This is a genomic window from Algoriphagus algorifonticola, assembly GCF_007655305.1.
GTDB classification, from domain to species: Bacteria; Bacteroidota; Bacteroidia; order Cytophagales; family Cyclobacteriaceae; genus Algoriphagus; species Algoriphagus algorifonticola.
In genome coordinates, this window is sequence record NZ_VLOG01000034.1 from 1 (window position 1) to 82,665 (window position 82,665).

The 82,665-nt window shown below is 39.7% G+C and carries 71 protein-coding genes and 1 pseudogene; 36 read left to right on the plus strand and 36 right to left on the minus strand.

Features of this window, described 5'->3' with window-relative positions; translation table 11 throughout:
• Positions 1-7: 7 nt before the first annotated feature.
• Positions 8-1,018, minus strand: coding sequence for an IS30 family transposase (locus FL972_RS07190; RefSeq protein WP_144602280.1), 1,011 nt, complete (start codon positions 1,016-1,018; stop codon positions 8-10).
• Positions 1,019-1,280: 262 nt separating this feature from the next.
• Here FL972_RS07190 and FL972_RS07195 point away from each other — a divergent pair, with 262 nt between their 5' ends.
• A complete protein-coding gene (locus FL972_RS07195; protein WP_144604370.1) occupies positions 1,281-2,378 on the plus strand; it encodes a DUF6544 family protein in 1,098 nt (365 codons plus the stop codon).
• A gap of 2 nt (positions 2,379-2,380) precedes the next feature.
• On the opposite strand, the gene FL972_RS07200 is transcribed toward FL972_RS07195, so the two are convergent.
• On the minus strand, positions 2,381-3,628 hold the full coding sequence (locus FL972_RS07200) for a hypothetical protein (protein ID WP_144604371.1): 1,248 nt from the start codon (positions 3,626-3,628) through the stop codon (positions 2,381-2,383).
• 229 nt (positions 3,629-3,857) lie between these two features.
• On the opposite strand from FL972_RS07200, the gene FL972_RS07205 reads away from it, so the two are divergent.
• From FL972_RS07205 to FL972_RS07230, 6 genes are all read left to right on the plus strand, one after another.
• Positions 3,858-4,949: a Gfo/Idh/MocA family protein gene (locus tag FL972_RS07205; protein ID WP_144604372.1), complete on the plus strand. Its 1,092-nt coding sequence runs from the start codon at positions 3,858-3,860 to the stop codon at positions 4,947-4,949.
• Between the two features lie 35 nt (positions 4,950-4,984).
• Positions 4,985-5,356, plus strand: a complete 372-nt coding sequence (locus FL972_RS07210; RefSeq protein WP_091654837.1) for a VOC family protein — start codon at positions 4,985-4,987, stop codon at positions 5,354-5,356.
• A 6-nt stretch (positions 5,357-5,362) separates the two neighbouring features.
• Positions 5,363-6,517, plus strand: coding sequence for a retroviral-like aspartic protease family protein (locus FL972_RS07215; RefSeq protein WP_144604373.1), 1,155 nt, complete (start codon positions 5,363-5,365; stop codon positions 6,515-6,517).
• Positions 6,517-7,497: an NAD(P)-dependent alcohol dehydrogenase gene (locus FL972_RS07220; protein ID WP_144604374.1), complete on the plus strand. Its 981-nt coding sequence runs from the start codon at positions 6,517-6,519 to the stop codon at positions 7,495-7,497. Before FL972_RS07215 ends, FL972_RS07220 begins: the two co-directional genes overlap by 1 nt.
• 117 nt (positions 7,498-7,614) lie before the next feature.
• The gene (locus FL972_RS07225) at positions 7,615-8,058 is read left to right on the plus strand and encodes an Hsp20/alpha crystallin family protein (protein ID WP_245756425.1); all 444 of its coding nucleotides are present in this window, start codon (positions 7,615-7,617) and stop codon (positions 8,056-8,058) included.
• A 144-nt stretch (positions 8,059-8,202) separates the two neighbouring features.
• Positions 8,203-10,611, plus strand: coding sequence for a penicillin acylase family protein (locus FL972_RS07230; protein WP_144604375.1), 2,409 nt, complete (start codon positions 8,203-8,205; stop codon positions 10,609-10,611).
• A 43-nt stretch (positions 10,612-10,654) separates the two neighbouring features.
• Here FL972_RS07230 and FL972_RS07235 read toward each other — a convergent pair whose 3' ends face one another.
• Positions 10,655-12,016, minus strand: coding sequence for a M20/M25/M40 family metallo-hydrolase (locus FL972_RS07235; protein WP_144604376.1), 1,362 nt, complete (start codon positions 12,014-12,016; stop codon positions 10,655-10,657).
• 243 nt (positions 12,017-12,259) lie between these two features.
• Here FL972_RS07235 and FL972_RS07240 point away from each other — a divergent pair, with 243 nt between their 5' ends.
• From FL972_RS07240 to FL972_RS07250, 3 genes are all read left to right on the plus strand, one after another.
• The gene (locus FL972_RS07240) at positions 12,260-15,049 is read left to right on the plus strand and encodes a PQQ-dependent sugar dehydrogenase (RefSeq protein ID WP_144604377.1); all 2,790 of its coding nucleotides are present in this window, start codon (positions 12,260-12,262) and stop codon (positions 15,047-15,049) included.
• Positions 15,050-15,154: 105 nt separating this feature from the next.
• The gene (locus FL972_RS07245; protein WP_091654843.1) at positions 15,155-15,739 is read left to right on the plus strand and encodes a YceI family protein; all 585 of its coding nucleotides are present in this window, start codon (positions 15,155-15,157) and stop codon (positions 15,737-15,739) included.
• 141 nt (positions 15,740-15,880) lie between these two features.
• A complete protein-coding gene (locus tag FL972_RS07250; protein WP_144604378.1) occupies positions 15,881-16,345 on the plus strand; it encodes a GlcG/HbpS family heme-binding protein in 465 nt (154 codons plus the stop codon).
• Between the two features lie 4 nt (positions 16,346-16,349).
• Here FL972_RS07250 and FL972_RS07255 read toward each other — a convergent pair whose 3' ends face one another.
• Positions 16,350-19,025: a carboxypeptidase-like regulatory domain-containing protein gene (locus FL972_RS07255; protein WP_144604379.1), complete on the minus strand. Its 2,676-nt coding sequence runs from the start codon at positions 19,023-19,025 to the stop codon at positions 16,350-16,352.
• Between the two features lie 120 nt (positions 19,026-19,145).
• The gene (locus FL972_RS07260) at positions 19,146-19,985 is read right to left on the minus strand and encodes a GLPGLI family protein (RefSeq protein WP_144604380.1); all 840 of its coding nucleotides are present in this window, start codon (positions 19,983-19,985) and stop codon (positions 19,146-19,148) included.
• A 205-nt stretch (positions 19,986-20,190) separates the two neighbouring features.
• Here FL972_RS07260 and FL972_RS07265 point away from each other — a divergent pair, with 205 nt between their 5' ends.
• Together FL972_RS07265 and FL972_RS07270 are read left to right on the plus strand one after the other, a co-directional pair.
• Positions 20,191-21,735 (plus strand): sensor histidine kinase, encoded by a 1,545-nt coding sequence (locus FL972_RS07265; RefSeq protein WP_144604381.1) that lies wholly within the window; start codon positions 20,191-20,193, stop codon positions 21,733-21,735.
• Entirely contained in the window at positions 21,732-22,412 is a 681-nt protein-coding gene (locus FL972_RS07270) for a response regulator transcription factor (protein ID WP_144604382.1), read from the plus strand. Before FL972_RS07265 ends, FL972_RS07270 begins: the two co-directional genes overlap by 4 nt.
• A 90-nt stretch (positions 22,413-22,502) precedes the next feature.
• Here the strand turns inward: FL972_RS07270 and FL972_RS07275 are convergent, their stop codons facing one another.
• Positions 22,503-22,811 carry a hypothetical protein gene (locus tag FL972_RS07275; RefSeq protein ID WP_144604383.1) on the minus strand — a complete coding sequence of 103 codons (309 nt, stop codon included), beginning with the start codon at positions 22,809-22,811 and terminating at the stop codon, positions 22,503-22,505.
• A 688-nt stretch (positions 22,812-23,499) separates the two neighbouring features.
• Between FL972_RS07275 and FL972_RS07280 the strand changes: the two genes are divergently transcribed.
• Complete coding sequence (locus FL972_RS07280) at positions 23,500-25,770, plus strand: PAS domain-containing sensor histidine kinase (RefSeq protein WP_144604384.1); 2,271 nt, start codon at positions 23,500-23,502, stop codon at positions 25,768-25,770.
• 47 nt (positions 25,771-25,817) lie between these two features.
• Here the strand turns inward: FL972_RS07280 and FL972_RS07285 are convergent, their stop codons facing one another.
• The 3 genes from FL972_RS07285 to FL972_RS07295 all read right to left on the minus strand — a co-directional run bounded on the left by FL972_RS07285 (position 25,818) and on the right by FL972_RS07295 (position 30,199).
• A complete protein-coding gene (locus FL972_RS07285; RefSeq protein WP_250161310.1) occupies positions 25,818-27,254 on the minus strand; it encodes a sulfatase in 1,437 nt (478 codons plus the stop codon).
• A 186-nt stretch (positions 27,255-27,440) separates the two neighbouring features.
• Complete coding sequence (locus FL972_RS07290) at positions 27,441-28,307, minus strand: sugar phosphate isomerase/epimerase family protein (protein WP_144604386.1); 867 nt, start codon at positions 28,305-28,307, stop codon at positions 27,441-27,443.
• A 188-nt stretch (positions 28,308-28,495) separates the two neighbouring features.
• On the minus strand, positions 28,496-30,199 hold the full coding sequence (locus tag FL972_RS07295) for a GMC oxidoreductase (protein WP_144604387.1): 1,704 nt from the start codon (positions 30,197-30,199) through the stop codon (positions 28,496-28,498).
• A gap of 1,193 nt (positions 30,200-31,392) precedes the next feature.
• On the opposite strand from FL972_RS07295, the gene FL972_RS07300 reads away from it, so the two are divergent.
• Genes FL972_RS07300 through FL972_RS07310 form a run of 3 tightly spaced genes read left to right on the plus strand, consistent with a single transcriptional unit; the run spans position 31,393 to position 34,062 of the window.
• Positions 31,393-32,148: a (Fe-S)-binding protein gene (locus tag FL972_RS07300; RefSeq protein WP_144604388.1), complete on the plus strand. Its 756-nt coding sequence runs from the start codon at positions 31,393-31,395 to the stop codon at positions 32,146-32,148.
• A complete protein-coding gene (locus tag FL972_RS07305) occupies positions 32,145-33,512 on the plus strand; it encodes a lactate utilization protein B (RefSeq protein ID WP_144604389.1) in 1,368 nt (455 codons plus the stop codon). Before FL972_RS07300 ends, FL972_RS07305 begins: the two co-directional genes overlap by 4 nt.
• On the plus strand, positions 33,502-34,062 hold the full coding sequence (locus tag FL972_RS07310) for a LutC/YkgG family protein (protein ID WP_144604390.1): 561 nt from the start codon (positions 33,502-33,504) through the stop codon (positions 34,060-34,062). The genes FL972_RS07305 and FL972_RS07310 overlap by 11 nt, the downstream gene beginning before the upstream one ends.
• Here the strand turns inward: FL972_RS07310 and FL972_RS07315 are convergent.
• The 3 genes from FL972_RS07315 to FL972_RS07325 form a co-directional block, all read right to left on the minus strand.
• Entirely contained in the window at positions 34,059-35,354 is a 1,296-nt protein-coding gene (locus FL972_RS07315; RefSeq protein WP_144604391.1) for an ATP-binding protein, read from the minus strand. The two genes, FL972_RS07310 and FL972_RS07315, sit on opposite strands and share 4 nt — an antisense overlap.
• A gap of 124 nt (positions 35,355-35,478) precedes the next feature.
• A complete protein-coding gene (locus tag FL972_RS07320; RefSeq protein WP_144604392.1) occupies positions 35,479-35,859 on the minus strand; it encodes a VOC family protein in 381 nt (126 codons plus the stop codon).
• A 42-nt stretch (positions 35,860-35,901) separates the two neighbouring features.
• Positions 35,902-36,942: an NHL repeat-containing protein gene (locus FL972_RS07325; RefSeq protein ID WP_144604393.1), complete on the minus strand. Its 1,041-nt coding sequence runs from the start codon at positions 36,940-36,942 to the stop codon at positions 35,902-35,904.
• 128 nt (positions 36,943-37,070) lie between these two features.
• Here FL972_RS07325 and FL972_RS07330 point away from each other — a divergent pair, with 128 nt between their 5' ends.
• Positions 37,071-37,895 (plus strand): sugar phosphate isomerase/epimerase family protein, encoded by an 825-nt coding sequence (locus tag FL972_RS07330; RefSeq protein ID WP_144604394.1) that lies wholly within the window; start codon positions 37,071-37,073, stop codon positions 37,893-37,895.
• A 5-nt stretch (positions 37,896-37,900) separates the two neighbouring features.
• On the opposite strand, the gene FL972_RS07335 is transcribed toward FL972_RS07330, so the two are convergent.
• Genes FL972_RS07335 through FL972_RS07345 form a run of 3 tightly spaced genes read right to left on the minus strand, consistent with a single transcriptional unit; the run spans position 37,901 to position 40,690 of the window.
• The gene (locus FL972_RS07335; RefSeq protein ID WP_144604395.1) at positions 37,901-39,196 is read right to left on the minus strand and encodes a TRAP transporter large permease; all 1,296 of its coding nucleotides are present in this window, start codon (positions 39,194-39,196) and stop codon (positions 37,901-37,903) included.
• Between the two features lies 1 nt (position 39,197).
• A complete protein-coding gene (locus FL972_RS07340) occupies positions 39,198-39,686 on the minus strand; it encodes a TRAP transporter small permease (RefSeq protein WP_144604396.1) in 489 nt (162 codons plus the stop codon).
• Between the two features lie 11 nt (positions 39,687-39,697).
• Positions 39,698-40,690, minus strand: coding sequence for a TRAP transporter substrate-binding protein (locus FL972_RS07345; protein WP_144604397.1), 993 nt, complete (start codon positions 40,688-40,690; stop codon positions 39,698-39,700).
• Between the two features lie 141 nt (positions 40,691-40,831).
• Here FL972_RS07345 and FL972_RS07350 point away from each other — a divergent pair, with 141 nt between their 5' ends.
• Both FL972_RS07350 and FL972_RS07355 read left to right on the plus strand, forming a co-directional pair.
• Positions 40,832-42,478 (plus strand): UxaA family hydrolase, encoded by a 1,647-nt coding sequence (locus FL972_RS07350; RefSeq protein ID WP_144604398.1) that lies wholly within the window; start codon positions 40,832-40,834, stop codon positions 42,476-42,478.
• Between the two features lie 25 nt (positions 42,479-42,503).
• On the plus strand, positions 42,504-43,922 hold the full coding sequence (locus tag FL972_RS07355) for a tagaturonate reductase (protein ID WP_144604399.1): 1,419 nt from the start codon (positions 42,504-42,506) through the stop codon (positions 43,920-43,922).
• On the opposite strand, the gene FL972_RS07360 is transcribed toward FL972_RS07355, so the two are convergent.
• From FL972_RS07360 to rpsT, 10 genes are all read right to left on the minus strand, one after another.
• Positions 43,902-44,678, minus strand: a complete 777-nt coding sequence (locus FL972_RS07360; protein ID WP_250161311.1) for a zinc-dependent peptidase — start codon at positions 44,676-44,678, stop codon at positions 43,902-43,904. The genes FL972_RS07355 and FL972_RS07360 overlap by 21 nt on opposite strands.
• Positions 44,679-44,710: 32 nt before the next feature.
• The gene (rny, locus tag FL972_RS07365; protein ID WP_144604400.1) at positions 44,711-46,276 is read right to left on the minus strand and encodes a ribonuclease Y; all 1,566 of its coding nucleotides are present in this window, start codon (positions 46,274-46,276) and stop codon (positions 44,711-44,713) included.
• A gap of 73 nt (positions 46,277-46,349) precedes the next feature.
• On the minus strand, positions 46,350-46,634 hold the full coding sequence (locus FL972_RS07370; RefSeq protein WP_144604401.1) for a cell division protein ZapA: 285 nt from the start codon (positions 46,632-46,634) through the stop codon (positions 46,350-46,352).
• Between the two features lies 1 nt (position 46,635).
• Positions 46,636-46,920: a hypothetical protein gene (locus FL972_RS07375; RefSeq protein WP_144604402.1), complete on the minus strand. Its 285-nt coding sequence runs from the start codon at positions 46,918-46,920 to the stop codon at positions 46,636-46,638.
• Between the two features lie 4 nt (positions 46,921-46,924).
• Positions 46,925-49,339: a phenylalanine--tRNA ligase subunit beta gene (gene pheT / locus FL972_RS07380; protein ID WP_144604403.1), complete on the minus strand. Its 2,415-nt coding sequence runs from the start codon at positions 49,337-49,339 to the stop codon at positions 46,925-46,927.
• A 124-nt stretch (positions 49,340-49,463) separates the two neighbouring features.
• Complete coding sequence (locus tag FL972_RS07385; protein WP_144604404.1) at positions 49,464-50,501, minus strand: 6-bladed beta-propeller; 1,038 nt, start codon at positions 50,499-50,501, stop codon at positions 49,464-49,466.
• 59 nt (positions 50,502-50,560) lie between these two features.
• Positions 50,561-50,752, minus strand: coding sequence for a hypothetical protein (locus FL972_RS07390; RefSeq protein ID WP_144604405.1), 192 nt, complete (start codon positions 50,750-50,752; stop codon positions 50,561-50,563).
• Between the two features lie 90 nt (positions 50,753-50,842).
• On the minus strand, positions 50,843-51,460 hold the full coding sequence (locus tag FL972_RS07395) for a DUF1684 domain-containing protein (RefSeq protein ID WP_144604406.1): 618 nt from the start codon (positions 51,458-51,460) through the stop codon (positions 50,843-50,845).
• 178 nt (positions 51,461-51,638) lie between these two features.
• The gene (gene radC / locus FL972_RS07400; RefSeq protein WP_144604408.1) at positions 51,639-52,334 is read right to left on the minus strand and encodes a RadC family protein; all 696 of its coding nucleotides are present in this window, start codon (positions 52,332-52,334) and stop codon (positions 51,639-51,641) included.
• 97 nt (positions 52,335-52,431) lie between these two features.
• Positions 52,432-52,686: a 30S ribosomal protein S20 gene (gene rpsT / locus FL972_RS07405; RefSeq protein WP_144604410.1), complete on the minus strand. Its 255-nt coding sequence runs from the start codon at positions 52,684-52,686 to the stop codon at positions 52,432-52,434.
• Positions 52,687-52,899: 213 nt separating this feature from the next.
• Between rpsT and FL972_RS07410 the strand changes: the two genes are divergently transcribed.
• On the plus strand, positions 52,900-53,835 hold the full coding sequence (locus tag FL972_RS07410) for a zinc dependent phospholipase C family protein (protein ID WP_250161312.1): 936 nt from the start codon (positions 52,900-52,902) through the stop codon (positions 53,833-53,835).
• 48 nt (positions 53,836-53,883) lie between these two features.
• Positions 53,884-54,234, plus strand: a pseudogene (locus FL972_RS07415) (four helix bundle protein).
• Between the two features lie 78 nt (positions 54,235-54,312).
• On the opposite strand, the gene FL972_RS07420 reads toward FL972_RS07415, so the two are convergent.
• On the minus strand, positions 54,313-55,623 hold the full coding sequence (locus FL972_RS07420) for a pyridoxal phosphate-dependent aminotransferase (protein ID WP_144604411.1): 1,311 nt from the start codon (positions 55,621-55,623) through the stop codon (positions 54,313-54,315).
• A gap of 294 nt (positions 55,624-55,917) precedes the next feature.
• Here FL972_RS07420 and FL972_RS07425 point away from each other — a divergent pair, with 294 nt between their 5' ends.
• Together FL972_RS07425 and FL972_RS07430 are read left to right on the plus strand one after the other, a co-directional pair.
• Positions 55,918-59,130: a T9SS type A sorting domain-containing protein gene (locus FL972_RS07425; protein WP_144604413.1), complete on the plus strand. Its 3,213-nt coding sequence runs from the start codon at positions 55,918-55,920 to the stop codon at positions 59,128-59,130.
• A 229-nt stretch (positions 59,131-59,359) separates the two neighbouring features.
• Positions 59,360-60,592, plus strand: a complete 1,233-nt coding sequence (locus tag FL972_RS07430) for a metallophosphoesterase (protein WP_250161313.1) — start codon at positions 59,360-59,362, stop codon at positions 60,590-60,592.
• A gap of 282 nt (positions 60,593-60,874) precedes the next feature.
• Here the strand turns inward: FL972_RS07430 and FL972_RS07440 are convergent, their stop codons facing one another.
• Together FL972_RS07440 and FL972_RS07445 are read right to left on the minus strand one after the other, a co-directional pair.
• Positions 60,875-61,288, minus strand: coding sequence for a hypothetical protein (locus FL972_RS07440; RefSeq protein WP_144604417.1), 414 nt, complete (start codon positions 61,286-61,288; stop codon positions 60,875-60,877).
• A 10-nt stretch (positions 61,289-61,298) separates the two neighbouring features.
• Complete coding sequence (locus FL972_RS07445) at positions 61,299-61,493, minus strand: hypothetical protein (protein WP_144604419.1); 195 nt, start codon at positions 61,491-61,493, stop codon at positions 61,299-61,301.
• A gap of 496 nt (positions 61,494-61,989) precedes the next feature.
• On the opposite strand from FL972_RS07445, the gene FL972_RS07450 reads away from it, so the two are divergent.
• The gene (locus FL972_RS07450; protein WP_250161314.1) at positions 61,990-63,093 is read left to right on the plus strand and encodes an ATP-binding protein; all 1,104 of its coding nucleotides are present in this window, start codon (positions 61,990-61,992) and stop codon (positions 63,091-63,093) included.
• 90 nt (positions 63,094-63,183) lie between these two features.
• On the opposite strand, the gene ettA is transcribed toward FL972_RS07450, so the two are convergent.
• Entirely contained in the window at positions 63,184-64,863 is a 1,680-nt protein-coding gene (gene ettA, locus FL972_RS07455) for an energy-dependent translational throttle protein EttA (protein WP_144604423.1), read from the minus strand.
• 130 nt (positions 64,864-64,993) lie between these two features.
• Here ettA and FL972_RS07460 point away from each other — a divergent pair, with 130 nt between their 5' ends.
• Positions 64,994-66,241 (plus strand): DUF349 domain-containing protein, encoded by a 1,248-nt coding sequence (locus FL972_RS07460; RefSeq protein WP_144604425.1) that lies wholly within the window; start codon positions 64,994-64,996, stop codon positions 66,239-66,241.
• A gap of 77 nt (positions 66,242-66,318) precedes the next feature.
• The gene (locus FL972_RS07465) at positions 66,319-66,540 is read left to right on the plus strand and encodes a DUF2795 domain-containing protein (RefSeq protein ID WP_026952747.1); all 222 of its coding nucleotides are present in this window, start codon (positions 66,319-66,321) and stop codon (positions 66,538-66,540) included.
• Positions 66,541-66,619: 79 nt separating this feature from the next.
• Here the strand turns inward: FL972_RS07465 and FL972_RS07470 are convergent, their stop codons facing one another.
• The 5 genes from FL972_RS07470 to queA form a co-directional block, all read right to left on the minus strand.
• A complete protein-coding gene (locus FL972_RS07470; protein ID WP_144604427.1) occupies positions 66,620-67,348 on the minus strand; it encodes a LytR/AlgR family response regulator transcription factor in 729 nt (242 codons plus the stop codon).
• Positions 67,345-68,385 (minus strand): sensor histidine kinase, encoded by a 1,041-nt coding sequence (locus tag FL972_RS07475; protein ID WP_144604429.1) that lies wholly within the window; start codon positions 68,383-68,385, stop codon positions 67,345-67,347. Before FL972_RS07475 ends, FL972_RS07470 begins: the two co-directional genes overlap by 4 nt.
• A 26-nt stretch (positions 68,386-68,411) precedes the next feature.
• Complete coding sequence (locus FL972_RS07480; protein ID WP_091654880.1) at positions 68,412-69,251, minus strand: LiaF transmembrane domain-containing protein; 840 nt, start codon at positions 69,249-69,251, stop codon at positions 68,412-68,414.
• Positions 69,252-69,550: 299 nt separating this feature from the next.
• A complete protein-coding gene (locus tag FL972_RS07485; RefSeq protein WP_144604431.1) occupies positions 69,551-70,225 on the minus strand; it encodes a 2-C-methyl-D-erythritol 4-phosphate cytidylyltransferase in 675 nt (224 codons plus the stop codon).
• Positions 70,226-70,453: 228 nt separating this feature from the next.
• Entirely contained in the window at positions 70,454-71,503 is a 1,050-nt protein-coding gene (queA, locus tag FL972_RS07490; protein ID WP_144604433.1) for a tRNA preQ1(34) S-adenosylmethionine ribosyltransferase-isomerase QueA, read from the minus strand.
• A 125-nt stretch (positions 71,504-71,628) separates the two neighbouring features.
• On the opposite strand from queA, the gene FL972_RS07495 reads away from it, so the two are divergent.
• A complete protein-coding gene (locus FL972_RS07495) occupies positions 71,629-72,876 on the plus strand; it encodes an ABC transporter permease (RefSeq protein ID WP_144604435.1) in 1,248 nt (415 codons plus the stop codon).
• 347 nt (positions 72,877-73,223) lie between these two features.
• Here FL972_RS07495 and recA read toward each other — a convergent pair whose 3' ends face one another.
• Positions 73,224-74,252 carry a recombinase RecA gene (recA, locus tag FL972_RS07500; RefSeq protein ID WP_091654884.1) on the minus strand — a complete coding sequence of 343 codons (1,029 nt, stop codon included), beginning with the start codon at positions 74,250-74,252 and terminating at the stop codon, positions 73,224-73,226.
• Positions 74,253-74,425: 173 nt separating this feature from the next.
• On the opposite strand from recA, the gene FL972_RS07505 reads away from it, so the two are divergent.
• The 9 genes from FL972_RS07505 (at position 74,426) to tsf (ending at position 81,402) form a co-directional block, all read left to right on the plus strand.
• Positions 74,426-75,214 carry a DUF3108 domain-containing protein gene (locus FL972_RS07505; RefSeq protein ID WP_144604437.1) on the plus strand — a complete coding sequence of 263 codons (789 nt, stop codon included), beginning with the start codon at positions 74,426-74,428 and terminating at the stop codon, positions 75,212-75,214.
• A 146-nt stretch (positions 75,215-75,360) separates the two neighbouring features.
• Positions 75,361-76,053: a response regulator transcription factor gene (locus tag FL972_RS07510; protein WP_091654886.1), complete on the plus strand. Its 693-nt coding sequence runs from the start codon at positions 75,361-75,363 to the stop codon at positions 76,051-76,053.
• Between the two features lie 3 nt (positions 76,054-76,056).
• Positions 76,057-77,127: a sensor histidine kinase gene (locus FL972_RS07515; protein WP_144604439.1), complete on the plus strand. Its 1,071-nt coding sequence runs from the start codon at positions 76,057-76,059 to the stop codon at positions 77,125-77,127.
• 150 nt (positions 77,128-77,277) lie between these two features.
• Entirely contained in the window at positions 77,278-77,769 is a 492-nt protein-coding gene (locus tag FL972_RS07520) for a hypothetical protein (RefSeq protein ID WP_144604441.1), read from the plus strand.
• 103 nt (positions 77,770-77,872) lie between these two features.
• Entirely contained in the window at positions 77,873-78,583 is a 711-nt protein-coding gene (locus FL972_RS07525; protein ID WP_144604443.1) for an RluA family pseudouridine synthase, read from the plus strand.
• Positions 78,584-78,750: 167 nt separating this feature from the next.
• Positions 78,751-79,194, plus strand: coding sequence for a 50S ribosomal protein L13 (gene rplM, locus FL972_RS07530; protein WP_144604445.1), 444 nt, complete (start codon positions 78,751-78,753; stop codon positions 79,192-79,194).
• Positions 79,195-79,205: 11 nt separating this feature from the next.
• The gene (gene rpsI, locus FL972_RS07535) at positions 79,206-79,592 is read left to right on the plus strand and encodes a 30S ribosomal protein S9 (protein WP_091654891.1); all 387 of its coding nucleotides are present in this window, start codon (positions 79,206-79,208) and stop codon (positions 79,590-79,592) included.
• Between the two features lie 39 nt (positions 79,593-79,631).
• On the plus strand, positions 79,632-80,393 hold the full coding sequence (gene rpsB / locus FL972_RS07540; protein WP_144604447.1) for a 30S ribosomal protein S2: 762 nt from the start codon (positions 79,632-79,634) through the stop codon (positions 80,391-80,393).
• Positions 80,394-80,571: 178 nt separating this feature from the next.
• A complete protein-coding gene (gene tsf / locus FL972_RS07545; RefSeq protein WP_144604449.1) occupies positions 80,572-81,402 on the plus strand; it encodes a translation elongation factor Ts in 831 nt (276 codons plus the stop codon).
• Positions 81,403-81,488: 86 nt separating this feature from the next.
• Here tsf and FL972_RS07550 read toward each other — a convergent pair whose 3' ends face one another.
• Positions 81,489-82,106, minus strand: coding sequence for a hypothetical protein (locus FL972_RS07550; RefSeq protein WP_144604451.1), 618 nt, complete (start codon positions 82,104-82,106; stop codon positions 81,489-81,491).
• Positions 82,107-82,665: the final 559 nt, after the last annotated feature.

Sequence of the window (82,665 nt, forward strand, 5' to 3'; positions counted from 1 at the left end):
GCCGTGTTCAATTCATAAATGCAACACCTAATTTTTGTTTGAGTTTTTGTAATGGACTAAGGTAATCAAACTTTCTAACGGGTCTGTTATTGATTTTTAATTCTATGGATTGAATTTGTTCCACCGAGTACTGATTCAGGTCTGTTCCTTTGGGTAAAAAAGCCCTGATCAATCCAATTCTGTTTTCCACCGTTCCTTTATCCTGAGACGTATAGGGCCTTGTAAAAAAGGTTGGCAGGTTGAATTTATCCCTGATTCGATGGTGGTTTGCGAAGGCTTTGTCATTATCGAACGTGATTGACTTAAAAAATGAGGCGCCAATCCGTTCGATTCTTCTGGTTATTTTCTGTTCAATGACATCGGCGTTCTTACCCTCTAACTTTTCCAACGTGGTGATTAAAGTAGCCCGGTCTACCAGTACCAGAAGTGCCGATTGATGGTTTTTACCCATCATCAGATCCACTTCAATATCACCGATCCGCTGCCTCTGCTCCACTACGGGAGGCCTTTTTTCAATGGAAACTCTTTCTTTGATCAGTCCTCTGGAATCCCTGTAATTACCTCTTTTACGTTTTCTTTTACCGTGTCTGAGATGTTTGTATAATCCTCTATCCTTCCTGAACTGCCAATGGTTACTTTTTTTTGCCAGCCAGATCCATTGGTAGAGGGTCTCATGGGACACTCCCGGTTGGCCATTGACTCTCCACCTGGCGGCAATCAGTTCCGGACTCAGTTTTTCATCTTCCAGCCAGATTCTGCTCTGCTCCTTCATTACCTCGGTAAACCGTCTGTGTTTGGGTTTGTATTTATGGCGTTCTTGAGCCCGGTTCATTGCTATGCGTGCTGAGTAATTTCCTGCACTACGTCCCCGTTTCCCAGTGTTTCTTTTCAGTTCCCTACTGATGGTACTTTTGTGTACGCCGACCCGACAGGCTATTGCAGTTTGACTGAATCCCTCTTTGTTTAAAACCTCGATTTGATATCTTTGCTCTAGGCTGAGCTGATTGAATTTTTGCATGTCAACACTAATTTAATTATTCAGCCTAAGGAAGGAAGCCTAGGCTTCCTTCCTTAAACTATTAGTGTTGCAATTATTACTTGAATCTGGGTATTTATTGTCTTCTTCTTCATTTGATTAAAGTTTTATCTAACGAAATTTACGAAGATTTAATGATCCAACCTGATGATTTTCAGGAGATAAAACATGAAAAAAGTCATCTTGCAATCTTTCGCCGAAATATCGAATTTCATGTTAGAAAGTTGAAATAAATTTTTGAGCCATGAAAACAGGAGTTTTTATACTGGCATTGATACATGGAATAATTCATCTCTTGGGATTCTTCAAAGCATTTAAGCTTGCCGAAATTTCTCAATTGACCAAACCCATTTCCCAACCAATCGGACTTCTGTGGCTGATCTCCTTTTTCCTCTTTTTATTGTTTGCCTCCGCCTTCTTTTCCTCAAAGCCTTGGGCTGGACATGTAGGAATAGCTGCTGTAATTCTTTCTCAAGTTCTCATCTTCATTTTCTGGAAAGACGCCAAATTCGGAAGTCTTCCCAACTTGATCCTACTATTTTTCGCCATTCAATCTTTAGCTGATAATAACTGGAGAAGTATGATGGAAAAAGAAGTAAATACCCTAAATGAAGAAATCAATATCCCTAGCCAAAGACCCCTGGAGGAATTACCCCCGGCAGTTCAAAAATGGCTAAAAACCACAGGATTGAAAGAAAATCAGATAATCACTCAGGCAAGGATCAACCAGACTGCTAAGATGAAAATGGATCCCGATCAGGAAAACTGGAGGGAAGCCAATGCCTCACAATCCACTAGCATTGACCCGCCTTCTTTTCACTGGGAGGTATTCATGAAGTTATTTCCAGGTTTATTCATCTCCGGAAGGGATAAATTTGAAAATGGCCAAGGAGAAATGCTGATCAAACTAAATAGAATATTTCCAATTGTCAATGCGAAGGGCCCCAAGATTGATGAGGGAAGTTTGCAGCGCTATTTAGGCGAGATGGTATGGATCCCGAGTTTAGCGAGGCATCCTTCAGTAGAATGGAAGGAGTTGGACGAAAGTACAGCTCAGGCTACATTAACTATAGGTGGAACAAGTGGCTCAGGAATTTTTCACTTTGATAAAAATGGGGATTTTATCCGCTTCGAGGCAGACCGGTATTTCAAAAATGAGCCTGATTCCCAGAGATTCCCTTGGATTTTGGAAGTGGAAAAATACAGGGAGTTTCAAGAAATCAGAATTCCCAGCAAGATGAATGCAACTTGGAGATTAAAGGAAAAGGAATGGACTTGGCTTGAACTTCAGATAGACTCCGTGACCTATACTTTTGATAAACCAAGCCCAATCGATCAATAAATTTAATTAAAGAATTTTAAAACTTGAGTCGTTTCGAATTGCAACAACTTTGGAACTTCAATTAGTTGATTTCGAACATAATCATTGTAAGAATACGTTGATTCCACTGAAAGAATACTTTCAAGCTTCAATAGATTCAAGTCGCTCATTACTGGATATTGGGTCTTCAATTCTTCGGGTACTCTTAAGGTAAATTCTTCTTGATTCCCAAACACAAACCAACTTAGCACTTCACTAGGAAAGTTGGGATCATTCGATTTTCTAAAAGTTATGATCGAATAATCGGTTCCCGTAGGACTAGTAAACCTAAAATCATTGACGCCATTTTTGGAAACCGAAATATCCTTTCCAAATGGTAAATTGATTTTTGAAGGGATAGAACCTACTTTAAAGAAAGAAATACTCCTGGAATTATCATTAGCCGTAAAAAGTGTCGTATAAACTTTAAATTCATTTAAATACCCCAAGGCTACATTTGATGAATTACCAGTAAATCCATAAGAAGAAGTTCCAATTAGATACCCATTGACATATCTGTTTTGATTTTCCTCCATAGCAGTAATTGTATAGCTGAAAAATCCGGATGGCTTTGGAACAGTTATAGTTTTATCAAAATTTTTCATAGAGGAAAAATCCACCTGCTTCTGACCATCCTTACTTACATTCGATATAAAATCATATCGTGCTTGACCTTCCTGCCCAACGCCTGACACAAAAATTCTTTCATTTTCACCACGAAAAAGCATAGCAATATCAATCTGATTACCATTGATATTCGTAGAAAGAGGGATTTTGCCATTTTTCGAACTGGCAAAACCGCCTTTTGGAACATTAGAAAAATTGAGCGTAATTCTATGAAAGCCATTGAAAGGCTCGTCAGGCCCTGAGAATGTTCCTAATGGCAATCCAATCGTATATGTTTTTCCGGTACTTACTGACAAATAGGTAAAGGCAGATGTATTAACCTGACTTATAAAAGGAGAAGATTCTCTTAAGATATAAGTCAAATGGTAGATTCTGTCAGTTAAATTTTCGAATTTTTCGAGCTTCCCATTTTCAAGTTTTCTGATGTCCAAAATTTCACCTTCCTTACTTTGAAGAATAGCCCATACTTCTCGGTTCTCATTGATATATTGATCAAAAACTTTTAATTCAATGAGAGTTGGATCACCTAAATTTGCTGGATTTTCATTCTCTTGGCAGGAAATCAGGTAAAGTGTAAATAGAAGAAATAAGAATACTTTTTTCATTTGAAATTATTTGAAATTTTTTCAAAACTAAAGATAAAAGTCGAAATGAACTAAGCCTGATTTAGATTTAATTTTAAAAAATCAGTTGAAAAAGATGGGCTTTGCATTTAAATGGGCTTCTTCTTTTAATCTTGAAAAAAAGACTCTCATTTTCAAATTGAAAAAATGAAATTTTTGGAGATTGAAGAAAATTCAGCGAAAATACCAAAGCATAAAACTTCAGCCAGCCATGAGAACACTCGTCCTTTCATTAATCTTTTTATCAACAGTTTTTTTTTGTCAGGCACAAAAACTCCGCCTATCCGTGGCAGGGCTCAACCACGGGCATGTGGGTTGGGTACTATCATCCATGAATCGAGGGGATTATGAAATTGTTGGGATAAGCGAGTCCAACAGGGAGTTGGCGGAGAAGTACTCCAAGCAATATGGCTTTTCGATGAGTTTGGTGTATGATGATTTGAATGAAATGCTGGAAAAAAGCCAACCTGAAGCAGTGGCGGCTTTTGGGGATACTTTTTCCCATTTAGCCATTGTAAAAGCGGCTGCACCGAAAGGAATTCATGTGATGGTTGAAAAGCCACTCGCCGTCAGTAAAGAGCATGCCTTAGAAATGGAGAAACTGGCTAATCAATATGGCATTCATATATTGACCAATTATGAAACGAGTTGGTATCCCAGCAATCATGAAGCTAAAAGACTATTGGAATTGGGTGAAATAGGCGACATCAAAAAAGTGATTGTCAGAGATGGCCATCGTGGGCCAAAAAAAATTGGCGTAGGGCAGGAGTTTCTGGAATGGCTAACAGATCCAAAATTAAATGGTGGAGGTGCCTTGATGGATTTTGGGTGTTATGGTGCCAATTTAATGACTTGGTTAATGAATGGGGAAAGACCCATTTCAGTTACGGCAATCACTCAGCAACTGCAGCCTGAAAATAACCCCAAAGTGGAAGATGATGCCACAATCATCGTAAATTATCCAACAGCTCAAGTGATCATTCAAGCTTCTTGGAATTGGCCAATAGGAAGAAAAGACATGGAAATTTACGGGGAAACTGGGGCTATTTTCGCAGATAATCGACATCAACTTCGAATTAGATTGGCAGAAGGCTATGATGGTTTTGATGAACACACATTACAACTACCGGAATTACCAGCTCCCTACCCAGATCCATTTTTACTATTGAAAGCCGTAATCAGGGATGAAATTCAACTTCCTCCTTTTGATCTGTACTCTTTGGAGAATAACATGATCGTCATGGATATTTTGCAAGCCGCAAAAGAAAGCGCTGAAATAGGGAAGACTGTTTATTTTCAATAATTTGGGTAAATTAAGATAACTAACCTATCTAATTTATGAAACTCGGAGCTTTTTCTATCAGTCTTTCAGTCAAAGATCTTCAAGCCTCAAAAGCCTTTTATGAAAAACTCGGCTTTTCAGTTTTCGGGGGATCAGAGGAGATGAACTATCTCATCATGAAAAATGAACAAACGCTAATTGGGCTTTTTCATGAGATGTTTGAGAAAAACATCCTCACTTTCAACCCAGGTTGGGACCAGGATGCAAAACTTGTCCCCGGCTATGATGATGTTCGAAAAATTCAATCTGAGCTAAAATCCCAAGGAATCACCTTAGCACAAGAGGCTGACCCCAATGGTGAAGGCCCAGGTAGTATTTTATTTTTTGATCCGGATGGAAACGGAATCTTGATTGATCAACATATCTAGAAAAGCATGAAAAGAAGAAGTATTGTTTTTTTGACCCTCTTTTTTTTCGCCTTTTTTGAGATATCTCTCGCGAATTCCTTCAATGACAGCATTTTTTCAGCACCATTTCACATGGATGCCAGACTTTTAGTCTTTAAAGGAAAAATGAATGGCAGAGAGGTAAACTTTGCATTTGACACTGGAGCTGCACGGGGTCTAGCTGGAAGTAACATTCAGGAGAAGGGGGCTATTTCCAAAAAAGGAAAAAAACTCACCATGCAGGATGCGAATAAAAACAAAAAAAAGGTTAGAACGGCCATCACTGAAATAGTAGAACTGGGCCCTCTTGAAATTCGAAATGTGAGTAGTCTTTTAGTTGATATGCCTTATTTGGTTTGCCACGACTACTACCTTTTGGGTTCGAACTTGATTAGACAATTAAACTGGCAAATAGATTTCGAAAACAAGATGATTTATGCATCCAAGTCGCCCTTTCCGGTCGATGAGAGCTGGCAAAGCTTTGATGTAATTTATAGGAATAACAGGCCCTACCTTGATTTCAGTTTTGATAGTCTTGAATATCAAAACATCCTCGTTGACTTTGGTTTCGCAGGCACTGTGGATCTTGATAACAAAAAAAGTATTGTTCAGGACTTTTTGAAACAAAAGAACATCGAGGCTAAAGATAATCCTAGTATCAGCATGAGTATTGGTGCGATCAGCCAACAAATTGCACCTGCATTTACCATAATCATAGATAGTTTAAAGATAGGTAATCATGTGTATACCCAAATTCCCCTGAATTTTGAATATCCAACTACAGAAAAAATAGGTGTTTCATTTTTCTCAACATTAACTTCCCAAACCGTCATCAACAATTCAGAATCTACTTATTACCTAAAATTAAAAAATGAAACTCCTTCATTTCGAGACCCTAATCATCTTAGTTTCAGTTTTGAAAAAGGAAAATTTCTTATTTCCGGAAAGTCTATTGGGCTAAGTCCAGAAGATGCCTTGGTAGAAATCGGGGAAGAGGTAGCATTGGTCAATGGAATTTCGTCCATGGATTTTGAAGATAATTGTCAGTTCATCAGATGGTATTATGGTCTCAATTTTGACCAAGTCACCATCACCAAACTGAACGGTCAAGAAGTAATTTTTACCAGGATTCCATTAAACTAATGAAAGCAGCTGTCAGATATGAATACTGTTCGCCTTCCGAGTTGGAAATCGCAGAACTCCCCGAACCCGAACCTCAACCAAAGGAAATCCAAGTGAAGGTGATGACTTGTACAGTAAACCGAACAGATATGGCGGTTTTAACGGGTTGGCCCTGGATCATGAGGCTTTTTGTCGGCTATCCTAAACCCAAGCGAGCTACCCCAGGGACTGACTTTGTGGGTGAAATCACCCAGATAGGGTCCGAAGTAAAAGAATACGCTGTTGGAGATAGAGTTTGGGGTTTTATAGACAATGGCTGTGGAAGTCATGGAGAATACTTTTGTACTTCTTCCTTCGAAAACCTACGAAAAGTATCCAAAAACATAGATCCAATTCAAGCAGGTGCCTCCATTGAAGGTGTACACTATGCATATAACTTTCTCAATAAAATTAATTTGAAAGAAGGTGATCAGGTTTTGGTAATTGGTGGGACCGGTGCAATAGGATCAGCTGCCATTCAAATTTTAAAGTCCCGAAATATCCATGTAACTGCAGTAAGCCTAGGAAATGTCGAAAAAGTGGCTCAATTAGGAGCCGATCAAGTGATTGATGGATTACTAGATGACTTTACAGGAATCAAGCAACAATTCGATGCCGTACTCGATGCCGTAGGAAAAAGCCGTTTTAAAATTTGTAAGCCCTTACTTAAAAAAAATGGCACTTACCTTTCTTCTGAATTGGGACACAATTGGGAGAACCCATTTTTATCTTTGTCAACCTCATTTTTTTCCAGCAAAAAAGTCAAATTCCCCATCCCCCTCAACGTGAATAAAAGCTTAATTCAAATTGAAGAGCTTTTACTTGAAGACAAATTCAAGCCTTTGATTGATCGAGTAGTCAGTCTCGAACAACTTCCAGAAGCCTATACTTATGTGGGTTCCGGGAAAAAGTTAGGGAACGTGATTCTTTCCTATTTGAATAAGGATTTTGGTCTCCAATAACCTTCCTAATCATTGATATTTATCAGTTTGTTTACTGACACTCGTCATGAGTGTTTTGAAGAAATTATTGGAGATTTAAGTGTTAAATAAATGATCCACCAGTAAACAACAGAAACCATGGGCGCACTAACTAAAGACAGAGGTTTTTGGCCAAAAATGGTTCAAGACTTCTTCGGGGCTGAAGACCCCTTCCATATGAACAATAAGTTTTGGTTTACAGATAAATCTGTGGAGGTTCCATCTGCTAACGTCATCGAAAGTGAAAAGGAATTTAAGCTAGAGTTGTCAGCACCTGGATTTGATAAAAAGGACTTCAAAATCGAAGTCGAAGAGGGAATTCTTAACATATCAGCCGAAAAAGAGATGAAAATGGAGGAAGAAAAAGAGAACTATCGTAAGAGAGAATTCTCCTACTCCAGCATCCATAGGGCCTTTGCCCTTCCGGAAAATGTCAAAGATGAACAAATCGATGCCAAGTACGAAAAGGGGATTTTGAAAATAGTCCTACCCAAAGTAAAATCAGTTGAAAATAAACCCAAAAAAGCGATCGAAGTCGGCTAAACAGGCTTCAGATTACATCAGGATTATTTTTTAGTAATTGGTTTGAATTGGGACCCCGGCCTTCTGGTCGGGGTTTTATTTTTTATGTCAATGGTATTGCCTATCTGCCTAGAAATTGAAAAATTACAGAAAGCCCCATATTTCATGAAAGCACTATCTCTATTTACCCTCGTAATTTTTATTTTCTCCTGTAGTTCCGAGGAGAACGTTTCCCTCACTCAGCTTCAGGACAAGGTTGAAGTCATCCGGGATAAAAATGGGATCAATCACATCTTTGCTCAAAATGAAGCAGATCTATTCTTCATGCAAGGCTATTTAGCGGCCAAAGACCGATTGTTTCAATTTGAAATATGGAAAAGGCAGGCCACAGGTTCTCTTGCTGAAATTTTGGGAGAAAGAGAGTTGGAGCGCGATAGAGGAGTTCGCCTTTTTAAATTCAGAGGAGATAAAGAAACAGAACTCCGGCATTACCATCCCCGCGGAGTGGAGATTGTCGATGCCTTCGTCGCAGGAATCAACGCTTATATTGATGAAGCCAACTCCAATCCTGAACTTCTCCCAATAGAATTTCAAATGCTGGGAATTCAACCCCAGCCTTGGACTTGGGAAGTTGTGATTTCCAGACATCAGGGATTGTTGGAAAATGTCAGCGATGAACTCAACATCAGTCGGGTGGTAAGTTTGATTGGTTCAGATGAAGCAAAGAAACTCTATTACTTTCATCCCAATGAACCTAATCTGGAAATTGACCCCGGAATACCCGAAGAATTGTTGTTTAAGGATATTCTAGCGCCTTATAAGGCATTCAGAACCCGTGTGGAATTTCTGCCAGAGGATATTTCTCCCGAATATCGAGGAGAGCAAAAGGAAGTAAAAGAAGCTTTAGCTGCTCTTCAGGAGGAACTCAAAACCACTTTGGAAGCAGATGCCTTTGCTCAAGGTTCCAATAATTGGGTTTTAAGTGGTAAAAAAACAGCAAGTGGCTTCCCCTACATGGCAAATGACCCTCACCGCTTACAGGCAGCCCCATCTTTGAGATATTGGGTTCACCTAAGTGCTCCAGGATGGAATGTAGTAGGTGGTGGTGAACCTGTAATTCCCGGGGTTTCAATAGGTCATAATGAACATGGAGCTTGGGGTCTGACAATTTTTTCCACAGACAATGAAGATCTCAGGATATATGACATCAACCCTAAAAATCCGCTTCAGTATAGATTTAAGGGAGAATGGTTAACCATGTCTCAAATACAGGACACGATTTTGGTGAAAGGTCAATCTCCTCAAATAGTTACTCATCATTACACGATTCATGGCCCGGTCACTTTTATCGATGAGGATTTGAATAAAGCGGTAGCAGTTCAATGCGCATGGTTGGAACCCGGTTCGGCTCCCTATTTAGCAAGCCTAAAAATGGATCAATCTCAAAATTGGGATGAGTTTAGAGACGCCTGTACATACAATAATATTCCTGCAGAGAATATGGTTTGGGCCGATAAGGAAGGAAATATAGGTTGGCAAGCTACAGGAATAGCCCCTGTCCGTAGAGGGTTCTCCGGTTTAGTGGCTACTATGGGAGATGGCAGATATGAATGGGATGGGTATTTACCTATTGCTGACCGTCCTCATGACTATAATCCAGAGTCAGGTTTCATCGCCACAGCAAACCAGAATGTGGCCCCTGAAAATTACCCCTTTCCAGAAGCTTTGGGCTTTGAATGGGCTGACAATTTTAGAGGAGAAAGAATCAAGGAAGTTTTGTCCCAAGACAAAAAATTCACTTTGGTAGAAATAGGAGCTCTGCAAAATGATTATCTCTCCCTTCCTGCGAGACAATTGCTGCCTTATCTAACAGATCTTTATTTTGAAAATGAAAAAGTCGATTCCTTGCGCAAAGCATTGCTTAGCTGGGACTTTAATTTAAATCCAGAATCAATAGAGGCGGGAATTTATGTAATGTGGGAAAGAATCTTGAGGAAAAAGGCCTTGGAGCTCGCTGCCCCGGATGAAGTTCGTGACTTAATTGGTAGTATTCCAATGACTCGCGTGATTCAATGGGTTGAGAATCCTGAAATACTATTTTCAACTCAAGCCAAATCCCAGAGGGATCAGTGGCTCACCAACTCATTCGAGGAAGCGATCGACGCATTGGAGAAAAAACTAGGAGCCAATCCTTCCAACTGGCAATATGGCCAAAAGGACTACAAGCACGCCCTGATTCATCATCCTTTAGGAAGAGTGGTAAATCAGGAATGGCAATCCAAATTAAATGTCGGCCCTCTTCCCCGTGGAGGCTACAGCTATACACCTGGTGCCAATGCCTATGGAGATAACAATACTTCAGGAGCATCTTTCAGAATTTTGGTAGATACTGAAAACTGGGAAAGAACCCTAGGAATTAATACCCCAGGACAGTCTGGAGATCCAGAAAGCTCATTTTATAAAAACTTGTTTTCTATTTGGGCAAAAGATGAATTCGTTAGTGTTCCTTTTATGAAAAAATCTGTTGAAAGTTCTGCTCATTCTAAACGGATTTTCGAACCAAAAAAAGAGTGATCAATTTGATGATTGATCACTCTTGAATTCTAAAAAGAAGAAATTAAATCCCTTCCTGCTCTATTAAATAAACTAAAGCTGTCATCGCGGCAGCACCAAGCTCCAATTCCCGCTGATCCACTACCTCAAATACATCAGCGGCAGTATGATGGTAATTGAAATACCTCTGAGAATCAGGATGCAGACCGATTAAAATGGGGCCTTGATCTCTCAAAGGACCTATATCCGCTCCTCCACCTGGCACATCAAACTTCCAGATATTGTAAGGAGTAAATAAGTCCCTCCATGAAGCCAACTTGGATCGCTGAGCCTCTGTTCCGCTGGATGAGAAACCTAAAGGAATAAACCCTCCCGCATCAGATTCAATGGCAGCTATATGCTTTTCACCTTTGGCTTTGGCTACTTTAGCGTACTCCTGACCACCTCTCAAACCGTTTTCCTCATTCATCCACATCACAGCCCTGAGAGTCCTCTTTGGCTTCCATCCCATTTCTTTGTAAATCCTCAAAACTTCTATGGCTTGCATGCATCCAGCACCATCATCATGAGCTCCTTCTCCAACATCCCAAGAATCCAAATGGCCTCCTACAGCAATGATTTCTTCAGGCTTTTCAGAACCCCTGATTTCCCCAATGACATTGTAGGAAAGAACTTCTTCTTTCATCATTGAATTATTCTGAAGGTAGACTTTCAAATCTTTCTGGCCCTTCAGTAAACTACTCAATAGCTCAGCGTCTTTAGTACTAATAGCCAGAGCTGGGATTTCTGGATAATCTGGATTATATCGTTGATTTCCAGTGTGCGGAAAATCATCCACTCGATTGGTCAAAGATCTTACCAAAACTGCTACAGCTCCATATTTTGCCGCCTCAGCTGCACCCGAGCCTCTTTGTCCATTTGCTCCACCATAAGCCTGAAAAGTATTGATTAAAGTGGGATCCATGGGCTGATTGAAAAACACAATTTTCCCTTTTACCTGATCTCCCAATTTTCGAAGCCCTTCTATTCCGTAAACCTCCACTACTTCCCCTACCAGACCATTGGGTCCAGTTCCTCTGCTATTTCCCAAAGCCAACACATTCAAATCTACAGCCCCTAATTTGGAGGAGTTCAAAACTTTCGCATGCTCTTTTCCACCCCTCACCCAATGAGGAACCATCACGGGCTGCAGGTAAACGGTATCAAACCCATACGACTCCATCAATTGCTTGGTATACTCTACGGCTGCAGCAGCTTGAGGTGAACCTGAAATTCTATTCCCTATTTCTTTACAGAGGTACCTTAAATTTTCATAAGTCTCTCCTTCAGTCAATTCATAGTTGAAGATTTTTTGAATGTTTTCAGAATGATTCTGAGCTTTTAGAATTAGTGGGCAAAGAAAAAGAAGAAATAGTATTTTTTTCATGGTATATCAATTTTGCCTAAAACTGAAAAATCTAATGCAATTTGAAAAGCTATCCACATAATTCTCCATGAATCTTTCAAATTAAAATTTGGAAAGCATTACTAACTTCCAATAAATATTTCAAAATACTGATTCTCATCACAGTAATATACCGAATGCACAATTTCTATTTTTTCAAAATGAGATAATAGAGATACTTACACTTAAATTGCCCAACAACTCTCAACCTGAATTCAAAACCTTATGAATTTCAATCACATCAAAAACCTGAGTTTATCACTCTTATTGATTTCACTTATTTTCTCCTGTGGACCCAAAGAAGATCCCAGCATCAAGCCGGATGACAATCGTTTTACCAAGGTTGTTTTGACGGAAGGCATGGACGAGCCTATGGAAATAACATTCCTACCCAGTAATCGAGTCCTTTTTGTTGAAAGAAAAGGTGGGGTCAAAATTTTTGATGAGAACACCAAGGAAGTAACTCTGGTAGCGACTATACCGGTAAATACAAAATACACCAACAAAGAAGGACGCGTAAGGGAAGCTGAAGAAGGATTAATGGGCGTAATCGCACATCCTGACTATGCTCAAAACAATTGGATTTACATGTACTATGCAGATCCAGATGAACCCAAACACGTATTGGCAAGATGGGAGCTGAAAGGAAATGAACTGGTAGAATCCAGTAAAAAGATTGTTCTCGAAGTCCCAACCCAAAGAGAAGAATGCTGTCATACCGGTGGAGGGATGGTTTTTGATGAAGAAGGAAATCTGTTTCTTACCGTAGGAAACAATACAGTCAACCCTAGAGAAGGATCTTCCAATTTGGATGAGCGCCCTGGTATGGAGAGCTCCGATGATCAGCGTGCACCTGGAAACACCAATGATCTTAGAGGAAAGATTTTGAGAATTCATCCTGAGGACGATGGAAGCTACACTATTCCAGAAGGAAACTTATTTCCTCCGGGAACAGAAAAAACCAGACCTGAAATCTATACCATGGGACATAGAAACCCATGGAGACCTACTTTGGATAGTAAAACAGGATACCTCTATTGGGGTGAAGTCGGCCCGGATGCATCAGTGGATTCCATTTGGGGCCCCAAAGGATATGATGAGTTCAATCTGGCCAAAGGTCCTGGATTTTTTGGTTGGCCCTATTTTATTGGAAATAACTTCCCCTACAACCGCCACGATCATGAAGCCGGTACTTATGGTGCTCCCTATGACGTGAATAAACCTGTCAATGAATCAGTGAATAATACTGGATTGAGAGAATTACCAACTCCTGTAATTCCTGCCATGATTTACTACCCATATGGCGTTTCAGAAGAATTCCCTATGCTAGGGAGCTCAGGCAGATCTGCCACAGGGGGGCCAGTATTTAGAAAGGCTGATTTTGCAAGTAATGCTCCATTTGTATTCCCTGCCTATTATGAAGGAAAGTGGTTGATCGTGGACTTTATGAGAGGCTGGATCATGGCTGTGACCATGGATGAAAATGGCGATTACCAAAGCATGGAGCGCTTTTTACCGAATGAAAATTTCAGCTCTGCAATCGATATGGACTTTGGTCCGGATGGTGCATTGTATGTCTTGGAATATGGTAGTGCCTGGTTTAGAGGAAATGCGAATTCCCGTCTTATAAAAATTGAATACAATGCAGGGAATAGAAAACCAAACGTCACTGCTTCTGCAGACCGTCTCGCTGGCGCTGTTCCTCTGACTGTTAATTTCAGCTCAGAAGGAACCAATGATTATGATGATTACGACTTAAATCAGTTGGCTTACCAATGGACTATCAGTTCTGAGGGCAAAGTTCTGGAAAGTTTTAACAGACCTAACCCTTCATTTACTTTCGATCAAGCTGGAGTTTATGAAATCGAATTAGTGGTAACAGACACTAAAGGAGCCCAAAACAGTCAAAAACTGGAGGTTGTGGCAGGAAATGATATTCCGGAAGTGAAAATTTCCATGAATGGCATCAACCAATCCTTCTGGTTTGGAGAAAAAGAATTAGACTACCAAGTAAGTGTAAAAGACTTGGAAGATGGAGATACTCAATCAGGAGAAATTAAAGAAGCCGAAGTGGCCATTACTTTTGATTATGTACCAGAAGGCTTTGATCCAATTGAAATAGCTTCTAAACAAAGTGGTGCTGAAACATTGGCTTCATTGACTATTGGAAAAAACCTCATTGAAGGAAGCGATTGTAAATCCTGTCATCAATACAAGGAGACTTCCATAGGTCCTAGCTATGAAGCTGTGGCTGCCAAGTATCCTAATTCTCCTGAAAACACAAATTATTTGGTAGGTAAAATTATCAATGGTGGAGCTGGAGTATGGGGAGAACATGCCATGAGCGCACATCCGCAATTGAGTGAGGCAGATGCCAAGAGAATGGTGGATTTCATCCTAAGTATGGATGATGCGCAAGCTACGGTGGCTTCCCTTCCTTTAAATGGAAAAGTACAACCCATGATCCCTGAGGGCGATAATGGACAAGGAGGATTCTTACTGAGAGCAGCCTATACAGATAAAGGATCTTCCAAAGCACCTCCGTTATCTTCGGTTGACTATGTGGCTTTGCGAAACCCTTACCTTGACCCTCAATTATCGGTAGAAAGAAAGGGCGTTCAACTATTGACTACGCCAAGAGTAAGCTTCTTGATGGCTGGGGATAATTCTTCTTTTGCCTTGGATAATATTGATCTCACAGGTATCACCCAAATCGATCTTCATGTCAGTGTGAGTACCAGAAATGGAGCAGCTGGCGGAATAGTAGAAGTCAGACTCGGCTCAGCAAACGGAGAACTTCTGGGCACTTCCAATAAAGTTGGAGTCAAAGAAATGGGATTCCGTCCACCGGAAGGAGTTGATCCTATCCTTTGGAGAAGGGAAAATGCTAATCGTGCCCAGGTGAGCATTAAACCAACGTCAGGTAAACAAAAGCTTTATTTCGTCTTCAAAAACCCTGAGGTGAAAGGAGACGAAATTTTGATGGGAATTAATGAAATCCAGTTCATCAAATAAGGCTGCAAGTCCAAAAAAATAAAAAATCAGACAATTTTCTGAATTCATTAAACCAACAAGAGAAAAAAGAGTCTAACAAGAATCAAATCCTAAAAACCACAATTCATGAAAAGTATCATTGCCATCATTTTAAGCTTAGCAGTATTTTTCCCAACAGAAAAAAATACTGCCCCTGCAACTGTCAACAAATCTGAGAGTTCAGTCATGTGGAAAGCTGCCAAGGTAACCGGAGAACATTGGGGCTATGTTCCGATAGCGGATGCAACCTTAGACTATTCCAACGGAAAAATCACAGGAGGATCCTTTGAAATGGATATGGTCAACTTAACTGTTGAAGACCTTACCGATCCAAAATCCAAAGGTAATCTGACCAATCACCTAAAATCAGATGATTTTTTCTCAGTGGAGAAGTTCAATACTGCCTCTTTTAAAATCACTGATGCAAAAAGTAGTAATGGGAAAGATTACGTGATTTCAGGAAATTTGACCATCAAGGGTATCTCACAACCCATCAGTTTCCCTGCGAAAGTCTCTACTTCAGGAAATAAACTAACAGCTGAAGGCGATATCACTTTTGACAGAACAAAATTTGACATCAAATTCAGATCAGGAAATTACTTTGAAAATCTGGCTGACAAGTTGATTTATGACGATGTCAACCTAAAAGTAAAACTAGTAGCTAGTATCTGATTACCACAATTGAATTAAAGCAAAAGGCCTGAGTTTTCTCGGGCCTTTTTTCGTTGAACCTGAATCAACATGCGCTTCGAAGACAAATAGAATCCCTGCCAAATTTTTGCTTAAATTGATACAAACAATAATCCCTGCATCATGAAAAACTTACTCTTTACTTTCGCCTTATTACTTCCTATTCTTTCATTTTCACAAAATCAAACCAAACCCTTCCTTAGCTTGGAAGATGCATTGAAAATCACAGAAGCCGCCCAGGCAAAAGCCCAAATTGAAGGTTGGAATGTAGTGATAGTCATATTAGATGATGGAGGCAACTTGATTTCTCTGAGGCGTATGGATGGGGTGCAAGTCGGCAGTATTGAAGTTGCTCAGGCGAAAGCCAAAAGCGCCGTGTATTTCAAGCGCCCAACCAAGGTTTTTGAAGACTTGATGAAGGCAGAGGGCGGAAGCAGAATAGCTACCTTACCCAATGCAGTGGGCATTGAAGGAGGATTACCAATTTTTAAAGATGGCTTTTGCATAGGCTCCATAGGAATATCAGGAGTCACCTCTGCCCAAGATGGCATCATCGCAGCAGCCGGATTAGCTTCTATTGGGCAATAGCTATTTAAATATCAAACTTCACAGTAATAAGCGCATACCTAGGTTGAACCAGATACGAAAAGGTACTGATCAGATTTTCTGAAAAGCTATCTCTTCTAATTGATCGGGTGTCCAAAATATTCCAAACTGAGAGCTTCAATTCCCAAGGACTTTTAGGACCCTGATAACTTAGAAAAGCATTGAGAAAATCAAAATCGCTCTGAGTTTGCGAAACCTTGTTCAAATACGTGTTATAAGTATAATCCGCATTCAATTTCAAGCCCTTATAAATATCAAGGTCTATTTTCACTTTAGGACTATGGGTGATAAATGTGTTCTCTATTGGTCCGGAATTGTAAACGTTAGAGGTAAAAGAATAAGCCAAATCTACCTCCAAAACCTTGAAAAAAGTACTGGTCAATCGCGTATCATAAGTCTGAGAAAACTGCTGGTTCCTAACAGGAGAATCATTCAGCAATAAATTCGTGCTGAAAGAATTCCATTTTCCACCTACCTCAAATTTGAGTTTGTTCAAAGATTTATCGACCCTGATATCTCCATTCAGGCTTTCATTGACAGGAGTCGCATTGACTAAACTCAGTAACCTATTGATTCCTGCAAAGTCGGTATTGGTGATGATATCATCCCTTTTCCGGATATAATTCAGGTTGCCAAAAACACTCAACCCACTGAAAAAATCATAATGGGAATAATTCAGATTATGAGTTGTAAATAGGCCATTTTCCAAAATTCGGTTTCCCTGAAAAAGTGCATTATAATCCTGAAGCACAAAGCCTCTAGCTAATTTCTGGATATCCATAAAATTCGCCTCAGTCAGATATCTGTAGGTTAAGGATTTATTGGAACGAATATTCCATTTGGCATACAGTGAAGGAAGCAGTAATAGCTTATTGAAATTTTGTTCATTATCTAACTGCAAATCTCTCCAAGCATACTGGTGTAGATTAAGCGTGGGACTTATAACCCATTTATTCCATTTAGTTTTCCAAGTCATCCCTACATACCCGTCCTGAAGTCCAAACTCATTTTCATTTTCAAAATCAGAAAAAGTCTCCTCGGAGCCAACCTGCTCCAATTGGCCAATCAGATTTTGAGAGAAATTCTGATAGCCTAAAGTCCAGTTCAAATGATTGGTTGGATTCAGGATATAATAGTAATTGAAAGCAGCCTCCCAAGTGTTCGTGGTAATCTCCTGAGACTGAAGCAACCTATAAGTTTCTGCATCTGCAATTGGATATAAGCCCAGCAGAGGTTTGAGATTGGTATTCAAATCAAAAAGTGGATCAGAAAACTTACTTTCCCAATTGAGTTCAGTTGAAAACACATGACGTTCACTGGGAGCGTGATACCACTCTAACTTTTGCTGCAAAGCATAGGGTGTTCGGGTATTACGCGAGTCAATTCTTTGATTGATTTCTCCAAAATTTGAATTCAAGTCATTTGAGTTGCTTATTTCGGAGAGTTTTCCGAATAAACTGTACTTCAGATAAGTTTCCTCTTTCGGAGTGTAGGTCAATGCATACTTAGCCAATCCGGATTTGTTTTCAACAAAGCTCGAAGAGTTTAATTGCTCTTGGGTATCCTCGCCTGAATTTAGGTAGGTTCTCAGTGAATTGCTTCCCAGTTGATTGGCTGAAGTCGATGCTATCAAAAACCCCGAATGCCTCCATTTTTTGCTTGGGGAATAGTTTAGATTCAATGCTCCTAGCGTACTTTGTAAGTCAAAAGCATTGGTTCTATTTGCTAAAGGAATCCCCAAATCTTCTGAATTTAGCTGAACTCTTGAACCAGATCTGGAACTCAAACCAGAAATTCCTCCACTAAACCTGAAATAATCCTGCAATGTGAAAGTCTGCTCTCCCACATTATTACTTCCTCCTATCAAATTCACATTTAATTTCGGAGCATAATAAAAAGCATTTACATGTCCTAGATATCTTTCCTCCGGTCCCGCTCCTCCGGTCAAGTCTCCGAAAACAAGGTTTTTCTTTCCCTCTTTCAATTGAATATTCAAAGCCAATGTTTCATTGGTATCCAAGCCTCTGATAGGTGATACTTCATTGAAATTTTTCAGCACCTGAACTCGATCGACTGCATTAGCCGGCAGATTTTTAGTGGCTAATTTGGTGTCCCCGTCAAAAAAAGTCTTCCCATCCACCAAGACCTTGTCAACTTTTTTGCCTTGCACCTTTACCTCCCCGTTTTCATCCACTTGAAAACCCGGAAGTTTTTCCAATACATGTTCTAACTTTCGTTCCGTACCTGTGGTGAAAGCATCTGTTTTATAGGTTAAGGTATCCCCTTTCATAGTCACTGGAAGCTCAGACACCACCTCCACTAAACCCAACTCTGTATCAGCTTGCTGAAGTGTCACATTGAGTGATTTTCCCGGATCCCATTCACTGATGTTTGATTCAAATTGAACGTAACCTACAAAAGAGACTCTCAAGAGATAGCTAGGACCTTCGGCAAGCGTAATTTTGAACCTTCCTTCAGCATTGGTAATTCCAAAGCCGCCGATTTTTTGAGTGCTCTGATTAATAGCCACTACATTCGCATAAGGGATGGGGCGATTCAGCGAGTCCAGTACTTGCCCAATAAGGGGTTTGCTTTGACCATATGCTGAGAGTGCCAGTCCAATGAAAAAGGCAAAAAGAAGTAATCTTTTAGAAAAAAGCATTTTAGTTAAGTATGATGTATAAAATCAGAAAGCTGGATGAGTTTAGTTAGAAGATAGTCTAAAGTATCACATCTTATTTCTAGCGTTTAGTCTCTCGCGTCTAGAATCTTGCTTCTCAAATCAATTCCCAATTCGAATCGTAAACTGATTCCCATCTCCGGGCTTACCTTGATAGCGGTTCATCATTTGCTTCATGCTTTCCTCCTGCATAGCTCTAAACTCTTCTCTAGTGACTTCTTTTCCTTTTTTTGGGATCTGAATTTCGACTGGTTCTTTGGAGGGATTCAATTCAATTTTTTCACAAATAAGCGTTCTCCCCTCACTCTGTAATTCCAAAATAAGTCCAGGCAGACCAAAATAATTTTCAGGACCATGTGGAACGGGGATTTCCGGAGTAAACCAAGCAACTACCTGAATCGTGTCTTTCACAGATTCCATTTCAGTCATTCCAGTGGAAAATCTCTGTGAGTCAATGATTCGAGCATAAATTGCTTTTTGAGCTTGGTAATTCCCTATTTTTTTGGATTCTCCGGTCAACTCCCATTCTACAGGTTCAAGATTATCTTTGATCAATAAATCTTTCCCCATCATTTCCTGCTCTTGAATGTAAGTTTGCTCTGCCAGGTTTTTATAAAGTAGACGATCCTGACTTCCGGTATTGATCATAATTTGCATTCCACCGGAAGACGCAGTAGCTGGTCCGCCTCCCAAACTTTCTACTTGCTTCCAGTTTGATTCGGATGGAGTAAAAGACAATACATAGTCTCTTTCCATTTGTTTCTTCAATTGAGCTTGGATCTCTGCTATTTGCTCAGGGTTTATTTTAGTGGAATCCATGGATAGCTTTATCTGGGAACTGGATTTGTAAAAAGCCCTTCCTGTTAAGCCTTGGGCCAGCACTAAGTTTCCCAGTAAAAAGAAAGAAAAGAAGGCCGTGAATAGTAATGATTTGGTTTTCATAGTTCTTTTTGTTTTGCTCACAAATCAATAAATACTCTCAAAAACATTGAGTTAAGCACTGTTAACGAGTGTTAACAGTCATTTTTTAACTTTAATAATGCTTCTATTTTAGCACTGTGAAATCGAATAAAACTAAATTTCCACAATGGATTGATTTTCAAAATGCGAGATTCCATCTGGCGTTTGAACAACAAATTTCTAACAGATGAAAAAGTTACAATTCAAGCGCATAGGTTTTTTAATAGTCTTCACCTTACTGGTCAGCATTGGCATTCAGGTTTGGAGAAACTACAACCAGTTTCTGCTGATTCAAGAGCAGCTAGTGTCTGAAATCCAGCAAAGTTTGGACAATGCTGTGGAGAACTACTATGCTGACTTGGCGAAAACAGATGTCATTACCTTGACAGATATGAGATCTGAGGGTAAAAGCGATACAGATTCTGGAAACGTCAAGCAACAGATACAACATTTGAGAATCAAGAAACTGGACACTTTGGGGAGCTTTTTAGATCGAGTCGGCCAGAGTAAAGAACTTTTTCAGGCTCTTGAGAATGTTGAGAAAGGAGGATTGGACTCATTCCTATGGAAGTCTTCCGACCAAAAAGACAGCTTGAATAATATTGTTTTACTAGACTCTGGTCGAAGTATGGGCATGGATAAAAAGAACGAGCTCAGGATTTTCATGGGAAAAAGTAATGCAGACAGTATCAACCGCTTGGAATTTCTGACTAGTAAAATCATCATTTCCATTACTAGAGATAGCTTAGATTTTGAAAAAATCAATGCCTATTTATTTGAAGAGTTGGACAGAAAAGGTATTGATATCAATTATCGATTAATTCATTTGACTGGAAATGAAAAAGAAGACAGCCTGCTTGTCTCTAACACTCCGACCATGCCTTTCAAGACGGTTTCAAGATCCACATTCCTTCCTCCGGGACAAAGTTTGGAGATGTATTTTGAAAATACGGCACTGACTGTTCTAAAAAGGGGAATGCTCGAAGTATTGACTTCCTTGCTATTTCTGGGAATCATTGGCTTTGCCTTATATTATCTATACCAAACCATCAAAAACCAGAAAGAAATAGCAGAAATCAAGCAAGATCTGATTAGTAATATCACCCACGAATTCAAAACACCTATTGCCACTACCCTTTCTGCCATTGAAGGGATTGAACAGTTTAATCCGGCCAATGACCCTGAAAAGAACAGACGCTATTTGGGAATATCCAAGTCGCAAATGCACAAGCTCAATCAGATGGTCGAAAAATTATTAGAAACAGCCACCTTAGATACTGATCAGCTGATTGTCAAAAAAGAGGCAATCGACCCAGAGCCTTTATTGAGGCAATTGATCCAAAAATTTCAGACAATAGCTCCTGAAAAGAAAATTGACTTGATTTTGCCCGTACAGCTTAAACCAATTTGGGCGGATGCTTTTCACTTCGAAAATGTAATTTCCAACCTTTTGGATAACGCTGTGAAATATGGAGGGAATGAGATTCTATTAGGAATTGATCAAAATGGCATGCATAAGATTCGAATTCACGACAATGGAGGAAACATTGCAGCAGATCAAAAAAACCGGATTTTTGAACAATTTTACAGGATACCGAAAGGAGATGTTCATGATGTGAAAGGTTTCGGGATAGGACTATATTATGTTCAGAAGATCCTAGAGAAGCATGAAGGAAAAATAGAGCTCTTGACAGGAAAAAACTCCACTACATTTATCACCTATTGGCCATGAGTAGAATTCAAGTATTATTAGCTGAAGATGAGCTGGCTTTAGGCATGATTATACAGGAAAGTCTGGAGAGTCGTGACTTCAAGGTAAGACTCTGCGAGGACGGACAAAAGGCTTGGGAAAGTTACCAATCCTCAAGGCCTGACATTATGATATTGGATGTGATGATGCCTAAAAAGGATGGGTTTTCTTTAGCGGAAGAAATCCGAAAAATTGATCCCTATACCCCGATTATTTTTTTGACCTCTAAAAGTCAGACTGAAGATGTGGTCAAAGGCTTTGGCTTAGGAGCCAATGACTATGTACGTAAACCATTTAGCATGGAGGAATTAATCGTTCGTATCAAGGCTCATCTTGACAGACTAAGAACCCGAAAAAATCAGAATGATTGGCTCCCAATTGGTCAATATGAATTTCACCCAACCAAGCAAATTCTCCGAATTAAGGGTTCAGAATGTCCTTTAACCGCCAGAGAAAGTCAACTTTTGCAAATGCTGTTGGAAAATGCCAATGACATTACCGACCGAACACTTATTCTGAATCAAATTTGGGGTTCAGACGATTTTTTTAATGCCCGCAGCATGGACGTATTTATCACCAAGCTCCGAAAAAAATTACAAGCCGATCCGGAAATTCAAATTTTGAATATACGGGGGTACGGGTTTAAGTTGGTGTGTTAAGTATTTCAACTTTTCGAAATTTGAAGCTTTGGAAAGGTTTCTAAAAAAAACTATTCCTTAAAATTCACTAGAAACCTATATTTCAAAACATTAAGACAGTTCTTTTTTTGGCTTAAGCTTTTCAAATTTCCTAGTAATCTCCTCACCATAAATGGGTTGTACAATCTGATTTCCTTTAAAGAATGGTTTGGCCGCATAGAGACCCAATGAAGAAATAGCCGTCCGAATTCGTTCCAATTCTATTTCATTCTTGGTCACAATCCTTACTTCGTAGCCCTGTTTATATTTTTGAGACCCAAGTTTCTCAACTTTTGAACTATCTTTTATCCTGAGATAGCCATTTCTCAGAAATGCCTCTTTTAAAATTTTAAAAGCCAAGTGTTTGGATAATTTTTTCATCACTTTGATGCTAATGCTTACAGTTTTCGCTAAACTAAAAACAGGTATTAAATAGAGTAAACGGAAGATTTGAGTAACTTTTCACTGTCCCCAGCATGTATATCAAAGCAACAAGCTTCGCAAATGCGGCAGAATGATTTGGAATTTCAGATATTGAATATCCCTAAGAGAAGGGATTGATATTAAGCTAGTTGCAGATTATTTTGATTTAACAACAGGAATTTGATTGAATTAATAATTATCAGGCATATTTGTTATTACCTTAAACTAACTGTAATTTAAGAGAAATATATTAAATGTATATCCGCTTTCTTGCCAACAAAAAGAAATTACTGCCAAATCTAAGCCCAAATGAATCCAAAAGCTTCGCTTGCCTGCCGTGGCTGGGTCATCCGTCGCCCATGCTGAGTGAAGTCAAGCCTCCAATAAGTCAAACAAAGAAAATACGGCAATTAGCATGATTGCGGATAATCAGACAATATATTAATCTTTCCATTTACCATTTCTTTTGCGTCACGTAAAACCTAGTAAAGAAAATTTTTTTTTTAAATTTCTTTCACTAATAACAGAGGATAACAATTTGAGTGAATTGAAGTAGAGAAGCAAATTCCATCCTTTTCTGAGTAAAAATATGCTTGAATTCAATTTTGTCTTTTAAATATTATTTTTCTGTATAATTCTTAAACCTATGGAAAATTCATATTTCGAGGACAATCAGGACTTAGAGTTTCAAAAACAGTTGTTGGAAGAATTAACCCAATCTGGCACTTGGGAGCTAAATACCAAACAAAACAAATTGTCTTGGTCCCAAGGTGTATTTAAGATGCTGGGATATCAACCGAATGAGTTTGAGTTAACTTTCGAAAAAGGTCTTTCTGTAATTCACCCTGAAGATAGAAAGAGGGCTATTGACCATTTGGATGATGTACTTCATAGCTCCAAAGAATATAATATCAAGAAAAGGCTTCTAAAGAAAGATGGAACCCCTATCTGGGTAATCTCGAGAGCAAAATGGATTAAAAATAATTCAACTGGTGAAACAATTCTTTGTGGAGCCTTTAGAAATATCACAGAAATTTTATCAACCAAGAGGGAATTGGAAGCTGCAGTTGAAACCAATCAATCTCTGTTTGAAAATTTAGATGGTATTTTTTGGGAAGCAGACGCGCAAACTTTTGAATTTACTTTTATTAGCTCCCAGGTAGAGAAAATCACTGGATTTACAAGAGAGGAATGGCTGAATGACCCTGAATTTTGGCAAAAGCACATCGTCTCAGATGATCGTGAAGAAGCAATTAACTTTTGTCACATTCAAACTCAAAAGCAAAAAGACCATTCTTTCGATTACAGATTTGTTAAAAAAAATGGAAAAATCATCTGGCTGAATGACCGGGTCAAAGTTGTCATTGAAAATGGAAAACCAGTAAAACTCCAGGGGATGATGGTTGATATTACCCGTGAGAAAAATATCACTAAGGCTTTACAGGAGGAAATAGCTCTCAACCAATCTTTTCTACACAAATTACCAGGGATCTTTTTTCTCTTTGACTTAAAAGGGAAAATTATTTTATGGAATCATAATATCGAGTTAATCTCCGGTTATTCAGATCTGGAAATAAGAGAAATGAAAACGGATGATTTTTTCATAAAGGAGGATCAGAAGCGGATTTTAGAGGAAATTAAAAAGGTAGCTGAGGAAGATAGAAACGAAGTCCTCATGGAGATTCAAACCAAAGATGGTAGAAAAATTCCGGTTCATTTTTCTGCATCTCTCATTCCATATCAAGGAAAATCATGCATTTTGGGTATAGGACAGGATATCCGAGAACTGGTAGAGTCCAAAAGGTTGATAGAAGAAAATATCGAGCGGTACGAATTGGTAACCAAAGCTACCAACGAAGCAATTTGGGATTATGATTTCAGGGAAGAAAGCTTACACTGTGGTGATGGCTTTTTCAAGCTGTTTGGATATGTTCCTTCTGAAATGTCACTCAAAAAATTCATTCAACTCATTCATCCTAATGATCAGGAAAGAGTATCCCGAAAAATCCAGGAATACCTGACTCCTGATCCTACCAAAGCCAATTGGCTGGATGAATTCAGGTTTAAGAAAAAGAATGACATCTACACTTATGTAGTCAGTAAGGCAATTTTCCTTAGAAACAAAGAAGGATACATTACCAGGGTAGTAGGCTCCATCCAAGACATTTCCCATCAAAAGGAATACGAGCGATCCCTTAAAAGTTTGAATGAAAAATTGGAGCTTCATATCCGGGAATTAGCGTTCTCCAATCAGGAGCTTCAGCGTTTTGCCTTTATTGCATCTCATGATTTGCAAGAGCCCCTGAGAATGATCTCTAGTTTCATGGGCTTACTGGAAAAAAGATATGGGGATAAATTAGACGAAAAGGCCTTAAAATACATTTCATTTGCTACAGAAGGAGCAAAGCAAATGCAGCGGATTATTTTGGATTTGTTGGAACATTCAAGGGTAGGCAGCCCTGACGAATCAAAGATGAATCTTTCTATAGAAAAACTTGTCAAAGAAATTCAGCTTTACCTCAAAAAAATCATCCAGACTAAAGCGGCAAAAATCACATACGATCAGCTTCCTACAATCCAAACTTTCAAAACCCCTCTTTTTCAGATTTTGATGAATTTGATATCAAATTCAATTAAATATGCTCATCCTGAAAGAACCCCAATAATTCATATTGATTGTAAGGAATTAAAAACCCATTGGCAGTTTTCGGTTTCAGATAATGGCATAGGAATATCTCCTGAGTATTATGAAAAGATATTTATCATTTTCGAAAGACTTCACACAAAAGATAAATTTGAAGGAACCGGAATAGGATTGGCTATTGTCAAAAAAGCTGTAGAATATTTGGGAGGTGAGATTAAAGTCAAATCAGAGATAAATGTAGGGTCTACCTTCACATTCACATTCAAAAAATAAGGGGCAAAATTCTTATTGCCCCTTTTGTCCTCCTTAGCGAGAACAGATTAAATTTCTTCTGATTCATTTTTCTTTTCAATAGGCATTCTTGCCTTCGTATCAATTAACCATTGATCAAGCTTTGCCTGAAGTTCATTTGCTATTTCCGACTCTTCATTGAAAAGATTATTTTTTTCCTCTCGATCATTAGCCAAATTAAATAACTCATCCATACCGGTTTCATAATAATGGATCAATTTCCAATCTCCGGAGCGAATTATGGAATAAGGAATGACAGTAGTCTCCCGATAATGAGGAAAATGCCAAAACAAATCTCTTTCTGCCAGTTCCCCTTTCTCTGTAAGAAGCCCTTTTAAGCTTTTTCCCTCCAATTCTGAATCAGATGATTTAAGACCTACAAATTCCAAAATTGTTGGAATCCAGTCCATCGTTATGATCGGGACTTCAATTTCCTTACCCTGAGGGATAATTCCCGGAAGGCTGACAATGGTCGGAACTCTAATTCCGCCTTCATATGGAAAACCTTTTTGAGACCTAAGACCCAAATTTACTGTAACAGGCTTATCCGGATTTCCTATCAAACCTCCATTGTCCGAGGTAAAAATCAATAGCGTATTTTCTCTCAGTCCTTTCTCGTTTAAGTACTCCATCAACTTCCCGATATTGAAATCGAGATTTTCGATCAAGGCTGCATACTCTGGATTATTTTGAACTCCCTTTTCTTTTTCTTCATACTTAGACACCAAATCAGGAGGCCCCATGATCGGTGTATGAACTGCATAAGGAGCCCAATGCACAAAGAAAGGGCCTTCCGTATTCTCAATAAATTGGACCAATTCATCGCTTTCCCGGTCCGTCAAAAACTCCCCTTTTTCTCGAGGAGGTAGATTTTTCATTTCATAAAACTCTCTCGGCTGCGCAGCTTGATAAGGGTCAAAATAACTCGGTGGCTGCCCTAGATCATTACCTCCTATATTCACATCAAATCCTTGATCCTCGGGATGAAATCCTTCCTCTCCTAAATGCCACTTTCCCAAGTGTAGTGTATGATATCCTAGTTTTTTCATTCGTTCGGCGATAGTCTCCTCCTCTAATGGGAGGTAACCCTGAATCTTGGGAGTTTCCAAAGGTCTTCCCTCAAATTCTTCGTATTCTCCAAGTTCACCGGAAGTAGAATAGCCTTGGAATTTCGCCCGAATCCAATCTGTAATCCCTAATCTTGCTGGATATTTCCCGGTTAAAAGTGCGGCTCTGGTAGGTGAACAAATCGCAGCTGCTGCATAGGAATTCGTAAATAGAGTCCCCTCCTGAGCAAGTCGGTTTAAATTGGGTGTTTCATAAAAGTCAGAACCAAATGGCTGAATATCTGCCCAGCCTAAATCATCCACATGGATTAAAATAATATTCAGTGGTTCTTCCTTGGGCTTAGCGCATGAAATCAAAAGAATCAAAAGAAGAAAAGTCCAAACCCATTTACCATCCATACAATTAAAATACCGTTTTACCATTTATCATCCTTTATATAATCATTTTATAAGAAATCCCTAACCTTTTGGTTTGACCAGCGTAGAAACGAACAGAGCTTTTATTGCTTAATTCGGTTAATTACACTCAAAGTCAGGGGATATGCAGGTGGGCTAAACTGGCCCAACCTGCCCTCTGCACCAATTTCAATAAGTAAGTCCTCTCAAATACTGAATACTTTTTGGCAGGTTTTGGAGTTCTTTTTCGCTTTCATCCTCAATGAACATGTGCTTGATCCCAATCTTATTAGATTCTCTTAGAATACCTGGAATATCCAACTCACCGGTACCTAAAGGGACATCATTTTCAGGGCCCGTCAAACCAGTCATATCTTTGGGAGCTCCTTTTCGGAAGTCTTTTAAGTGCAGAGAAACCCATCGGTCTCCATATTTTTTCAAAAGAGCAACAGGATCTCCTCCACCGAAATGCGTCCACATCACATCCATTTGAAGAGAGACATATGCTGGATTAGTATTTTCAACCAAATAATCGAAAAGAGTTCCTTTTCCATAAGGCTGAAATTCATAACCATGTACATGATATTTAAATGTGATCCCATTCTCTTTAAGCACTTTCCCCCCTTCATTAAAAGCTTTGATGGCTCTGTCAGCATCTTCTTTGGAAAAAGCTCCTCTTTTATGGGGAATCCATGCACACATTACATATTTGGCACCTAATTCCTTTGCCTTATCTGCGACTGCTTGAGGGTCCGACTCCAAAGCTTCAAAGCCAATTCCAGTAGAAGGAATGCTAATTCCTCTATCGGCCAACATCTTCTTGAAATCTGCAAGATCGACCCCTTGAGGAGCTCCGCCTTCATACTCTTTAAATCCCATACTCTGAATGATATCCAAAGTCTCGGGCACACCGTTTTTCCATTGGTTCCGAAAAGTATAAGAAGCTATACCCAAGGGAACTTGAAACAGGGGATCACCTTTCTTTTGAGCAGATACCTTCGTAGGAATTAAATTCCAAGCCATAGCAAGGAACAACAAGCTTATAATATTTTTCATCTGTTTATAATTTGTTTTTTAGAGGTCAGATGGAATGCCCAGGATAATCATCCCTCTGTATGAGATTTTTCTTCATGGGCATTTCATAGGACTTAGGTTGAGATTTTGGGTTATTTTGAGGCTTTCAGAGCTAATACTCAATCGTGAAATGATTCTATGCTCAATTCAAGATTTGAATTTTCTACGGATTACAAATTCATTTTTTTCAACTCATCCACAGCATAGTTAGCCGCTCTGGCAGTTAAAGTCATAAACATCAATGTAGGATTCTGAGTACTGGTGCTGGTCATGCAGGCACCATCTGTCACAAAGACATTTGGGCAGGCATGCAACTGATTATGTTTGTTCAGTAAGGAGGTCTTAGGATCTTTCCCCATTCTAACTCCTCCCATTTCGTGGATATCTGATCCTGGAGGTGCCTGGGAGTCAGAAACGGCAATATTGGTAAAGCCCATACGCTCAAACATCTCTGTTTGCTGTTCTAAGAAATCCTGTGTCATTTTATCATCATTTTCGGTCCACTCCACAGACATGACAATTTTAGGAATTCCATACTTATCAGTTTCGGTATCGCTTAAGCGCATATGATTGCTTTCTACAGGAATCATTTCCCCCTGCATCCATGCTGCCATGGTCCAAAGTCCATGTTCTTGGTTCAATAGATTATCTCTTAACTGATGACCGATCACATCTGTATCGGAAGTCATAGCTCTACCCCCTGCCATTCCAATAGCATATCCTCTCAAAAAGTCCGTATCCTGCTTAAATACATTTCTGAATCTGGGAACATAGGCATGACCTGGGTGTTTGCCTTCGGTGGCTTTATCTTGAAATCCTTCGAAAGTGGCAAAGCCTTTCCCCCTATAATTATGACATGCCATGAATTTGCCTAGCAAACCATTGTCATTTCCCAGTCCATTAGGAAAGCGATTGGATTTGGAATTTAGTAGAATGGCATTGGAGTTAATGGTCGACGCATTGACAAAGATAATTTTGGAGTAAAACTCCATGGCCTCCTTTGTCTCCCGGTCAATTATTCTTACACCGATAGCTTTGCCCTTCTCTTCATCATAAAGAATCGATTCCACCACGGCATCAGGCCGAATAGTGAGGTTACCTGTTTTTTCTGCCCAAGGCAAGGTGGATGCATTCGCAGAGAAATATCCTCCATAGACACAGCCTCTATTACACATATTTTGATGCTGGCACTTATTCCTTCCCTGCTGTTTATGAATCTCCTGAGGATCGGTCAAATGCGCACATCTACCCTGAATCAAATGACGGTTACCATAGATACTTTTCAACTGCTCAGCGTAGTACTTCTCTATGCAACTCAGTTCAAACCCAGGCTGTACAATTTGATCTGGCAATTCCGGCAAGCCATCGCGACTCCCTGCAAAACCAACAAACTTTTCTACATAGCTATACCATGGCTCTAAATCTTGATATCTAATAGGCCAATCAACAGCATAACCATCTCTTGCTGGACCTTCCAAATCATAGTCAGACCATCGCTGAGTCCCTCTAGCCCAAAGCAGGGACTTTCCTCCCACATGATATCCTCTAAACCAACGAAAGGGCTTCTCCTCTATATAAGGCTGTTCGTCCTCGGCCAAAGCCCAATGCATGGTCTCTTCCCTTCCCCAGCGGGCAGCTCCTACTCCTGATCTTTTTTCTATGGGAACAGTTCCTCTAAACTCAAATTCCCAGGGGGCTTTGGAGGCTGTAGGATAATCTTCTATATGGCGAACCATTCTTCCCCGCTCTAGCACTAGGGTTTTGAGTCCTTTCTCGCAGAGTTCTTTGGCCGCCCATCCTCCACTTGCTCCGGAACCGATGACGATTGCATCATAGGAGTTTTGCTGCTTGGCTTTTAGGTTTAGGTTTGACATGTTAATTGAGTTGGATATTATTTGGCTGAAAAAACCAATTAGTACTGAAATCTACCAGGCAATAGCGTATAAAAGGTAGTAAATTGCTTTAAATAAAATAAAAAGAAAGAAGATTATCTCACCTAGAGCGGCAAGCCAATTTTCCTTTGATAAATGGAATGGGAGACCTAAGCCAAAAGCTTTCATTAATGCTTCCTTTATGCACTTAAATAGAACTTTTTAAAAAATGGATGCAAATAAAAAGAACTCTCAAGAGGATTAAAAACAAAAACGGGAAGCAATTTTTCAATTACCTCCCGTTTCATAACTCAGAAATCGTAATCCCTGAACTATGCCAAGCTACAGTTACTAACTATCACCAGTTGCCCGGTTCAAAATTCTAAGATTGAATCATCTTCGAAAAGATTTGTCCCATTTGAATACTTCTGTAATGCACTTCTGCAGTAACCTGTCTCAGAGTCTCCCTCGCAGGAGAAACCATTCATGCCAAAAGCTTCGAAGAACTATTGAGGCTCTTCATCCTGGGCCGATCTGTTTTTGCACTTCTGCGGTTTTCCGTTTCAAACAACTGCATTTAAGCAGCTATTCCTTTGTGCACGACTGCTTTATTCCGAAGAACTCAGCTTGCTGATTCACCAAGTTCACATTTCTGGAGTTGCCTCTTTCAACCGATCACTTGCGCGCTCGATCCTTTATGCAATGGTTAGTCTTAAAGTTCAGAAACTTCGTAGACTTCAACATATCGTTTTTGGCACTTCTGCGGTTTTCCGTCTCAGACTTTCACCCGTTGGTGATTGCCCCTTCGCGCCCGATCTCAAAATTTCAAACTAGAATCCGGGGTCGTATCCCCGATTATTTATCTCTTACTTGGTTTATTAAAATTGGCTGAAAATCAGAGGAATTCCTATTATTTACCGGATTATTTTCCCACAATTTATCCCCATATTTATTAAGGCAAATAATCGGTTTATCAACATAAATTTGAAACTTATGCACATTTTTATAAATTTCATCCTTTTTATTAGCGCTATTTGCCAAATATTATTTTACACAATAATAAACCGGGCTAAACTCAGTTTATTCCCCTCCTATTTTCTTACAAAAGGCCATGCAATTCAGAGTCGATTTTGACCGATGATAGAACAAAATCATCTGTTTCTAGTGATTTTGATTAGGGAAGATTAACTTTCAATATGGCACAAACAAAACCTCATGTAGGACTTTTTATTCCTTGCTATGTGGATCAATTTTACCCTCAGGTAGGTAAGGCAACGCTTGAAATTTTAGAAAAGCTTAACTGTAACGTATCCTATCCACTTAACCAAACATGCTGCGGACAGCCTTTGGCTAATTCAGGATATGAAAGGGATACCAAAGATGCCTGCCAGCATTTTCTCAGCTCTTTTCTTCAGTTTGATTTTATTGTCTCTCCCTCTGGAAGCTGCGTTCACCATGTCAAGGAACGATATCCCAAAATATTGCATGACCCAGAACTTCAATCTCTGCTGGATTCAAAAATATTTGAACTCACTGAATTTCTCCATGATATCCTTAGTCTAGAGATCCAGGGTACTTTCAGTCATAAGGTTGGTTACCATGCATCCTGTCATGCTTTAAGAGGTTTGGGACTCTCAAAATCCAGTGAGGTCAATACAGCACCTTTCGATAAAGTGAAAAGCCTCTTTGAAAAAGTGGAAGGGCTAGAGTGGTCCCAACTTCAAAGAAGTGATGAATGCTGTGGCTTTGGCGGAACCTTTTCTGTAAAAGAAGAAGCAATCTCGCTTTCTATGGGTAAAGATAGACTGACCGATCATCATGAAGCAGGTACCGAAATTCTCACAGCCACCGACATGTCCTGCCTGATGCATTTACAAGCCATAGAGGATAAAAATCAAAGCTCTCTTCCTGTTATGCACTTGGCTGAAATAATCAACCAAATAATCTCATGAGCCATTCAATAGCATCGACTGATTTCCTCAAAAATGAGGAGCATGCCAAATGGCATGATGAGACCTTGTGGATGATCCGGGAAAAAAGGGACTTGGCCAGTCAAAAAGTGCCGGAATGGGAAAATCTAAGAACACTAGCTTCTTCTATCAAAGAACATGTGCTTTCGAATTTGGACCATCTTCTTCTGGAGTTTGAAGCCAATGCCACGAAAAATGGAATTCAAGTTCATTGGGCAAAAGATGCCCAAGAGCATAATCAATTCGTCTTAGATATTTTAAAAAAGCAGTCTTGCGCTCAGGTGGTAAAGAGCAAATCAATTCTCACTGAGGAGTGCCATCTCAACCCATTTCTGGAGAAAAATGGGATTGAGGTAATCGACACCGATCTAGGGGAAAGGATTGTGCAGTTTCTTCATCAACCACCCAGTCATATTGTATTGCCGGCCATCCATTTAAAGAAAAGAGATATTTCCGAACTCTTTCACCAAAAACTCCAAACTGAAAAGGGAAACGAAGATCCATATTATTTAACCCAAGCTGCAAGAAATCATTTAAGAGAGAAATTTCTAAAGGCCAAAGTTGCTATCACTGGAGTCAATTTTGGGATAGCAGAAACAGGCGAATTTGTCGTTTGCACCAACGAAGGAAATGCTGACATGGGGGTACATTTGGCAGACGTTCACATTGCCTGTATGGGTATTGAAAAATTAATTCCCCGGAGAAATGATTTAGGAGTGTTTTTGAGATTGCTGGCTCGATCTGCCACGGGACAAGCCATCACCAATTATACTTCTCACTTCAGAGGCCCAGAAAAGGGAAAGCAAATTCATTTAATCTTGGTGGACAATGGCAGAACAGAACAATTAGGGAGAGAAAAATTCAGAAACTCCCTGAAATGCATTCGTTGCGGAGCTTGCATGAATACCTGCCCAATTTATAGAAGAAGCGGAGGTTTCAGCTATCAAAGTACTGTTCCAGGCCCAATAGGCTCCATACTTTCTCCTGGATTGGATTTGAAAAAATACAGCTCGCTTCCTTTTGCCTCAACGCTTTGTGGCAGTTGTACGGATGTATGCCCGGTAAAAATCAATATTCACGAACAACTCTATGAATGGAGACAAGAAATCACCAAGGCCAATCCAAATTATGCGGAAAGCTTAAGCATGAAATTAGCCAGTGGTATTTTCAAAAGCCCACTAGCCTACAGGATATCGGGATTTCTGATGCGTAAACTCATTATTAACTTACCCGACTCCTTATTATATAATCCCTGGAATGTTTGGGGAAAAGGAAGAAAGCTACCAAAAGCTCCTCAGGAATCTTTTAGAAATTGGTATTTAAATCACAGGAAGGATGAGCAGTAAACAAGAAATTCTCGAAAAAATCCGGCATCTCAGGCTGGACCAAACCGAACTTCCTACAATTCCTGAATTTAAAAATTCCTTAAACACTGAAGAGGAATTTAAAGCATCAATTGAAGCAAATAAAGGGGAGGTTATTTCTCAGGAAAAACTTATGTCGTGGATTTCTGAATCCGGTTTTCAGAATACTTTGAGTTTCTCACAACTCATAAATGTAAACACTTCTTATACTAAGATTGAAGATGCTCACGAGCTAGACCAACTTCAAGTTGCAATAATCGACGGTCAATTTGGCGTAGGGGAAAATGGAGCAATCTGGATCACTAATGATCAAGTTCCATTTCGAGCCATTCCATTTATTACAGAGCATTTGGTAATTGTGATTCCAAAAAATGAAATTGTACCTACCATGCATCAGGCCTACATTAAAACCTCAAATCAAACCTACAGCTTTGGTTTATTTATAGCAGGACCTTCGAAAACAGCGGATATAGAACAATCACTCGTAATAGGAGCTCACGGCGCGAAAAGCCTGAGAGTTGTATTAGTTTAAACCAAATTCCTTTCCAGAAAAAAGATATTTCTGGAAGCTCCATCTGCTTCAAATCCCAACTTCATTTCTAGCTTGTCAGCAATTTTTTTACACAATGGAAGACCTAATCCTGTTCCTTTTTCGCGATTAGTTCCATAGGATGTTTTTACCTTGAATTCGAAAAGTTCATCCCGAAGTTTTTCCGGAATGACAGGGCCTTCATTTTGAACCTCCCACCTCAACATGTTAGGGGCCACTTTCAAAGAAAGTTCGATGGTGGAATCAGATTGGGAGAATTTTAAAGCATTATCCAAAAGATTTTTTAAAATGATTTTAATCTCATTTTCTTCTAAATCAAATTCCTCAGTTTCGCCGTCTATCTTAAGCGAAATACGTTGATTCTTTCTCTGAGCTTGTATCAACATAGTATCTCTGATTTCTTCCATCAAATCCTTGGGATCTACCTTCTTAAGGTCGAAATTTCGATCATCTAATTCAGTCATAACCCAAGACAAGGTATTATTAAGAACCTTGTTGAGATGAAAGCTTTGATTTTTTAGCTCTGAAAAAATTTGCTTCATATCGTCATCATCAAATTCACCCCGGTCAACCATTTCCATGGTTGAACTCAAAGTTGCAATGGGGTTTTTCAAATCATGAGACAATAGAGCTATCAGTTGATTTTTTTTCTGATTGACATCTGATAGCTTTTCCAGATTTATTTCATTCTCTTCCCGAAGCTGATTTAAAAAGATATTTTGTCTCTGAAAATTCTTGATAAATACCATCACCCCAGCATATACAAATAGCCCGCACCAAATTAAAGTGATCCAATGATCCCAAAATCGGTTTTCCAAACTTGTATATACCCTAGGGACGGAATAGTACCCATAAACCTCCAAATAAAACAACAGGCCAAATGTGAGAGTGACCAAAAATAACCAAAGGGCCTTCCAAGTTCCTTTTATCAAAATTGCTATGGCAACGATAAAAATAAAAAAGGTATAAAGCGTCGGACCATCAAATCCATCATTTTCAAAATAATTGAATATGATTACCATTACCCCTGCTCCTATCATCAAGTTTAGGATTAGCTGGTACTTCCCAAACTTCTTCATATACCAATAGCCTATAAAGAAGGGGATCGCCAAGATTAACTTGAGGCTAATTATAAAGGCACTCAATCCAACAAAATAATCAGAAATGCCCAAAAAAATCATTAGTATGCCAGCAAAGGCAGCAAAAACTAAAGCTATTTTATTTTGGAGTTCTTCTAGATTTCCAGATTTATCCAGGTACTCTAACACACTCATATCAAAATCTCGTCGACAGCATTAAAAAAGCAAATAAAACTAAAAATAAAAAAAGAATTCGCAATACCGTACAATAACTTGTATTTAAAATGCTAAAAATTGATAATGAAGCAAAAAAGTTAAATCACGCTCTTGAATGAATCGCCACCCTATTTCCTTCTGTATCTAAAAACACTCCCATATAGCCTACGTCCTCCGAAATCATGCGTTTGTCAATTTGTATTTTTCCTCCTGCAGCCTCTACTTTTCCCAATTCTATCTGACAATCTTCCGATGAAAAATAGATCAAAGCCCCTGCATGCCCACTAGTCTCATAAAAATGCTCATGATATACTAAGCTTCCTCCTGCTCCTTTTCCCGTTTCATCCCAAGGAAACCAGGCCATTTGAAAATCTCCCATGATTTGCTTGTTTAGCTTGCAGTCAAATACAGACTCGTAAAATTTGATGGCTCGATCCATATCATTGACCGGAATCTCAAACCATCCTACAGTGACAGTCTTCATAGTTTTGGGGTTATAATTTTATAAATTGTTTCACTACTCTTTCTATACTCTCGTAAGTTTAATGGGATAGGTCTTTCCAGCATTCCATTGACACACATAGATATTTTCATCCTGATCAATACAGACATCATGGCAATGTTTGAAAATTGGATCTGATTGAACCATCAGTTGAAGTTCCCCATTTCGGTACTCTGGAGCTGTTCCGCCGGGATTTGATACTACTTGATTATCCTTATCCAGAATTGTCACAAATCCTGAATTATCCATTTGCTCTAAGTATTTCAGCCTCGACCAACAGACACCTGCATACAGATTTTCACCATGAATTACAGGGCGGCATACGAAAGCACCTGGTAAAAAGATGGTTTCTAAATATTCCCCATCCATGGTAAATCTCTTAAAAGAATTATGTCCTCTTGAGGTACAGATCAGGGAAGGTTCCTTGCCTCCACGCTTATCTACCGCTACCCCATGAGCGGTCTTAAACTGCGCATCTCCATGTCCATCCCCTCCAAATTTTCGAATGAAATTTCCCGCTTTATCATATTGTAAAAAGTATTGAGAACCATAGCCATCGGCAATGTATAAATCTCCATTGGGAGCGACCGCTGTCTCTGTAGGTGTCCATCTCATTTTTTCATCATAAATACCCTCTTTAGCGGGCATAGGGATTTCTGAAACCACCACACCACTCAGAGTAGTTTTGACAACTCTCCCACCATTATCAACGACCCATAAATACTCGGTGTCTCCCTCATCTACCAAAGTCAATCCATGAGCTGCATTCAAACCCAGAGTCCAGGTTTCCAACAGTTTTCCATCTTGATCATAAATGATTACATTATTTTTAGGCTCATCTGTCAAAAGAATCATCCTGCCTTTTCTGTCCATGACCATCTCATGACAGTTGACCACGGGAACTTTAGTAGGGTCTAAATTACCCCATTTCATATCTACTTTGTAGGTGAAATCTCCATGACCTAAGATTTGATCTTGTGCTGCAAATAATGAAAAGTCAGGTTTAAGGCTCATAGCTAAAGTGATCAGGGAGGAATTTTGGATAAATCTTCTTCTGGAATTCATAGGTGCTGATTTACTTCAAGTTAGGAAAATGCAGGGAAGATGAAAAATCAACATTCAGAGAATCAGATTATCAATAGTTTGGCGCCGAAAAATTAAATAAATTTAGATATCCCAAACATGATCAAACCATGAAAAGGCTCATTTTAAGTTTTATTCTCGCTTTTTTTTCATTTCAAATGAATGCACAGGAAATTGCATTACAACTCTATTCCCTCAGAAATCAAATTCCTCAAGACCCGGAAAAGTATCATCAAATGATTGCTGACTGGGGAATCTCTGCACTAGAAGGATTAGGCAGGCATGAAATGTCCGAATTTGAATACTTGAAACTATTAGAAGAAAATGAGCTGGACATAGTTGGAGTTGGGGCTGATTTCAATCAGCTGGCAAGAGATCTAAATCCCATCATTGCACAAGCCAAGCTTTATGGTGCTAAGTATGTGACCTGCTACTGGATTCCTCATGAAGAAGGTCCCATTTCTCTGGATGAAATCAAATTGGCCACTGCGTTATTTAACCAAGTAGGTTTAGAGTTGAAAGAACAAGGACTGACTTTTCTCTATCATCCCCACGGATACGAATTCGCCAAAGCTGGAAATGGAGTGGTAATGGATTACATGTGGAAAAATGCTGAAAATTTCGCTTTCAACATGGATGTGTTTTGGGTGAAAATGGGTGGTGGAGATCCGCTGAAAATTATGAAAAAATACAAGGGAAAATTCCCTCTCCTTCACTTGAAGGATCGAAAAACAGGTACTCCAGGATCTATGGACGGACATGGAGATGTGGAAACCAATGTTGTCTTAGGCACTGGAGATATTGACATTGCAGGCATCATCAAAGAAGCCAAAAAGCAAGGCACAAAGTATTTGGTCATTGAAGATGAGAGTAGCAGATCAGTAGAACAAATCCCTCAATCTGTAACATTCATCAAGAAGCAACTCGAAAAGTAATTTACTTATACTCCGAATAATCTTGGCAACCACAGTGAAATCTCAGGAAACAGCATAATCAAAATCAGGGCTAAAATCATTGCAAAAAAGAATGGCAATAAGGGCTTTAGAACTTTCTGAATGCTCGTTTGGGCAACTCCCACTCCTATGAATAATATGGAGCCTACAGGTGGAGTGCATAAACCTATGCAAAGATTCAATACCATCATTATCCCAAAATGAACTGGATCTACTCCCAATGCAGTGACAACAGGTAAGAATATCGGAGTGAAGATCAATACAGCTGGAGTCATGTCCATAAATACACCTATAAATAGCAAGATCAGATTAATCATGATCAAAATCACGAAGATATTATCGCTTAAAGAAAGGAGCGAATTCGAGATATTTTGAGGAATTTCTTCCGCAGACATTACCCAAGACATAGCCATAGAAGTTGCAATCAACAGCATTACAACGGCAGTAGTTTCGGCTGATTTCAGCAATACAGAAGGCAACTCTTTTACTTTTAGCTCTCTGTAAATCAAAGAAAGTCCTAAAGCATATAAAACTGCGATTGCGGATGCCTCTGTAGCAGTAAATACTCCCGCGATAATCCCTCCTATGACTACAATCAATAGAAATAAACTAGGGATTGCACGCCAGAAAGTTTTGAATAACAAAGCCATACTAGACCGCTCACCTGAGGGCAGCTTTTTGATTTTCACCATAACAGCTGCTGTGATCATTAGCAATAGCCCCACCAATAAACCCGGTAAATATCCGGCCACAAAAAGAGCCGCTACTGAAACACCTCCCGAAGCCAAAGAATATACAATTAAGACATTAGAAGGCGGAATAATCAGACCTGTGGTGGAAGAGGTGATATTTACAGCAGCCCCCAGCTCTTTGGGATATCCCTCCTTTTCCATTCTTTTCCCTAAAATCCCTCCCATAGAAGATGCAGCTGCCACTGCTGAACCCGCGATAGCTCCCATCAGCATTGCTGCTATGACATTCACATGAAGTAGACCTCCCGGTAGCCGACCAGTCAGTGCTTTGGCAAACTCAATCAGCCTATTGGCAATACCTCCTCGGTTCATTAATTCACCTGCCAAAATGAAAAAAGGAATAGCTAAAAGGGAAAAACTATCCAAACCAGTTCCCATACGCTGGGCAATAGTGGTCCAGGCAGGAACTGTCGCCACAGTCACCATCAATGTCAATAAACTGGATAATCCCAAACTCCAGGCAACAGGTACACCTAAACCTAAAAAGACCAGAAAAGAAACCACCAATACTAAAATGCTTAAAGTTTCCATATTAGGCGGTTTTAAGATTTGATGACAACTTCATGATACTTTCCGCTTGATAAAAAATCACCAAAAGACCGCTGAGAGGAATTATGATGTAGACATAGGCCAAGGGTAATTCCAAGGCAGCGGAGGTTTGATCTAAAGTAAAGGTAATGTAAACCAAATTGGTCCCTCCGATCACCATTGCTACTATTGCAAAAAGCATGACGCAAGCATGGATGATTATTTTTACAAAGAGTTGATTTTTAGAACTCAGTTTTGCCTGAATCAAATCAATCGCCAAATGTTCATCTTTTCCGGCCACATAAGCTGCCCCAAGCATCCCCACCCATATCAACATATATCTGGCTAGTTCATCCGTAAAGGCACTTGGGTTTTGAAAAATATAGCGTGATGCTACCTGCCATGAAACATTAATAACCATCAAAGCCATCAGAATAACCAAGATAATGGCTACAAATCGATCTATTTTATTTTTTATAGAAGTTAGGGACATCAATTTTGGGTTTATTGAATTGCTCGAATTGCCTGAACCAACTGGTAAATGTCCGGAGACTGAACTTTCAAGTCTTCATACATGGAGGAAACAGCCTCCCTGAAAGGCCCTTTATCCGGATAAGAAATCTGAACTCCGGCCTTTTTTAATTCATTCAAAGACTCCTCGGTGGCCTCTGCCCAGATTTTATATTGAAGTTCGGCCGACTCATCCGCAGCCTCCTGAAGCCATTGCTGCTCTTGCTCTGTCAGACTATTCCAAACCTTGGTACTGACAATGACTACATCTGGCAAAGCAGTATGCTCATCTATGCTGTAGAATTTACAGACCTCGTAATGCTTGGAAGTGTACAAACTAGGCGGATTATTTTCAGCCCCATCCACGATCCCCTGCTGCAAAGCCGTGTATAATTCTCCATACGCTACAGGAGTTGGAGAGCCTCCCATACTTTTTACCATATTGGAAGCAACTGCGCTTTCCATTACTCGAACCTTCAATCCACTCAGGTCTTCAGGACTTTCTACTGGCTTTTCTTTGGTATAAAAACTTCTTTTCCCCGCATCATAATAACACAGGCCCCGAAGCCAAAACTCTTCCGGGTCTTGCAGTAATTGCTTTCCGATTTCTCCTTTCAATACTTTATTCAAATGCTCATCATCTCTAAAAAGATAAGGCATCCCCAAAACTTTCATGGTAGGAGCAAATCCTTCTAAAGCAGCTGACGAAACTTTGGTCATCCCTAAACTTCCAATTTGCAAAAGCTCGACTAATTCCCGCTCGGTACCCAATTGTTGATTAGGATATACTTTGACGATAATTTGTCCATTGGATTTTTCCTCCAGTCTTTGAGCTAAAAAAAGCATCGCTTCATGCACAGGATGGGATGGGACCAAAGCATGTCCCATCTTAATGATTTTTTTACTCTGAGGCCCTTGACAGGAAAGAGTAAAAAGACAGATACAAATAAGTAAGAAAAAGTAGCTTGGTTTTTTGGGGTATTGCATAGCATCAGCTTCTTATCTAACAAGTATAAGTTTTTCCAAGGTCAAATACTCAAAGAATTACGGAATCGATTTTGGTAAAATCCAAAACTCCTAACCTGACATTGCTTAAATTAGGTTTTCTATCAAAAGAATTAGGCCTACATGAATCCAAAAACCCTTCAAATCAACCCCAATGATAATGTTTTAGTAGCCTTGCAAGATCTTTCAGCAGGGGAATCGGTTTTTATGGGAGATTTTGAATTGACTGTCAAAGAGGATATTCCAGCCAAACATAAATTGACAATTCAGCCTTTTGAAAAAAATCAGGAAGTAATCATGTATGGGCTATTGGTAGGAAAAGCTACACGGGCAATTCCCGCCGGAGGTCTTTTGAGCACCGAAAACATCAAACATCAAGCTGCAGATTTTGAAATCAACCCTTCAGCATATGAATGGAAAAAACCCGATATCAGCCGTTTTGAAAATCGGCTATTCATGGGCTATCACCGTTCAGGCGGTCAGGTCGGCACTAGAAATTATTGGCTGGTAATCCCTCTGGTTTTTTGTGAAAATAGAAATGTAGAAACTATCCGAGAAGCCTTTGCTGAAGAATTGGGATTTGCGAAAAGTAATCCTTACAAGCAATTGGTTAGGGCAATGGCTGATTCTTTCAAAAAAGGAAATATAGAGGAATTGGATAGATTACAAGCGGGTTCCGTTTCTGAAAAACGGGCGCCCAAACTGTTTGAAAATATAGATGGAATTAAATTTTTGACTCATCAGGGTGGATGTGGAGGAACCCGTCAGGATTCTGAATCTCTCTGTGCATTATTAGCAGGATATATCAATAACCCCAATGTGGCAGGTGCTACCGTATTGAGTTTGGGTTGCCAAAACGCCCAAGTGGAAATACTTCAACAAAAACTAGCTACCATTAACCCATCATTTGATAAGGCGGTTTTGGTTTTCGAGCAACAAAAATCTGGTACTGAGCAAGAGCTCTTAACAGAAGCCATCAAAGAAACTTTCAAGGCTTTGGTCAAAGCTAATCAAGCAGAAAGAAAACCTGCCCCTCTGAGCAGGCTTACCATGGGATTAGAATGCGGAGGTTCAGACGGATTTTCCGGCATCTCAGCCAATCCAGCAGTAGGATATGCTTCAGATCTGTTGGTTGCTTTAGGAGGAAAAACTATGCTCGCAGAGTTTCCTGAACTTTGTGGCGTAGAGCAGGAATTGATTAATCGCTGTGTGAGTGAGGAAAAGGCAAAAAAGTTTTCCCTCCTGATGAAAGCCTATGCTTCCAGAGCTGAAGCAGTAGGCTCGGGTTTTGATATGAACCCCTCACCGGGAAATATCAAGGACGGATTGATCACCGATGCAATCAAATCTGCCGGAGCTGCAAAAAAAGGCGGAACTTCCCCTGTCACGGACGTATTGGATTATGGAGAATATGCGAGAAAAGCCGGACTCAACTTGCTTTGTACTCCGGGAAATGACGTGGAATCCACGACTGCCTTGGCTGGAGCTGGGAGCAATGTAATTTTATTTACGACGGGGCTGGGAACGCCCACTGGCAACCCAATTTGTCCTGTTTTAAAAATATCCAGCAATCATCAGCTAGCCAAGCGGATGCCAGACATAATTGACATCAATACCGGTTTTATTATTTCCGGAGAAAAAAGCATACAAGAGATGGGAGAAGAGATTTTAGAAAAAGTAATTGAGGTGGCGAGTGGAAAAATAGATTCGAAAGCCATGCTCTTGGAGCAGGATGATTTTATTCCTTGGAAAAGAGGAGTTTCTCTTTAATCGCTTTTAGGATTAGCATAAAGTCATGAAGCCACTCAATCGAAGCCAAATAACAACTCAGTCATTCCCAATTAAAATTCTCCAATTTGGAAATGGAAACTTTATCCGGGGTTTTCTGGATTGGATGGTTCAAAAAACGATAGATCAGGGATACTTCAAGGGAGGGATTCATATTGTGCAAATCCATTCCCCCGCAGTTGACCAAAGAATGCTAGAGCAGAACTGCTTATTTCATGTTGCAGAAATGGGGATTTATGAGCAGAAAAAAATACAACAATACAGCCTCATTTCCTGTGTCCAAAACTACTCTTCCATTATTGATTCTTATGATGCCTTTTTGCAGCTAGCTGAAAATCTAGATTTAGAATTCATTTTTTCAAACACCACAGAAGCAGGAATCGAGTTTGATCCCAATGATTCTGATTTTACATCCATTCCAAATACATTCCCAGGCAAACTCACCGCCTTATTATATAGAAGATTTCAGGTATTTGAAAAAACAGATAAGCCTCTTGGAATTATCCCGCTGGAATTACTTGAAAATAATGGGGATTTATTAAAATCCTGTGTCCTTAAATATGCTAAACTGTGGGGATTGTCGGACGCTTTTACCCAATGGCTGGATTCTTATTGTATTTTCTGTAATACTTTGGTAGATAGAATAGTACCTGGATATCCTAAGAATAAAGCTATTGAAATTCAGCAGAAAATTGGCTTTGAGGATCAGTTGCTCGTTCAGGCAGAACCCTATTATTTTCTAGCCATCGAGGGAGCAGAGAAATTAAAAAATCAACTCGGCTGGGAGAAGGCTGGTTTGAATGTAAAATTCGTCAAAGACATCTCCCCTTATCGATTAAGAAAAGTCAGAATACTCAATGGAGCTCATACCGCTATAGTTCCTTTTGCTTATTTATCGGGCTGTAGAACCGTCAGAGAATCGATAAACGATGAGCGAATAGGTCAGTGGATCAGAGAACTGATTTTCCAGGAAATTGTCCCTAGTATGGACTTGGAAGAATCTGAGTTAAAAACATATGCTAAAGCAATTTTAGAGCGATTTGAGAATCCATTTTTAGATCATCAGCTCGAAAGCATTGCATTAAACAGCATTTCAAAATTTCGTATAAGGGTTCTTACCAGTATTTTAGAATACCATAATAAATTCCAAAAATGGCCCGAGCAGCTGCTTTTTGCTTTTGCAGCATTAATCCTTTTCTATAAAGGAGATAATCAGGGAAAAACCCTTCCGCTTAAGGATAATCCGGGAATTCTTGAGTTCTTCGTAAGGTCTTGGAATTTGGAAAATAGATCCGAATCCATTCATACCATTCTTCAAAACCAAAATCTATGGAGACAGGATTTATCTTTACTTCCTGGTTTGGCAGAAACCCTATTACAAGCCCTTAAGAAGCTAGAATCAGAGTTAAACAGCTCTGAGGGTTAGAGGATCTTGCTGCAGTAACATCACCAAAACCTGATACAATTCAGGCTTTCTGGACTTAAATTCGTCAGGCCTTTCAAAGAAATTTTCCAAGGCAACTGCAAAGAACTCGTGATGATCTACGGCTCCCCTTTCTCTAAAAAAGTCATCTTCACCTCTTTTCAATAATTCTTTTTCCTCAGACGCCAGCTCCGAATACTCTTGCCAAAGTTTGGGATTAAAAAAATTACTCTCCCCATTGTACTGGATTTGATTTTCCAATTTTAAAGCATGAGCGATTTCATGAATTCCCAGATTTACGCCATCATGGTCCAATGCAAGCCCTCTTACAAAACATTCCCAGGAGAGCACAATAATTCCATGTCTTGGATTGACCTCTCCCCTGTGATAAGTTTTTGAAATATTGGAAAAATAGGTATTGGGATAAATCAGAATCTTGTTGAAATGCTTGAGCCAAACATTTCTGTAGCCAAAAGTCACTTGCACAATAGTAGCTCCGATAAGGACTTTCATCTCAGCGCTCACTCTATCTAAGCCTCCTCTGGCGAAAAACCTTTTCTGGGTTAAAATCAGTTGTAATTTATGCCTAAACTCTTTTTGATGAGCCGGTTTTAGATTGGAATAATAGGGGAAATATTTATCAAGAGTCTCCTTGTCCTCTTGGCTCAGACGATAATGAAAAGTAAGGATCCAAACCTGCCTGAGGACTTCCGAAATAAAAATAAAAAAGCGTGGACCTAACATGATAAAAAAAGGCAACCAGTTTCCCGGTTGCCATTATATAGATTGTATTATCTAGCGTAATTCACTGCTCTCATTTCCCTGATCACAGTAATCTTTATCTGTCCGGGATACTGCATCTCTTTCTCTATTTTTTGGGAAATATCGAAAGATAGCTGACCCGCAGTTTGATCATCTACATTATCTGCATCGACCAAAACCCTCAATTCTCTACCTGCCTGCATGGCAAAGCATTTATTTACACCATTGAAACTCAAAGCTAATTCTTCCAATTCCTTCAGTCTCTTGATATAACTATCCATGATCTCTCTTCTGGCTCCAGGTCTGGAACCTGAGATCGCATCACAAGCCTGAATAATCGGTGAAATCATGGAAGTCATTTCAACTTCATCGTGGTGAGCTCCGATTGCATTACAAACTTCCGGATGTTCTTTGTAGCGCTTGGCCAACTCCATTCCCAAAACAGCATGAGGCAACTCCTGTTCTTCCGGCCATACTTTTCCAATATCATGGAGCAAACCAGCCCTCTTGGCAAGCTTGGCATTCAAGCCCAATTCAGCAGCCATAATCGAAGACAAATTCGCCACTTCTCTGGAGTGCTGTAATAAATTCTGACCATAAGAAGAACGGAATCTCATTCTTCCCACCATCCTAATCAACTCTGGATGCAAACCGTGAATTCCCAAATCTATACAGGTTCTTTCCCCGATCTCAACGATTTCCTCATCGATGTTTTTCTCTGTTTTGGCCACTACTTCTTCGATTCGGGCGGGGTGAATACGTCCATCCTGCACCAATCTATGTAAAGAAAGTCTTGCTATCTCTCTTCTAACCGGATCAAATCCGGAAATAATGATGGCCTCTGGAGTATCATCTACTACTATTTCTACTCCTGTGGCAGATTCTAATGCTCGGATATTTCGACCTTCTCTACCGATGATTTTACCTTTGATATCATCGCTCTCTATGTTGAAAACAGACACACAGTTTTCCACAGCATGCTCGGTAGCAGTTCGCTGAATAGTATCCAATACAATCTTTTTAGCCTGCTTGGTTGCCGATAATTTGGCTTCATCCAAAATATCTTTGATTTGAGAGGAAGCTTTGGTCTGAGCTTCTTCAGTCAGCATTTTCACCAACTGCTCTCTTGCCTCTTCCCTTGTTAATCCTGCGATTTTCTCCAAGTCGGCAATTCGCTGATTCGTAATTCGATCAAGGTCCTCCTTTTTCACTTGCACCGCATGAAGCTGTGCATTGAGGTTTTCTTTTTTGGAGTCCAATTCAGCTTCTTTTCGCTTCAATTGCTCCAACTCCTTTGCCAAATGCTGCTCTCTTTGCTTGACCTTGTTTTCGTTGGTGATGATGATGCTCTTTTTATTGGACATCTCCTCATCAAACTCAGACTTCAATTTGAGATAATGCTCTTTGGCTTCAAGCATCTTATCTTTTTTCAGAGATTCTGCAGAAATTTCTGCTTCACGCAACATGGATTTGACTTTGTCTTTAGTCTCCTCCTCTAATTGTTTGTGTTTATTTTTGATAAATACTCCCGCTAGCGCGGCTCCTGCTCCCAGACCTACCAGGCCGGCCAGGATGATATATAAAACTTCTCCCATAGGTATTTTGGATATATAAATTGAACCTGCGGGTAATCCTAAAAAACTCGGAAAATCAGTGGAAATTCAACAACTATACAACTTTAGAAAGCAGGGAATTGATGTTTGCTATACTGCTACGGATATGTTCACTGTCCTCTGCATTGACCTCGTTGGTTTCTAAAGATTCCACCATACAGTCAAAGGCCACCATGGCCAAGAGGTCTTGATTATCATCCAAACCAAATTCTGCTTTATATTTTCTCAATTTTTCATTAATCAACTTGCCGGCATGTCGGATTTTTGCTTCATCCTCAACCTTCACTCTCATGGGATATTCTCTATCCCCGATTTTAATACGTATGGCAAGTGTCTCCATATCACTCGGATAAGTAGGTGATCAACTGATCGATCTCTTGTATATAATTATTGATTAAGTCACTCATTTCGGCCGAATCCTCGGGATTCACCGGTCGGTTGTCCACAATGTTACTAATTTTAATTTTATTTTTAAAATGATCGATTTCCTGCACTTTTTCTTCCAAAGTAGCGGATACTTCCGCTAATTTTTGTTTCAACTGTGCATTTTCTTCCGAAAGCAGTTGCAATCGCTGCCCCGCTTGATGGGCCAGTTTTTCCAGTTTTTGCAGTTCCTCGTGAATCATTTTGTCAGCTTCGTATTACAGCTCCCACCTCATTTTGAAAGGCTTGAATCAATTTACTCATTGTTTTATCAATAACCTTATCCGTTAGTGTATTTTCCTGATCCTGCAGGTAAAAACTCAATGCATAAGCCTTTTTACCAGACTCAATCTTATCCCCCTGGTAGACATCAAAAACGCCAATTCGCTGCAATAATTTTCCTCCCGCCTTTAAAGCTACAGATTTTACCTGATCATAATTCACGGTTTTATCGATCACCAAAGATAAATCTCTCCTTACTTCTGGGAATTTGGAGATTTCCTGATATCGCTTCAGACCACTTGCTTTCTTACAGATCAAGTCCCAATTCAATTCGGCAAACCAGACCTCCTGTCTTACCTCGGCTAATTTGAGCATTTTTTCATCTACCAGGCCGATTATACCCAACTCTTTTTGACCCAACATCAGGCGAAGCCCATAAGTGAAGGGCTGAGACTCGATCATGGAAACATCACCGACCTGGATTCCTAGTTTCTCCAAAATTCGCTCAACGGTGCTGTAAACATCCGCAAAACCAAAAGGCTTGGCCTCTTCCAGCCAACTTTCAGCAGATTTGTTTCCGGTATGGAAAATTGCCAATCGCTTGCCTTCCTCGTAGCCAGTTTCACCTTTTTGATAAACAGTGCCAAATTCAAAAATCTTGATATCTGTCTGCCTCCTATTAATGTTATGGGATAATACTTCCAAACCACTAAAAAGCAGGGTTTGGCGCATGACACCTAAGTCCTCACTCAGCTTATTATAGATTTCCACATTTTGGGAAGCATCCAAGAATCCAGACTTCTCGGCATAAGAAGGCTTGGTCAAACTATTAGTAATAATCTCAAAATATCCTTGACCCGAAAGAATTTCAGATAACCGGTATTGCAGCTTATTTAGATCTTTAGCAGGATGCTCAGCCAAATAATCTGTTCGTAAATTTTCTGAAAGCGCTACTTGCTGGAAACCATAGATTCGCAAAATCTCCTCAATGATATCTGCCTCACGGGTAACATCCACGCGATACGGCTTCACAATGGCCTTGAATCCCTGCTCAGTTTCATTTTCTACTTGGATTTCCAAAGACTCCAAAATAGACTTCACCTCAGTTGGAGCTATTTTTTTACCAATCAGACGATTGATATGACCATATTCTACGTCTATTTCAAAATCTGCAACTGGCTGTGGATAGATATCTATGATGTCAGAAGCTACTTTTCCTCCTGCGATTTCCTGCAATAATTTAACCGCCTGCTTCAATGCATAAACCGGCATATTGGGATCAGTTCCTCTTTCAAAGCGGAAAGAAGCATCCGTTTTTAAGCCATGATATTGAGCTCCCTTTCGGATCACATCCGGTGAAAAATAAGCGGATTCCAAGAAAATGGAAGTCGTATTTTCTGTTACGCCTGAACCAATTCCTCCAAAAATTCCAGCAATACACATCCCCCCTTTTGAATCACAAATCATCAATTCCTCTCCGGAAAGTTTACGCTCTTTTTCATCCAAAGTCACAAATTTGCTATCCTTAGGAAGCTTTTTGACAATCACTTTCCCCTCAGAAATCTGAGCTGCATCAAAGGCATGAAGGGGCTGTCCCAAATCATGAAGGATGTAATTGGTGATATCGACCACATTATTAATGGGTTCCAAATCCAAAGAACGCAAGAAATCCTGTAGCCATTGAGGAGAAGGACCTACTTTCAAATCTGTGATGGTAACACCGGCATAGCGCGGACAATTTGTTGAATTTTCTACGTTGACAGAAATTTTTGGTCCTTCAGCCTCCTTTTTGATTTCAGGGCTGGAGTCAATGCATAATTCTTTGCCTAAAAGCGCTTTCAGATCTCTGGCAACTCCCAGGTGAGAGGCCGCATCGGCTCTATTGGGTGTAAGCCCTATTTCAAGAATATGGTCATGGGTGACAGGGATGATTTGAGATGCAGGTGTACCGTTGGGCAAGTCCGTATCTAAGACCATAATCCCTGCATGGCTACTTCCTATTCCCAATTCATCTTCAGCGCAAATCATTCCTTCTGAAGCCTGACCTCTGATTTTAGCCTTTTTGATGGTGAATGCATCACCTTCAGTTGGGTAAAGTGTGGCGCCTACAGTGGCAACCAACACTTTCTGTCCAGCTGCTACATTGGGAGCTCCACAAACGATCTGCGAGGGTTCATTCGCTCCGATATCCACAGTGGTCAAACTCAGTTTATCAGCATCTGGATGCTTGATACAAGTCAGTACCTCTCCAATCACAATCCCTTCAAGACCACCGGGGATGGATACAAACTCTTCGATCCCTTCTACTTCCAATCCGGACTGGGTTAAAAGTGCTGCAATTTCCTCCGGTGATTGGGTTAAAGCAATGTATTTTTTTAATCGATTGATTGAAATTCTCATGGATTTATGGGCTTCGGTAAAACCAAATTTACCAGATAAACAAAAGGGGTTAAAAATAACCCCTTCAAAATTATACACAAAAGTAAAAAATCATTGCAAATATGTCCTCCTAGTCAAATTGGATTTAGTAAGAAGGGAAATCAAAAACGTAGATATTTTGCGTAATTAAACCTTGTGTGTAAATTTTATCTGCTTCTTTATCAATAAAAAAAGTAAAAGGATGAAAATCATCATCAGGGCTGCCCGTATCAAATCTAAACATACGGTGCAAAACCAAGTCATCCTCAACAAAACTAAATTCAAGTAAGTGCCTAGTATTTGATCTATCCAACCCTATTCTATCTGTGAAAGAAACATATAAGTGCTTTCCTGTATATTGAGCATCAATTAAAATATGCTTTATTTCTTTTTCTCCTCTTTTATACCCCGGTTTTTTAAAGTCGTTTTCTAAGGAATCTAATGCTCGTTTGATCGGTTCAAATAAGTCCAACCTATGCCTCTTTATTAAGTTTCCATCATTAGAGACTATATCCAAATACGGAAGATTAATTCCTAAAAGAATTAAATTTCCATTTTCAAATGGTTGGATAAGTCTTGATTGCCTATTAAAATCATTTTCAAATTGAGGCATCTTGGCTCCAATTTTACCTAGTGGTTCTCCCGCTAAATTTATTTTCAATACCGAATTAGAATCACTTTTGTATCCTCGTAATGGAAAGTAAATGATATTACTACCATCATAGAAAAATCTCCAAATCCCAACGGGTTCAGGTATTTTGATTTGGTCTATGTATTCACCAGTAAGCGGATGAAATATACTTAACCTGTTATTCCCTCTATCTTCAACCATTATTCCGTGTTTGGTGGATTGGACTTGAACAGGATTCATTAAGCTTCCTGGTCCATCACCACGATCCTCAACTATCTCTAAAAGATTGAATTCCTTGTCTAACAGGAATAAAGAAGCAGGATTTTGGTTTACAACATATATTCTATCAGAATTTGCATTAATAGAAACCCTTGTGAAAAATACTCCATCCCCAAAATCATCTAGAACTTTCTGAGGACTTAAGACAACTAATTCTGGTTCTGCATTTTTAATGAATTCTTTTTCAAATCCACAACTACATAAAATAAAAAAAAAAGAATAAATAAATCTCATCAGAATAAAGTTAAGAAAAAGACTGGAAGGTCCCCAGTCTTTTTAATTAATCAGTTCTATTAACAGTCAGAAGAAGAGAAGGTGCCATCCGTATTTGTACAATACACATAACCAATTCCAGCATGACAAGTTGAATTACCTTCACAAGTAATCCTTGAACCATCTGCACATGCAAATTCTGCATCACAGGGCAATGCTTGAATGCTAAATAAAAATAGCAATCCAAAAGTAAGACTTAATAGCTTTTTCATAGAAAATTTTAATTTGAATGAATAAAATATTTAAAGTTCTGTTCAAGAAAAAAAAAAAATGAAAAACCAAATTAAATTTGTAATTTTTATTTAATCCTTATAGTTTTTCTCGCCTGCTTGGATGGAAATATTCAAAATATTTTCCTTGGGAGGCAAAGGGCAGGCATAATCCGGATTATATGCGCAATAAGGATTATAAGCTAGGTTGAAATCAATGGTAATGGAGTTTTTCCCATCTTGACGGGCATTGATATAGCGACCTCCACCGTAGGTTTCTCTTCCACTGGTTTCATCCGCAAAGGCCAAAAAGAAATTACGCATATCAGATTCACTGACGGACTGCAGGAGTAAAAGCCGATTGGTTTTTCCTCCCAACTCAAATTCTGCATAGGAATGTTCTATATAACGCTCCACCGAACCATCTGTCATCGGAACTTCCCTTACTTTTCTGTTTTCCACAGGAATTAGCCTTGCTTTGACCTTATAATTAGGGTCAATCGGATAAAAGTTCAATTCCTTAAAATCACTCTTATGCTCCTCTGTCAAAGGGGATTCCACATTGAATCGGATAAACTTGTACTGACGTTCTCTTTCCGTTTCAATTTTTTCCCGATAGGCTTCCGGGCTCTCTGCACTGGTTAACATGTAGGCTACAGCAGCAATTACTACCAAGGATACTAAGATGAGAAGTATGTGATTTGTCTTCATGGATCTATTTCGATTTTCCTGCACTCCCTTTTACCAACAGCAGTACAATTCAAATGTTGCTCAAAATTACAATCTATCCTGAAACCTTTTCAGGATTTGACCAAATCTCTGTAAGATCTCTACTAGACTACAAATTGGAGTGTCTCACTTCTTGCCTCTCGTCTCTTAATTCTTTACCCTAAAGAATCCCTTCATCCGCAAAACTGAAATAACCTGAATCAGTAAAAATCAAATGATCCAATACGGGCAAATCCATATCTCTTCCTATTCTCACCAATCGGTCTGTCAGTCTTTTGTCTTGCTCCGATGGAGTAAGGCTACCTGAGGGATGATTGTGAACCAAAATTACCGATTGAGCGAGATGCTCCAAAGCCACCTTGAAAATGATTTTTGCGTCAACGACCGTACCCGCTGTACCTCCTGAGGAAATCAGATGTTTTTTGATCACTTGATTAGAGCGGGAAAGGAGAACCAAATAAAAATGCTCTACGTGCTCATCCAATAAATCTGGTTTCATAAGCTCATAGATATCGCGGGAACTACCAATTTTAACTTTCCGCTGTGGCTCGTTTTCTTTTCTTCTTCTACCTAGCTCCATGGCGCTGACTATACTGATAGCCTTGGCCTCTCCTATGCCTTTGAATTTTTTAAGATCCTGAATACTCAGCCTAGCTAATGACGCCAAGTCATGGTTGACCGAAGCCAAAATATGCCTGGATAAGTCGACAGCACTGACTGAAGGCGTACCTGAACCAATCAAAATAGCAATGAGCTCGGCATCAGTTAAAGCGGATTTTCCTTTCAGTAGAAGTTTTTCTCTAGGCCTATCTTCTTCTGCCAACTGAGAAATCTTGAGGGATGTATAATTCTCCATACCTGATCAATTAAAAAGTTTGAAAACTAAATCTATTGATTTTCAGGCATAAAAAAAACCCCGACAAGCAGGGTTTTCAGAGATTTTTTATCAGGTATTAACCAAGAGCATTCACGAACTTAGCCAATCTTGATTTTTTGTTGTTTGCGTTGTTTTTGTGAATCACATTTTTCTTAGCCAATTTATCCAACATAGAAGAGACTTTCTGGTACAACTCCATTGCTTCTACCTTATCAGTAGCAGCCTTCAGTCTTTTGATGAAAGTTCTGGTGGTCTTGGCCTGATATCTGTTTCTCAAACGCTTCGCTTCGTTGGCACGAATTCTCTTAAGAGCTGATTTGTGATTTGCCATATCTTGATTTAAATAAAGTTCTTTTACGTTCCCCTATACCGAATTGGAGTGCAAAGTTATTGTAAATAATTAATTCTGCCAAAGGAAATTCAAACAATCCTTTGCTAGCATGGTTTTTCCAGAATTGAAAATTCTACAATAAACCTGCTTCGAAGTGCAAATATACTGCATTTTTTAACTTTTGCTCCTAGAAAATTCTGATTAATTTTAGGTATGAAGATTTTTATCCTTTCCATTTTTTATGGGACATTTTTCATACTTAGCCCAAATTACTGGGGCTTTTATGCACACAGCCTGATCAACAGAATGGCGGTATATTCTTTACCTCCTGAGATGATGGTTTTGTATAAGCCTCATATTCAGTTCATCACGGAGAAAGCAGTCAATCCTGACCGCAGAAGGTACGCTGTAAAAGGTGAGGCGGAAAAGCACTACATAGATTTGGACCATTACGGAGATTCTGCACTTTTTATTTTGCCAATTTATTGGAATGAGGCAGTTGAAAAATTTGGGGAAGATAGTTTGCGCGCCAATGGCATAGGACCTTGGGCAGCCTATTTTACTTTTTTAAATCTGACTAAGGCATTTTCTGAAAGGAATCATTCAGCCATTCTCAGAATCTCTGCCGATCTGGGACATTATATAGGGGATCTGCATGTACCGCTTCACACGACAAAAAATTACAATGGGCAATTAACCGGGCAAGAAGGCATTCATGGCTTTTGGGAGAGTCGGATTCCTGAATTACAGGCAACTGATTACAGTCTTTGGGTGGGTAAGGCAGATTATATAGCCAAACCACAGCATGCTATTTGGGAAATCGTAGCCCAAACACACAGCCAGGTTGATTCAGTCTTACTTTTTGAAAAAGAGCTAAGCCGGGAGTTCCCTTCGGATAGGAAGTACAGTTTTGAGGAGCGGAATAATCTGACCGTACGGGTTTATTCTAAAGAATTTTCTGAAGCCTATGCTGAAAAACTAGACGGGATGGTACAGAGGCAGATGAAAAAAAGCATTAAAGCCATCGCTGATTTTTGGTATACCGCCTGGATCAATGCCGGGCAACCAGACCTGAAGAGCTTACCAGCTGTAGAGGTGGAGGAGGAAGAAATCAATCCAGATCTGAAATTGAGGGTTAGAGAGCATTGAAATCAGAAGGATAAAGTATGAAAGCTGAAACTTTTTCAAAAAAACACCATGGACAGGGAACTTAAAGAAAGAACAAAAAAATTTGCCTTAGAAATAATCAAACTTGTTTCAGAATTGCCAAAAAATACCGCAGGCTTCGAATTAGGTAAACAATTGATTAAGTCTGGAACCTCAGTAGGAGCCAATTATCGATCTTCACAATGAGGCAGATCTAGAGCTGAGTTTATCTCAAAACTATCCGTAGTTCAAGAAGAGGCAGACGAAACTGTATTTTGGCTTGAATTAATTATGGATAGCGAGCTACTAGGTTCAGAAAGAATTCTCCCTTTACTCAAAGAGTCAAATGAACTCACTGCCATTTTCACATCTATGGTGATCAATGCCAAAAGAAATTCTTGATGAACCCTGATTTCAGATTCATCACTTAAGACATGGGACTTTTTTTTCAGCTTTTTGATTTCAGACTTCAGACTTATTTTAGCTTTTTGACTTCAAATAACGCCGAATCGCTTTCCCCAATCGCTCAAAAGTATCTCTAAAGGTTTCTTCTTTTTCTTCCAATAGCGTTACGCGGAAGCCCCGCAGATCAGAACAAAATGAGGAAATTGGAACCACACAGATTCTTTCGGAACCAAGCAAGTAGTAAACAAAGCGCTTATCTAAGGGCATTTGCTCATCTGCAACCCATGCTTCCACCAATGTTTTCACCCTACCGTCCTCAATTTCTAAGGACTGATCAGATTTTAGAACTCCTTCTTCAAAAACAATAGTATTGTAAAATGCTCCCTGAGTAGGGTTGAATTTAATTCCAGGTATATCGCCAAGAATCTCTGCCATCCAATCACTTCTTTTACCGATAGCTTCATTGGCTTTCTCCCTGTACGCTTTGTATTCAGGATGACTCATGATCTTAGGAATTGCCAGTTGGGGTAGGATGGTAGAACATACCTCAATCATCTTGGCATTTTCCAATGTTTGACAAAGTTTGGAGAACTCCTTGGATGCTTCGCGATTGTAAAATTCCATCCAACCACAGCGAGCTCCCGGCCAAGGAAACTCCTTGGATATGCCTTTCAAAGAAATTGCCGGCCTATCCCCGATTACTTCTGCCAGAGCTACTGCCTTAACTCCATTGTAGGTGATGTTTTGATAAATCTCATCAGCTATTAATAAAAGATTAAACTCTTTAGCAATTTTCACAAAACCTTCCAATACCTCTTTGGGATAGACCATACCGGTAGGATTGTCCGGATTGATGATCAAAATTCCGACAATGGAGGGATTGTACTTGACCTTCATGTACAAATCATCCATATCCGGAAGCCATTGATTATCCGGGTCCAGTTTATAAGTGATAGGAGCTGTATTGGCATGGGCTGCCTCCGCTGAGCTATGAGTTGAGTAGGCGGGAGATGGGCCGATTATCCTTGCTGTAGGGATCAGAAATTGGTATAGTTTTGCAATTGCATCTCCAAGTCCATTGAAAAAAAGGATATCATCAGCACTCAATTTAACACCTCCCTGATGGTTGGTCAAGTTTGCCAAAAACGCTCTAGTCTCAGGCATTCCTTTGGAATCAGCATATCCATAGGTTTTATTTTCTTTGAGTAAGTCTGAAATGATTTCCTTCATCCAAGTAGGCACCTGATTACTTTTTTGGATAGGATCACCGATATTTTCCCAAGTGATGGGAAATCCCAAGGATTCAATTTGCCGTGCTTTCTTTACTATTCCACGGATTTCATAATTCAATTCCTCAGCTCCCGGGCGGAGCAGCAACTGTCTCATAGGTCAATAGGCTAGTGGAAAATTCCTCCACAAAGTAAATCATATTCAATGCTTTTAGCAGAAAAGAGAATTGGTTTTTCTTTTTAAAACCCTTAATTCCTTTCAAAAATTGACAATTTAAAGACCGGAGAATGATTGATGAGTTTTAAAAACAGAATTTTCTTTGGCATCAAATAATTTTCACATATATTTATAAATACTTCATATGCAGTAAAATGTATTTGGATTATTAGTTATTGAAAAATGATCGCCCTGACCATTTAATCAAACACTAACCAAATATCATTTGAAACGATGAAACAATTTTACCTATCAAGACTAATTGGGCTAATCTGCCTTCTAGTCTTTCCCCTCACTACCTTTGGGCAAACCAGAGGAAGCACTTCTTCGGTGCAACAAAATCTCCGCTTTCAGGAAGACTTTAATAATATAAATCTAGACCCTAATCCGAATGTAGGAGGTGGAACCCGTGTAAATTTCAGTCATCAGTTTTCTAATAATTCAGGATCAAGCTTAGGAGCATCTATAGCAAAAGATATCCTGGCACAAAACGGAATCAATATTCCGGGTTGGTTAACGGAGCTTGCTGACTTGGGAGGTTCGGGTTTCTTTTGTTCCAGTATTTCGCCAACATTTTCTGCCAATGCATCTGTAGACGCCGGCGGATATTACCAAGTGCATTCTGTTGGTTCATCTAACATTAACTTAGACTACCCCGTGGAAGTCTTTATTGAATATCCAGAAGCTAATACCTTTGCTTGCGGAGAAACAGTTAGAATCAATACTTCCTATCAGATACTAGACCCAGGAAATGGAAATAAACTACGGGTAAGTCCTCCTTTTATCAATCAAGAAATAGGACCTTTGATTGATGACCTAAGCTTAAGCGCTTCTATTGGAATAGATGCTGAGGTCGGTTTTGGAGTTACCATTTATTATCCATGTTTAAGCGGAATTTGCTCTGAAGAGATCTGTTCGGACAAATTATATTTTAATGAAGGTAAAGAGTTTAAGCTCAGCCAATCTTTACCAAGCCTCCCTGCTTTAATCAATATCTGTGATAAAGCATTTGGTCCAAATGCAACTCAGGCTGATATTTTAGCATGTAGATGGTCGAGCTTGAGTCCTTTATTCAATATCGGTCAAAGTGCCTTAGACGCATATAACCGACAACAAGGAACCACTTATTCTTTAGCAACTTTCCCTGATCAAAACACTGTATTAATAGGTCCTCCAGATCTTCCACCCAATGGTCCGACTATTCCGGAATTTGAAGCTTCATTCAGAAATACAGCAAGTACTGAATTAAATTCATTTTCTTTAAATGGAGGCACAAAACTGAAAGTTTCAGGCAGTAAAAACTCTGTGACTCAAATGAATTATGATCTAGTTTCTCTACTAGACTATGCGGGGTGGACAACCTCCTTTAGCTTGGGCAATAATTTAGGAAGTATAGACGCTGGTGATGTTGCCCCTACGCTCACGATGGATCAAGAAATGGATTTCGAATATGATCCAAAAGTAAATTTAGCCATCAGTTTAGGGAGAGAGATGAATTATACTGTCTTTAATAATGATGGAAGTTTCTCCCATTCAGATTTTGGATCAACCGTTTCTCTATTCGCTGGACAATACATAGAAGCCCAGTTTCCTCAAGAATTAAGTTCTCCAGTCCCTATTAATGGACAGTCTTTTATTAATGGGGATTTCAAAAGCTTATCCAAGCAGGAAATTTTTGAAAGCACTAAAATCACCTTTGGGGAATTAAAAATCGGAAATGCAGTAGATATTACTCTGATTAACGAAGAAACTACTAGAGAAAAAATTGGAACCAATACCATCATCGACCATACCTTCAACCTTCAAGGAACACAAATTCTTGACCTTCCTGGCTTTTTGCTTGATCCCGAAAATCCGGTCATAGAAGTCAAAGATGTAATTACAAAAGATATCCTGAACATAGGGGGTGGTCAACGACAGGTGGTTTATGAAATAGAGCTCAGCAATGAAGGTGATGTTTTACTCAGCGAAGTTCAGTCCACTTTTGACCTAGCAAAAAGCTTTCAGGATGCTTCAAATTTCTTTGTCAATTGTATCAGCAGTAATGGCCTGATCGTCAATTCAGAATTTGATGGGGAAGTTGATAAAAACCTTTTAGCCAACGGGAATCAAATTGGTGTAGGTGAATCTTTTACCATAGAAGTATTGGTAATTATCACCCCTGAAATTGCCTCAATTTCTGAATCTGGCTGCTTTGAGACAGTGGAGTATGACGTATTTGCGAAAGCGACCGGGGTAAGTCCAATTGGTACTTTTGTAGAAAACAATTTCAACCAATGTACTCAGGAGATAACAGGCCAAAACATTATTAACACCGTTGACTTGGGTGCGGAAGTCATAGCTGAATTAAGTGATTTCAGTATTTACGGGTTCGAAGAGGTATACTTTAGCAAAAACTTCACTGAGTCTCAAGGTTCGGTTGGGTCTGCTGGTGATATGATTTTCGAAAATGTATCCTTACAAGGTGGAGCTCCTGTGACCATTGTTGGCGATATCTATGTGGCCGATGAGTTGATCTTGAGGGGAGAATCGCGGGTTGTGTTTGATTACATGCAACTTGGAAAAGAAGTAGACAGCCAGAAAAAATCAGGGCTTTTGCCACTGGGTTCAATTAGCCGAGAATCTGACTGTGTAGTTTCTTTCGAACAGCCGATTATAGAAGTACCGGACAACAATTCCAAAGAGAAAATTCAGTTGAAAAAAGGAAAAACCATGGATCTCGTTCCTGGTATTTACCGCTCCATAGACATGCTGGAAGGCACTACCCTCAATTTAGTAAGTGGAGTGTATACCTTTGACAGCTGGAAAATTTCAGGCAAAAATGCCCTTGTCAACTTCGATGTGAGCGATGGGCCTATTCTTATCCAAGTGAATAAATGGCTGCCTCATGCAGATCAGCAATATCTTGCAGGATCTGACGGCGCGCAAAGCATGGTCAGCATTCACTATTCAGGAAAAGAGCCTGTCAGATTTAAAAACACCTTCTTCCAAGGAAATATTCTAGCACCTTTTGCTTCGGTAGATTTCGCAGAAAATTCGGTTTTGGAAGGAACGCTTTATGCCAATAAGGTGCAGTTTACAGACGGGTCTACTTTCAAAGGTCCAAAATATCTGATACCTCTGAATGCCAGCCCTGAATGCCAGCCTTTGGATGAGGCAGCAAGAAAACTGGAGGAAGAAGTTCAGGAAGTAGCTACAGAACTTGATAGAAGGCCTGAGCAGATCAGAATGTATCCTAACCCGACTTCCAACATCTTGACCATAGATGGTATTCACCCGGAAATCCTTCCGGCGCAAGTATATATTTATGACAGCAATTTCAGATTGGTGAAATCCCTGCTGGCGACCAGCACGGATGTTCAATTCGCCATGCTGGACTTGGCGAATGGATTATACTTTATCCGAGTCGGGAATCTAGGAACACTCCATAGAATTATTAAAAACTAAAACCTGATTAAACCTTTAAAGCAATAAAGCCGGGCATGTGTCCGGCTTTATTTTTTACCTATAAATAAATAGCATTCATAAACTTTCAGCATCTTATAGGATTAATGATCTTTATATTATTATCCGACTTCAACCTTTTATTGCCCAACTTGCCACATTGCAGTACGTTCAGGTAAATTCAGAGTGAATCATATCACTTATTAAAAACGATCCATCAAATTATCTTCCTGTGCTTTCAATCATTATCCGAATCTCTCTTTTCATCCTATTTATTGGCCTGATTGACTGGTATTCTTTCCAAGCCTTTAAGACGCTGTTCCCTTCTCAAACTTGGGTAAAAATAGGGTATTGGGCTTTTTCAATCTTCATTTATCTATTTGTCATCTATAGTTTTCTGACATTCGAAAGAGGTGCGCTCAGCCCTGCTTTTGGAAAAATGATTTCACTCCTATTTCTGTCTTTGATTCCAAAGCTGATTATTATCGCCTTTCTCTTTGGGGAAGATATACTTCGGTTTATTACTGGTGGATATTATTCCTTGGCTGAAAACAGGGAAGGTGGTTTTTTACCTGATCGAAGAAAATTCATCAGCCAAGCAGCCTTAGCAATTGCCGCTATTCCTTTTTTAGGGATTCTCCATGGAGTGCTGATTGGAAAATACCGCTATCGGGTGATGAAGCACACCCTAGAATTTGATGACCTACCGGAAGAGTTTGATGGGTTTACCCTCACTCAGATTTCAGATATTCATTCGGGCAGCTTTGACAACAAAAAGAAACTGGAATACGGGATCGACTTGATCAATCAGCAGAACTCAGATGTGATTCTGTTTACCGGGGATTTGGTCAATAATCAGGCATCTGAAATGGAGCCTTGGATCGAGACATTCAAAAAGCTGAAGGCTCCTATGGGTAAATATTCTATCCTAGGCAATCATGACTATGGTGATTACATGTCATGGCCAAATCGAGAAACCAAGGTGCAGAATATGCAGCGACTTTTCCAAGTTCATGAAGAATTGGGCTTCAAATTACTTCGAAATGAAAGTCTTCCTATCAAAAGAGGTAATGCAAGCATCGATTTGATCGGGGTAGAAAACTGGGGTAAAGGCTTTGCACAATATGGCGACCTCAACAAAGCTACTGGCAGTCTTAATGAGAAAAGCTTCAAAATCCTGATGAGTCATGATCCCTCCCATTTTGATGAACAAGTGAAAAGTTTCTCTCAGTTTATTCATTTGACACTGAGTGGGCATACGCATGGGATGCAGTTTGGAATAGAGATTCCTGGATTTATCAAATGGAGTCCTGCTTCCCTCCGCTATCCCAAATGGGCTGGATTATACGAGGAAATGGGACGCTACTTGCATGTGAACCGTGGCTTTGGATTCCTGGCTTTTCCGGGGCGGGTAGGTATTTGGCCGGAGATTACGGTGTTGGAGTTGAGGAGGAAAATGGGCTAATCCAAAGTTTTAAAAAGCCAAAAAGCAAAAAGCTTGTATTGATAATAAATAATAGCTTGTGTTTTCAATACAAGCTTTTAAAACTAATTGAAAACCAGATATTTAACTAGCTGGTTTTCTTTCTATTCCGAATCCCCTCCACAAAAAATACAATCGCACCTAAGGCAATTCCTACTCCTAAAAGCCAATTGGGTAATGGAAACAAGTCCAAATACTTTACAACTAACAAAAGTCCAAGGCAAAGGAAAATGAAAGCATGCAGGTATTTGAATGTTTTTTGACTCATTTTCTTTTCAAAAGATATCGGGTATGCCCATTGGGATAGCCAAAAATCAGTGTATCGCCTGAAAAGCCATAGCGAATAGTCTGACTCCCTACACTGGTGTTCATTTCCAATATTTGGTTATCGATGGTTTTCCATTGGAAAGTTGGAATGGCCGAATAGTCAATAGGAGCATTTATCCCAAATCTTTTGGCATCGTCTCTAAAGAACTGCGGATCAATGATCCATTTTCCATCCTTTGTAAAGGTTTCGACATAACTCTTTCCATAAAACTCATCCTTGATGATTTTTCCATTCACATCTTTGGAGAAAAGCATCGTCCATTTCCCAACCAGTCGTGGGTCTCGTTCGACTTTTTGAATAAAGGCTGTAGAAATGACCAATAGTATTACCAATAAAAATCTCACTTTCATAATGCTTCGGTTATTTCTTTTCTTTTAATCCTGCTTTCAGCATCATTCCCTGCGAAATAACCAGAAAAACCATGGCAATCGCAGTAAAATTAGGGACAGTATCTGCTTCATTAAGCCAAAAACCACTATGCCATAAGGAAAGGCACCCAATGACCAAAGCAATCAGAATCATGGCTATGTGAAATCTAAATCTTCGTTGACTCATCGGTTAAAATCATTTCATTCAATTTGTGAAATCAGCTCTCAAAAATCAATTAATTTGATAATTATATTAAAAAAACCTGATCACCCACAATCATGCCAGCTGCCTTATTTTCTTTGTTTGACTGGTTGGATGACCGATGACCGGTACTTCCTGATTCTGATCCTTTCAGCAGACAATAAGCCGTCTTTTTGTCAATACTGGTAAGAAAGCGGACATGCATATAAAAAAATTCTCTATTCAATCAAGCGACATCTTACTTAGTTAGCCTTTGCCTAAAAAACCATTTAACATCTAGTCAAATTCTCTTACTTGTATCTAAAAGGAAAAAAACAGAACACATTCAATGTAGTATCAATTCGACAATTTTTGTTTATTTTTGTCGAATCTATCCTTCATAAAAGTGGAAAAACTCTTTTATTTTAATGAGATTCTAAAAAAGCAGGTCCAAACTGACTTTCTCAGGAGCCTATTTCATCTAATCAATTGGAATCAGAGAATGATTGCAATTACAGGTGCAAGAGGGGTAGGAAAAACTACCCTAATGCTTCAACATCAAGTTTTGGGTCTTGAAAAAGAATCTAGATCTCTTTATGTCTCCCTAGATCACCCTTATTTTTTTGATCATTCACTTCTTAGCTTGGCAGAGCAATTTTACAAAGAAGGTGGACGATTTCTATTTATCGATGAGGTGCACAAATTCCCAAATTGGTCCAGAGAGTTGAAAATGATTTATGACCTTTTCCCTACTCTAAAAACGGTCTTTTCAGCTTCCTCAGCTTTGGAGATTTTCAAAGGCGAGTCCGATCTAAGCAGGAGAGTAATGATCTACCACCTGCATGGCTTGTCATTTAGAGAATATCTTTCCTACCAACTCAAAATAACATTTGAAGCTTATACACTGCAGGAAATTATTCAAAATCATGAGACTATAGTTCGAAGCTTGATGTCTGAGCTGGAAGAAAGGGTGCTTCGATTGTTTAAGGAATATTTAGAATGGGGTTATTACCCATTTGCTTTGGAGCTAAACAAAAAGGAATCACAAATCAGAATCAATCAGGTAATTAATGTGATTCTCGATACTGATATGGCGTACGCGGAGGGCTATACAGCTGCTACAGCCCACAAGCTTAAGAAATTACTGGCAGTCCTAGCAGAAACAGTCCCATTTCAGCCCAACGTATCCGAACTAGCAAGAAAATTAGGGATCGCAAGAGATACTATTTATCAATATCTCAAACTATTGGAAAGAGGCCTTTTAATCTCACCTCTCTACGCTCAGGGAAAAGGTATTTCCTTATTTCAAAAACCAGAAAAATTATTTTTGGAAAACACCAATTTGGCTTTTGCTCTTCAAAACTATCCGGACCTCGGAAATCTCCGAGAAACATTTTTCTTTAATCAACTTCGAAATGCTGGAAAAGAGGTGCTATATCCAAAGTCGGGTGATTTTTTGATTGATGGTCAGCTTTTTGAAATCGGAGGAAAATCAAAAAACAAAAAGCAAATCGCCCAAGAAGCTTCAGCCTTCGTGGTAGCGGATGATATTTTAATCGGCTACCAAAATAAAATTCCTCTTTGGCTTTTTGGCTTCTTGTATTAAAACCTTGAAGATGAAAACAAAACCCCTCGAAGATTTCTCCTCGAGGGGCATTGTTTCAGCTTTCTGATTTTAGCCTTCTGACTTCCAAGCTTACTTCAGATTCTTATATCGAATTCGTTTCGGTGTCACATCTCCCAGCCTTTTCTTCTTATTCTCTTCATAATCGGAGAAGTTTCCTTCAAACCAATATACTTGAGAATCTCCTTCAAATGCCAAGATATGCGTACAGATTCTATCAAGGAACCAACGGTCGTGGGAAATGATAACCGCACAGCCACCGAAGTTTTCCAAAGCTTCTTCCAAAGCCCGAAGCGTATTCACGTCCAAGTCGTTGGTAGGCTCATCTAATAGCAACAGGTTACCTCCTTCTTTCAAAGTCAAAGCTAAATGAACTCTGTTTCTCTCCCCGCCTGACAATACTCCTACTTTTTTCTCCTGATCCGATCCCGCAAAGTTGAACTTAGAAACATAAGCCCTGGAATTCACTTCCTTATTCCCCAATTTCATCAGTTCATTTCCTTCCGAAATCGTCTGGTAAACAGTTTTATTGGCATCCAATGAATCATGCTCTTGGTCCACATAGGCCAATTTCACCGTTTCTCCTACCTCAAAATTCCCGGCATCCGGTTTTTCCTGCCCAGTAATCAGTTTAAACAAGGTGGATTTACCAGCACCATTAGGACCAATGATTCCAACAATACCCCCCTGAGGCAATGCGAAGCTGAGGTTTTCAAATAATAATTTATCACCATAGGCTTTTGAAACATTATTAGCCTCAATCACCTTGGCACCCAACCTTGGCCCTGGCGGAATAAATAATTCCAGCTTGGCTTCTTTCTCCTTCGCCTCCTCTCCAACAAGCTTATCGTAGGCATTCAAACGTGCCTTTCCTTTAGACTGCCTAGCTTTGGGAGACATACGGATCCATTCCAATTCTCGCTCCAAGGTTTTTTGACGTTTGGATTCATTCTTTTCTTCCTGCTTCAATCGTTGTTGCTTTTGATCCAGCCAGGAAGAATAGTTTCCTTTCCAAGGAATTCCCTCTCCTCTATCCAGTTCCAAAATCCAACCTGCCACATTATCCAAGAAATAACGGTCGTGAGTTACGGCGATGACAGTTCCTTTGTAGTTTTTCAAATGTTGCTCCAACCAATGCACAGATTCTGCATCCAGGTGGTTGGTAGGTTCATCAAGTAGTAATACATCTGGCTCCTGAAGCAGCAACCTACAAAGTGCCACTCGCCTTTTTTCTCCACCGGAAAGGTTGGCCACGTTAGCATCACTAGGAGGCAGTCTAAGAGCATCCATGGCCTTATCCAGCATCACGTCCAGTTCCCATGCATTGGCGGCGTCTAGCTTCTCCTGAACCTCTCCCTGACGGGTAATCAATTTATCCATCGCATCCGGATCTTCCATTAGAGCAGGATCCATGAATTTTTCATTGATTTCTTCAAACTCCTTGAGCAAATTGACCGTGTCAGCAACCGCTTCTTCTACGATTTCCTTAACGGTTTTACTTGGGTCCAATTTGGGTTCCTGCTCCAGCATCCCAACGGTATATCCTGGGGAAAAAACCACTTCCCCAATGTAGTCTTTATCAATTCCGGCGATAATCCGCAATAGGGAAGATTTACCGGAACCGTTCAAACCAAGGACACCGATTTTGGCTCCGTAAAAAAATGAGAGATAAATATCTTTGAGTACTTTTTTCTGTGGCGGATAGACTTTGGAGACTCCAGCCATAGAAAAGATGATTTTTTCTGCGCTCATGCTTTGAATTTTTCTTGAGAAATTGCGTTAAAAGGCAAAGATGCAAAAAAAGCCCTTTCTTAGGATAAGTGCTTTTGAATTAATTAATTTGCGGAAAATTGAAAACGACCACCTAACCTACTGTAGAACAATGGAACATCCGTATGGATACATTAAGGACAATAAAGTTTATTTGAAGGGATTTCTTGGAAAAGCAGATAGGGAGATCGGTGAAGTAAAAGAAGATGAAGCCTCTACCCTCGCTTATTTCGAGGATCGATTTGAGCAAATCAAAGAAAAGGTAGAAAAACTAAAGTCCGATATTCAGGAAAACCAGAATAAGGGATCTTTTTTGATGAAACTGATTCACCTGAGAGATTCATTGTATGAATCAGATGCCTTGGGTGATTTTATCCCTTTAATCGAAGAACTCAATCAGCAGGAAGAATACCTGAATGAAATCATACAGGCTAATCGGGCTAAAAACCTGGAAGTAAAAAAAGCCTTGATTCTGGAAGCAGAGTCTATGAAGGACGATACTGACTGGAAAGCTACCACTGAGTTTTATAAAGAATTGAAAATGCGCTGGATCAAGACCGGTCCAGTGGAAAAGGAGATTCAGGAAGAGATTGAAACTCAATTCAATGATGCTGTACAGCATTTCTTTGAAAACAGAAGGCATTTCTTTGAAGGAATGGCCCTGCAGGCAGAGGAAAACATCAAAGTCTATGAAGCCTTGGTTGTTCAGGCAAGAGAAGCACATGATCTTCCCGACGCCAAAATGGCTTTTGAAATCAGCAAGAAAATTCAGAAAGAATGGAAATCGGCCGGAAAGGTACCTGCAGAAAAAAGGCAGCCTTTGTGGGATGAGTTTTCTCGCTTGAACAACAGAATTTTCTCCAGATATAAGCGTACACTTAATCCTGGTCCGCAGATGCATCCTCGGGAGGTAATGAAAAAAGTTGAGACCTTAACTGAGGAGATCAAGAAGCTGGCAGGTCAACCTACCACTCCAGAATTGATCAATCAGGCTAAGGAGATTCAGCAGGAATGGAGAAAACTTCCTCCTAGAAAACCTAAAGATGCCAACTTGCTGGCAAGATCTTTTCAGTTCTTTTCGGATATAGTCTTTGAAAAAGCATTTCTGGAAAAGCTGGTCCATGGAAAATACCCAGATTTTGATAATAAATCTGCTCAGGAACAAAATCAGATCAAAACTGCTTTACTGAAAGACTTACTTCATAGAGATCAAACGGAATACAATACAGCTCAGGGAAATACGGATAATTTCCAGGTGAGAAGCAGTGATTTCGAGATTATGATGAAGAAGAAACTGTCAGGATTAAAGAGAAAAGTTGACGTAAAAAATTATATTTTGAAACAACTTTCTTACAAATAATCAGTACACGATTACATATTAGAAAAAAAAGATAATTTTGCAACCTTAAAATCCGGAACACCTTTAAAATAAACACTATGTACTGGACACTTGAATTAGCATCCTACCTTGAGGACGCTCCCTGGCCAGCAACCAAGGATGAGTTGATTGATTACGCCATCCGATCTGGTGCGCCACTAGAAGTAGTGGAAAACCTCCAAGAACTGGAGGACGACGGAGAGCCTTATGAAACTATCGAAGAAATTTGGCCGGATTACCCGACCAAAGATGATTTCTTCTTCAACGAGGACGAATATTAATACCAAAGCCCCGGATTTTTTCGGGGCTTTTTTCTGAATTTTACTGTAAATAAGGTTTGGACTCAGCAATCTTGTGGGCTTATAAACCTAAAACTTGCCTCAACCTGGCATAACCGGACTTACTGACCGGAAGCTTTTCTCCGTTTTTCAAATAAACCAGGTAGCTGTCCCGCTCATAGGGTTCAATTCGGGTAATGGAATTCAAATTGAGCATAAAAGACCGATGAATTCTCGCAAACCTATCCGGATCCAAAGCATCCTCGAGGGACTTCATCGTCATTTTCTTCAAATACTTCCCTGAGTCTGTGTGAATGGCGATGTAATCATCCTGAGCCTCGAAATACTGGACTTCAGCAACTGGAATGATCTTAATTTCATTCTTTACTCGAACGACTAAACGATTGCTTTTCTCAGCCATTTCTGAAATCCCTTCGTTGTTGGTAGGCTCACCTCCATTTCGGCTTTCCAGAAATTTATTTATTGCCTGCTCAAACCTGCTTTGTGAAAAGGGTTTGAGCAAATAATCGACCGCTTTAGCATCAAATGCCTTCAATGCATACTGATCAAAGGCTGTGGTAAAGATCACTGCAGGTGGCTCATCCAAGAGTTCCAATAATTCAAAGCCCGTGATTTTTGGCATTTGAACATCTAAAAAAATTAAATCAGGTTCATGCTTTTGAATAGCTTTCATGGCCTGAAAGCCATCTTGACAAATCTCCAGAATTTCGAATTGAGGGTATTTTTGCAGGTATTCCTCTACCACCGAAGCAGCCAAGGGTTCATCATCTATGATTAAAGTACGGATCATTTCAGCTGTGGTATTTTGAGTTGAATTGAAAACAGGGAGTTTTCACTGGACTTTTCTAGAAGATCATTTCTTCCAAATAAAAGATAGAGTCTGCGCTCCACCGAACTCAGACCAAAGCCGGTTCCTCCGGGTGAAGGAGATTCCGGATCAAAGGGGTTTTCAATTTTTAAAATCAAATAATTCTGTTCCTTAAAGGCTTTCAAGCTTATCATCACCTCTCCCGTCACACCATACAGCCCATGCTTGATGGAGTTTTCCAATAATGGCTGAATGAGTAATTGAGGGATTTTCATTTCCAATATTTCATCCGGAATATCCATTTCTACCTGAAGTCTATGTCCAAACCTCACTTTTTCAATTTCTAGATAGAGTTTGAGAAATGAAAGCTCTTCTTCCAAACTAAGCCAAGCCTTTAAGTCCTTGCGAATAGTTCCACGCAAAAAATCAGAAAGTTGCAAAACCATTTGTCTTGCCTTTTGAGGCTGAGAGACAACCAGTGCATTGATGGAATTTAGACTGTTGAATAGAAAATGAGGTTGTAACTGCTGTCGTAACTGGGACAATTCAGCCTCTCGGGATAATTCCATCATGTGAATTTCCCGCTTTTGTGAATCCTCCTGCTGCTCTAATCTTGCGACTACAATTGCCAGCAAAGTCACCATCACTTCAGCCAAAGCTAAGATGGCCCATCTGAGATAAAAATGTTGCTGGAGAAATGAATCGTAAACTTCTTCATCTTGGAAAAACCACTGCAGTCCAAAGCGATGAATTACAGCACCGATTAAACTGAGGAAGAGAGGTAGGATCAACAGTAAGATCACATTTCTCCCTTTTGGAGAATAAAAGCTAAAAACTCGATCCAATATCAAAACCGCACCAATGAATAGGCCGGTATACACTGCGGCATCGGTCAATGCTATTTTGAAGGAAACTTGATAATGAAGGAGAATGAGGATACAGGCAAGGAGCCAGATTACTCCGGCTCCTTGAATGACCCAATTGGCTTTGGAAGGGGAAGAAAATGCTTTGGAAAACAAAATCTTAAAGTTTTGAAGGAAGTTCGTTAAAATGATTTGATTTCCAAACCTCCAAATAGAATGGTTCCACGCAAAACCAGCACCTTATCAGGATCTACTTCCGATTGTCTGTAGATACGCTTATCCTCTACCCCTGCGGCTATGTTGGTTACTTCAGTTCGCACATCCCAATGAGGCGGAACAATCAGCTTCATGCCTCCAAAAATTACATCTACCTGCATGGTTACCACACCATTTAGATCTGCTTGGCTAAGATTTAAATCTATGCCTCCAAAAGCTGCTGTCAACTTACCTCCTTGGAAGTTTTTGGAAAGCACTCTCTTATTCACCCCGCTGAAAATCGCATCGATATTGACGCGGTCAGAGTAGGAAATTCCTGAAACTCCGCCCATTCCAGTTGCAGAAGTCCCATAGTCATCCTTGTCAGACTCTACCTGAGCATCTTCCACATCCGAAGAAGAAAAAGAACTTCCAGAACTGGACTTGAATGATTTATTTCGGATTTGCTCCTGTACATTATCCAAGATCCTTTTCTCCTTCTGCTTTTGAGTAATCAAATACAGACCAAGTAGAATTAAGGCTACCGGGAAAATGTAATTTTCAATTCCGAAATCAAATCCAAACTCTCTTTCGAGTAAGAAATAGAGACCAAAACCGAGCATAATTGAGCCAAAGAACGACTCGAATTTATGCTTGATTAAAACGACCGTACCAATTACAATCAGAATCATAGGCCAGGATAGTAACCATCCCGGGTAAAAAATACCAAGCTTCCTTAATAGGAGTAATAAGCCTATACCGAGGATTACAAATCCGAAAACCAATCCTCCATCGTTGCTGGACTTAGGGTTAGAATATTTTGCCATTGTTTTTTTGTTTTAAAATGATACTCAAAACTATCCTGAGAGTGCAATATGCCCAATCTCAATTAGGTAAGACCTGCAAAAAGTCGGTGAACGCATACAAAAAGTCGGTAAAAATGCTTGGGGATTTGGCTTGTCGGTAGAAAAATCCAGATACTAGTATGGATTAGAATTGGGTAGAAATATTTTGACTTAAATCCCCCTTGCCCCATTTGAAAGGGGATTGGCTTCCGCTAGATCAAAGGTTTATTCTACTATTTGAAGGGTTTCTGATACCATAAAGCAATGGGGTTTCTAATCCCCTACTTTTTACTGGCTAAAAATTCCGCATAATCCATATCCTCCGGGGTGGTGATTTTGATATTCTCAGGATTGCCGGGAATTAAATTCACCTGCCAACCGTGATGCTCATAAACTGTAGCATCATCCGTAAATTGTGGAAGTTCTGTGGTCTCGAAAGCTTTGCGGATTTTTTCCAGCTGAAAAGTTTGAGGAGTCTGTACCAAACGAAAATACTGCCTCTCCTGATAGAATGATTTTCCATCATCAGTTAACTTTCTGATAGAGTCTTTTAGGGAAACCACGGCTATGGCACTTCCTTTTTGAGCAGCCTCCTGAAAGCTATCTTGGATCACAGATTCATTAACGAAAGGTCTGACTCCATCATGAATGGCAACCAGCCCTGATTTAAAAGAAACTGCCTTTAATCCATTTTTTACAGATTGGAATCTGGAGTTCCCCCCTGCTACTATATGATGTGTAATTGAAAAATGATGCTTTTCTACCAATTCTTGCCATAGCTCGAAATCCATTTCAGGCAGGACTAAGATCAACTCTATCTCTGGTTCGGCTTTTGAAAAAACTTCCAGCGTATGCATCAAAATAGGTTTCCCCGCAATTGATAAATATTGTTTGGAAACAGGACCTCCCATCCGGGTTCCTTTCCCGCCGGCAACCAAAATAGCAGCTTTCTTCATATTCTAATTTTGGGCAAATGTAGGCAGTAAGATGCTTTGCAAGTTTAACCTTAGATTATCAAAAAATGAAAATACAAAAAAGAGGCTGTCTCAAAAGTGCAATATGTCACATTGAGCGAAGTCGAAATGTAGGCCAAAACGAAAGAAATGGCCTTCGACTCCCTGCCTACCGTCAGGCAGGCGCTCAGGCTGACACTAGGGCTATTAATGAGACAGCCTCTTACTATTTTAAAGGATCAACATCGCATCCCCGTAAGAGAAGAAGCGGTATTTCTCTTTGATTGCTTCTTTGTATGCTTTCATGATCAAATCGTATCCACCAAATGCAGAAGCTGTCATTAACAGCGTTGACTCTGGCAAATGGAAATTGGTGATTAATGAATTGGCGATTTTAAACTCGTAAGGAGGGATGATAAACTTGTCAGTCCAGCCACTTGAAGCTTTCAACCTGCCATTGGCAGTCACAGAAGATTCTATGGTTTTCAAAGAAGTAGTTCCTACTGCAACGACACGCTTTTTATTATCCAAAGCCTCATTGACTAATGCCACGGTTTTCTCTGGAATATCATAATTCTCAGAGTCCATTTTATGCTTAGTCAAATCCTCCACATCTACTTGACGGAAGGTACCTAAGCCAACATGCAAAGTAATTGGGCTTACTTCTACTCCCTGCAATTCCAGCCTTTTCAACAAATGTGGAGTAAAGTGCAATCCAGCTGTTGGTGCGGCAACCGCTCCTACATTTTTTGCAAAAACAGTCTGATATCTATCTCGATCTTCAGGCTCGATTTTTCGGTCAATAATCTCCTTCAAAAGAGGAGTTTCTCCCAAGGTATCAATCGTCTTGTGAAATTCTTCTTCTGTACCATCAAACAAGAATCGGATAGTACGTCCTCTTGATGTGGTATTGTCGATTACCTCGGCCACTAGGTCGGAATCTCCGAAATACAATTTATTTCCTACACGGATTTTTCTGGCAGGGTCTACCAAAACATCCCAAAGTCTTAACTCAGGATTTAATTCTCTGAGCAAAAAAACCTCGATTTCTGCCCCCGTTTTTTCTTTATTTCCATAAAGTCTTGCCGGGAAAACCTTGGTATCATTGGTCACAAATACATCTCCTTCACCGAAGTACTCGATGATATCTTTGAATGATCTGTGCTCAATTTCTCCTGTTTTCCGGTGAACCACCATTAACCGGGATTCATCTCGGTTATCTGTCGGATAAAGGGCGATAAGTTTCTTTGGTACGTCAAATTTGAAATCTGATAATTTCATAGAGAAGCTTTAGATGTAAGAGCTTGATTATTTTGATTTAGAATTACTCTAAAAAATGCAAAGATAATAACATAATAGGCAAAATCCGCTAACTTGACGAATTGTTTTAATCAAAACCCAAAAGCATGCTCTTTTTCCAACTCACCTGGGAAAGTTTCCGCTTCGCAATCAGTGCGCTCAAATCCAATTTGACTCGTACCATATTATCCCTCCTAGGGGTTACAGTGGGGATTTTCGCCATCATCGCAGTATTCACTTTGGTGGATTCTTTGGAAAACAACATCAAATCTTCCTTTTCATTTCTTGGTACCAATGTAATGCGAGTGGATAGATTCCCTTTTGCATCTGGTCCTCAGGATTATCCTTGGTGGAAATATTTCAGACGCCCAAGCGCCACTGTTGCTGAGTATAGATTTCTGGAACAACGCCTAAGTTCAGCTGAAGCAGTAACCATTTCAGCTTCTGCCACCACCACTGTTCAAGCCGGAAGCAATGCCTTTCAGGGAACTCAGCTCACTGGAGTAGCCTATACCTATCAGGACGTCTATGAAATTGCTTTGGAAGAAGGTCGCTACTTTTCAGAAATGGAAATTAATGCCTCGCGAAACTTGGCAATCATCGGAAAAACCATTGCCAACACACTTTATCCCAATCAATCTGCCATTGGCAAGGAGATCAAGATGAAAGGAATGAAATTCATCGTGGTGGGAATATTTGAGGAAGAGGGAGAAGGCTTATTTGATTTACCATCTAAAGATGAGGCTGCTTTGATCCCTTATGGAGCTTTTACCAAACTTTTCTACACCGGGAGAAATGGAATTGAGCCTACCATTGCAGCAAAAGGCAGAGAAGAAGACATTGGCCTAGTTGCTCTGGAAAATGAAATGACCGGACTCCTTCGTGCCAAAAGAGGCCTCAAACCAGTTGAGGAAAATAATTTTGCTCTCAACAAAACGGAATTTATTCAAAATGCCATTGGGTCAATTTTCGATGTAATTTCAGCCGCAGGCTGGGTCATCGGTGGATTTTCTATTCTGGTTGGTGGATTTGGTATCGCCAATATTATGTTTGTATCTGTCCGGGAGAGAACCAATATCATCGGTATTCAAAAGTCTTTGGGAGCAAAAAATTATTTCATTCTTTTTCAGTTTCTATTTGAAGCTGTTTGCCTCAGCTTAATCGGAGGAGGCACAGGGATTATCCTAGTTTATTTCCTCAGCTTTGTACAATTAGGGAGTTTGGACTTAGTCCTTTCATTCTCCAATATTATTCTAGGACTAGGCGTTTCCTCAGTGATTGGTATCGTGTCAGGGATTGTTCCCGCAACACTCGCTGCAAGATTGGATCCTGTAGAAGCAATTCGATCCAACTAAACATAAAAAAAGGAGAGCTTAAATGGCTCTCCTTTCTTGTTTTGAAAGTATCCTCTTTCTCTCCATAATTATTCTATGCGGCACATATGACTACCAAAGGTTGAATTGATTCAAGCTTCGGTCTTATTGCTTAATAACCTTAAGATAAACTCTCCTTTCCGATCATAATATTTTCACCTATCTAATATGTATATCCTCTTTCTCGGCAGGAAGAGAAAATACGACTTAGAATCAGCCAGATGGATCAGAATCTGCAAGCTTCGGTCTTCGGTCATCAGTCTTCCACTTCGATAAGCATGGGAAATATGGCAATTGGCATAATTGCGAGTAATCAGATTATTTAATTTCTATTCCTCCATATCCGCAACCGGCTCAGTTGGCAAAAGCCCTGAAGCTGATTTGATTTTTCCTTCCAGCTCTTCCATCAACTCCGGATTGTCAAGCAATAGATTTTTAACTGCATCCCTACCTTGGCCCAATTTCTCTCCATTATAGGAGAACCAAGATCCAGCCTTTTTGATGATGTCAAACTCTACCCCCAAATCAATGATCTCTCCAACTTTGGATATACCCTGACCATACATGATGTCAAACTCCACCACTTTGAAAGGAGGCGCCACTTTGTTTTTCACCACTTTTACTCGGGTTCTGTTACCCAAAATATTATCAGCACTTTCTTTGATCTGGCCGATTCTTCTGATATCCAATCGAACTGAAGCATAGAATTTCAAAGCATTACCACCTGTAGTAGTCTCCGGGTTTCCGAACATGACCCCGATCTTCTCTCTCAACTGGTTGATAAAAATACATGCACAGCCAGTCTTGTTAATAGCTCCGGTCAGTTTTCTCAAGGCTTGAGACATCAAACGAGCTTGCAAACCCATTTTACTCTCTCCCATTTCGCCTTCGAGTTCCCCCTTAGGCACCAATGCTGCCACTGAGTCAATGACAATGATGTCAATGGCTCCGGATCGAATCAAGTGTTCCGCAATTTCCAATGCCTGCTCTCCATTGTCTGGCTGAGATATCAATAAATTTTCGGTATCAATTCCCAACTTTTCTGCATAGCTCTTATCAAAAGCATGTTCAGCATCGATAAAAGCGGCCAAACCGCCTGCCTTTTGAGCCTCTGCAATACAATGCATGGTCAATGTCGTCTTACCGGATGATTCAGGTCCATAAATCTCAATCACTCTACCTCTAGGAATACCTCCTACACCCAAAGCCATATCCAAGCCCAATGATCCGGTGGAGATTGCCGGCACGTCCTGCACCTTATTATCACTCAGCTTCATCACTGCCCCTTTTCCATAGGTTTTTTCGAGCTTATCGATGGTGAGTTGAAGTGCTTTTAATTTTTCTGCGTTATTACTCATGTGTTTATTAGTATAGAATCAAAGTATGAAGTTAAAGATTGCTAAGTCCTCCGCCAAAAACTGTCGATCTCTTAAAATCTCTGACAAATTCGTAATTTTAAGTCCCAAACGGCACGCTTTTTCGTATATAATCTGAAATTACACTGTTTTTGTCAGGTATTGTCAAAAAATTTATGCTCAACCCAAAATTCATCTACTTCTCTTTCCTCTTTTTCTTCGTTCATCCGGTTTTTTCACAAAATTCCGCAACGGACCCATACACCTTTGGTGAGGAGTTGAATTTCGAAGTGAGCTATGGATGGTTCAACCTGGCAGATGCAAAAATGGAAATAGCCAGAAAGCCTCATTTACAGGATAGCAAGCCTCATTACAAAATTGATGTGTATGGCAAAACGAAAGGAGCCGCAACTATTTTCGGAAAAGTAAATGACAATTGGGGAACATTGATAGATATGGACTCCAAACTCCCATCTCTATCCTATAGACATATTGAAGAGGGCAAATACAGGAAGCATGAAAAAGTAACTTTTGATCAAAAAAATCAAACAGCCTTCATGCAACTCTATGACCGGGAAAATAAGTCTTTGAAGGAAGAAAGAGAGTTTAAGTTACCCGGACAGGTACAGGACTTGGTCAGTGGGTTTTATTATTTGAGAACCTTAAACCTCAAAAATCTGAAGCCGGGAGACCAATTGGTCATTCGTGGATTCTTTGATAAAGAAATATATAACATAAAATTAATTTACGAGGGAACTGAAAAACTCGAAACAGAAATCGGCACCAAGGATACTTACATTTTTTCTCCCCAGCTACCTAAAAACAACCTTTTTCGAGGTGAGTATCCGGTAAAGGTGTGGGTGACACAGGATCAAAATAAAATCCCTGTTAAAATCAAGGCCAACTTATTCCTCGGCTCCATCAATTTGGACATCAAATCTGCCAAAGGATTACGCTATAATTAACCCCAAGACTTAATATTTACTTAACATTTGGATAGGAATTTGGCCAATTCTGGCTTAAAAACACCCCGTAGTTTTCCTATCCCTGAATAAAATTGGCAGCAATCTCCAAATATTCTTTAATTTGAAAGAATTAACAGAAACAATCCATGGGCGACAAACAGAAAATCAAAGTCCTGGTCGTAGATGACGAGCCAGATATAGTTGAGATTCTAAAGTACAACCTACAAAAAGAAGGCTATGAGGTAGCAACTGCCGAAGATGGGATCAAGGCAGTGAAAACTGCTTCGAAGTTCAAACCCGATGTGATACTTTTAGATATCATGATGCCTCATCAGGATGGGGTGGAAACCTGCCGTCAAATCAGGGAAATCCCAGAGCTGAAAAATACTTTTGTCATTTTCCTGACCGCCAGAATGGAAGAATATTCAGAAGTGGCAGCCTTTGATGTAGGGGCAGATGATTATATCACCAAGCCTATTAAGCCTAGGGCTTTGATGAGTAGAATTGCCGCTCTTTTTAGAAGAGAATCGAAAAAGGATCAGGATCTGGCTCAGATAAAAATCAGGGATTTATTGATCGATCGGGGTAGCTATACCATTGAAAAATCCGGCAAAACCATCACACTCCCCAAGAAGGAATTTGAATTATTGTATTTCCTAGCCAAAAACCCTAATATGGTATTCAGTAGAGATGAGTTGCTTCAGAATATCTGGGGATCTGATGTATTTGTACTTGCCAGAACGGTGGATGTCCATATACGGAAGGTTCGGGAAAAAATCGGAGATGACTACATCACTACTGTAAAAGGTGTAGGATATAAATTCGATTTGGGTTCCTAATTCATGCTTGCAAGCTCCCGAGGTATTTCTTTGATCTTAGCTGTGGCCATTTCGGTCATGGTGTCAGCATTTTTATCTCTATTACAAGATTCCACTCCTGTATTGATATTAGTGGCTTTCGGGCTTTCTTTCTCTGCTTCTTATTTATTGATCAATATTACCTTGGAGTTTCTGGTTTTTCGTGAGATCGGAAATATTTACTCCCTCTTGGAAAAAATCCAGAAAAAGGACCTTTCCGAAATCTCTGATAAAAGCTCCAAGTCTTCTATTTCTCCTTTAAGAAAAATCAATAATGTCATCAACTCCTACGCGATAGCCAGACAAAAAGAGATTGATGCCTTGCAAAAAAATGCAGAGTTCAGGAGGGAGTTTATAGCCGACATTTCCCACGAGCTGAAAACTCCAATTTTTGCAACACAAGGCTATATCCACACGCTATTGGACGGAGCAATTGATGATAAGCAAGTTCGGATGAAATTCCTCAAGCGGGCAGCCAAAAGTCTGGATTCTCTGGATAATCTGGTGCAGGATTTATTAACCCTGAATCAAATGGAAAGCGGAGTAATCAAGTTTGTTTACACAGACTTTAATTTGAAAGAATTGATTGATGAAGTAATTGAGGAATTGGAGCATAAAGCATCCAAAAGAAAGGTCAATATCTCCTTTAAATACGACTCTGATAAAAGCTATGTGACCCATGCTGATAGGCAGAAAATCTATAGAGTTTGTCAAAACCTGATTTTCAATGCCGTCAAATACAATCATGATGAAGGTGAGGTCAAAATATCTCTGAAAACTCAGAAAAGTCACATTCAAGTAGATATTAAAGACGATGGACAGGGAATCCCTCCAGAAGACTTGAAGCGGATTTTTGAAAGGTTTTACCGGGTAGAAAAAAGCCGAAACAAAAAAGAAGGCGGAACAGGCTTGGGATTAGCAATCGTGAAGCACATTCTGGAAGGTCATAAAAGTAAGATCTCTGTAAGTTCGACCGTGGGTAAAGGATCAATTTTTAGTTTTTCTTTGCCACTGGTGAAGGAGAAGGAATTGGAAAAAAACATAGAAGTTGACTAATAGTTCAACCTCGATTTTCCCCTTTGATATCAATGTGTTCTCAATACATGAAACTAGCCATAAATATCAATCTTACTTTTATTTCATTGTCCAACGGATTAATTATTTAAATTTAGTAAATTAGTTCTTGCGTTTTAACCTTTAGAACTGATGAAACATCTTACCCAACTAGTATTAATTATTTTTGCTTTAGGTACTTTTTCCTGCGATAAGCATATGGATCCTTGTTGCCCTATTGGCAATAATGCGATTAACCTTAAAGTCCAAGACAGGGAAGGCAATGACCTTTTGGATCAAAAACGAGCTGAGTCCTTCAGGGAAAATGTCATCAAAATCTTTTATGAGCGAGCGGGAGAGCTGGAAGAGTATTTTAATGGAGGGCACTCCAACATGAGAAGGAATTTTTGGATTATTTCTCCGCATGTGGATGAAAAATACCATCAAATGAGATTAATCATTGATTCCGAAGTGACAGTGATTCAATGGAATGAAAACGAGGCAGACACGCTTTACTCAGAAATTGTATACGATAAAGAATTCAACCAGAAACACATTCAAAAAGTCTTTCATAAAGGTGAGTTAAAATACAGTAATGATCCTTCACATATCAAAGCTGGTTTTATAATCACCAAAGGGCGCTAATCATCCTTGAATAGAAAGCAGAATTCCTTCCCCTCGGAAGGATTTTTTTTGAGCGATCATTTCCCTACCTTTGCAGCCTCTTTGAAGAGGCACAGGCGAATCCATGAAAAAAATAGATTTTCAAAAACTCATTCTGTTTGAAAACGAGGATTACCTGGTAATCAACAAGCCGCCTTACCTGTCGAGCTTAGACGATAGACATGAGGCGCAGAACATCCTGGACCTTGCCAAGATGCACACAGCAGATGCCCAGCTGTGCCATCGTTTGGACAAGGAGACATCCGGATGTCTGGTGATTGCCAAGAATCCAGAGGCCTACAGGCACACGGCCATCCAGTTTGAAAATAGAAAAGTGGACAAAATCTATCATGCTGTGGTAGAAGGCATCCGGGAATACGAACACCTGACAGTGGATCGTAACCTACTTGCTTCCGCCAAAGGTGTAGCCAAAGTCAGCAAGGAAGGCAAGCCTGCTCAGACGGTCTTTCATACGATACAGACCTACAGGGCACATTCATTGATCGAATGCAAACCCATTACGGGTAGATTGCACCAGATCCGTGTACACTTGGCCTACCTACAATCTCCGATTTGCGGAGATGAGCTGTACGGAGGTAAGCATTTATACCTTTCTTCGCTCAAGCGCCGCTTCAATTTGAAAAAAGAGACAGAAGAATTACCCATCATGCAGCGGGTTTCTTTGCATGCTTTTTCGATCGGGTTTGAAGGATTGGACGGAAAAAGAATCACCGTCAATGCTCCTTATCCCAAAGATTTTCAGGTTTTGGTCCATCAGTTGGAAAAAACAGCCTGATTATCAGTCTGAAAAAGCAATAAAAAATTCGGTGTTTTTATGCTAAACCTGTGAAAATCAGGATTAGCCTTGGAAATATTTTGCATGGAAAATAAAATACTTCTATCTTTGTGTCCCTTTTTGGGGGTCGAATATATTTAACAAGCTAAAAATTAAACAGTTACACAGTGGATACTTTAAGCTATAAGACCGTATCGGCTAACAACTCGACTGTAGAAAAGCAATGGGTGATTGTGGATGCCCAAGCAGCAGTATTGGGTAGATTAGCCAGTGAGGTAGCGAAAATCTTAAGAGGAAAAACGAAGCCTAGCTTCACTCCTCATGTGGATTGCGGTGACAATGTCATTGTAATCAACGCAGACAAAGTCAGATTGACTGGTGACAAGTGGGATGCCAAAGTATATGTGCGTCACACAGGTTACCCAGGTGGTCAGCGAATCTCTACACCTAGAATGTTGAAAGAAAAATCTTCAGCGATTTTGGTAGAGAAAGCTGTCAGAGGCATGTTGCCAAAAAACAGATTAGGTAGGAAATTGTACGGAAATCTGTACGTGTATGAAGGATCTGAGCATCCACATGCAGCGCAGCAGCCAAAAACCATCACTCTTTAATCGACTAATTCATGGAAATGATCAACAAAATCGGTAGAAGAAAGACCTCTGTAGCCAGAATTTACATGGCTCCGGGAAAAGGCAACATCACCGTAAACAATCAGACACTAGAAGTTTACTTCCCATTTGATTTGCACCAGATTGTGGTAAAGCAGCCTCTTGCCTTGGTAGGAGAAGACGGAAACTACGACATCCAAATCAATGTAGACGGAGGTGGTATCAAAGGGCAGGCTGAGGCAGCTAGAATGGCTATCTCCAGAGCTTTGTGCGAATTCAACGAAGAGCACAGAGGTCCATTGAAAAAAGAAGGATTCTTGACTCGTGACCCTAGAATGGTCGAGCGTAAGAAGCCAGGACGTAGAAAAGCAAGAAGAAGATTCCAGTTCTCCAAGCGTTAATCGGATCTTTTCTTCAATCAATAGAAAACAATTTTATTCATGTCAAAAATCGAATACAAAGACTTACTGGATGCTGGTGTTCACTTCGGACACTTGACGAGAAAGTGGGATCCCAGAATGGCTCCATATATTTTCATGGAGAAGAACGGAATCCATATTATCGACCTTAACAAAACGCTTGCTTGCCTCGATGAAGCATCCGCAGCAATCAAGCAAATCGTACGCTCAGGCAAAAAAGTAATGTTTGTCGCTACTAAGAAGCAAGCTAAAGACTTGGTAGCAGATGAAGCTCGTCGTCTTAACATGCCCTACGTAACCGAAAGATGGTTGGGTGGTATGTTGACTAACTTTGCCACGATCCGCAAATCCTTGAAGAAAATGTCTGGCCTTGAGAAAATGATGAAGGAAGACTCTTTCAAGAACATGGCAAAGAAAGAAAGGCTGATGGTGTCTCGTCAGAAGGAGAAAATGGAAACTGTATTGGGCGGTATCGCTGACCTAAGCAGACTTCCTGCGGCTCTTTTCATCGTAGATATCAAAAGAGAACACATTGCGATTGCTGAAGCACAAAAGCTTGGTATCCCTGTTTTTGCATTGGTAGATACAAACTCCAACCCAAATGAGGTGGATTTCCCTATCCCTGCCAATGATGATGCATTCAAGTCAGTAAACTTATTGGTTAAAGCTTTCGGAGCAGCTATCGAAGAAGGTCTTTCTGAGCGTAAGAAAGACAAAGAAGATGCTAAACTTTCTGAAGAGGAAGAAGCAAAAAGAGCTGTTGACGCTGAAACCAAAGAGTAAAAACTCACTTGATTTGATATACTAACAAAAATTGAACATCAGGCCTCGGTCGGTGTTCAATTTTTTGTTTCTACTCGGCCTTTGACTAGCTTTTGGAAGCAAGGCCCAAATTCCCCAACCCTATTTAGGGGTTGAAACCAAGAATAAAAATCGTTTAATCATACAAACAGATCACACAATGGCAATTACTGCACAAGAAGTAAACAAACTGAGACAAATGACCGGTGCCGGTATGATGGACTGCAAAAAAGCTTTGACAGAAGCAGAAGGCGACTTCGATAAAGCTGTAGACATCCTCAGAAAAAAAGGACAAAAAGTATCCGCTTCCAGAGCTGACAGAGAAACCAAAGAAGGCGTAGTAGTAACTAACGTATCTGACAATGGAGCTACAGGCACTATCCTTTCTTTGACTTGCGAAACTGACTTCGTTGCTAAAAATGAAGAATTCGGTGCATTCGCAACTACTCTTTTGACCTTAGCAGTAGAAAAGGGAGCCTCTTCTATCGAAGAAATCCTTGCTCTTCCATTTGAAAAAATCACGGTTGCTGAGAAAATCGTAGAAATGACCGGTAAAATCGGTGAAAAAATCGAAATCTCTCATTACGAAGTAGTGAAAGCTGAAGCAGTAGTTCCTTACATTCACTCCAACGGTAAATTGGGTGTAATGGTAGGATTGACCAACACTTCAGGTTCCGATGTAGAAGAAGCAGGTAAAGATGTAGCAATGCAAATTGCTGCGATGAACCCTGTAGCCGTTGACAAAGATGGTGTAGACTCATCTACTGTAGAGCGTGAAATCGAAGTAGGTAAAGAGCAAGCAAGAGCAGAAGGCAAGCCAGAAGAAATGCTAGAAAAAATTGCGATGGGTAAATTGAATAAGTTCTATAAAGAGAACACCTTGTTGAGCCAGCAGTTTGTGAAAGACAGCAGCTTGACTATCGCTCAGTACCTGAACAATGTAAGCAAAGGCATGACTGTTTCTGCTTTCAAAAGAATCTCTATCGGGTAATTCAAATATAGCCCATTGAACATAAAAAAAGCTGACTTGAATAAGGTCAGCTTTTTTTGTTTGACTTGTTTTGTCCTACTATCAAATTACTTCAGCTTGAAACCTAGCCTATAATTTACCATTAGGTAATAGGGCCAATACCCAGAAAAGGACGACATACTTACCCCTAAAGTATTTCTCCTGTTTTCATTTTTCCCTTGCCAATCAAACACAACCTGAGTGACATATCCTAGACGGGCAAACCTCTCCACATTCATAATTCCTTCCATTTCTCCACGCTCATTTCGAAACCAGCCCCCAAATGAAGCATCACCTCCATATTGAAATGAGGGACCAAATCCCAAGCCGACTCTAAAGTCTTTTGCTGTTCGAATCACATCGTAGTTCAATCTCACATCGGTGAAAAGACTGGAGGAAAATGCATTAATATTTTGACCATCCAATTGAGGTTCCCAAAATTTCCCACTTCCATCAAACTCACCGATCACGGCAAAATAGGTCAAGGAGGGATTGATAGAAAATCTTTCTGAAGTATAAACACTCAACTCATTCATAAAATTGATGGCCCATTTACCTTGATTCCCTTCTATGGAAGGCCCGGCTCCTACTCGATAAATCAACTTCTTATCTTTCCCTTCCTGACCAAATGAATTAAAGGTTAGAATAGTCATTACTAAGACTGTGAAAAATTTTTTCTTAAACATGAATATGTGATTTAAATCTTTAGTAAAGGTGATAAATCAGAGATTCTTTTCAAATATTATTTCATACTTTTTCTAGGTTTTAGAAATTTTAAATTTTTTATCATTATTTATTTATATTTATTATCAATTTTTTTACATATAGTGAGATTAAAAATCATCTAATTTTTATGATTCTTAAGGTAGCAAAATGGTGATTCTGATGCTTTAGGCAGAAAGTATATTGGAAGCACATACTCAAAAAACAGGATCCACTGCTCTCTCCTCAGGAATTATAAGTGAGACTTAATTCAAGACCGAAACCTAGCTTTGCACTATTCAATTCGTAGCTAAAACCATGAAATCGATGTAAATCTATGTGGCTTATGTGGTTAATTAATTTTCCCGCAGATCAGCGCAGATTAGATTCGCAGATTAACGCAGATTATTTTAAAAGTAAACAAATGTGCTTCTCAGGAGGAATAACCGGAATCTATTCTAAAAATTAAGCCCACCAGTGCACTACTCAACTTATTACCTAAACCATAAAAAACTATGTGATCTTTGTGGCCTATGTGGTTCA

Excerpts from the sequence above, each read along its gene's own strand:
- FL972_RS07190 (WP_144602280.1), bottom strand. The coding sequence starts at position 1,018 with ATGCAAAAATTCAATCAGCTCAGCCTAGAGCAAAGATATCAAATCGAG.
- FL972_RS07195 (WP_144604370.1), top strand. The coding sequence starts at position 1,281 with ATGAAAACAGGAGTTTTTATACTGGCATTGATACATGGAATAATTCAT.
- FL972_RS07200 (WP_144604371.1), bottom strand. The coding sequence starts at position 3,628 with ATGAAAAAAGTATTCTTATTTCTTCTATTTACACTTTACCTGATTTCC.
- FL972_RS07205 (WP_144604372.1), top strand. The coding sequence starts at position 3,858 with ATGAGAACACTCGTCCTTTCATTAATCTTTTTATCAACAGTTTTTTTT.
- FL972_RS07210 (WP_091654837.1), top strand. The coding sequence starts at position 4,985 with ATGAAACTCGGAGCTTTTTCTATCAGTCTTTCAGTCAAAGATCTTCAA.
- FL972_RS07215 (WP_144604373.1), top strand. The coding sequence starts at position 5,363 with ATGAAAAGAAGAAGTATTGTTTTTTTGACCCTCTTTTTTTTCGCCTTT.
- FL972_RS07220 (WP_144604374.1), top strand. The coding sequence starts at position 6,517 with ATGAAAGCAGCTGTCAGATATGAATACTGTTCGCCTTCCGAGTTGGAA.
- FL972_RS07225 (WP_245756425.1), top strand. The coding sequence starts at position 7,615 with ATGGGCGCACTAACTAAAGACAGAGGTTTTTGGCCAAAAATGGTTCAA.
- FL972_RS07230 (WP_144604375.1), top strand. The coding sequence starts at position 8,203 with ATGAAAGCACTATCTCTATTTACCCTCGTAATTTTTATTTTCTCCTGT.
- FL972_RS07235 (WP_144604376.1), bottom strand. The coding sequence starts at position 12,016 with ATGAAAAAAATACTATTTCTTCTTTTTCTTTGCCCACTAATTCTAAAA.
- FL972_RS07240 (WP_144604377.1), top strand. The coding sequence starts at position 12,260 with ATGAATTTCAATCACATCAAAAACCTGAGTTTATCACTCTTATTGATT.
- FL972_RS07245 (WP_091654843.1), top strand. The coding sequence starts at position 15,155 with ATGAAAAGTATCATTGCCATCATTTTAAGCTTAGCAGTATTTTTCCCA.
- FL972_RS07250 (WP_144604378.1), top strand. The coding sequence starts at position 15,881 with ATGAAAAACTTACTCTTTACTTTCGCCTTATTACTTCCTATTCTTTCA.
- FL972_RS07255 (WP_144604379.1), bottom strand. The coding sequence starts at position 19,025 with ATGCTTTTTTCTAAAAGATTACTTCTTTTTGCCTTTTTCATTGGACTG.
- FL972_RS07260 (WP_144604380.1), bottom strand. The coding sequence starts at position 19,985 with ATGAAAACCAAATCATTACTATTCACGGCCTTCTTTTCTTTCTTTTTA.
- FL972_RS07265 (WP_144604381.1), top strand. The coding sequence starts at position 20,191 with ATGAAAAAGTTACAATTCAAGCGCATAGGTTTTTTAATAGTCTTCACC.
- FL972_RS07270 (WP_144604382.1), top strand. The coding sequence starts at position 21,732 with ATGAGTAGAATTCAAGTATTATTAGCTGAAGATGAGCTGGCTTTAGGC.
- FL972_RS07275 (WP_144604383.1), bottom strand. The coding sequence starts at position 22,811 with ATGAAAAAATTATCCAAACACTTGGCTTTTAAAATTTTAAAAGAGGCA.
- FL972_RS07280 (WP_144604384.1), top strand. The coding sequence starts at position 23,500 with ATGGAAAATTCATATTTCGAGGACAATCAGGACTTAGAGTTTCAAAAA.
- FL972_RS07285 (WP_250161310.1), bottom strand. The coding sequence starts at position 27,254 with ATGGATGGTAAATGGGTTTGGACTTTTCTTCTTTTGATTCTTTTGATT.
- FL972_RS07290 (WP_144604386.1), bottom strand. The coding sequence starts at position 28,307 with ATGAAAAATATTATAAGCTTGTTGTTCCTTGCTATGGCTTGGAATTTA.
- FL972_RS07295 (WP_144604387.1), bottom strand. The coding sequence starts at position 30,199 with ATGTCAAACCTAAACCTAAAAGCCAAGCAGCAAAACTCCTATGATGCA.
- FL972_RS07300 (WP_144604388.1), top strand. The coding sequence starts at position 31,393 with ATGGCACAAACAAAACCTCATGTAGGACTTTTTATTCCTTGCTATGTG.
- FL972_RS07305 (WP_144604389.1), top strand. The coding sequence starts at position 32,145 with ATGAGCCATTCAATAGCATCGACTGATTTCCTCAAAAATGAGGAGCAT.
- FL972_RS07310 (WP_144604390.1), top strand. The coding sequence starts at position 33,502 with ATGAGCAGTAAACAAGAAATTCTCGAAAAAATCCGGCATCTCAGGCTG.
- FL972_RS07315 (WP_144604391.1), bottom strand. The coding sequence starts at position 35,354 with ATGAGTGTGTTAGAGTACCTGGATAAATCTGGAAATCTAGAAGAACTC.
- FL972_RS07320 (WP_144604392.1), bottom strand. The coding sequence starts at position 35,859 with ATGAAGACTGTCACTGTAGGATGGTTTGAGATTCCGGTCAATGATATG.
- FL972_RS07325 (WP_144604393.1), bottom strand. The coding sequence starts at position 36,942 with ATGAATTCCAGAAGAAGATTTATCCAAAATTCCTCCCTGATCACTTTA.
- FL972_RS07330 (WP_144604394.1), top strand. The coding sequence starts at position 37,071 with ATGAAAAGGCTCATTTTAAGTTTTATTCTCGCTTTTTTTTCATTTCAA.
- FL972_RS07335 (WP_144604395.1), bottom strand. The coding sequence starts at position 39,196 with ATGGAAACTTTAAGCATTTTAGTATTGGTGGTTTCTTTTCTGGTCTTT.
- FL972_RS07340 (WP_144604396.1), bottom strand. The coding sequence starts at position 39,686 with ATGTCCCTAACTTCTATAAAAAATAAAATAGATCGATTTGTAGCCATT.
- FL972_RS07345 (WP_144604397.1), bottom strand. The coding sequence starts at position 40,690 with ATGCAATACCCCAAAAAACCAAGCTACTTTTTCTTACTTATTTGTATC.
- FL972_RS07350 (WP_144604398.1), top strand. The coding sequence starts at position 40,832 with ATGAATCCAAAAACCCTTCAAATCAACCCCAATGATAATGTTTTAGTA.
- FL972_RS07355 (WP_144604399.1), top strand. The coding sequence starts at position 42,504 with ATGAAGCCACTCAATCGAAGCCAAATAACAACTCAGTCATTCCCAATT.
- rny (WP_144604400.1), bottom strand. The coding sequence starts at position 46,276 with ATGGGAGAAGTTTTATATATCATCCTGGCCGGCCTGGTAGGTCTGGGA.
- FL972_RS07370 (WP_144604401.1), bottom strand. The coding sequence starts at position 46,634 with ATGGAGACACTTGCCATACGTATTAAAATCGGGGATAGAGAATATCCC.
- FL972_RS07375 (WP_144604402.1), bottom strand. The coding sequence starts at position 46,920 with ATGATTCACGAGGAACTGCAAAAACTGGAAAAACTGGCCCATCAAGCG.
- pheT (WP_144604403.1), bottom strand. The coding sequence starts at position 49,339 with ATGAGAATTTCAATCAATCGATTAAAAAAATACATTGCTTTAACCCAA.
- FL972_RS07385 (WP_144604404.1), bottom strand. The coding sequence starts at position 50,501 with ATGAGATTTATTTATTCTTTTTTTTTTATTTTATGTAGTTGTGGATTT.
- FL972_RS07390 (WP_144604405.1), bottom strand. The coding sequence starts at position 50,752 with ATGAAAAAGCTATTAAGTCTTACTTTTGGATTGCTATTTTTATTTAGC.
- FL972_RS07395 (WP_144604406.1), bottom strand. The coding sequence starts at position 51,460 with ATGAAGACAAATCACATACTTCTCATCTTAGTATCCTTGGTAGTAATT.
- radC (WP_144604408.1), bottom strand. The coding sequence starts at position 52,334 with ATGGAGAATTATACATCCCTCAAGATTTCTCAGTTGGCAGAAGAAGAT.
- rpsT (WP_144604410.1), bottom strand. The coding sequence starts at position 52,686 with ATGGCAAATCACAAATCAGCTCTTAAGAGAATTCGTGCCAACGAAGCG.
- FL972_RS07410 (WP_250161312.1), top strand. The coding sequence starts at position 52,900 with ATGAAGATTTTTATCCTTTCCATTTTTTATGGGACATTTTTCATACTT.
- FL972_RS07420 (WP_144604411.1), bottom strand. The coding sequence starts at position 55,623 with ATGAGACAGTTGCTGCTCCGCCCGGGAGCTGAGGAATTGAATTATGAA.
- FL972_RS07425 (WP_144604413.1), top strand. The coding sequence starts at position 55,918 with ATGAAACAATTTTACCTATCAAGACTAATTGGGCTAATCTGCCTTCTA.
- FL972_RS07440 (WP_144604417.1), bottom strand. The coding sequence starts at position 61,288 with ATGAAAGTGAGATTTTTATTGGTAATACTATTGGTCATTTCTACAGCC.
- FL972_RS07445 (WP_144604419.1), bottom strand. The coding sequence starts at position 61,493 with ATGAGTCAACGAAGATTTAGATTTCACATAGCCATGATTCTGATTGCT.
- FL972_RS07450 (WP_250161314.1), top strand. The coding sequence starts at position 61,990 with ATGATTGCAATTACAGGTGCAAGAGGGGTAGGAAAAACTACCCTAATG.
- ettA (WP_144604423.1), bottom strand. The coding sequence starts at position 64,863 with ATGAGCGCAGAAAAAATCATCTTTTCTATGGCTGGAGTCTCCAAAGTC.
- FL972_RS07460 (WP_144604425.1), top strand. The coding sequence starts at position 64,994 with ATGGAACATCCGTATGGATACATTAAGGACAATAAAGTTTATTTGAAG.
- FL972_RS07465 (WP_026952747.1), top strand. The coding sequence starts at position 66,319 with ATGTACTGGACACTTGAATTAGCATCCTACCTTGAGGACGCTCCCTGG.
- FL972_RS07470 (WP_144604427.1), bottom strand. The coding sequence starts at position 67,348 with ATGATCCGTACTTTAATCATAGATGATGAACCCTTGGCTGCTTCGGTG.
- FL972_RS07480 (WP_091654880.1), bottom strand. The coding sequence starts at position 69,251 with ATGGCAAAATATTCTAACCCTAAGTCCAGCAACGATGGAGGATTGGTT.
- FL972_RS07485 (WP_144604431.1), bottom strand. The coding sequence starts at position 70,225 with ATGAAGAAAGCTGCTATTTTGGTTGCCGGCGGGAAAGGAACCCGGATG.
- queA (WP_144604433.1), bottom strand. The coding sequence starts at position 71,503 with ATGAAATTATCAGATTTCAAATTTGACGTACCAAAGAAACTTATCGCC.
- FL972_RS07495 (WP_144604435.1), top strand. The coding sequence starts at position 71,629 with ATGCTCTTTTTCCAACTCACCTGGGAAAGTTTCCGCTTCGCAATCAGT.
- recA (WP_091654884.1), bottom strand. The coding sequence starts at position 74,252 with ATGAGTAATAACGCAGAAAAATTAAAAGCACTTCAACTCACCATCGAT.
- FL972_RS07505 (WP_144604437.1), top strand. The coding sequence starts at position 74,426 with ATGCTCAACCCAAAATTCATCTACTTCTCTTTCCTCTTTTTCTTCGTT.
- FL972_RS07510 (WP_091654886.1), top strand. The coding sequence starts at position 75,361 with ATGGGCGACAAACAGAAAATCAAAGTCCTGGTCGTAGATGACGAGCCA.
- FL972_RS07515 (WP_144604439.1), top strand. The coding sequence starts at position 76,057 with ATGCTTGCAAGCTCCCGAGGTATTTCTTTGATCTTAGCTGTGGCCATT.
- FL972_RS07520 (WP_144604441.1), top strand. The coding sequence starts at position 77,278 with ATGAAACATCTTACCCAACTAGTATTAATTATTTTTGCTTTAGGTACT.
- FL972_RS07525 (WP_144604443.1), top strand. The coding sequence starts at position 77,873 with ATGAAAAAAATAGATTTTCAAAAACTCATTCTGTTTGAAAACGAGGAT.
- rpsI (WP_091654891.1), top strand. The coding sequence starts at position 79,206 with ATGGAAATGATCAACAAAATCGGTAGAAGAAAGACCTCTGTAGCCAGA.
- rpsB (WP_144604447.1), top strand. The coding sequence starts at position 79,632 with ATGTCAAAAATCGAATACAAAGACTTACTGGATGCTGGTGTTCACTTC.
- tsf (WP_144604449.1), top strand. The coding sequence starts at position 80,572 with ATGGCAATTACTGCACAAGAAGTAAACAAACTGAGACAAATGACCGGT.
- FL972_RS07550 (WP_144604451.1), bottom strand. The coding sequence starts at position 82,106 with ATGTTTAAGAAAAAATTTTTCACAGTCTTAGTAATGACTATTCTAACC.